The following is a 110,084-nucleotide window of genomic DNA, read 5'->3' as shown; positions in this document are numbered from 1 at the left end:
GGCCGCTACGGCCATGGCCCGCACCGGCGGGGGATCGATCGTCAATGTCAGCTCGCTCGCGTCGGTGAGACCCACGCCCGTCACGACGGTCTACGCCGCGGCCAAGGCGGGGTTGAACGCGTTGACCACCGCGACCGCCATCGAATACGCGCAAGTGGGTGTTCGAGTCAACGGAGTCATCTGCGGAACCTTTGACACCGACGCGGCTTCGGGCTTCGTGCGGGACCCTGCTCTCCTGCCTGACATCCTGCGACCCATCGCACTGGATCGGATAGGACGTCCTGACGAAATCGTCGGCGCCGTGATCTATCTGCTGTCCGATGCCTCGAGCTACACCACCGGATCGCTGATGACCGTCGACGGCGGCGTCGCTGTATGACGCGTTGTCTCCGGTTGCGGCCTGCTGTTGATGCGATCAACACATGTTTTCGCAGCTACCGCCATTTCCGGGGCGGGGTTTGACTCCCGGCAGCTCCACCAAGAATTGGATTGCACCTGGGGTGAGCGGCTTTAATCGTCATACGACGGCGATGTCGCGTTGTGCACGCCCGACATCGCATCACGAGAACATGTGTGAACTTTCGCAGCTAGAACGAGGAGCTCTCATGACCTATCGCCCTGTTGCTTGGGTGCTCGGCGCAGTGGTTGTGGCGGCCATCATTCCCGTCACGGCCCATGGCGAACCGCCGACGAAGTGTCTGACCAACATTCCCAGTGGCAAGCAGGTCTACGTGCCCTGCGACCTGCTCAACGCCGGCGCCAATTTCCCGCCCGGTCAGCGTTGCCCTCCACCACTTGAGCAGTACCCGAAGGATGTGGCGGCCTGGTGTGGCGAAGGCCCTGGCCTTGCGAGTCCTACGCCCGCGAGTCCTACGAACCCCGCGACATCAACGAGTCCTACGAGCTCTGTGCGGCCTACGAGCCCCGCGACCTCAACGAGTCCTACGAGCTCTGTGCGGCCTACGAGTCCCGCGACCTCAACGAGTCCCGCGACCACAACGAGTCCTGTGACCACAACAAGTCCTGTGACCTCAACGAGTCCCACGAGCCCGGCGGCTCCGGGCGACGCAGGCTGACGACGTCCGCGTTTTGGCCCTCCTGCCACGTGGTTGGTCGCGACAAGGATCACATCCGCGGATCGCAGACTGCACAGTCGCGGCGAAACCTATGCTGCCCACATGAGCGAGTTTCATGCGTCGCCGCCGCCGGATCTGCCCGGCATCCCCTCGGCCGAAGGGCCCCTGCCCGGCCCGGAGCAATTGGTCGGCCGCCCCCGCGCGTTGGCCGTGGACCTACTCGGCGAATTGCACGGTCCGCTGTTCTACGCCGACTTCAACGGCGGCTTCAGGAAGCTCTACGCGTGCTCGCTGGAGCTCGTCACCGAGCTGTGCGACGAAAGCCGCTTCGCCAAGAATCTGACCGCGACCCTCGCCCGAGTCAGGCCGTTAGCCGGCGACGGCTTGTTCACGGCCTACCACGGCGAACCGAACTGGCAGAAAGCCCACGACGTCCTGTTACCGGGTTTCAGTTACGCGGGCTTGCGCGCCTATCACGGCGCGATGCTGGACATCAACTGCAAACTGATCGACCGGTGGGACGCCAGCGCCGGAGTCGGGCCGGTCGATGTGTCAACCGACTTGCAAAAGCTGGCGATGGACACCGTCGCGCTCGCCGGATTCGGTTCGCGCTTCGACTCTTTCGACTGCCCGGGCCTGGCTCCGATCCCGCAGAGCTTCACGACCGCCCTGGGGGAGTTGGAATCTGACGCCCCAACACCGGTGTTCGAGGACGAGTTGGCCACGTTGTACTCGTTCATCGACGGGCTCATAGGGGAGCACCGATCCGGTGACAGTGAGTTCGACGACCTGTTGGCGCTGATGCTGCAACAGGATCCGGACGGGAAACCTGTGCTGGAAACGGAGAACATCCGCAATCAAATCATGACCTTCCTGATCGCCGGCCAGCTCACCACGTCGGAGTTGATGCCCAATACGCTGTACAACATCGTCAGCGATCCGACGGTGCTACACCGGGTACAGGCCGAGGTGGACACCGTTTTCGGAACCGAAGATGACTACCTGCCCGGCTACGACGACATCGGCAAGCTGACCTATCTGCGGCAGGCTATCGAGGAAACCCTGCGGCTAACCCCGCCGGTGCTCAATTTCGATCGAATGGCCTTGGAAGACACCGTGATCGGTGGCAAGTATCCGATCAAGCGCGGCGAGGCGGTGACGGTACTGACCGGCGCGCTGCACCGCCAGCCGGGCTGGGGCGACAATGTCGAACTCTTCGACCCCGACCGCTTCGCTCCCGAGCGCTCGGCTTCCCGGCCGTCCGCGCTGTTCAAACCCTTCGGAACCGGCGCACGATCCTGCATCGGCCGTCAGTTCGCGCTGCATGAGGCGGCGATGGCGCTATCCCGGCTCATCCATCGCTATCGCCTCATCGACGCGTACCACTATGTGCCGCAATGGGAAACCCCCCTCAGTCGCCGGCCGGTCGGATTCCGGCTCGATGTCCTCCGGCGCACACCGCAGGACCGCCAGAGCGACACACCCGGCGTTGCGGCCGCGGCCGTGCAGAACGTGGAGCAGCACCCCACGGCAATCACGGCCGGCACCAGGATGGCCATCTTCCACGGCTCGAACCTCGGCACCTGCCGCGCGCTGGCCCGCCAATTCGCCGACGACGCCACGGCATTGGGCTGCACGGCGACGGTGGCACCCCTCGACGACGCCGTGGGCGGGTTCCCCGAAGCCGAGGCCATCGTGATCATCGCGTCCTCCTACAATGGGCAGCCGACCGACGATGCGCGCGCCTTCCTCACCTGGCTGCTCGATGCGAACACCACGCTGAATCCGACACCCAACGTCGCGGTTCTCGGCGTGGGTGACCACAACTGGGCGGACACCTACCAGGCGATCCCGCAGCGCATCGATGAGCGCCTCGGCGAGCTGGGAGCCAACCGATTGGTCCCGCGGGCAGCGGCCGACACGTCGGGGGACATGGTCGGCACGATCGAGGAGTTCGCCGCCGCGCTGTGGTCATCATTGGCCGAACACTTCGGAGACCCCGACGCCGCGCCGGTCACGGACGCGGCCGAACCGCTTTACGAGTTGCGCCAGATCGTCGGGCCGGTGACTGCGGCGATGGACGCACGGTCGGCGGTGATCCCGATGACCATCGTCGAGAACACCCAACTGGTCAGGCCCGGGTTGGGTCAAGCCAAAACCAATGTCCGCGTGGACCTTCCGGACGGCGTCGACTACCAGACGGGCGACCACCTCACCGTGATGGCCGACAACCCACCCGAGGTCGTCGACGCGGTTTTGGCGCAACTTGGCATCGACCCTGGACTGAGGCTGGCGATCAATCCTCGGCGCAGCTCTCGGCGGCTCATCGCGCTGGACCGAGAGGTCAGCGCCCGAGAGCTGCTCACGCACTTCGTCGAATTGCGCAAACCGGTGACCAGCAGTCAATTACGCACTCTTGCGGCGGCCAACAGTAATCCTTCGGAGCGCCAGCGGCTCAGCGAACTGGCCGAGGTCCCAGACGGCTGCCCGCTCAGCGTGGTGGAGTGCCTCGACGAGTACCCGGCTTGCGATCTCACTGGAGCCCAACTCCTCGAACTGCTCGACCCGATGGTGCCGAGACACTATTCGATCGCATCGTCGTCAATGCTGTCACCACGCACGGTGGGACTGGTCGTCAGTGTGCTCGATGCGCCGGCCCGTTCCGGTCGCGGCATGTTCAAAGGTGTCGCGTCCAACTACCTCGCGACCGTCCAACCCGGACAAGTGATCCGGGCGCGCGTGGACCCGGCCCGGCAGGCATTTAGGGCCGGTGCCGATCCGGCCAAGAACGTGATCCTGGTCAGCGCCGGTACCGGCGTCGCGCCGTTCCTCGGTTTCCTCGGTGACCGACTGGCCGCACAACAGGCCGGAGCGCCGGTGGAGCCCGCGTTGTGCTTCTTCGGGGTGCGTGACCCGGAGGTCGATTACATCTTCCGAGAGCGATTCGAGCAGGCCGAGGCCATCGGCATCGTGCAGATGCGCCCGGCGTTCTCCCGAGCGCCGCAGGACGGGGTTCGCTACGTGCAGGACCGGATCGCCGCGGACGCCGACGACGTGTGGGATCTGTTGGGCGACCCGGCCAAGGACGCTCATGTCTACGTTTGCGGCGACGGCGCGCGGATGGCGCCCGCGGTGCGCGGGTCCTTTCTCGACATTTACCGGGCGCGGACAGGCGCCGACGACCGTCAGGCCCGCGATTGGCTGAACGCTCTCATCGAATCCGACCACTACGTCGAGGACGTATGGGCAGGCTGAATCTGCACGTGCATCCCAGGTTGCTTCGACTGATCGCCATCGCCGGTGTGGCGGGCTTGGCGGCATGTAGCCACCCGACGACTCAACCCGCAGAGGCGCCCATGATTACCAGCGAGCCGTTCGGTCAGGTGGGTGGGACCCCGGTGAGCCGCTACACGCTCGACAGTGGGCACGGCATGCGCGTGCGAATCCTGACCTACGGCGGCATCATTCAGTCGATCGAGGTACCCGATCGCAACGGACGTGTCGACAATGTGGTGCTGGGCTTTCCGACGCTGGCCGGCTACCTGGACAACACCGGACCCGCCAAGACCTACGTCGGAGCGATCATCGGCCGCTATGGCAACCGGATCGCCAAGGGGGCTTTTTCGTTGAACGGCAACGAGTATCACCTGCCGATCAACAACAACGGCAACAGCCTGCATGGCGGAACCGCGGGCTTCGATACGAAGGTGTGGCAGGCCAGTCAGCAGAACGGCAGCGACAGCGTGGGCCTGAACCTCCAATTCGTCAGTCCCGAAGGCGAAATGGGTTATCCCGGGACGCTGACGACGAGCGTCACCTACACCGTCAACCGGAGAAACGAACTGCGCATCGACTACCACGCGACCACCGATGCGCCGACCGTGATCAACCTGACCAATCACAGCTACTTCAACTTGGCGGGTGAGGAAACGCGCGACGTCTACGACCAGAAGGTCACGATCGACGCCGACCACTACACGCCGACCGACCAGACACAGATCCCGACCGGCCAGATCGCCCCGGTGCACGGCACACCGTTCGACTTCACCTCACCGACCGCCATCGGCGCGCACATCACCGCGAACGACCCGCAGCTGCTGCTGGCCCATGGGTTCGACCACAACTGGGTGATCAACCGCGCCAACAACACCGGCCTGGCCCAGGCCGCCAAGGCGGAAGATCCGCGGACCGGGCGCACGCTGACCGTCTCCACGACCGAGCCCGGCCTGCAGTTCTACACGGCCAACTTCATCGACGGCGCGTTCACGGGCACCAGCGGGCATGCCTACCGGCAGGCGGCGGGATTCACGATGGAGACCCAGCACTACCCGGATTCGCCGAACCACCCGAACTTCCCGACCACGACGCTCAATCCCGGCCAGACCTACGATTCGACAACGGTTTTTGCCTTCGGCACGCAATGAGCGCCGGTCGGCTCCACTTGGTCAGTCCTTTCAAACACCTACCTGACTCCGCGCGGCGGGCATAAGCTCTGGCTGTTCGGCGATCGCAGAGGTAATGGGAGCGGCGCGGTGTCCTTTGTTCTTGCGTTGCCAGAGGTGATGTCCGCCGCGGCCACGAACGTGGCCTCGATCGGCTCGACGGTGGCAACGGCGGACCAGGGCGTGGCGACCGCCACGACTCGGGTCCTGGCCGCGGCCCAGGACGAGGTCTCCGAGGCGATCGCCGCCGTGTTCTCGGCCCACGGCCAGGGCTATCAGGCGCTCAGCTCGCAGGCGGCGGCGTATCACAACTGGTTCGTGCAGGCGCTGACCGGCGCCTCCGGCGCGTACACCGCCGCCGAGGCGGCCAACGTATCGCCTTTGGCCGCCCTCGAGCAGGCGCTGCTCGGTGTGCCCCAGCAAATCCAGCAGATCCCCACGACGCTGGCGGCCGGATTCAACCAGGAATTCAATGTTCTATTCGCGGACCCACAGTCACCGCTCCTGGCGCTGCTTACCGGCGACAATCCGTTGACCGGAATCGTCGGGACCAACAACCCGCCGCCGTTGTTGCCGCTGCTCCTCGGCGAAACGGTGCAGCACACCACCTATAACGGGATGCCCGTCGTGCAGATCACGCCGGCTCATCCCAACGGCGACTACGTGGTGGCCATCCACGGGGGCGCGTTCATCTTGCCGCCGTCGATCTTCCACTGGATCGATTACACGGTGATGGCTTACCAGACCGGCGCGACCATCGAGGTGCCGATCTACCCGTTGCTGCAGCAGGGCGGCACCGCGGGCACGGTGGTGCCCAACATTGCCGGCCTGATCTCCTCGGAGATCGGGTTGCACGGGGCCTCGCACGTCAGCGTGATCGGTGACTCCGCGGGCGGCAATCTCGCCCTGGCGTCCGCCCAATACCTGGTGGCCCATGGCCAAACCGTGCCCTCCTCGATTGTGTTGCTGTCCCCCTGGCTAGACCTCGCGCACGACGGGGGGCAGATCGGCAGGGTTTGGGCGAACAACCTCTCGGTGACCAACTATGAGGTGAGTCCGCTGTATGGGTCGCTCACCGGGCTTCCGCCGACGTATGTCTACTCGGGCTCGTTCGATTCGCTCTTCAACGAGACGCTCGCCCTGCAGCAAGCGGCCCTGGCCGACGGGGCCCCGATGGGCTTCGTGCTGGCTCAGGGCCAAGTGCACGACTGGATCCTGCTCACTCCGACCGGCCCCCGATTCTGGGCGCAGATCGACCAGGAACTTGGTCTCGTGCACTGAGGCGGGTGATCCGGTGATCCTCGCCATCGATTTGGGCAAGACGTCGTGCCGGGCGTCCGCGGGCGGCCGCAGGGCCGAGGGGCCGGGCGCGCCGGGCCTCGCGGCGCCCGGCGGAATGCGGGCCGCGCAGGCGGCGATCCTGGCCGTCGCGCGAGATCTCGGGCCGGTCGACGAGGTGGTCGTGGGCGCGGCCGGGGCGCTGGCCGCTCCGGAGGCGGCGCGCGCGCTCGGCGAGGCGCTGCTGGCGTCGCTGCGGGCCGAACGGGTCGCGGTGACCAGTGACGGCGTGATCGCGCACGCGGGCGCGCTGGGCGGGGAGCCGGGCGTCGTGCTGATCGCGGGCACCGGGGCCGTGGCGCTCGCCATCGACGCGGATGGCGCGTTGCGAACGGCCGACGGCTGGGGCCCGTGGCTGGGCGACGAGGGTGGCGGCGCGTGGATCGGCGCGGCGGGCCTGCGCGCCGCGCTGCGCGCGCACGACCGCCGCGGCCCGTCCACCACCCTGCTCGATGCCGCCCGCACCCGATTCGGCGCGCCGAGAACCTGGCCGGGGCAGCTGGCCGATGCCGCGGCGCTCGCGTCGTTCGCGCCCGCCGTCCTCGCCGCGGACGACGATCCGGTGGCGTCGGCGATCGTCGGCGCCGCCGCCGAGGCACTCGCCGCGACCGCCCGCGCGGCCGGGGACGGCCCGGTCGCGATGGTCGGCGGCCTGGCGGGCGCGGCGGCCCTGCGCAGACGGCTCGACCTGATCCCCGCCGCCGGCGACGCGCTCGAGGGCGCCTTGCGGCTCGGCGCGATTCACGAGCCGCACGTGATCCGGGTGCGGGCGGCGGCTTGCCGCCTTGGGCTCGACGCGCTCGCCACCGAGGCGTCCCTTCCCGGCCTCGACGACCTCGACCTGAGGCCCGTCGGCGAGGTCGTGGCGCTGCTCGTCGCCGCCGAGGGCGACGCGCACGGCGCGGTCGCGGCGGCGGTTCCGCGGATCGCGGCGGCGGCCGAGGCCATCGTCGCGCGGCTGGAGCGGGGAGGCCGGCTGATCTATGCCGGCGCCGGTACGCCCGGGCGGCTGGGAGTGCTCGACGCGGCCGAGTGCGCACCGACGTTCGGCACCGACCTGGTGCGGGCCGTAATCGCCGGGGGCAGTGCGGCATTGACCGAGGCGATCGACGGGGCGGAGGACGCGTTCGACGCCGCGGATCTCGCCGATCTGACCGCCGCCGACGCGCTCGTCGGGATCACGGCCTCCGGCCGAACGCCGTACGTGCTCGGGGCGCTCGAGCATGCGCGCGCCGCGGGCGCGCTGACGGTCGCGATCGTCAACAACCCGGGCAGCGAGGCGTCCGCCGACGTGGTGATCGAGCTGCCGACCGGGCCGGAGGTGCTCGCCGGCTCCACCCGGCTGACCGCGGGGACGGCGCAGAAGGTGGTCCTCAACGCGCTCTCGACGAGCGTCATGATCGGGCTCGGCAAGGCCTACGGACCGCGGATGGTCGACGTCCGCGCCACCAACGCCAAGCTGCGCCGCCGCGCCGTGCGGATCGTGCGCGACGCGGCCGGCGTCGACGAAGAGTCCGCGGCCGCCGCGCTCGCCGCCGCGGGCGGTCACGCCAAGACCGCGATTGTCGCGCTGCTCGCCGGCGTCGACGCGGCCGAGGCCGTGGCGCGGCTCGACCGGGCGCGGGGACGCGTGCGTGACGCAGTCATCGGGAGGGCACGATAATGGGCACCGGCCGACACAGGGGAATCACGTGAACGTCGACAGCTCGCTCAGCAGCCGCGCCTTCGCCAAGCGGAAGGCCATCGCTGGAGTCGTCGTGCTCGCGCTCGTGGCGGGTTGCTCGCGCGGCGAGGCGTCACACACAGCGGTAACCGAGAGTTTGCAGCCGACGCCGGTGCCGGTCGCCGCTCCCGCTCCTGCGCCCGCACCCGCACCCGCGCCCGCCCCCAGCGTCCCACCGGTCTCCAAGCCCCCCGATGCGACTCCTGCGGCTGACTTCGGAACGGTTTCCAAGCTGATCAACGACGCGATCGCCGCGAACAGGCTGCCGGGTGCCGTGGTCCTGATCGGCCACGCCGGCCAGCTCGTCTTCCACCAGGCATATGGCTCGCGCAAACTCGCGGGCGAGCCCGGGCTGGACGGATCGCCCGCGCCGGCCGAGCCGATGACCGAGGACACGATCTTCGACATGGCGTCCCTGACGAAGATCCTCGCAACCGCGCCGGCCGTCATGCAGCTCTACGAACAGGGCAAGGTGCAGTTCGACGATCCCGTGCAGCAGTACTTGCCTGACTTCAACGAGGCGAACGACCCGCGGCGCGCGAAGGTGACCGTTCGCATGTTGCTGACCCACACGTCGGGCGAGACGGGGGACGTCGAACTCAAAGATCCGTGGGGACTGGACGCAGTGGACAAAGCGGAAGGCGTTCATCGCGCGCTCACGACGCCGCTGGAGTCCGATCCCGGCGGGGGTTTCCGCTACTCCGATATCAACTTCATCCTGCTCGGCGCGTTGATCGAGAAGCTCACCGGCGAGCCGGAAGACGAATACGTCGCCGCACACATGTTTGGGCCGCTCGGATTGGAGGACACCCGCTATCTCCCGGCGGCCAAGGCCTGCGGTGCGCACACCGTGCGGGGAGCCGCGATCGGGTGGGCCCCCGCGTCGACGGGGGAGGCGTGTCCCGCGGGCGCGTGGAGCACCGATCTCCTGCCGCGCATCGCGCCGACGGCACACGATGAAGAGGGCAGGGCCGATCCGCCCCGGAATCCCGATCTCGATTACCTGCTGCGCGGCACGGTGCAGGACACGACGGCGCGGCGCATGGGTGGGGTGGCTGGGCACGCCGGTGTGTTCTCGACGGCGCACGACGTCGGCGTCTTCGCGCAGGCGTTGCTCGATCGGCTTGCGGGTCGTCCGAGCGAATTCCCATTGGCCCAAACGACTTTGGAGGCAATGACGGCTCCCCAGCAGCCGGGCCACACGCCTCGGCAACTGCAGGCGGCCAACGACGCCATCCGGGAGGCGGTCGCGACGAGACCGAATGCGACACGTTCGCTGCTCGCCCCGCACTATCCGGCGATACCGGGGCAAAACCTGCGCGGCTTCGGCTGGGACATCGACACCCCGTTGTCGATGGCGCGCGGCGCGAGCTTTCCCATCGGCAGTTTCGGCCACACCGGCTTCACCGGGACCTCGGTTTGGATAGACCCGCGCTCGGACACCTATGTGGTCCTGCTGACGAACTCGATCCATACGCGGGGCAGCGAGCCGATCTCCGATTTGCGCGGGGAAGTGGCGACGGCGGCGGCACGAGCCCTAGGTCTTTAGACCCGCTCGAAGTGTTGGTAGTCCAGGGGAGCCGTCCATTCGCCGCCCCAACGCCAGCCGCGATCCGTAAAGGCGTGCACCGCCGGGTCGCCGATATGCAGGAGCCCCGGGTCGGTGCGGGTGCGGTCCAGGTAAGCCGCGGCGTTGCGCGGTTCGAAATATCCACTGGCGTAGAGGCAGGGGTTGATACGCGTATTGATGTCGATCGCCCGCCCGTACGCGTGCGGCGACCACTCGTCGGTGCCGGGGATGAGTCGGCAATTGAACGCCGACGTGTTGTCGTCCTCCATCGACAACTCGTCGTCCGCGTCCGCGTAATGGTCGACCGTTTGCATCTTTTCGACGGGATAGCCCAGCCGGTAAAGCTGCTCGAAGATCGCGACGACGTCGGGCACCAGGTCCTCGTGCACGATCAGCTGGCCGCGGTGGGTCTGGCCGTCGAAGCCGACGAAGTTGACGTCGACCCGTCGCAGCTGTTCCGGCTCGACGGGACAGCCCGGCCGCCAGGTCGTGCCGAGTTCGGCGGCGCTGACCGGCTCCACGGTCGCACCGGCGGGTGCGGGCGGCGGACTCGCCGTCGGCGGCGCGGCGGGTGACGACGACACGGCCGCTGACCACGACGGTTCAGGTTTGGCCGCGTGCGGGGGCGCGGCGGTGCATTGCACCAGCACGACGCCGGCTGCGAGCACTTCCGCCAGCACAGCACACGGCCGTTGGAAGGGCATCGTCCCAACGCTACCGCGCGACTTCCTCAAACCTCGGTGTCTTGCGCCCATCTGGGCCGGCGCGCTTGTCGGGCATGCGGCGAACGCGCCGCCGCCAGCGACGCCGCGCTGCCACCGTTGATCGCGGTCAGCGGGGGCGGCTGACCCTTGCGCAGCGTCGCGATCAGCTCGCGGTACGGGCCGATGAGGTAGACGGTGTCGCCCGCTTGCAGTCGGGCGTCGCGGCGGGGGCGCAGCCTGACCGGCCCCTCCGGCCGGATGATTGCGATCACGCGCGTCTGGGTGGACATGTCCACCATTCGCAGCCCGTCCAGCTCGCTGCCCTCCGCCACGAGCATCCCGCCCACCATGAACGAGCGCTGCCCGACCCAAAACGTCCCCAGCACCTGCAGGCCCATCGCGGCGCCGATGAACCAGGGGGCGGCCAGGTCGACGATCGAGCGCACGTTTTCGAATCCGAACCGCTGATTCACCGCGGTGCCCAGCGCGCGGCCCTGCACGCGCATGACGATCGGCGTCTTGGTATCGGATCCCAAGATCTCGAGCAGCACGATCCCGGTCTCGATGTTCTCCATGTCGTCGCTGGTCACCACCGCCACCCCGCGGGCCCGATCGACGCGGGCCGACTCCAGCGTCTGGCGCATTGCCGGATCCCCGAAGATCACGGGGACGTCGAGTTCCGCCGCGGTCGACAGGAAGCGGTTGTTCTCGTCGCTCTCGATGACCAGGACGTCATATCCGGCAGCCGCCAGCTCGCTGACGACGCGGATGCCGACGGAACCCAGTCCGATAACCACGACGTGGCCGCGCATTTGGCGTGCCCGCCGGAGTCCGGCCAACTGGACGAAGCGGCGCGACAGCAGCAGGTCCGCAAGGAAGGCGACCAGGATGGCGGTCACGATCGCACCGCTGAACATCAACCCGACGGCGAATAGTCGCAGGAAAACGGGTTGTTGGGTGAAGTTGAATTCACCGTAGCCCACGGTGGTGATCGTCTCGGAGGTGAAATACAGGGCGTCGACCCACGACATCCGCGGGTTGCGGTACGTGAAGTGCACCACGGCCGTCGAACCGAGAATGAGGAATAGCGCGAACGCCAACGAGGGATAAAGCATCGGGTTGATGTCGTCCCGCATGGCGCGCGTGGCGTCGATTATGCGCCGCACCCGGGAGTGGCGGGCGCGCGTCGAGGTCGGCGGGGGCACGGTGATCCCGCGGGCTTCCAACTCGTCCTTGACGCCGATCATCGAGGTCCAGTCGCCGGTGTAGACCCGCTGATCCCGTCCCGGGCATGGCACCACCTCGCCGGGGGAGGGCGACTGCTTGCCGTGGACCACCGCCACCGGGGCGAGGTCGCCGTAGATATCGCGCAGCGTCCCGTCGTGCGGCGCCTCTGCTCCCCAGACGACGAATTCGATGCCGGCCGTGTCGAACTGGTGCGCGTTGCGCGACAGGACCGCCTCGACGAGGGACGGCGTCGCGAGCTCGGCGACGTCCAGGATCGCGCCGGGGCCGTTGACGGTGGACACCGCTTCGCGCAGCACGTCATTCGCGAGACGGGCCACCACGCGGACGTCCGGGCTGTATTGCCTTGCCAGCAAGGCGATCTCGAGGTTGATCGCGTCGTTGGGCCCGGCGCAGACGACGGCGCGAGCGCGATGTACCCCGGCGCCAAGCAGATCGGCGGCGGTGTTGATCTTGATTATCCGAGCGCCGGCGCCGCGCAGCTCCTCGGCGATCGTTCTCGACAGCGCGTCGTCACCGGCGACGATGATTTCGCGATGCATGATCTCGCGCGTCGGTTGGGGACCGGGTTGCCCCATGCGCTCGTCGATAAGGTCGATCTGTGCCCTAAGCCGGGGAGCCGATGACATCGTCTTCATGGTTCGGCCTTTCGCTTTTCGTTCATATGACTATCGGCCACCGGTCCGGGGAGTGCCACCGGAGGAGCGCGGATACAGAAAGTCCTGCGGTGCAACAGGTTCGACTCGGGCCCGTCACGTTGACGAAATAGTCGAGGTGTACAAAACGCTGGCGACGTCCGCCGGGCGCCCCGTGAAAGCCAAGGAGGATGCCGTGTCAGAACACACGCCCGACGACATCTTCAAACTGGTCAGGGACGAGAACATCGAGTACGTCGACGTCCGCTTCTGCGACCTGCCGGGCACCATGCAGCACTTCACCATTCCGGTCTACGTGTTCGACGAGAACGTGTTCGAGGAGGGCCTGGCGTTCGACGGCTCCTCGATTCGCGGGTTTCAATCCATCCACGAGTCCGACATGTTGCTGCTTCCCGACGCGGAGACCGCGACCATCGACCCGTTCCGCGAGGCCAAGACGCTGAACGTGAACTTCTTCGTGCACGACCCCTTCACCCTGGAGTTGTATTCGCGCGACCCGCGCAACGTCGCCCGCAAGGCCGAGAACTACCTGATCAGCTCCGGCATTGCGGACACCGCCTACTTCGGCCCCGAGGCGGAGTTCTACATCTTCGACTCCGTCAAGTTCGACTCCAACATCAACAGCTCGTTCTACAAGGTGGACGCGACATCCGGATGGTGGAACACCGGACAAGACTTCGAGTCCGACGGCACCCCCAACCGCGGCTACAAGGTCCGGCCCAAGGGCGGATACTTCCCGGTCGCCCCCACCGATCAGTACGTCGACCTGCGCGACCGGATTCTCACCAACCTCACCAACGCCGGTTTTTTGCTCGAGAAGGGCCACCACGAGGTCGGCAGCGGCGGCCAGACCGAAATCAACTACAAGTTCAACACGCTGCTGCACGCGGCCGACGACCTGCAGATGTACAAGTACATCGTCAAGCAAACCGCATGGCAGGCCGGCAAGACCGTGACATTCATGCCCAAACCCCTGTTCGGCGACAACGGCTCCGGCATGCACTGCCACCAGTCGCTGTGGCAGGACGGCGTCCCGCTGATGTACGACGAGGAGGGGTACGCCGGCCTGTCGGACACCGCGCGGCACTACATCGGCGGTCTGCTGTACCACGCGCCGTCGCTGCTGGCGTTCACCAATCCCACGGTGAACTCCTACAAGCGCCTGGTTCCGGGCTACGAGGCCCCGATCAACCTGGTGTACAGCCAGCGCAACCGCTCGGCGTGCGTGCGCATCCCGATCACCGGCAACAACCCGAAGGCCAAGCGGCTGGAATTCCGTTGCCCCGACTCGTCGGGCAACCCCTACCTGGCGTTCTCGGCGATGCTGATGGCCGGCCTGGACGGCATCAAGAACAAGATCGAGCCGCCACCCCCGATCGACAAGGACCTCTACGAGCTGCCGCCCGAGGAGGCCGCGGAAATTGTGCAGGCTCCCACCCAGCTGTCCGCGGTGATCGACCGTCTCGAGGAGGACAGCGAATACCTAACGGAGGGCGGCGTTTTCACGCCCGACCTGATCGAGACGTGGATCACCTACAAGCGCGACTACGAGATCGCGCCGTTCAACCTCCGGGTGACCCCGTACGAGTTCGCGCTGTACTACGACGTGTGACGCCTGGTCAGCCCGCCTCGATGGCCGCGACTTTCGCGGCCGCGTCGGGTCCGCAAAAACGCTGGAGGTCCACCGGGCCGGCCGCCAGCAGGTCGTCGATGCGCCTCTTGAGGTCGCCCGAGGTGAGGTGGGCGTACAGGTTCGCGCCCGGGCACGAAGTCGCGGCGAGGTCGCGATGGCCCGCCAATGTGCTGCTGGCGACGTGAAAGTTCTGGGCGGCCCAGGCGAACGCGAGGGCCGCTGCCTGAAGCTGGGCTTCCGACACGGCCTCTTGGTCGAAGTCGCCCTCGCAGAGGACCAGGAAGTGGCCCGTCGTGTTGTAGTCGGTCGCGGTGTCGCCCGCGAATTCGGTGCTTCGCAGCTCGTAGACGTTGCCGTTGCGATCCACGCCGACGTGATACGCGATGTCGATCCATCCCTTGTCGTCTTGGTGGTACCGCTGGTCGGAGCGCAAGTGGCTCGGGGCATTTCGGTTGTCGCCGAGGACCACCGCCTCGTGGTGCAGAGTCATCCGGGTGATGGTGTGGGGCTTCCCACCGGCGCGGGCAGGCCGCGCGCCCCATGCGTCCCGGCAGAGCAATTGCGCCGATCCAGCGGCCGGGGCCGCCGCGGCAACGTCCGTCCGTGCCGCACTCGCGCCGACCGCCGACGCCAGGCCGACGCCACCGGCCAGCCGGAACAGCTGACGGCGGTCCATGTCCAATGCTCTTACTTCGCCGCGCCCGGGCAGTACGCGGCGACGGCGGCCTGCGCCAAATGCAGGGCGTCGTCATTACTGAACCGCTTCGGCCACGCGTTGCCCGCGGCCTTGTCCTGGTTCTGTGCGGCCAGGATGTTGTTCACCGTGGACTCGAGTGGCTCCGGCCGCGGCGGCAACATCAGGAAGCAGGTGTGGTGGCCGAGCTCCATGAACCGCTGGCGGATGGCAGCCTTGCCGCTATCGCCGATTCCGTAACTGTCGAGCGTGGACAGGAATTGGGCGTCCGCGCCGTCGGCCGGGGCGTTGGCCGCGCTCGAGGCACTGACCGTCACGGTGGCGGGCCCCGGCGACATCGCCGTTTTGTCTCGCGACAGGTACACGCCCACGGAGATGAGACCCGCCAGGGCGGCCACCGCGAGCGCCGCCCCTCCGATGAGGACCCCAACCGGCGTCTGCCTGGTTTGGCTGCCCGTCATGCCCGGCCTCCTCCGACTCCCGGATGGTTGCCAAGGGCGCGCGCGCTTCGTGGACTACGCCGACCCCTCGCCCGGGCTCCCCAGGCAACCCCAAGTCCAATCAATATCGCACCGTTTGCGCTCCGGAGTTCAACGACACGTCAATGGCCGATGTCGCAGTCTGTCACGGCGGCGGCGGTCCGTACAGTGCGCTAGGACGCCGGCCCGAGCAGGTTGGCATTCTGCGGGCAGTACGCGTGGACGGAGATGTTCACGTAGGTGTCGGCGTCGAGACCCGGATTGCTCGTCCGGAATGCTCCGACGATCTGCGGCACCGTCATCCCTTGGCGGATGTCGTCGCATACCACCTTGCCGTTGTGGATGGCTGCCTCGGGATTGGCGAACGAGATGCCGTGATCGTTCAGATTCTGCACGTATTTGTTGTCCTGATCCGGCGTGGACACGATTGCGGATGGCCCGGTCGCCGAGGCCGACGGCGCCGCGGATGCCGTCGAGCCCGCGTTGGGCGCGGCCGGTTGCGCACTTTTGGGGGGCGGACTGAACAGCCAGAAGCCCAGGACGATCACCCCGGCCAGGCCGAGACCGCCCATCAGCAGCGCGCCGGCCTTACGCCAAGTGGCGCTCCATGATTCGCGCTCGGCCGGCGGTTCGGCGGCGACGTCGTCGTAGTCGCGCGCGGACGTGCGGTCGGCTTCATCCGAAGCCGCGTGATTGGGTACGGCAACCGTCTCGGCGCGGTTGAGCCCGAACGTTTCGTCGGCAGCCGGGGACGGCTCGGCCATGACCGCAATGGTAGCCATCGGCGGGCGATTGTGAGAACCTCGCGTCATGTCGGCCCCCATGGATTTGCTTCGGCGCGGGCTGCAGTACGAGGTTAGTGTCGGGGCGTTGATAGAGATCGCGCTGTGGCTCGCGATCCCATACCTGGCCATCGGCTTCGTCTGGGCGACCATGCACACCGAGCAGACGCAGCGAATTCAGGCGCGGCTGGAAACCATAGTCCCGGCGGCCCCCGAAGCCGCGGCCTTCGGGCTGACGGCGGCGCTGTGGCCGGCTTCGATCCAGATCGCCGATGCCTGCCCGGCCAAATGACTAGCCCGCGGTGACCCGTTCGATCGTGTGTGGCGCCACGCCCAGCCCGCGCAGGCAGAACCGCAGCGCGCGTTCGCGAACGACGGCGCGGTCCCATCGATGCGTTGCCCACTGCCGCTGGGTGCCCGCCCACACCACGCCGTGAATCGACTTCGCGGCGGTCGACGGAACGATGTCCTCGAACACGCCGAGTTCGAGGCCGCGCTCGAGCTGCTCGATGAGCGGCTCGAGTATCGCGCCGTAAGCGGGCGCGACCATTTCGGGGGAGGAGAACGCCTTCGAATGAGCCTCCAGCGACAGGCGGCGCGCACCGGAGTCGCCGTTCTCGCCGAATGCGAGCTCGAGTCGCCCGTCGACCCAGGCGACCACCGCTTCCACCGGGTTGGCGGTGTGGGCCATCTTGCCCCTCAGCCGCTGTGTCTCCATGCGTGCCAACTCCAAGAAGACCGCTGCGACCAACTGATCCTTCGAGTCGAAGTGCCGGTAGAAGGCGCGCGTGCTCAGCTGCGCACGCTCCAACACGGCGGCGACGCTGAGCCCGCGGACCCCGTGGTCGTGCATTGACTGGGAGGCGGCGTCCACGATGGCGCACCGAACGTCGGGATCGGGGGCGAGCTTGTTCCGTCGTTGCGTTAACGAGCTGGTCATGGTGGTTAGACGAGGGTGGCCCGGTTATACAGACGTTTCATAGGTGCCTAGGTACCCCGCCGAACCGGTCCCGGAAACCTTTCGATGCCGCCCAAATGAAAATTAATGGTTTCACTCCGCGTCGCCTAACTCGCGGCGGTGACTTGTTCGATCGTCTGGGGCGCCACGCCCAGCCCCCGCAGGCAGAATCGCACCGCGCGGTCGCGGACGTCGTCGCGGTCCCAATGGTTGGTCGCCCACTGCCGCTGCGTGCCGGCCCACACGACGCCGTGAATCGACTTGGCAGCGACCGTCGGGACGATGTCCCTGAACACGCCGAGTTCCAGGCCCCGCTGGAGCTGCTCGACGAGCGGCTCCAGGATGGCGCTGAACGCGGGGGTGACCATCTCGGGAGTGGAGAACACTTTCGATTGGGCCTCCAGCGACACCTGCCGCAGCTCCGCCCGGATGTCCTCGTCGAACGCGAGGTCGAGCCGCCCGTCGATCCAGGCGGCCACCGCCTTGATCGGGTCGGTGGCGTCCGACATCTTGGCCCGCAGCCGCGACACCTCGCTGCGTGTCATCTCCAGAAAGACCGCCGCAACCAACTGGTCCTTGGATTCGAAATGCCGGTAGAACGCCCGGGTGCTCAGCTGCGCGCGTTCCAGCACCGTGGCGACGCTGAGCCCCCGAACCCCCTGCTCGCGAACCGATTTCGAGGCAGCGTCGACGATCGCGCGGCGCACGTCGGGGTCGGGCGGAAGCTTCTTGCGTCGTGGCGTGACCGTATGGCCGGCATATTGCTGCGGACGCGCTCGCGGATCCCCCTGCCCCGTCATAGGTAGTAAAAATAATCTGCTGATCGCCAGTACACATCACTTTCGGGAACCCCGTGTCGGGTGAGTTTGCGTGTGTATCGGAAAAATGTTGGCCGGGGCCACTATTAGACGAATGCACAATTGTTCAGCGCAAATTTGTTCCTGTGGACTTGTGGCTGGTCTCGGGGCTTTTGCCGGGGCCGTTCGCATGGTGTTAACGGCGGTAACTCAATTGCGTTTCACGGGAACAGGTTTGCTGATGTCGGCCAGCGTGCCGCAAATTTCTCGCGCCCCGTGCCGGACAAATTATTAACTTGAAAACGGCGATTTCAGTGAACTATGGTTTACCGCCGGGCGAACCCTCATACTCGTGAACCGTGGCGATTGGCTCTAGGCTGCGGGCCATGGCTATTGACCGGGCCGCGCTCCTCGCGGGCAGCATCCGACTGGCGTCGGGCATCTCCTTCCTCGTCGACCCGCTCCGGGCGAACCGGTTGTGGGGCGATCCCGAGGAGCCGACGCCGACGGCGCGACTGTTGCTGCGTTCCATGGGCTATCGCGATGCGCTGATCGGCGGGCTGCTGGCCGCGGCGGCGCTGCGCGGCAAGGGAACCCGCGGCTGGTTCCTGGCCTCCGGCGGTGCCGACGCGGCCGACCTGCTCGGCGGGATCAGTGTGCACGACGAGTTGAAGCCGTCTCAGCGGCTCATCGGGCTGGGGGGTGCCGTCGTCGGTATCGGCGTTGGGCTCTGGGGCGCGACTCGACGGATCCCGGGTGGAGCGAAAGGGGACCGCACATGCGAATCGGCGTCTTGACTGGGGGTCGACCTAACCGGCCGTTTGCAGGAGTGACAAATGCGTGCGCTCCCGCTCGGTCAGCTCGTTGGAGGTGATCGCGCCGAAGGTGGCGGCGTCGCGCGCAAACCGGGCCGGCGCGTCGGGCAACGCGTCCGGGCCTTCGAGCCGGAAACAACTCGGCGCCAGCGGACCGAAGAGCAGGGCGCGCCGCAGCTGCGGCCAATCATCGGGGTTCGGCTCGACCCCCGCGGCCCGCGCGAAGGCCACGGCGACAAGGTTCATCTTCGTCTTCTGGGACGTCCCGCGCCGCGAGCGATAGGCCGCGATCGCCGATCGCTGGTCCGCCTCCGGGGGCGACGGGATGCAGCCACCCCACGTGTACGCGATCCATCTGGCTTGAAGTTCAAGCGGCACAAAGTATCCGCCCGACTGGTCCCACATGCCCATGAACGCCAGACCCGGGAGGTCGGGATGGAAGGTGTATCGGTCGGCGTCCATGTGCTCCGAGTCCAGGTCGAGGATCCGCCGAATGTCCTCGTCGAGAAACGGCATCGAAAGTCTGAACCCGGTGCCGAACAGTATCCCGTCGAATTCCTCGGTGCGGCCGTCGGCGAACGCCACGGCGGTGTCCGCGATCGACGCCATCCACGGGCGCACCGCGATCCGGCCCTCCGCCACCAACGGCAGGTAGTGCTGGTTGAGGGTCAGGCCGGCCGCGGACAGGGACGGGTCGGGCGTTGGCGCGCCGTACTGCTCGGGGCTCCCCGCCGACTCGAGCACGAGCTCCTTCAGCTGCCGGTCGGTCTCGGCCGGCGGCAGCGTCTCGCTGGCCAGCGCTTCGTAGCGCGTGTAGACCCGGTGATCCGAAGGGACGCCGGCGGCGAACTTGGGCAAGACGTACCGCTGGCGCCGCTGGGTCACCACGACTCGCGCTGCGCCGAGTTGGGCGAGCTCCGCCGCGATCTCGAGCGCGCTGATGGCGCAGCCCGCCACCAGAACCCGCTTGCCCCGATACGCGTCCGGCCCCCGGTAGTCGTACGTCGGCGTCGCGCCCGCCGCGCCGGCGAACGTCTCGAGCCCGGGCACCGGGGGAATGGCGGCGGAGTGAAACCTGCCCGTCGCCACCACCACCCGCTCGAAGCTCTCCTCCCCGCCGGGGTGACGAACGAGCCACCGGGCACCGTCTCGCCGGACGAGGTCGACTTCGGTCCCGGACCGGATCCGCTCGGCGAGCCCGAACGTTGCGGCGTAGCGACACAAATAGTCGAGGATGTCGCGATTGGACGGATAGACGAGGTCGGTGTCGTGCTCGAGGTCGCCGAAGGCGGTCAGGAGGCGGCTGCTGTTCGTGTGCATGCTCGGCCACACGCCGCTGCGGCCGTCGAGCCCCGCCCATTGCCCGCCGAGCACGGGTGAGCGCTCGAAGATCGTCGGCTCGAAGCCCTGCGACAGCAGCCAGCGCGCCGCGATGAGACCGCCCGGTCCCGCCCCGATCACCGCGACGTTTCCGGCCATCCTGGAACTCTAAATGCTTCAGCCCATGCCGATGCGAATGTTCTTGAGTTGCAGGAATTCGTGGAGGCCGTCCAGGCCGCCGGTGCGGCCGAACCCGCTCTGCTTGAAACCGCCGTACGGTCCCTGCGGCGAGATGTCGCTGAACGTGTTGATCCACACCGAGCCCGCCTCGAGCCGGCGCGCCGTGCGATGGGCGCGGGCGAGGTCGCGCGTCTGGACGAAGGCGTTCAGACCGTACGGTGTTTCGTTGGCGATGCGCACCGCTTCGGCGTCGCTGCCGAACTTCATCAGCGACACCACCGGGCCGAAGGTCTCCGTCTGGGCCAGCGTGGACGCGTTGTCCACGCCGCCGAAGACCGTCGGCTCGATGTAGTACCCGGCCGCCAGCTTGCCGCCCAATCTGCTTCCGCCGGTGAGCAATTCGCCCGCGTTGCTGCCCACCGCGGCGTCGATCTCGGCGATGATGCGGTCGGCGGCGGCCTGGCTGATGACGGGTCCGAACACCACACCTGGGTCGAACGGGTCACCCGCCGTGGCGCTGTTGACCACGCCGACGAACCGCTCCGCGAACGCGTCGTAGACGGATTCGTGCACCAGGATCCGGCTGGCGCAGGCGCAGCTTTGTCCGGACTGGATCAGCGGGCCCTGGTGGGCCGACAGCATGGCCGCCGCGTCCAGGTCGGCGTCGTCGAAGACGATCATCGCCGACTTACCGCCGAGCTCGGTGACCACGGGTGTCAGGTTCGCCGCCGCCGCTCCGAGGACCTTGCGGGCGGTCGCCGCGCCGCCGGTGAAGTGCACCTTGCGGACGCCCGGGTGACGGACCAGGGCGTCGCCGCCCTCGGGCCCGGCCGGCACCACGTTGACGAGCCCGGCCGGTAGCCCGACCTCGACGCACAGCTCGCCGAAGCGCAGCGCTGCGAACGGCGCCACCTCCGACGGCTTGAGCACGACGGCGTTTCCCGCCGCCAGCGCCGGGGCGACGCACGACGCGATCACCACCAGTGCGCCATTCCACGGCGTGATGACGCCGACGACGCCGTAGGGCTCGCGTTCGACGAGGTTGACGTCGAACGATTCGGCCACCGGCGTGCTGACGCCGTGCGGTTTGTCCACATAGCCCGCGAAGTGGCGCAGAAATCGTTCGAGCAGAATCGCGTTGCCGGCCAACGAGATCGGGACGGCGTAGTCGTGCACGTTGAGCCGCGCCAGCTCGTCGAGGTTGTCATGGACGGCGTCGGCCAGATCGATCAACTTGTCCCGCCGGCGATCGGCGGTGAGCGACATCCATTCCCGGTGGGCCCGCCAGCCGGAGGCGACGGCGTCGTCGATCTCGGCGGCCCCCGCCAGTTGCACGCTCGCGTTGGGTTGGCCGGTGGCGGGGTAGATGTGCTGGTGGGTCCCGCCGGAAGACCGGGTGACGCGGTCGCCGGCGATCAGCAGTCCGCCCGGCAACGACGAGTTCACGTCGCGGTCGCTTCCGCGTGCCATTCGGCCGTGACGCGCTGCTTCTGCTCGCCGATCACCTGGCTCAGGTTGGCCGCCTTCGGCCAGCCGTAGTAGGCGGCGAAATGCAGCGCCAGCTCGTCCATCTCGTCGAAGGAGACGTCGCGGCTCTTGAGCGCGGCGTACACGTGGCTCAGGATCGGGATCGGCGCGTCCTGGATGGCGACACAGGCCACCGTTATCAGGCGCCGCTCCTTCATGCCCAGCCCCGGTCGCAGCCACATCTCGCCGAAGACGAAATTCAAAATCCCCGCGCCGGAGTAGGGGTTGTCCCGAATCGGCACGAACGGAATGCAATTGACCGCCTTGAAGCATTCCTCCCCGGTGGCCAACCGGCTTTCCGGATCGCTCGGCGTGACCAGCGGCAGCAGCGGCTGGGGCGGCGGCACCGCTTCACCGCGCTCGCGATGGATCCGCTCCCACTGCGCGTCGACGGCCATGTTTAACCGCGACGCCTTGGGCCACCCGGCGTATACCGCGAAATGCAGCACGGTTTCGCGCATCTCGACGATGCTCAGGTCGCCGCTGTTCAACGCCGCGTACACGTGATCCTGCAGCGGGCCTTCGGCGTCGGCGGCCGCGACACAGGGCAGCGTGACGAAACGCCGGTCCCTGCGGCTCAAAATCGGCCGCGACCAGACCTCGGCGAAGATGAACTCGATCAGGGCGCTGGTCGTGGGGTTCACATCCGCGGGCGCGGGCACCGTCATTACCTCCGCGAACTGGCGCAGCCCGCGTTGCGAACGTTCTGGCATGAAATCTGCTCTCTTCGTTGAACGTTGGGCCGCCTAGCGCAGCGTGACGCCGGCGTCCACCTTGAATTCCAGCCCGGTGACGAACCGGGACTCGTCCGACACCAGAAACAGCACCGCGTTGCTGATGTCGATCGCCTCGGCCATCAGGGTGGGCAGGGCGTTGAGGAAGATGGGGACCAAGTCCGGTCGCTGTTCGGCGAGGAGCGCGTGCATGGACTCCGGGCGCATCCCCGTCTCCACGCCGGTCGGGTGCACAGTGTTGACGCGAACACTCTGTGCGGCAAGCTCGTTGGCCAGCGCGCGGCTCAGCCCGACGACGCCGTGTTTGGACGCCGTGTACGGCAGGTGCAGCGGGGTGCCCTTCAGCCCGGCCGACGAACTGACGAGGATCAGGCTGCCGCCCCGGTCGACGAGGTGGGGAAGCGCGGCGGCGCAGGTGTTCCAGGTGCCGATGAGGTTGACGTCGACGACGGTGCGCCACTGCTGCGAAGTCGTCGTGTCCCAGGTGCCGACGGTCAGCACCCCGGCGTTGGCCACGGCGGCGTCCAGCCCGGCCAATTCGGCGACGCCGTCGTCGACCGCCGCGGCCAGGGCCGCCGCGTCGCGGATGTCCACCACGCGCAGGACCGCGCGGCGGTCGTGCTTTTCGACCAGTCGCGCGGTTTCCTCCAGGTCCGCGCGCGAGGCGAGGGGATACTCGATCTCCGGCAGCGAGGCGCAGATGTCGACCAGGATCAGGTCGGCCCCCTCCTCGGCCAGCCGCACGGCGTGGCTGCGGCCCATTCCGCGCGCGGCGCCGGTTACCAGCACCCGCTTGCCGGCGACTCGCCCGGTGGCACTCATAACTTGTTGCAGAATCCGGCGTCGACGGGGAAGGTCACCCCGGTGACGTACTTGGCGTCGTCGGAGACCAGGTAGGCGACGGCGGCGCTGATGTCCTCGGGCTCCAGCAGGCCGACCGGCATCGGGTTCTGCAGGTGCGGGCCGCCGTCGGGATAGTTCTCGAGGAATTCGGTCATGGCGGGGTTGACCGCCATCATGGTGTTGACCGCGGTCGGGTGCACGGTATTGACCCGGATGTTCACCGGCGCAAGCGCATTGGCGAGTGTTCGCATCAGCCCGACGATGCCGTGCTTGGACGCCGCGTAGCCCAGGCCGCCGCCCTGCAGCCCGCCGAAGCCTTTGAGCCCGGCCGTCGAGCTGGTGAACACGATCGCCCCGCCGCGATTACCGGCGAGCAGGTGCGGAATCGCCGCCCACGCCGTGTGATACGCGCCGTCGAGGTTGACCGCCGTCGCGGCCTTCCACTGCTCGAGTTCCTCTTCGATGGTCAGCTCGCGGAACGCCACCGGGGCGATTCCCGCGTTGGCCAGGACGATGTCGAGGCGACCGAACTGCTCGACGCCGGCGTCCACGGCCGACTTGACCTGATGGAAGTCGCGGACGTCGGCCACCAGCCCGAGCATCTTGGCGCCCTCGCCCTCGACGAGGGCCACCGCCTCATCGAGTTCACCGCGGCTGGCCATCGGGTAGCCGTTGGCCGGGATGTCATCGCAAATGTCGATGCCGACGATGTTGGCCCCGTCGCGCGCCAGGCGAATCGCGTGGCTGCGGCCCTGACCGCGGGCGACCCCGGTGATGAAGGCGACCTTGCCTTCGAGTTGGCCCATTTGATTCTGCCCCTCGGTAACGTGGTTACTCGCTCGGGTACAGTAACATGGTTACCGTGCTTGCAGAAGGGGGTCGGCCCGATCGGATCATCGAGATCGTGGTCGAGTTGCTGGACACGGAGGGCTACGAGGCCGTGCAGCTCCGCGAGGTGGCCAGGCGCGCGAAGGTGTCCCTCGCGACGATCTACAAGCGCTACGCCACCCGCGACGAGCTCATCGTCGCCGCCCTCGACTGGTGGATGGACACCAATCGCTACGCGAACCTTCCGTCACCGGCGGGCGCGAGCGGCGACTCGCTGTACTCGGATCTGATGGCTGTGATGCGGACGATTTTCGAGCCGTGGGAGCGGCACCCCACGATGCTGCGGTCGTACTTCCGCGCGCGATCGGGCCCGGGTGGCGAGAGGTTGATCCAACGCGGCGTGGACGCGGTGGTGCCGGTCGCCAAATCGATTACGGCCCGGGTTGATTCGGATTACGCGGAAGACCTCGAGCTGATCCTGACGGGCGTCGTCTTCGGGTTCCTGGCACGTTTTGCGCAGGGCGAGATCGAGGTCACCGAGATCGTGCCCGGGATCGAGCGCGCCGTGTTCTGGCTGACGGCGGCCTACGAGAACCGCGCTGTGGCGCGATAGTTCAAGTGCCGCAAAATGTTTGGTACGCGCCGAAATCCTCCGGCGCGGGGCTGGCGTAGCGCTCGAGACCCGGTCGTTCGTCGTATGGGGCGGTGACGGCGGCGAGCAGGCGTCCGAGTGGATCGAGATCGCCGGCCGTCGCCGCGGTGAGCGCCTCCTCGACGAGGTGATTGCGCGGAATGTAGACGGGGTTGGTGCGGTCCATCGATTCGGCGTCCGGGCGCAGGGCTCGCCAGCGCGACAGCCAGTCGTCGAACCCGGCGAGGTTGATGAACAGCCCTCGCGCGCTTTCCGATTCGCCTCGCGCCGCGCGGCCGAGGTGGCGGAAGAAGGACGTGTAGTCGACGTGGCTTTCGTTCAGCAGCGCGAGCAACTCGTCGACCAGCGGCGCGAGGACCTCGGCGTCAACGCCGTCGGAAAGGCCCAGCTTGGCGCGCATGCCGGCCGACCACACCGCGTCGTAGCTGGGCCGGAAGATTCCGAACGCCTCCTCGGCGAGCGCCACCGCCTCCTCAAGGTCGTTGGACAGCAACGGAATTAGTGACTCCGCGAACCGGGCCAGGTTCCATCCGGCGACGACCGGCTGGTTGCCGTAGGCGTAGCGTCCCCAGAAATCGATCGAGCTGAAGACCGTGTCCGGGTCGTAGGCCTCCATGAAGGCGCACGGTCCGTAGTCGATGGTTTCGCCGGAGATCGTCATGTTGTCGGTGTTCATCACCCCGTGCACGAAACCGATCAGCATCCACCGGGCGACCAGCGACGCCTGGACGGCGACCACCGCTTCGAACAGCGCCAGGTAGGGCCGCTTCGCCTCCGCCGCGCCGGGATGGTGGCGTGCGATCGCGTGGTCGGCGAGGCGCCGCAGCAGATCGATCTCGCCGGTGGCCGACGCGTATTGGAAGCTGCCCACCCGCAGGTGACTGCTGGCGACGCGGGCGAGCACGGCGCCCGGGAGCACCGTCTCGCGCTGCACCGGCCGTCCGGTAGCGACCACGGCCAGCGATCGCGTCGTCGGGACACCCAGTGCGTGCATCGCCTCGCTGACGATGTACTCGCGCAGCATCGGGCCCACCGCGGCCAGGCCGTCGCCGCCGCGCGCGAACGGCGTCGCGCCGGAGCCCTTCAGATGGATGTCGCGCAGGCGCCCGCCGTCGTCGGCGAGCTCGCCCAGCAGCAGGGCGCGCCCGTCGCCCAGCCGCGGGACGTACCCGCCGAACTGATGGCCCGAGTAGGCCTGGGCCACCGGGGTGGCGCCGCCGGGGACGAGGTTGCCCGCCAGGAACCGCAGCCCCTCGGGGCTGCGCAGCCAGCCGGCGTTGATGCCGAGCTCCGCGGCCAGCGGCTCGTTGAGCGCGAGCAGCCGCAAGTCCGGGGCCGCTTCGGCCTGCCAGCGGACGGCCATTTCCGGCAGCTGGCGAAAAAACCGGTCCTGCAAAGCAACGGTGGTGTCCGGCGCGACGCTCACTTCACCGAGACTACGGAAAAGTGCCGCGCTATCCGATGGCCTTTCCGATCAGGTCCCGGGCGCGGTCGAGCATCGAGGCGAACGGCCCGACGGCGAAATTCAGCTTCGCCGACTCCACGCCCGGATGCGGGCGCGTGGGGGCGATGGCCTCGGCCGCACGCACCGCAGACCCCATCCGCTTAAGGTCGTTGTGGTCGACTTCGCGCTGCAGCACGGGGAACTCCTCGTCCTCCTCGTGCCGGGCGTGGTCGAGCACCGCGTCACGCAGCTTGGTGAGCTCGTCGACGAACTCCTGCGAGGTGGTGTCGAGCTTTTCGATCCGCGACAGCAGTTCCTTGGCTTCGTGCTCTTCCTTCAGCCGGGCGTCGACGATCGCGTCGCCGTCGTTGCCCTCGCGGCGCATCCGCGGATGCACCACCATCTCCTCGGCCGTCTCGTGCACGGCCAGCAATTGGCGCAGTTCCACGAACGGCTTCTCGCGCGCCTTGGGATCCGACGCGTGCAGCACTTCGTCGAACATGTCCTCGATGAGGTTGTGCTGCGCTTTGAGGAACGCGACAACTTCCTCGGGTGATTGGACAATCATCTCGGCCATCGCCGATACCTCCAGTAATCAGGGGAGTTGAAGAAATACCCGGTGGGGAAATGCGTAAACGCCGGCCCCCGCCAGACGTGGTGCCCGACGGGGGCTTCGGCGGAGACGCTAGACGCCGCGCCCGGGGGTCGTAGGTGTCGCGACACCGATGACGGTGTCGGTGTCCTTGCGGCGCTTCAGCCCCACGAGTCCACCGAGGCCGAGCAGGCCGAGCAGCCCCCACAAGCCATTGTTGTCGCTGCGTTGGTCGGTGTTTTGGCCATTGTTGTTGTCCGCCAACGTCGTTGTGGTCGACGACGGCGCCGGGGCACCCTGATTGGTGGCGTTGGCGACGCCCGCACCGCCGAATAGCAGTGCGCCGGTGGCGGAAATGACCGCAATTGTCTTACGCATGTTTGCTCCTGATTTGGTTCTGCTCGATCGAGCGAATGAGTGAGAAAGTGTTTGGGGCCAGTCGCTTCCAGCCGTGATGAAAAGCGACGCGAGAACAAGGCCCGAAGCGTCGCAAGGCTTGGGGTACCCGGTGGGCGGGGGATGAAACCGCACGCGAGGATTTTTGCGAAGTGAGATCATTTGCTGATGGATCAGCCGGACCCGCAACAGCGCATCGCCGAGCTGGAGCTCCAGCTCGCCCAGCAGAAGCGCATCGCGGATCTGGAGCGTCAGCTGGCCGACGCCAGGGCGGCCGTGGGTGCAGTCAAACCCGTCGACGAGCCGGCCGAGATCTCCGCCGCGCAGCTGGCCGCCATCGACGAGCACGCGCGCCGGCTGGCGCAGGCGCTGCAGGCCGACCGCGGTCAGCCATTCGGCGGGCCGGCGCCGCTTCGGGAGGCGCTTTCACGTGCCGTCGTCGACGCGGGATTGTCGCAGCAGCAGTACCGAGACGTCCTGGATCGCGCCGGCCTGCGCGCGGGCGGCACGATCAAAGTCGGCGGCCAGGTCGTCTACCAGCGTTGTGACCCATCCGATCCCGTTTTCCTGGCACCGCGCCCGCGGGCAGCGTATGGCGGTCAGGGCCTCGCGGCGCCGCGGCGCACGCTCTCCGGGGCCGGCTGGATCGGGCCGATCGTCGCGCTGCTCGGCGGGGGGATCGGCCTCTGCGTCGGCATCGCGGCGGCGGCGACCGCCCTCGTTCCGTCGACGGGGCTGTGGATGAGCCCCATCGTGTGTCGCGGCGGCTACGCGATGGCCTACAACACCTCGCATTACAGCTACAAGCCGGGCCAGTCGGGCACCAGCGTGAGCTTCCAGTGCGTCGGCGACGGCGACTCCTACGACGTCAACGACTTCGCGGTCTTTGCGCTGCAGTCGTTGCTGGCCGCGCTCCTGGTGTTCGCCGTGCTGGCGGTAGGTGGCTTGCTGTGGCGGCGCTCGCGCAAGCCCGCGTGATCGTCGGTTCGCCCGGCGACTACGGTAAGAAACACGAATTTCACCCAACGGAATGAACATGGCGACAGATCAGATGTACGAACAGGTCGACGACCAGGCACCGGATCCCTCCGACATCGGCTGGCGCATCGATCCCGTTCTCGCCCGCAGTTGGCTGCTGGTCAACGGCGCGCACGCCGACCGGTTCCAGTCCGCGGCGCATTCCCGCGCCGACATCGTCGTCCTCGACATCGAGGACGCGGTCGCACCCAAGGACAAGCAGGCCGCCCGCGACAACGTGGTGCGCTGGCTCGGCGCCGACAACACCGACTGGGTGCGCATCAACGGGTTCGGCACCCCATGGTGGGCCGACGATCTCGCGGCACTTGCCGGTACCCCCGTCGGCGGGGTGATGTTGGCGATGGTCGAGTCGGTGGACCACGTCACCGAGACCGCCCAACGCTTGCCGAACGTGCCCATCGTCGCGCTGGTCGAGACGGCCCGGGGCCTGGAGCGCATCACCGAGATCGCTGCGGCCAAGGGCACCTTCCGGCTCGCGTTCGGGATCGGCGATTTCCGCCGCGACACCGGTTTCGGGGAGGATCCGAGCACCCTGGCGTACGCGCGCTCGCGGTTCACCATCGCCGCGAAGGCGGCCAACTTGCCCAGCGCGATCGATGGGCCGACGATCGGCTCCAACGCCTTGAAGCTCATCGAGGCCACGGCCGTTTCCGTCGAGTTCGGGATGACCGGAAAGATCTGCCTCACGCCGGATCAGTGCGCGGTGGTGAACGAGGGGCTGTCGCCCTCGCAGGACGAAATCTCCTGGGCCAAGGAGTTTTTCGCCGAGTTCGAACGTGACGGGGGAGAGATCCGCAACGGCTCCGACCTGCCGCGGATCGCGAGGGCCACCAAGATCCTCGAGCTGGCCCGCGCGTACGGCATCGAGGTGTCGGAGTTCGACGACGAGGAAAGGGTTCACTCGCCCGCGCCGTCGGATACGTATCACTACTAGGAGTCAGTCCGATGAGCGCGATCGTGGACTTTCATTTCGACCCCATGTGCCCCTTTGCCTACCAGACATCGTTGTGGATCCGCGACGTTCGCGAGCAGCTCGGCGTAACCGTCAATTGGCGGTTCTTCAGCCTGGAGGAGATCAACCGGTCGGAGGGCCAAAAGCACCCGTGGGAGCGGGAGTGGTCCTACGGCTGGTCGCTGATGCGGATCGGGGCGCTGTTGCGCCGGACGGACATGTCGTTGCTGGACCGGTGGTACGGCGCCATCGGACGCGAACTGCATACCCTGGGCGGCAAGCCGCACGATCCGGCGGTGGCGCGAAAACTGCTGGGCGACATCGGGTTTGACGCCGCGGTCTTGGACGAGGCGCTGGCCGACCCCACCACCCACGACGAGATCCGCGAGGAGCATCAGCGCGTCGTCGACGCGGGCGGGTTCGGCGTGCCGACCCTATTCCTGTTGGGCCAGTGCCTGTTTGGGCCCGTGTTGGTGGACCCGCCGACCGGTCCGGCCGCCGTGACGCTGTGGAACGTCGTCAGCGGGATGGCCGAGCTGCCGCACGTCTACGAATTGCAGCGGCCCAAGGCGCCGGCCGATCTCGAACTCATCGGCCGGAGCCTGCGGCCCTATATCGATGGGCGTGACTGGGTCAGCATCAATCGCGGCGAGGTCATCGACGTCGAACGCCTAAGCGGCGTGTCGAGCCAGAGCGACGCCGATTCGTAATTCGACCTCGGTGTATTCGATCGTGGGTGCGCGCGGCGGTGCCGTCGACCGGTAGGTCTTGCCCGTCGGCGTGGTGAATTCCGCAGTGTGCGTCTGGTTTTCGTCCGTGCTGGTGCGAACCCGCCAGCCCGCGGACTCCTTCGCGTAGTTGCACCGCTCGCAGCAGCCCAGGCCGTTGTCCGCGCTGGTCGGCCCGCCCGACGCCCACGGCTGGGCGTGGTCGCGCTGCCGGATCGGCGCGTCGCAGTAGGGCGTGCGGCAACGTTGATCGCGCAGCTCGATGAAGGCCGCAAGGCCGCGCGGGAACAGGCGTGCCCGTGACTCCATCGCCACCAGCGCCCCGGACCGCGGATGCGCGTAGAGCCTGCGCAGCGTCGCCCGGGACCGCCGGTCGGCGAGCGTGCTTGCGACCATCGCCCGGGCGACCGCCGCCGGAATGGGGCCGTAGCCGTAGATCTCGGCCGGTGCGCTGTCGCCGCCCAGCAGCGTCGCGTCCGACAGCACCAGGTTGACCGCGATCGGGGTGGGGACCGCCGCGTCGCGTCCGGTCACCCGCTCCACCAGGGTGTCCGCCATGACCTGGCCGCGCGAGCGCCCATCACAGCGGACGTCCGCCTCGCGGCGCAGCGCCGCGTACACCGAAACTCCCTGGGTCACCGGCAGCAGTGCGGTCACGTACGTCATCGTGTCGGGCGCCGGCCGGATGGTGACGGTGCGCTCGTTCTCGGCCTTCGCCGCCCGTTCGACCACCGCGCGCGGGTCCAGCCGGTAGGCGATCGCCTTGGCTGCGGCGGCCACCCGCGCGTCGCCCATGCCATCGAGGCCGGCCGGATCGGCGCACAACTCGGCGTCCAGCGTGCGGCGACTCTCGACGTCCAAACACGCGCTCTCGCGCACGATCAGGGTGGCCCGCCATTCCGACAGCGCGCCGCATTCCAGCGCTGCCAGCGTGTGCGGCATCTCGTGGACCAGGGCCTTGGCGAAGCCCAGGTGCCGGCCGCCTCTGGCCGGGGAATCGCGTCGCGCCAGGGCGATCTCGCTGGCCAGTCCGCGGCCGCGCTGGGCGGCCGGGACCCCGGCGTCGGCCTCGTTCGAGCGGCGCAGCGCATCCAGCGCCGCGGCCAACCGCGCTTGGCCGGCGGCCGCCGCGGACTTCTCCCGCTCCAACTCGGCAATCCCCTCGATGAGGGCGGCCTCGTCGGCATTGCATTCGAACATACTTTCGATACTAACCGAGGCCCCCGACACGGCTACCGTGGTCGGTGTGAGCGCCAAAGGCCGAATCCGGGTGGCGCGCGTGTACGACGACGCCGATCCCGACGACGGCCAGCGCGTGCTGGTCGACCGCATCTGGCCGCGTGGGGTCCGCAAGGACGACCCGCGGGTGGGCATCTGGTGCAAGGACGTCGCGCCGTCGAAGGAGCTGCGCGAGTGGTACCACCACGACCTGGAGCGGTTCGACGAATTCAAGGCGCGCTACACCGAGGAGTTGCATGGCAATGCGGCCCTGGCGGAGCTGCGCAGGCTGGCGAAGCGCGGCGTCGTGACCCTGGTGACCGCCGTCCGCGAGGTGGACAGCAGTCACGCGGCGGTGCTGGCGACGCTCCTGTGACCCGGCAAGTAGGCTGCGCGGTTGATATGAGCGAACCCGAAGTGATCCTGCCGCGGGAACTCACCGACATCGACGACGAGGTGCGTCGCGTGCCGCCGCCGCCCGGTGCCGCCGAGGTTCCCGACCCGTACGCTTTCCGGCTTGCCGACCCGGACAACGATGCCGAGATGATCTCGGAGTGGATGAACCGGCCCGCCCTCGCCGAGTCCTGGGAATACGCGTGGCCGCCCCAGCGCTGGCATCGATACCTCAGCGCGCAACTCGACGGCAGCTATTCCCGACCGTTTTTCGCCAGCCAGGATGGGCAGGACCACGCTTACATCGAATTGTACCGGGCCGCAAAGGATTCCATCGCCACGCGCTACGAGGCCGACCCCTACGACTTGGGGATACATGCCGCCATCGCCGACGAAGAATTCGTGAACCGGGGGATCGCGGGATACATACTGCCCTACTTCGTCGCCAGCGTTCTCGGCCAGGACCCGCGGTGTCGCCGGATCATGTTCGATCCCGACTACCGGAACAAGACGGCACGACGATTCTGCGAGCGGGCCGGTTGCGTGTTCCTGGGCGAGCACGACATGTCGAATCGGCGAATGGCGCTGTATGCGCTGCCCCGCACCCCCGACGACGTGCCCAGGCTCCGCGAGGCCTGAGCGCCGGACTCAAACCTGCGACGCCACCCACTGCCCGAGTACCACCGCGGCGATGCCAAGGGCGACGCTCACGACGACGTTGGCCAGCGCCGTCCAGGTCTGCCGTTCCTCGCCGAGGCGATGCGTTTCCAGCATCCAGGTGGAAAAGGTGGTGTAGGCGCCCACGAAGCCGGTCCCCACCACCAGCGCCGCGTCCTTGCTCAGCGCCAGCCCACCGAGGAATCCCAACAGAAGGGCGCCGCTGATGTTGACCGCCAGCGTCCCGAAGGGAAACGACCGGGCCGCCCGGCGGGCCACCGCGCGGTCGATCACGAACCGCAGCACCGACCCGATGCCGCCGACGAGCGCTACGCCGGACCAGACCAAGACCGTCGTCATCCGCGCACCCGGACCCGGCGCACGAAGGCGGTGGCGATGTAGACGGCCAGGAACCCCAGCACGATGCTGCTGACGCTGTAGGCCGCGGCTATCGCCCAGTGGCCGTGCTCGATCATCCGCACGGTTTCGACCTGCATCGTCGAGAAAGTCGTTAAGCCGCCACAGAATCCGGTGCCGAGAAGCGGGCGGCGGTAACTCGACACCGGCAGCCGCTCGAGCAGCCGGGTGGTGAAATAACCGACCAGCGCGGCGCCGACGATGTTGACGATGAACGTCGGCCACGGCCACTGGTACGTGTCGCGGACGAGGACGGTACTCAGCCCCGCACGGGCCAGGGCGCCGATCGCCCCGCCGACGAAAACCGCGGCCAGCTCGCGATAGTCGGGTCGTGCCACGAATCGCTTCCTTTCCAGCGGATGAACGCTTCGCAGCATAGAGGGACACGCGGCTACGGCAACGCGCAGAATTGGTAACCATGGCCCACCCGCGCGCCGGTCAGCCGGCCCAGCCCGAAGACCTCGTCGACCTGCCCCACCTGGTCACCTCGTACTACTCGATCGAGCCCGACCCGGACGACGTCGCTCAGCAGGTGGTGTTCGGCACGTCGGGTCACCGCGGTTCGGCGCTCAACGGTGCATTCAACGAGGCGCACATCCTGGCCATCACCCAGGCCATCGTCGAATACCGCGCCGCTCACGGCACGACGGGTCCGTTGTTCATCGGCCGCGACACCCACGGCCTCTCGGAGCCGGCGTGGGTCTCGGCGCTCGAGGTGCTGGCCGCCAACGACGTGGTGGCGATGATCGACAGTCGCGACCGCTATACGCCGACGCCGGCGGTCAGCCACGCCATCCTCACGTACAACCGCGGCCGCACTGAGGGGCTGGCCGATGGGATCGTCGTCACGCCATCGCACAACCCGCCGCCCGACGGCGGCTTCAAATACAACCCGCCCAACGGCGGCCCCGCGGACACCGACGCGACCAACGCAATCGCCAAGCGCGCCAACGAGATTCTGCGGGCCAGGGGCGCGGAGGTGAAGCGGGTCCCGCTGGCCCGCGCGCTGGACAGCGTCGAGCGTTACGACTATCTGGGTACCTACGTCGACGACCTGCCCAACGTGGTCGACGTCGCCGCCATCCGGGAGGCCGGGGTACAGATCGGCGCCGACCCGCTCGGCGGCGCCAGCGTGGACTACTGGGGCGAGATCGCCCAGCGCCACGGCCTGGACCTGACCGTCGTCAATCCATTGGTCGACGCGACGTGGCGGTTCATGACGCTGGACCACGACGGCAAGATCCGGATGGACTGCAGCTCGCCGGACGCCATGGCCTCGCTGATCGCAAACAGGGACCACTACCAGATCGCCACGGGCAACGACGCCGACTCCGACCGGCACGGCATCGTCACGCCCGACGAGGGGCTGCTGAACCCGAATCACTATCTGGCAGTGGCCATCGACTACCTCTACACGCACCGGCCCTCGTGGCCCGACGGCATCGCCGTCGGCAAGACGGCGGTCAGTTCGTCGATCATCGACCGGGTGGTCGCCGGCATCGGCCGCAAGCTCGTCGAGGTGCCGGTCGGGTTCAAGTGGTTCGTCGACGGCCTCATCGGCGGCACCATCGGCTTCGGCGGCGAGGAGTCCGCCGGGGCGTCGTTCCTGCGGCGCGACGGGTCGGTGTGGACCACCGATAAGGACGGCATCATCCTCGCGCTGCTCGCCTCGGAGATCCTGGCCGTCACCGGCCTGAGCCCGTCGCAGCGGTATCGGGAGCTGACCGCCGAATACGGCACCCCGTTCTACGCGCGCGTCGACGCTCCGGCCGACCGGGACCAGAAGGCGCGGCTTTCCAGGCTCTCGCCCGAGCAGGTGACCGCCACCGAGCTCGCTGGGGAGCCGATCACTGCGAAGCTCACCACCGCTCCCGGCAACGGCGCACCGCTGGGCGGATTAAAGGTGACGACCGCCAATGCGTGGTTTGCTGCGCGGCCGTCGGGCACCGAGGACGTCTACAAGATTTATGCCGAGTCGTTCAACGGACCCGAGCATTTGGTGGAGGTGCAGGAAACCGCGCGCGAGGTAGTTAATAAAGTCATTGGGTGACTTGCTCCCTCCGACTTGCCCGCCCGGGGGGACGCGGCTCTTCTTCTGCGCGGCTTCCGCGCGAAGTCTGGATCCTCAGCTGGGCCAACATCATGGTGGCACTGGGCTACGGCGTCATTTCGCCGGCAATGCCCGCCTTCGCCCGCACTTTCGGGGTCAGCATCGAGGCGGTGACCTTTCTGGTCACCGTCTTCTCGTTGACCCGACTGTGTTTCGCACCGATAAGCGGACTGTTGGCGCAACGGTTGGGTGAACGGCGGATCTACATCGGTGGTTTGCTGATCGTGGGGTTGGCCACGGCCGCGTGCGCGTTCTCCCAGGCGTACTGGCAACTGCTGTTTTTTCGCGCCCTCAGCGGATTGGGTTCGACGCTGTTTTACGTCGCGGCCTTGGGGCTGATGATCCACATCAGTCCGCCCGACGCCCGCGGGCGAATCGCCGGCATTTTCACCAGTTCGTTCATGATCGGCGCGGTCGGCGGGCCGGCGGTCGGCGCCTTGGCGGCGGGCTGGGGGCTGACGGCTCCCTTCATCGTCTACGGCGCCGCAATGCTGGTGGTGGCCGTGGTGCTGTTCTACGGCCTGCGGAATTCGACGTTGGCCGCGCCGTTGCCGCCGACACGATCGACGGTGACGATCCGAGAGGCGTTGGGGTTCCGCGCGTATCGGTCGGCGCTGCTATCCAATTTTGCGATGGGCTGGTCGGCGTTTGGGCTGCGAGTCGCGTTGGTCCCGCTGTTCATTTCCGACGTCATGGGCCGCAGCGTGGGCGTCATCGGCGTGGTGCTCGCGGCGTTCGCGGCCGGCAATGCCGTGGCCGTCATTCCGAGTGGCTACTTGTCCGACCGGATGGGGCGGCGCAGCTTGTTGATCGTCGGCCTGGCGGCGTCCGGTGCGGCCACCGCCGGGCTGGGCGTCGCGACTTCGCTGCCCGCGTTCATGGTCGTCGGGTTTGTGTCCGGCGTGACGACGGGCATCTTCATGTCACCCATGCAGGCCGCCGTCGCCGACATCCTCGGTAGGGAGGCGCGCGCCGGCACGCCGGTGGCCGCCGTGCAGATGGCGTCGGACCTGGGCGCGATCGTCGGCTCGGTAGCGGTCGGCTGGGTCGCCGAGCGGCTGAGCTACGGCTGGGCGTTCGCGATCAGCGGGGTTGTCCTGCTGATCGCCGCCGTCGCCTGGGTGCCGGCGCCGGAGACGCGGACAGCGCTCGAGCCGGCCTGACCAGCAACTTTGAAGGACGGTAGCGGGTGGTGTAGCTTCGATGGGCACGACTTGGGGCTATGGCGCAGCTGGTAGCGCACCACACTGGCAGTGTGGGGGTCAGGGGTTCGAGTCCCCTTAGCTCCACCGAGCAAGGCAGCATTCGTTCGGGCGCTCGTTGACTGAGGGAACGCGTTCGCACCCCGAACCGTCCAGCCAGCTTGTCAGGCCGGGGTGAGGCGAATCGGTAGGTGAGTTGGTCCGCGCAGCGAGCTGTGGCTCGACCATCGTGTCGGGCCATCCGGGGTGATTCGGGCGACGCGGGTGACGAGTTGGCGCAGAACTGCTTGGGCTTCCATGCGGGCCAGTGGCGCTCCCAGGCACATGTGGGCGCCGTAGCCGAACGCGATGTGCTTTCTCGGGTCGCGGTCGGCGCGGTACTCGTCGGGCTCGTCGAACGCGGTGGGATCGCGGTTCGCGGCGCCGAAGGACAGCAGCACGCGTGATCCGGTGGGAATGGTGACGTCGCCGATGCGGTAGTCGGCTCGGGTGTAGCGGTAGAGGTTCTGGATGGGTGTCGTGATCCGTAGTTGTTCCTCCACGGCGAGCGGAATCAGCTCGGGGTTGGCGCGAATGAGATCGTACTGATCGGGGTGACGTGCGAGGGTGTCGAACATTCCGCCGAGCAGGTTCGTGGTGGTTTCGTTGCCGGCGATCAGCAGGTGGATGGCGATGAGCAGGAGCTGTTGATCGGTGAGGCTGCCGTCGGTGTTGTGCTCGATGAGCCGCCCGAGAACGGTATTCGACCCCTTGAGTCCGCCCGCCGCGAATTGCGTTCTGAAGTAACGCTGTAGCGCCACCAGGGCCGTCATCGATTTGCCGGCGTTGGCGACACCCGAAGGCGTCGGCGTGAACTCCATGATTCCAACGCCGCGTTCCGACCATCGGCGAAAGTCGTCGACATCGGAGTCGGGCACGCCCAGGATCTGGGCGATCAGACGTATCGGCATCGGTATCGTCAAGCGTTGCACGACATCGCATCCGGGGTCGTTGATGACGTCGCTGACGAGTTCGACGGCCAGCTTCTCGGTCATCTGCTGCCAGGAGTTCATGGCGCCCTTGCTGAATCCCGGCTGGACTTGCTTGCGCAGCCGGGTATGTTCGTCGCCGTCGGTGAGGACCGCCAATGGAGCGGACATGCGCAGGCGCGTAACGCCTTGCGTGCTGGTGACCTGGTCGGTGTCGCGCAGCGCCGCCCGCACGTCGTCGAGACGGCTGACGATGAAGGTTGCGCGCCGCGGGTTGTAGTGCACGCGCCCGCCGCGGTGCAGAGCGCGGTACGCCTCGAAGGGCTGAGCGGCGGTGACGGGATCCTGCGGGTCGTAGTCGGTGTTGATTGCGCCGGTCCAACCGTCGTAGCCCCGTCGGCGCGTCCGGACGGCGGCTGCGACGTTCATTCGGACCGCACTGCCCACGGGTTCGATGGCGTTGTGAATCCTCCGGGCCTTCTTGGTGATCGACATCGTGGTTCCTAACCCGATTGCGCGACGCCGTGGCCCCGGGCGCGAAGGGTTCTCAGTTGGGTGAACAGGATCGCAATCGCGAGATAGACGACGTAGCAGGTGGATACGACCGTGGACTGCCGACGCGTCCCGGGACTCGCCATGAGGAGTCCGATCAGCGTTTCGAGCGCACCGTTGACGTAGGTGAACGCGCGGGCGTGGTTGGGGAAGCCGAGCCGGTTGATGGGGTCGAAGTACCGTGGCGCGACAAAGTGCGCCAAACCGATCACGCTGACCGACAGGCCCAGGCGTCGTCGTGAGCCCACATTGTCGCTGTTGATCATGGCGATGGGCTCCATCTGCACGGTCTCGTCTATTACGAGAGAAAATTTCTCGTAAATGGTGACACACATTTGCGTCGCTGCCTAGGGGGCCGGGCGAAACCGTTGCTCTACCTTGTTCGTGTGAGCCAATCCCGGCGAGGGCGACCGCGGAGCGCCGCCGTGCACGAGGCGATCCTGGACGCCACGCGCACGCTGCTCGTCGAATCGGGCTACCGCGGGGTATCGATGGACAAGGTCGCAGCGGTCGCGGGGGTGGCCGTTCAAACGGTGTACCGCCGTTGGCCCTCGAAGGCTCCTTTGGTAGCCGAGGCGGTTATGCAGGCTTACGACCAAGCCGACTTCACGCTTCCCGATACGGGAGACACGATCGCGGACCTGACGACGTGGATGCTTGCCTACGCCAAGATCGGTTCGTCCGCAGAGAATGTCGCACTCATTCGCTCGCTTGCCGCCGCGGCGGCGGAAGACCTACGCGATCGTGACACCCTGTACCGACAACTGACTGGCCGCGTCCACGAAGCCGTATCGCACCGCTTGCGCGTCGGAGTCTCGGCGGGCCAGATCCGCGACGACGCCGACATCGAAGCTGCCACCGACGCGTTGATCGGAGCGACGCTCTACCGAACGCTCAGCGTGACGGCATCCGCGCGAGAAACGACGGCGCGTTACCGAGGGGTGATAGACGCTGTGCTGCAAGGCATCTCGAGCTGAATCAGATCGTCACCTGCATCAACCCGGCTTGTGAACGGGCCCGCGTCCCGGTCGGCGATCGATCAGGTTGATGATCGCCTGTTGGGCTTCGCTGACTTCGAGCGGCAGTGTGGCGAACATTTCAGCGATCATCATCGCAACGGGCGTCGTCCACAGGAGCATGCCCAGTGCAACGGCGTCTTGGCCATCGTGGCTGGCTTCCAACCGTTGGCTCAGGCCGGCGAGTGCCGAGCCGAGTCGCTCCAGGTGCCGGCTGTCGAGTCCGGAACGCAGCTCTTTGGTCGATATGAGGATCTCTAGACCCGCCATCGCCTTGGGGTTGGCGAATGCTTCCCATGCGCCCCGCACCAAGTGCGTGGTGTCGACCGGTTGGTCGGGGTCGGACAACCCTTCGAGCGAGGCAACGAGGCGATCGATGGCGTCGTCGATGACCGCGATCAAAAGGCCATCACGGTCGCCGAAGTGGTGCTGGATGACACCCCACGTCACGCCGGCACGTTCGATGATGTGCCGTGCGCTTGCGGCGGAGAAGCCTTCTTCCCGGATGCAGCGGACCGTCTCGTCGATGAGGCGTTCACGGGTGCGGTCGCCTCGCTCCCGACGGCCGATGGCGGGTCGGTCGGGCGATCTGCGCCCAGTCATTGCGATCCGCCCTGCCTCGGATGTCGCCTCATCCGTAGCACCCTATGACATCGGGCGACCGTCAGCTCTTGCAATTCAAACATGGCATGTGCCATGCTAGCGAAGATGTGAGCGCCTGCTGCGGCGAACGCCGGAAGTCGGGCGGAATGCGTGGTCCGTTGGCGCTTATTACTGAATACGACTGCCGGGAACAGAGCTTCGCGGATCGCCTTTCGGGCTAGCGAGTCCCGCACAGTCCATGGAGGTTGAAAGTGACGGACACGATTCCCCAAGACAGCAAACCCGATTCGTCGACGAAGCACGGGTTGTCGTCGCTGCAGAAGTGCCTCTTCGGCATCTTGGCGTTCTTCTTCGTCATTCACATCGTCTTCTGGTACCTCGAATTTCACGCCGGGGTGTCCCACGTCGTCGCATCCACGACATTGGTCCTCTTTGTCGTCGGCTGCTTCGTGACCGCGCTTGTTCTTCCGTGGCTACCCTTGCCGGGCCAACGCGACTGGACGAAATCCCAACGGCTGGGTGCGATGGTGATCGTCTGGGTTTTCATCGCCCTGACGCCACGGTTCATCTGGGAACTCCCGTGGCTGCTGTTCTTCAAGGAGATACGCGCGGGCGTCGAGAACGGCGTGCTGTGGACGTACATGTGGTCGCCCATCCTGTTGGGCGGTGACGCGCGCTATCTGAACGGCGACCCGCTCATCGTGGTTCTTGAGTGGATTGCGTTCTTCATCGGCCTGTTCGAAGCGTATGCGATGGTGCAGTTCTTCCGAAATGGCAAGCGATTCACGAGCACTCAACTGTCCTTCATCATGGGCGGAATGATCGTGGAGGTCACATTGCCGGCGGTCTACTTCGGCGTGGAGATCGCGAACAAAATGCAAAGCATGACGAGCCCGGTCGAGATGTGGATCAAGTTCGTTGTCCTGAACCTGTTGTGGTGCACCATGCCCCTCGTAACCTACTTCTGGGGCGTTCGCAGATTGACTCGCCAAGATCTTGCGGTGGCTTTCTAGCCGGACTCTGCCGCCCAACCGTCGTGCCTGCGAGGTCAGGTCGGAATCAGAGTGACCGGCAGCCGTTCGAGCCGACGAATCACGTTGTTGACTCCCCACTTTGGAGTCCCGTCGACCTCGATGCGCTTGACGCGTTCGAGCATCGCGGAGAGGATGGCGGCGGTCTCCAGCCTGGCCAGGCCCTGGCCGGCGCAGGCATGCGCGCCGTTGCCGAACCCGATGTGGCGTCCAGCGTCACGGCGGATGTCGAACACCTCAGGGTTCTCCCATTCGCGTTCGTCCCGGTTGGCCGAGGCATACAGCACCAGTAATCGGGTTCCGGCGGGGATGTTCGTTCCGGCTATTGAGGTATTGCGGGCGGTCTTCCGCGTGAACGCCCGCACCGGCGATTCGTACCGCACCACCTCGTTGATCGCGTTCGGCAGCAATTCTGGTTCTGCTCTGAGTATTTCCCATTGCTCGGGGTGGGTCGCGAATAGGTGGATCGCGCTGGAGATGGCGCTGATGGTGGTGTCCAACGACGGTGCGATGTAGTCGATTACCAGCGGGGGCACGTCCTCGAACGACAGATTGCCTTCATCGACGGCGGCCAAGAGTTCGTGAGCCATGCTGCCGGGCAGGACGTTTCGGTCACGCACCACAGCACGCGCGAAGCGCAGCATCTGCATGCTGCGCGGGATGGCTCGGATCGCCTGACGGTTGAGCGGTCCAAGGAGGTCGAAGGTCGCTGCGGCCCACGGGATCAGGTGCTCGCGTTGGTCCTGCGGCCAGCCGACCAGATCGGGGACCACAGCCAGCGGTAGCGCGGTCGCCAGATCGGCGACACCGTCGACCCGGCCCCTGGTGAGCGCGATGTCGACGATGGCGCCCGCCGCGTCTTCCACGGAGGCAGTGACTCCACGCAGCGCCCTGGGCATTAGACGGTGGGCAACGAGCTTGCGACGCCGGTCGTGGTCGGCCCCGTCGCTGTTGAGCGTGGTGCCGCGGGACATCCGGTTGGCAGCGGCGTTGGCGGCGACACCATGTCCGGAGAGGTACGAGTCGTCGGCTCGCAGGGTGGCCTTGCACTCGGCGTAGCGGGGGAGAGCGATCATCCGGCGGCGAGGTAGCCAGACGAGGGGGCCAAGGCGCCGCAGAGTCCGATAGTGCGGGTAAGGGTCGAGGATGGCCGATGTGCTGTAGACGTCAGGCCGGTACGACGGAATCTCGCGAGGTCGGTGCACCACAGATCGCCTTAATTGTTGAGAGGGTGCTGCGCGCTCACCGCACGGTGCGCTTAGACCCTCGGGTGACGAAATCGTCACACACGACCATATCGTCAGTCAAGGCTCGCTGACGAGCGCCGAGGCCGCCTCAGGCTCAGGGATGTAGGTTCCACTGACCGCAATCGTCGGCAAGGACGTCGTTGACGTCGACTTCGAGTCCGCCGACTACTGGGCCAGGGTTCGACGCCGTGCTCACCACCCGTTGGTAGAGGACCGCGGCGGGGTCGACCTGACCGTGGGACCAGGCCTTCGTCTGCCACGCCCACCGGCGGCCGGGGGTCCGCGAATTACCGATGACGCCGTCCTCGGCGGCCCATTTGCAGACATCGAGACCGCCGTAGACGCCGGTGCGCTGCACTCCCAGCACCGAATTGATTCCGCGAAACCACTTGAGCGCCAAGTTGTTCCAGGTGTCGTGATTTATGTCCTCGTCGACGCTGAAGAAGATCGGGGCACTCTGAGCGCCGCCCGCCGCGGTATGCAGCTTCCAGGCTGTGCGAGCATCGGCGACGCCGCCCTCGAACCCGCGCCTGAAATCCGATGGTGCTGTCCCGCCTGGCTTGCCGTACTGGTAATTGCTGACGATCATCAGCCCGGCAGCGGTCAGCTGCTCGGCGTAAGGCCGGGTGATCGGCTTGGCGCCCATGGCCGAGCCGGGACGCGACAGCGACACGTAATTGATGACCCCTGCGTAGCCAGCAGCTCGAATTTGCTCCGCGGGAACTTGGCGCATGGCGAAGTCGATCAGTTTAGGAGTGGCGGGAACCGCCGTGGGGATGGCAGCCGCCTTCGGGACGGCGACACTTGCCGATGCCGCGTACACCGCCGGCAGTGCAGACATGGCGACGGCGCAGCGCAATACGTCACGCCGGGAAATTGGGCGCGGCCGCCGGAAGTTTAGACACGCCGACAAGTCCATCGCGTGATGTTAACAACGTGACTGCTGTTGAAAGATGGCGTGTTTGAAGTGATATCAAATCGCGTCCGTGTCGTTCCGCTCAAAAGCCCCGCTTGGCGGCCCGCACCGCGGCGACGACGTCGTCGTCCCCGGTGAAGTCGACGTGGACGGCGTTGCGGCCGAACGCGAAGAGCAACAGTTCTTGCGGTTCGCCGGTCACGGTCACCGGCGATCCGTTACCGACCGCAACCACCGTCCGACCGTCGGGGGTGTTCAGCGTCAGTCGAGCGGGCAGCGCCGCCATTGACTTCGACAGCCCGACCCGGCTGACCCAAGGGATGCGCCGTCGAACCGCGGCTGTGGTTTTTGCATCGAGTTCCCTTGGCTCCCAGCCGGTTTGCGCACGGCGGAGGTCTTCGTGATGGACGAACATCTCGTGGATACTTGCCAGCGGGTCGAGCACCTTGAACAGCGAAAGAACCGGCGGGCCGGAGACAAGGAGTTCGACCAGGTCCTCGTACGTCGTGGAGGCCGCCAGCCGGTCTTGCACGCGCGCGGTGTGTGACGCCAGCGGCCCGAACACGAGGCCGGGCAACGCATCAGGGCGGCGCTCGCGCACGACCAGGTGCGCGGCGAGGTCGCGGGTGGTCCACCCCTCGCAGAGGGTGGGAGCATCCGGTCCCACCGCCCGCATGATTCCGACGATGGCGGAACGTTCGCGCTGGGCTATCGACATCGCCCCACGATAGGCCGAGGGCCTCGTCGACCACAGCGAGCCGCTTACAAACCAAATGGCTACTAGCGCTCGAGAGCTACGGGATCTCGTAGACAACCATCTTGTCGGCGATGCCGCGCAGGGCGGCCTCCTTCCGAACCGGTCGGATCGACTCCTTCTCCAGGATGGCCGCGACCCCGGGCGCGTCGATCACGGGACCGGTGATGTGGATCTCCTGCGCGGTCGACAGGCTCTGCACCCGCGCCGCGATGTTGACGGTCTGGCCGAAATAGTCCTGCCGCTCGTTCAGCATCACCGCGAGGCACGGCCCCTCATGGATGCCGATCTTGACGATCAGGTCGGTCCTGCCGCGCTCGGCATTGAGCTTGTCCATCGCCGCCCGCATCCGCAAGGCCGCGGCGAGCGCGTGGTCCGGCTGGACAAAGGTCGCCATGACAGCGTCCCCGATGGTCTTGACCACGGCCCCCTTTTCGGCCGAGATGATTTCCAGGAGCGCATGAAAATGCGCGCGCACCAAGTCGAACGCGGCGAGGTCACCGACCCGCTCGTAAAGCGCGGTCGACCCCTTGAGGTCGGTGAACAAAAAGGTCAACGAGGTGATCTTGAGGCGCTGATCGATGGTGAGGTTGTCAGCCTTGAACACATCGCGGAACGTCTGATTCGACAGCATCCGCTTGGCGGTGAGGAACGGCCTGCGCTTGGCCAGCACATTGTGGAGCGCGTCGGTGACAAAGACGGTGGGCAGTGTCCGCACGCTGCACCGATTGTCGAGTGCGAGCCGTAACGGGCCTGGTCGCAAGGTGATCGACTCGGTCGGCGGATGGGCTTTGTCGAAGGTCAGCCCGAGCTGCTGGCTTTCCTCGGTCGGCTCGCCCTGGACGTCGATGAAGTGTGCGGTATGCGTCACCGGCTCGAAAACGATGATGAATTGCGGCGGAAGCTCCAAGGACAGCACAGCCTTTTCGCCGGCGGCCAGCTCCATCGCATCCAGCGTGGCTTCCCCGGTCAGCGATGCAAGAGAATCCTCGCCGAGATCGATGCCCGAACTCCAGAACACCTGCGTGTAGTAATCCCATAGCGGGAGCGTGTTGGGATCGTGGGCGGCTATCCGCCTGACCTTGGGGCTGACCGTGAACGCCACCTCGACCTGCTCATCGACGGAAGGCTCATAGCCGCAGGCGCACAGTCCACAGCGATAGTCGTCGTCACGCAGCGATTTCAGCGTGTCATGCGCGTCCAGCACGCCGCTGCAACCGGGACAAAGCACGTTCCAGGTGAGATCGAACAGGCCAAGCCGCGAGGCATGCAGGAAGCCGGAGATCACCTTCTCTTCGTCGAAGCCGGTGCGCTTGGAAAAGTCCAGCGCGTTGATTCGATTGAGCTCATGATCTTCGCCGTCCTGGATCAGCCGCGCGATTGCGTCCGCGATGTCCGGATCGGCGGTTCGCTTCAGGGCCGAGAATTGGGACTGAAGGTCGCTCATCATTCCAACCTAAAGATCACCGCAAGCTGGCGGCGAAAGCTTCGTTGACACACTAGATAGGCCTTACAACACGAGTCGCTTCGAATTTGATCCGTGGCGGCCTCGATCAACTCGATTAGGGTTGATTCATGGGTGGCGATTTCGTCGAGATCCGCATAACCCACCCCTGGGAATCTCTCCAGTCGACGCCCGAGGCCCTCCGCCCGCGGCTGCTGGACTGGGAGATTGACGCCAAGGGTAGGCACGTCGCCTGGCGTTACCGGATTACCCGATATGAGCAGGACGGCCAACCGAGGTGGTGGTTGGACGGGACCGGCCAGCACCCGTGGACCAGCGACGACGTCGAGTACCTCAAGGACGTTGCCGAGCACCACGCCGGTCGCCTGTTGCGCAGACGGAGATGGCGGCCGAACAGCATGTACAACGACCAGGAGCCCCCGCTGTGGCTAGGGGGCCGGGGGTTCTCGTCCTGAGGGCTCGTCTTCGGCGGCGGAGCCGTCGTCGTTGGCCAAGTGATGCAGGACGCGTTCGTTGAGGGCGGCGAGCATGTCGAGCTCCGCCGGGGAAAGCAGATCGATGAATTTCCGCCGGACGTCCTCCACGTGCCGGGGCGCCGCCTTCTCGATGGCGGCGCGGCCGGCCGGCAGCAGGCAGACCATGGTGCTGCGGGCGTCGTCCGGGTTGGGCTCCCGGCTGATCAGCCCGTCCTTCTGCATGCGGCGCACCTGGTGGGAGACGCGGCTCTTCTCCCAGCCCAGCGTGTTGCACAGGTCGTGCGCGGGCATGCGGTCCCCGTCGTGCTCCGAGAGCACCGCCAGGATCTCGTAGTCGGCCGCGGACAAGCCCGATCGCTGCAGGCCCCGGCTCAGGTGAACGCCGAGCTGATGATGCGCGTGCTTGAAGGCGCGCCAGGCGCGGTCTTCACGCGGGGTCAGCCAGTTCGGTTCCATCGACGCCCATCCTAGCCGATTGGTTGACGCATCAACAAAGGCTCTTTAAGGTTGAGGAGTCAACCTTTTCCTTAATCGCTTCAAGGGGGAACTTCCATGAGCAGCATCAGCATCATCGGCACCGGAAACATGGCCCGCGCCATCGGCGCGCTGGCGGTAGCGGGCGGCAACAGCGTCGAGGTCATCGGCCGCGATCGGGCTAAGGCCGCTGACCTGGCCAAGGCTCTCGGCGGCGGCGCCACGACGGGGGAGTTCGGCGCCGTCCCGGCCGGGGACGTCGTCGTCGTGGCCCTGTTGTACGCCGACGTCGTTCCGGTCGTCGCCCAATATGGAGACGCCCTCGCGGGCAAGATCATCGTCGACATCAGCAACCCGTTCAATTCCGCGGCCGACGGACTGGCCATCCCTGAGCAGACCTCGGTCGCGCAGGAAGTTGCCAAGGCGGCCCCGGCCAGCGCCAGCGTGGTGAAGGCGTTCAACACCGTCTTCGGTGTCGTCCTGGCTCAGGGCCGGTCGCTCGATGTCTTCGTCGCGGGCGACGACGCGGGCGCCAAGGCGGGTGTGGCGGAGTTCATCGAGAGCCTCGGGCTGCGTCCGCTGGACGTCGGCGGCTTGAGCATGGCGCACTGGCTGGAGGGAACGGGCCTGGTCGTGATGGGTCTCGCCCGCCACGGGGTGGGCGACTTCGACTTCGCTCTTGGCGTGAGCTCCGCCGCCTGAGCGTTTGGTTGATGAATCACCGAAAGGATTCGCGATGAAGCTCGGTTTCGCACTTCCGATAGTCGGGCCCGCTATCAGCAGCGCCGCCGGCCTGAGCGCGTTCTGCCGCGGTCTCGAGGACCTTGGCTACGACACGCTGTGGGTCGGCGATCGATTGGTGACGCCGGTTGACATGCACAGCACCTATCCGGGCAAGGAGCAGCCGTACCCGCCGCAGATGACCCGTTACCTCGATCCGGTGCTGCTGTGGACCGTCGCCGCGACGGCGACCAGCCGGGTGCGGCTCAACGCCAGCACGCTCAGCACGTTCTACTACGAGCCGGTGCACCTGGCCCGGCTGCTGACGACGCTCGACGTGCTCAGCGAAGGCCGCCTCGATGTTGGCGTCGGAATCGGGTGGATGAAGGACGAACACGACATCGCCCGCAGCGCGGACTGGCGCCGGCGCGGGCGGATGCTCGACGACCTGCTGGCATTCCTGCACGAATGGTGGACGACCACCCCGGTGTCCTGGGAGAGCGAGTTCTTCTCGCTGCCGCCGGTCCATGCCGACCTGCGCCCGGTCCAGCCCGGCGGCCCGCCCATCTGGATCGGCGGTGCCAGCGAGGCCGCGATGCGCCGGGTCGGCCGCAGCGGCGTCGGCTGGCTCGGAGTCGAGGGGCTGCAGGACGAGGTCACCGACCACCTGTGGTCGATTGCGCGCCGTGCGGCGAAGGATGCCGGCCGTGATCCCGATGCGCTGAAGACGGCGATGCGGATCAACCTCGAACCGGGCACGTCCGTTGACTCGGTTGCCGTGAGGCTCGAGCGCCTCGCCCGGTCGGGGGCTGACGAGGGAATCGTGGATGCCTTTGCGATGTTCCCAACCCTTGACCAGATGCTCGACTTCGCGAGCCAGGTAATCGATCGATGGGGTGATGATGGGAAAGCTTGACGGCAAGGTAGCGGTGATCACCGGTGGATCAAGCGGAATGGCGCTGGCCGGTGCCAAGTTGTTCGTCGAAGAAGGAGCCCACGTCTTCATCTCGGGTCGGCGGCAGGAAGCGCTGGACGAAGCCGTCGAGCTGATCGGCCGGAATGTGACCGGCGTGCAAGCGGATTCGGCCAACCTGGACGATCTGGATCGGTTGTTCGATGCGGTCAGGCGGGAAAAGGGCGCCGTCGACGTGTTGTGGGCGAGTGCCGGGATGGGCGAGGAGGGCAAGCTCGGCGAGATCACGGAGCAGCAATTCGACGCGACTTTCGGGCTGAACGCGCGTGGCACGCTCTTCACGGTGCAGAAGGCATTGCCGCTTTTCAACGACGGTGGCTCGATCTTCATGACCGGGTCGATCTCTTCGGTCAAAGGTTTCCCCCACTGGAGTGTGTACGCGGCCAGCAAGGCAGTACTGCGTGCCTACGCCCGCGTGTGGTTGAACGAGTTGAAGGACAGGAGGATTCGGGTCAACGTGCTGACCCCGGGCCAGGTCGCCACGCCGATACAGGAGCAGTTGTTCGACGAGGAGACCAAGGCGCAGTTTGAGGCATTGATCCCGCGGGGAAAGATGGGCAGCCCTGAGGAGATTGCCTCGGTCGCACTGTTTCTCGCCTCGGACGACTCGAGCTATGTCAATGGCATGGAGTTGATGGTCGACGGCGGCACCACGGCAGTTTGACGGCGGGGCCCTTCTAGACGCGGGTCGTCTCGATGGCGGCGCCCAACGCAGTCTGCGACTCGACGCGCTGACCAAGGGTGGTGGCCGTGAGCATGAACAGCGTGCGCCCGTCGGCGCCGCCCACTTCGCACGCGATCGCGTGGCGCCCTGGGGTGTCGACGGTTGCCGTCACCGCGCCGCCTTCGATGACGCGCACGAACCGGTCGAAGGCCGGGCTCGCCACCCAGACGCTGTCGTCCTCGTCGATGGCGATGCCGTCGGGAAAATCCTCCAGCTCGGCCCACACTCGGCGATTGTCGAGCGAGCCGTCGTCCGCTAGGTCGAACGCGGTGATGCGACGTCCGAAACTCTCTGCCACCAACAGCGTCGACCTGTCGGCCGTGATCACCATGCCATTGGCAAATTCGAGATCGTCGGCCACTTCGCAGGCCGAGCCGTCCGGGTCGACGCGCAACAGGGCGGCCGCCACCGGCTTGTCGCCCGCGGCGTAGTCGTAGCCGAACTGGCCAACGAAGGCATGGCCGTGGCGATCGACGCACATGTCGTTGATCTCATGCGACGCGAATGAGCTCACGTCGGCGTGCACGGCGAGGTCCGAACCGTCGAAGCGCATTACGCAACGACGTGCCATCGAGGAGATCAACATCGAGCCGTCGGGGAGCCAGCCCAGCCCCGACGGCTGCTCCAGCTCGACCACGGTGCGAACGTCACCGTCCTCGCCGACGCGCAGCACGGCGTCACCGTGCATGTCCGAGACGTACAGCGCGCCATCGTGCCAGCGCGGGCCCTCCAAGAAGGAGCGCCCCGCGGCCAGGGAATGGATGTCGGACATGACAAGGATCCTAAGGCCGCATAGATGGCCGCTCGTCAAACGTCACCGACGGCGTCGACGTCGGCCGGCCGGCACTAGGCGCGGGTGGTGATGCATAGGACCTCGTCGAGTGCGGCGCACGCTAGACATGGTTAGCTGCTGGTTTCTGCGGCGCGTCGACGCATCGTTTCGAGCCCGTCGGATTCTGTCGCGGAAATGGTGGTGCGCACCATGTAGCGCGGCTCCGACGCCGGCCAGGGCCGGCCGCGATGCATGGTCGCGCGGTTGTCCCACATCACCACGTCGCCCGCGCGCCACGAGTGCAGGTAGCTTGCACCGGGCGCGGTCGCCGCGTCGATCAGCTGGGCGAGCAGTTCCTGCGCGGCCTTTCGCTCCATGCCCTCGATCGCGTAGGCGTGCGAGGCGACGTATAACGCCTTCCGGTGATTGACAGGGTTCTTCCAAACGAGACGCCAGCATTGCGGCGGCAACGCCGTCCGCTCCGCCGGGCTGGCGAGGTTGGGCGCAATCTTCCCGCGGGAATAGGCGTATTCGTGCCACGCGAAGGAATTTTCCAGCCGCGATTGCAACGCCGAATCGAGGCGCTCGAAGGCGATCCGCGTGGAGACGTACTCGGTCTCGCCTCCTCGGCCCGGAATGACGCGCGACGACAACACTGAAGCGAGCGCCGGCACCCGCTTGAACGTGCTGTCGGTGTGCCAGAGCTGATTTGCCTTGTTTTCCAAGGAGATCCGGTGATCTTCCGGAACCACGTTGCCCTTCTCGTCGAGGGTCTTGAGGATCACGAGGTTGCTGCCATAGCCTGCCGAGCCCACCTTGGTGAACTCGAGCGGGCCAAAGCGGCGCGAGAAACCGAGTTGCGCTTCATCGGTGACGTCCTGATCACGGAGGACGAGAACCGAGTACTCCTCGAATGCCGCGCGCACCGCCGCGTAGGCCGACTCGCTTGCCGCAACGTCGTGGATGGTCACTCCACGAAGTTCGGCGGCAAAGCCTGGACCCAACGGGACGACTTCCATCGGCGAACTCCATGCATTCCGCGTTCGAGCATGACTTTCCACCAAAAACGGGCCGCTGACAAGGTTCGCGCCACGCTCGGGCGGCAATGCCACTCGCTGGCCATCGTCGTGAAGCTAACCGGACTCTTCGGCCAAGGCGGCGCTGAGTCGCCGTGTCGCAGAGGAGAGTTGGGCTCCCAGGTGGGTGACGGCCGCGCCGCTCATCGGCTCGGCGCTGGGGACCAGACTGAGCATCAGGGCGATGCGCGACCCGGATTCCAAGATGGGCGAGTCGATGTGGCTCACCTCGTAGGTGCGGTCCGGCTCCAGGCTGATCGGGAACCACTCCTCCTGATGGATCAGCTCGTCGGTCAATTCCTGCGCCAGCTGGCTCAGCCGGGTGGAACGCACCTCGGCGCTGCGCACGATCTGCGCCAGTTCCCGCAGGCGCAGATCGGGCAGGATGTGCAGGCCCACCGCGTAACCACGCTCCTTGGCGGCCGCGATGGCCTGGCGATACCGATCGCGCACGTCCTCGGGCAGGGTGGCCAGCCAGCGCTCCCGAGCCTCCGGGGCGGCCCAGGCCACGGTCGACGCCCCGTACGGCGGGCGGTGCGGGAACTGGGTGCCGATGGGCATCGGGTGACCGCCGCCGCGACGGCTTCGGACCTGATCGACCACGGTGGAGTAGTCCTCGCTCACCGAAAAGGCAACGCAGTGCGCGCCCGTCGCGGCCGACAGCTCGGCCATCGCGGAGCGGGCCAACACCAGGGCCGGGTAGCGGCCCGCTGCCTCTCGGCCGAGGCGGACCAGAGCGGGACCGAGGTGGTAGGTCTTGCGAACCGGGTCGCGCAGCAGCCAGCCGGCCCGGAGCAGTTCGGACAGCATCGAGTGGCAGCTGGCCTTGTGCACGCTCAAGTGGCGCGACACCTCGGCCAACGTCATCCCCGGGCTGCCGTCACCCGCCAGCTGCTCGAACAGGTTCACGACGCGTTCGGTCTGCGGGGAGGGGCGCGGAGCCATCGGTCAATGGTCGCATAATGCGACTTCTTGCGGTGATATGCGCGACCGTGTGACCATTGCCACAATGACTGACCTTCGAGGCAAGGCCGCCGTCGTAACCGGGGGAGCCGGGGGCATCGGCCGGGCCATGGGCAGGCGCTTCGGCCGAGAAGGCATGAAGGTGGTGCTGGCCGACGTCCTGCCCGAACCGCTGGACGAGGCGACCCGGGCCCTCGTCGACGAGGGCATCGACGCGGTCGGCGTGGTCACCGACGTCACCGACTATTCCTCCGTCGAGTCGCTGGCCGAGGAGGCGTCGGATCGCTTCGGCGCGGTGCACGTGGTGTGCAACAACGCCGGCACCGGCGGGGTCTCCGAGGGTTACATGTGGGAACACGACCTCGCGGACTGGCGGTGGGGGATCGACGTCAACGTGCTGGGCGTCATCCATGGCATCAAGGCTTTCGTGCCGATCCTGCTCGAGCAGGGCGACGGACACGTCGTAAACACCTGCTCGGGCAACGGCGGGTTTGCGCCAATTGCCCGCGGGGCCATGGGCGGACCGGCCACGGCCGTCTATCCGATGACCAAGGCCGCGGTGCTCTGTCTGACCGAAAGCCTTTACACCCACCTGCAGATGACCGGGACGCGGGTGCGGGCGCACGTCCTCTTCCCCGGCGGCTTCTTGAACACCGGCATCTGGGAGTCGTGGCGCCACCGACCGGAGCAGTATGCGACGACGCAGGAACGACGCACGCCCGACCAGACACTGGAAAAGGTGGTGGCCCGCTTCGAGGCCGCCGGCGCACATGTCGAGTTCACCCCGCTCGAGACGGTCGCCGACCTCGTCGTGGAAGGGCTTCGGGCGGATCGCTTCTGGATGATGGGGCCGCCCACACCGGGCGATCAAGTCGTGAGCAGGAAGGCGGCATCGATCCTCGCCCGCGGCGAGCCCGACTACCTGGTTGACGTCCTGGGCCAGCATGCCGAAAAAACCGAAGGAGGAACACGGTGAGCGCCAACGAAATTCGCTACGGTCCTCGCGCACCCGGGGCGCAAGTGGACCACGAGATCGACGCCACCAAGGCGCCCATTGCCACCGAGGCGATCACCGTCACGTACCTCACCGATCCGGAGATCGTGGCGGCCGTGCTGCCCAAGCCGCTGGAGCCGGCGGCCGAACCGCTGGTGCGTCTTCAGCTTCAGCGGGTGCAGATTGAGGGTAGGCCGCCGTTCGGGTCGGCGGTGTTCTCGGTGACCGCCCGGCACGGCGAACTCGCGGGCGATTATCCCCTATTCATGCCCCAGTCCACCGAGCAGTCGGTCACCGGTGGCCGCGAAACATTCGGCGAGCCAAAGAAACTGGCGAACATCGAGGTGCAGCGCGACGGCGATCGCGTCAGCGCCACCGTTGACCGGCTGGGTTATCAGCTCATCCGAGTGAACGGCCGGATCACCGGCGCGGCGGAGTTGCCGCCCGACCAGGTCAACACCGAGTTCTATTTCAAGTTCCTGCGGGCCCCCGACGGCGGCGGCATCACCGACCCCCACCTGGTCTACGGCGAATACCACCGCCACTACGAACTGCTGGAAAACATCGAGGGCACAGTCGAATTGGGTGATTCGCCGCTGGACCCGGTGGCCGACATCGCGATCCGCCAGATCACCTCGATCACCTGGTGTCGCCGGCGCACCATCCAAGTGGGGCGGATCGCGGAGCGAGTGCCGCAGGAATGGCTGCTGCCGTACGTGCACCAGCGCTACGACGACGTGGCCCTGCTCGCGGCCCCCAGGCCCGAGCCGGCACGGGCCTAGCGCCATGGACCGTTACACGGTCATCTCGGCCGACTGCCACGCCGGCGCCGACCTGCTCGATTACCGCGACTACCTCGATCCGCAGTACCGGGACGAATTCGACGGCTGGGCAAAGGCATACGTCAACCCGTTCGGCGACCTCACCGAGGCCGACGCCGAGCGCAACTGGAACAGCGCTCGACGAAACTCGGATCTGGATGCCGAAGGCGTCGCGGGCGAGGTCATCTTCCCCAATACCGTGCCACCGTTCTTTCCCCAGGCGAGTCTGGCCGCCCCCCAGCCGGTCGACGCTCGCGAGCTCGAGCTGCGCTGGGCCGGGCTGCGTGCGCACAATCGTTGGCTTTCGGACTTCTGCTCGTCGTCGACTGAGCGGCGCGCGGGGGTGGGCCAGATCTTGCTCGGGGACCTCGACGAGGCCGTCGCCGAGGTGGCGCACATCGCCAAGTTGGGTCTGCGCGGCGGGGTGCTGCTGCCCGGGATCCCGCCGGGCGCAGGCATTCCCCAGCTCTACGCCGAGCACTGGGAGCCGCTGTGGGCGGCGTGCGCGGACGCGGGCCTGGTGGTCAACCACCACGGCGGTAACGCCGGACCGAACCCGACGGACGGATGGGGCAGCTCGTTCGCGATCTGGGTCTACGAGACGCATTGGTTTGCCCACCGAGCGCTGTGGCACCTGATCTTCAGCGGCGCACTGGATCGCCACCCGGACCTCACCGTCGTCTTCACCGAGCAGGGCGCCGGATGGATACCGGCGACCCTCGACTCGCTCGACGTGGCGGCGGCCCGTTACGGACGGGCGAACTCGGCGATCGCCCGATTCGCCGGGCCCACCGCAGGCTCGTTGACGCTGCGGCCCAGCGAATTTTGGGCCCGCCAGTGTTACGTCGGCGCCAGCTTCATGCGGCCCGTCGAGTGTGCCGAGCGCCACCGGATCGGCGTCGAGAAGATCATGTGGGGCAGCGACTATCCGCACATGGAGGGCACCGCCCCCTACACCCGAGAAGCGTTGCGCCACACCTTCAGCGGTGTCCCGCCCGACGAGGTGGCGGCCATGGTCGGCGGGAACGCGGCCGCCGTCTACGGCTTCGACCTCGACGCGCTCGCGCCCCTTGTCGACCGAATCGGCCCGACCGTGGCCGAGGTCGCCGAGCCGCTGGCGGCCGTGCCCGCCGACGCGAGCAGCACCGTCTTCGAGCCCGACCCCATTCGTGCCTGGTAAGCGAGAGGATCATCGTGGAGCCCTATCTCATCATCTCCGCAGACACCCACGCCGAGCTGCCCACTGAGCAGTATCGCGAGTACATCGACCCGGAGTACCGGGAGGACTTCGAAACCTTCCTCGCCGAAAAGATTGCCGCCGCGGCGCAGGCCAGCGGCTTCATCGACGAGGAGTTCGCGCAAGCGTGGTTCGACGAACACGGAGACGGCATCGCGGGTGGCTGGGACGTCGCCCAGCGCGACCGCGAACTCGACGGCGACGGCGTCGCCGGTGAGGTCATCTTTCCCGACGCCGACGCCGTGACCGGCGTCGCTGGGGCTCCCTTCGGCGCGGGCCTAGGGCAGTCCGGCGACCTGGACCCGGGACGTGCGATGGCCGGCGCGCGGGCCCACAACCGCTGGCTGGCTGAGCTGTGCAGCCACAGCCCCGAGCGGCGGGCCGGCGTCGCCGTCGTGCCGATCCTGGCGGACGTCGACGCGGCGGTGGCCGAGATCGCTCGCGCGGCCGAGGCCGGGTTGCGCGGCGGCATCATGATTCCGGTGCTCTGGGGTGACTATCCGCCCTACCATGACCGGCGTTACGACAAGGTGTGGGCCGCCTGCCAGGACCTGCAGATGCCGGTTCACACCCACGTCGGTCCCGCACCGAGTGAGCAGTACGGCCCACACCTGGGTATCTATACGACCGAGGTGCGCTGGTGGGGAGTCCGGCCGCTGTGGTTCGCGTTGTGGGCCGGCGTGTTCGAGCGCTTCCCGAACCTGCGCTGGGGGGCCACCGAGTGCGGTGCCTACTGGGCCAACGATCTGCTGTGGCTGATGGACACCCGCTTCATGCGTGAGCACTCGGCCAAGAAGATGAGCCGCCTGCTGGAGGGCGATCTGACGATGCCACCCTCGGCGTACTTCGACCGGAACTGCTTCATCGGCGCCACCACGACCGAGCGCCGGGAACTGGCCCGTCGCTACGAGATCGGTGTTCCAAACATGCTGTGGGGCAACGATTATCCCCACCCTGAAGGAACATGGCCGCATACCCGCGACTGGTTGCGGCGCTCGTTCTGGGACATTCCAATAGACGAGACGCGACAAATCCTCGGGCTTACCGCAGCCGAGGTGTACAACTTCGACGTGGGTGCGCTCGCGGGCCTGGTCGAGCGCATCGGCCCGACCCCAAAGGACCTGGGACAGGACGATGCGGTGAGCATTCCCAAGTGGGAGGCGGCCCGCCAGGTCGGACGCCACTGGCTGACCGACGCGGAGCCTATCCCCGACCTCGTGGAGAGCTGAGGGGTGTCAGCCCGCGGCCGGCGGGCGTGGCATCACTGTTAGCCGGGTGCCGTATCGGGGTATGACGCCCGAGGCTCGCGTCGCCGCCGGCATTCCGGGCACGCCGGGTATACCCGCCCCGACTGCCTCCTCGGTTCCCGGGAGCGTGGTTAAACCGGTGCCCGACAGTGCCGATATGTGGCTGACCGCCGGGGTAGACCAGCTCGCCGGAACCGACATTGGACCGATCGGCTTGGCGCCGGTAAGGACCGCGGACACTGTGCGTCCGGCACCTGTGAACGCGGTGATTGCGTCTGCATCACCAAGCAGGCCGGGTATGTTCTCAGCCCCCAGTCCTGCCTCAGGTGCTACTTTCGGAATGTTGAGACTGTTAATAGCCCCGGCTATGGTGTCCGCATCACTAGTGCTTTTGCCGGCAAAACCAGCAATGTTAAGCGTAGCTGGCAGCTGGAAAACCCCAGCCGAAGATAGGTCGCTCCATATTGGGGCGTCGGGCCCAAACCCCGTGTTCCCAAAAAAGGGGTTACTAAGGAAGTTCTGGAGCCATTGAGGGGTGGACCCGGACGCGAGTCTCTGCAATATGTGAGATGCCGACGAAATCGCCTGGTTGACCGCGTCCACCAGGCTGGCCGCACCGGCCGGGTTGGTGGTCTGGTTCGGCGGGGTGAACGGCGTCAACGCCGCCGCCGCCGCCGAGCTAGTGGAGTAGCCGTACATCGCGGCGGCGTCCTGAGCCCACATCTCGGCGTATTGCGCCTCGGTAGCGGCGATCGCCGCGGTGTTCTGGCCGAAGAAGTTCGTCGCGATCAGCGACGCCAGTTGAGTGCGGTTGGCCGCGATCACCGGTGGGGGCACGGTCATCGCGAATGCCTGATCGAAGGCCGCCGCGGCGGCCCTGGCCTGCATGGCGGTCTGCTTGGTCTGCTCGGCGGTCATATTCAGCCAACCGATGTAGGGGGTGGCCGTGGCCGTCATCGACTCGGACGCGGGGCCGTGCCAGTTCAGGGTGGTCAGGCCCGAGACCACAGATTGGTAGGTCTCGGCCGTGGTGGTCAATTCGGCGGCCAGGGAGTCCCAGCTGCCGGCGGCGGCTAGAAGCGAACCCGACCCCGGGCCGGTGTACATCCGGGCGGAGTTGATCTCCGGGGGTAGTAACGCGAAATCCATTGTGTCACGTCTCCTTAGCTTGACTTCGGTGGCAAACCCCCCCTTGTTGTGACGGCGCAACACGAAGCGCGCCGGGTGATATCGGACAAATTGGTACCGCGGCCCGGGTTACCGGGCGATGACCGCTTATTTGAGTTCTGGGCGGACCACGCGAACTGTGCATATCCAGCCACCTTTGCGGTTTCGGTGACTATCTCTGGTGAACCCTATGAATTTCGACTGAGTAAAGATAGGGCTGAACTGCGAAAAAATAAGATCGCCGATCTTGATTGCCGCGGGCTGAAAGCGGCAATGGCTCGAGATCGACTATTACCGCCAGCTCGCCGGCAGATCGATTATGTGGTTCGGGCAAAAGTCCTGGGCGCCCTGCGACATGGCATTGCGCGCGTCCTCGGCCGACATCTTGGCGCGCAGCATCATGAACGCGTATTCGGCTGGCGCATAACCCGATTCGGGGCCGGCCGGATCGTCCATCAGCTGGCAGGCCTGCTTTTCCTTTTCCTGGAAATTATCGGCGCGGGCGACGCCCGGGCCGAACAGCAACGCCGGGGCAACCAGCCCGCCGGCGGCTAGCTTCGTCAGGGTCCTCACCGGTTCATCACCTTCGGTCGCGCTTCCGACGGCCCAGTGTAAGGCGCGGCGTCGGCAGGAATTCATCGAAGACGTCTCACCCGCCGCCGTCGTTGACCAGAATGGGCGGGTGCAGGTCGTTCCTGAGGGGCTGGTGTCGGCGGCGGAGGACGTCGGCAAGATCGGCGCCGCGCTCGAAGAGGCCGACGCCCTCGCGGCCCTGCGCACGAGCAGCATCCCGCCCGCCGGGGCCGACGAGGTCAGCGCCGCGATCACGCCGCTGTTCATCGAACAATCGAGGATCTACCGGGAACTGCTCGCACAGGGCCAGGCGTTCGAGCAGCGGTTCACGCAACTGCTGAGCGAGGCGGGCGTCGCCTACACGGCAACCGAGCAGGCCGCGCTGCAGGCGCTGCGCGACGTGATCGGCGAGCTGGAAGCGCCCCTCGCCCCGTTTGCCGCGCTGGCCGAGAACCCGGCGCCGACGAGCATCCCGCCGCTGAACGTGCCGTCGAACAGCTCGGTGGCGCTGATCGTCGGCGGCACCACGTTCCCGCTGCCGGACGGCAAGTACGTCAGCTCGATCATGGCCAACTTCCTCGACAACCCCACGCTGTCGCCACTCCTCGGGGCGACGGGGCAGGCCATTTACACGCCGGAGCAGTTTTGGCCGGTCACCCCGCAACTCGGGAACCTGACGCTGGGCCAGTCGGTGGCACAGGGCGTGCAGTTGCTCAACACCGCCATCAACACCGAACTCGCGGCGGGCAACAATGTGGTCGTCTACGGCACCTCACAAAGTTCGCTGATCGCCACCAACGAGATCCGCAACCTGATGGCGATGGCCAACCCGCCGGATCCAAGCAAACTGTCGTTCTTTTTGACCGGCGACCCGGGCAATCCCAACGGCGGGTTCTTCGAACGCTTCCCGGGCCTGTACATCCCGTTGTTCGACGTGCTGATGAACGGCGCGACGCCCCCCAACTCGCCGTATCCCACCGTGATCTTCAGCAATCAGTACGACATGGTGACCAACTTGCCGCAGTACGTGCTCAATCCGGTCAGCGATCTCAACGCGTTCATGGGGTTCGCGCTTTTCCACGGCACGCACGACTACGTCGACCCGACGCCCGGGCAGATCGCCAACGCGATCCAACTGCCGACGTCGCCCGGCTACACCGGTGAAACCAGGTACTACGAGCTGTTGACGCAGAACCTGCCGCTCGTCGCGCCGCTGCGCTTGGCCCTGCCGCAACCGTTCGGCAACGCGCTGGCCGACCTGCTGCAGCCGGACCTGCGGGTGATCGTCGACATGGGTTACGGGTCCGGGGAGTACGCCGACATCCCCACTCCCGCGAGTCTGTTCGAACTGCCGAACCCGTTCACGATCGTCCCGGATCTGGTGCACGGCGCGGTCCAGGGCCCGCAGGCGGCGCTGGTGGATCTCGGGTTCCTGCCGCCGTCGATGATGCCCACCGGCTACCCGTTCAACCCGGTGCTCGATCCCGGCCTCAACTTCCCGCTGCCCCAGTCGTCGGTCACCGGCGTCTCGCTGCTCACCGGCTTCGAGGGCCAGTTGATGCGGACGTTGGGTCTGATCCCCAACTGGGATAGCTGAGGTGGCCTGGCCCGATTAGGTTTTTGGGCCCGGGAAGCATTACTCTTGCGCGCGGTTCCTCTTCGACTCGGGAAAGCAGCCATGCCCATACAGCCCACTTTGCGGCGGCCAAACCTGATGCGCACCAGCGCTACGCGCCGGGTCGCTCGCCGCCTACAGTGCCCGACGGTCGGCCAGTGCTTCGACATCGAGGTCAGCCGCGTCACAGACGGATGGATTATCCGGATTCCCGAGATCGGCGGGGTCACTCGCGTGAGCCGTCGGGCCGCGGTGGAGCTCGGGGCGCGCAAGTGCATCGCGAACCGCACCGGCATCCCGATCGGGTATGTCGCGGTCTACGTATCACGCGAGAGCGGTTAACTCCCAATAGCGGTTGTCGCGACCGTGACCACCCGCCACAGTCCGTTCCGGGCCGACCTCCTGCACGGGAAGGTCGCGTTGGTCACCGGCGGCGCCACCGGGCTCGGCCTGGAGGTCGCCCGCGTCCTCGGCAACCACGGCGCCCGCGTCGCGATCTGCAGCCGCAAGGAACCCAATCTCGAAGCGGCCGTTGCGGCGTTGCGGGAAGAGGGGATTGAGGCCTGCTACGGCGTCTGCGACGTTCGTCGGGACGACGAGGTGACGGACGTCGTCGAGGAGGTGCTGCGAACGTTCGGCCAACTCGACATCGTCGTCAACAACGCCGCCGGAAACTTCCCCGTGCCGATAAGCGACCTCAGCCCAAAGGGATTCAAGGCCGTCGTCGACATCGACCTGCTGGGAACCTTCAACGTGTCGAAGGTTGCGTACGACCTCTGGCTGCGCGAACACGGCGGCGCGGTGGTGAACGTCAGCGCCGCGATCCAGTACCGCGGCATGGCCCTGCAGGCGCACGTCGTTTCGGCCAAGGCCGGCGTCGACGCGTTCAGCCGCGCCTGCGCGATCGAATGGGGCCCCGACGGCGTCCGGGTGAATGTCGTTGCCCCCGGCGCGATGTCGGGCACCGAGGGAGTCAAGAGAATCACCGGCGACGCCCAGCATCGCACCACCCAGAACCCGCTGCGGCGCCCCGGTTCCACCACCGAGGTCGCGGAAGCGGTGCTGTTCCTGGCCAGCGACGCGGCGTCCTACGTGACGGGCGCCGTCCTGGTCGTCGACGGCGGCGGTTGGTTGACCGCCAACGGAGTGCCGGATCTGCCCGGCTATCACTGAGACCAAATCACATCTTCACGGTCAGCGGCCAGACGTTCCAGATCTCGTCGCAGTACTCCGTGATGGCGCGGTCCGACGAGAACTTGCCGCTGCGCGCGGTGTTCAAGATGGACATCTTCGTCCACGACTCGGTGTCCCGCCAGGCCGCGCTCACCTGATCCTGGCACTTCAGGTACGACGCGAAGTCGGCGCACACCAGGAACGGGTCGTCGTGGCGCAGGTTGTCCACCAGCGGCCGGAACACCTCGGTGTCGCCGTGCGAAAACGTCCCGCCCGCAATCAGATCCAGCACCGCGCGCAGCTCGTCATTTCCAGCTTGGGGGCCGTCGATGTAGTCGGCGGGCCGGTACTCGCCCGCCTTGACCGCCTGGACCTCCTGCTCGGTCAGGCCGAACAGGAAGAAGTTCTCCGCCCCGACCTCGTCGCGCATCTCGACGTTGGCTCCGTCGAGCGTGCCGATGGTCAGGGCGCCGTTGATCATGAACTTCATGTTCCCGGTGCCCGAGGCTTCCTTGCCCGCGGTGGAGATCTGCTCCGACAGGTCGGCGGCGGGGTAGATCATGTGCGCGTTCTGCACGTTGAAGTTCGGCACGAACGCCACCCTGATGAAGCGGTTCACGTCCGGGTCCGCGTTGACCGTCTCGCCGACGGCGTTGATCAGCTTGATGATTCGCTTGGCCATGAAGTAGCCCGGAGCGGCCTTGCCGCCGAAGATGAAGGCGCGCTGCGGGATCGACAGCCCGGGGTCCTGCTTGAGCCGGTGATACAGCGCGACGATGTGAAGGACGTTGAGGTGCTGGCGCTTGTACTCGTGGATGCGCTTGACCTGGACGTCGAACATCCAGTCCGGGCTCAGCTCGACGCCCGCCACCGAGCGGATGTACTTGGCCAGGCGCGCCTTGTTGGTGCGTTTGATGTCGTGCCATTCCCGGCGGAAGGCCGCGTCGTCGACGAACGGCTCCACCCCGCGCAGGCGGCTCAGGTCGGTCAGCCAGCCGTCACCGACGGTGCGGTCCAGCAGCTCGCGCAGCCCGGGGTTGGCCAGGGCCAGGAAGCGGCGCGGCGTCACGCCGTTCGTCTTGTTGCTGAACCGCTCCGGCCACAACTCGTAAAAGTCCTTGAGCACACTGCTTTTCAGCAGCTCGGAGTGCAGCGCGGCCACCCCGTTGATGGCGTGGCTGCCCACCGTGGCGAGGTGGGCCATCCGGACGTTCTTGCCGCCGTCCTCGCCGATCAGCGACATTCGGCGCAGCCGGTCCTCGTCGTCGGGGAAGCGGGCGCGGACCTCGTCGAGAAATCGGCGGTTGATCTCGTAGATGATCTCGATGTGGCGCGGCAGCGCCTCGGAGAACATCTCCAGCGGCCAGGTCTCCAGCGCCTCGGGCAGCAGGGTGTGGTTGGTGTATCCGAACGTCGCGACCGTGATGTCCCACGCCTCGTCCCAGTCCAGCTGGCGCTCGTCGACCAGCAGCCGCATCAGCTCGGCGACCCCGATCGAGGGGTGAGTGTCGTTGAGCTGCAGGGCGAATCGCTGGGGGAGTTCCCGCACGCCCGCGTCGGCGAGGTCGTCCATGATGTGCAGCACGTGCTGCAGCGAGCAGGACACGAAGAAGTACTGCTGCAGCAGGCGCAGCTGCTTGCCCGCCTCCGGCTCGTCGTTGGGGTACAGCACCTTGGTGACGGTTTCGGACATGACCTCGTCCTCGACCGCCCCGTAGTAGTCGCCGGTGTTGAAGGCGTCCAGCGCGAACGACTTGACGGCCCGCGCGCTCCACAGCGTCAGCACGTTGCAGGTGTTGACGCCGTAACCCTGAATGGGCGTGTCGTAGGCGACGCCCTTGAGAACGCGCCCGGGCACCCACCGGACGCGATCGTGGCCGGTATCGTCGGTGTAGTGCGCGGCGTAGCCGCCCCACTTGACCAAGTAGTTGACGTCGGGTTTCGGGATTTCCCAAGGGTTTCCGTGGTCCAGCCAGTTGTCGGTCTGCTCGACCTGCCAGCCGTCGCGGATCTCCTGGTCGAAGATGCCGAATTCGTAGCGGATGCCGTAGCCGATCGCCGGCCGCTCGAGCGTGGCCAGCGAGTCGAGGTAGCACGCGGCGAGCCGGCCCAGGCCGCCGTTGCCCAGGCCCGGTTCTTCCTCGCACGCGAGGACCGTCTCGAGATTTTGTCCCATCGCCGCCAGCGCCGTCTTCGCCGCCAGCTCCATGTTGAGGTTCAGCAGGTTGTTGCCCAGCTGCGGACCCATCAGGAATTCGGCCGACAAGTAGCAGGTCACCTTGCGGCCGAGGTCAAGCGAGGTCTGCGTCGAGGCCACCCGGCGGTCCTGCATGCGGTCGCGCACGGCGAGGGCCAGCGCCCGGTAGTAATGCTCGGGCCGCAGCGCGGCGGCCGGACGACCGATCGAGTAGCGCAGGTGATCGGTGATCGCCCGTTGCAGCGCCGCGGCGCCCATCCCGGTGCGGGAGTGCTCGGCCAGGTCGGCCCGCGTCGGGCTGGGGGAGATTCCGTCGGAGGGTGTCTGCTCGACATCGGTCATCGTGGGTCCTACTCCCTAGGGGTGGGGTGGCAGGTGAGTCAGTTTGGCAGCGGTGTTTGCACATCAGGCGCGCAATTGAAGGCCGTGGCGTAAACACAACCTCACGGGCCGGTGACGAAATGGCGTTCGGATGGGCGCCGGGTTATGCGATGTATCCGCGTGGCAGCACGGCGAAGTCGACGCACGCCGCGGCCAGCATGTCGCCCAGCACGGGGTGGACTGGTGCGCGCAGTTCGAGCATCGCGCCGGCCGACGGCGCTTTCAGGGTGGCGATGTTGGTGTTGGCCAGCAGTTGGATGGCCTCGAATTCGATGTCGCGCCAACCGGTGTGGACCGTCATCAGGGTGAGGACGCCAAGTTGGTCGCCGGTGGGGGACAGAATCGGGTGATGCCAGGCGCCGTCGGCCTTGGCGCCGGTGTGCGGCCGGATCGCCGCCAGGACGGTGCCCCCGCCGTCTTCCAATCGCGCCGCGCCGTCGGACGGGACGATCTTTCCTATGGGGGTGTTCTGGTTCGTGACGGTGGTCGTCGCGGCCACCGATAGCCGAAGTTCCTCGCCGGCCGGGCTGGTCAGGGTGTAGTCGCTCTTGCCGCCGTTCTTGAATCCGAGCAGGACGCCGACGCCGCCCTTCTGCTGAGCGCGCGCCACTTCGGCGCCGTCGGGGGTGGTGAGCTCGACGCGCAACGCGTTGGACGTCGCCCGAGACACTTTCGCGGCGACGGCCGTCGCGTTTCCGAGGATCGGCATGCGGGAGATCGTAGGCCAGAATCCTCAAGCATGGACCAATTGCCGTTGGCCTCGGCCGGTGCGCGCTGGCTGATCGCCGCGGCCGTCCTCGGTTCGGGTATCGCGCTGCTGGACGGCACCGTCGTCAACGTCGCGCTGCCGGCCATCGGGCGCGACCTGGGCGGCGGTTTGACCGGTCAGCAGTGGGTCCTCGACGGCTACCTGCTGACGCTGAGCGCGCTGCTGCTCACCGGAGGCGCCGCGGGCGACCGCTACGGCCGCCGACGGGTTTTCGTCGCCGGGCTGGTCGTCTTCACCGCGGCCTCCGTCGTCTGCGGCCTTTCGCCGACGGTCGGATGGCTGGTCGGCGCGCGGCTGGCGCAGGGGGTGGGCGCGGCGGCGCTGGTTCCGGGCAGCCTGGCGTTGATCGACGCCGGCATCGTCGACGACGACCGGGGCCGGGCCGTCGGGATCTGGGCGGGGATGTCGGGCGTGACGACGGCGCTCGGTCCGTTCATCGGCGGCTGGCTCGTCGACGCGGCGTCGTGGCGCTGGGTGTTCCTGTTGAACCTTCCGCTGGCGCTGGCGGTGCTGTGGATCGCCGCCCGGCACATTCCCGAATCGCGCGATCCGACCGCGCGCGGCCGTCCGGACGTCCTGGGCACCGCCGCCGTCAGCGTCGGGCTGTCCGGGGTGATCTACGCGCTCATCGAGGCGCCCTCGCGCGGTTGGACTTTCGTCACGGCTACGGCCGCCGTCGTGGGCACGGCGGCGCTGCTGGTTTTTCCGGTGATCGAACGGCGCGCGCAATCGCCGCTGTTGCCGTTGCAGCTGTTGCGATCCCGGCAATTCACCGGCGCCAACCTCACGACACTGGCCGTCTACACCGCGATCGGCGGCGCGTTGTTCCTGTTGGCCCTGCAGCTGCAACAAAGCCTGCACTACTCCGCGCTCGCGACGGGATTGGCGATGCTGCCGATGACGATCATCATGCTGATCGGCTCGCCGTGGGCCGGCGCGCTCGGGCAGCGGGCCGGGCCGCGGCTGCCCATGACGGTGGGCCCGGTGATCGCCGCGGCGGGTTTGGCGTTGATGGCGCGGATCGTGCCCGGGGCAACCTATCTCGGCGCGGTGCTGCCCGCCGTGGTCGTGTTCGGCGTCGGGTTGGCGATCACCGTGGCGCCGTTGACCGCGGCCGTCCTGTCCGTCGTCCCCGACGGCTACGCGGGCACCGCATCCGGCGTCAACAACGCCGTTGCGCGCCTCGCCGGGTTGCTTGCCGTCGCAGTGCTGCCGGTCGCGGCCGGCATCAGCGCGGGCCCGGGGCAGCCGCTCGGTCCCGGGTTCTCGGTGGCGATGGTCATTGCCGCCGCCGCTTGCCTGCTGGGCGCCGGCATCGCGGCGCTGACCGTCCGCTCCGGCGCGGATTTCGCGCGGCAGGTGCTGCCCGGCATCAACCACGCCTGCCAGGACCCGTGCACCAGACACCGGCCGTAATCGTGCGCCGTTCGTCCCGAAACGTGGGGCGGCGCCCGGCGAATTTTCAATAGATTCCGGGCATGACGGCGATGACGTGGGATGTCGACGGGCGCAAGGTGTTTGGCGTGGCCGCCGGCACCGGCGAGCCGGTGCTGCTGCTGCACGGGTATCCGCAGAGCGCGTCCTGCTGGCGCCACCAGATCGCGGCGCTGGCCGACACCCATCACGTCGTGGCGCCCGACTGGCCGGGGTTCGGCCGGTCCGACCCGCCGTCGACACCGCCGACGTACGACAACGAGGTCGACCGCCTCGAACGGCTCGTGCAGCGGTTGGGGTGGCAGCGATTCAACCTGTGCGCCCACGACTACGGCGGCTTCATCGGGCTCGGCTACGCCATTCGCCACCCCGAACGGGTGCAACGGCTCGCGTTGCTGAACACCCGGGCGCACGGGATCTTTCGGCCCTGGTTCTACCGGTTCTCGTTGGCGGAACACCGGATCGCGACCAACCCCGTGTTGTCCGCCGCCGCGCGAAGGCTGCCGCTGGCCGAGATACACCACGTGGCCCTGGACCGTTACCGAAAACTCGGCTGCTTCGACACCGCGCTGCAAGCCGAATACCTGGGTTGGATGAGGACACCGCAAGGCCGGCGCACGTTTTGGGAATTCTTCGCCCACTACCCGGTTCCAGCCGTCGATTGGCTGGCGGACGGGCTCGCGACCATCCGGTGCCCGGTCGCGGTGATCTGGGGTGAGCGCGACCCCTACATCCCGTTCGGCACGGCGCGCGAACTCGCCGAGCGCATTCCCGACGCCAGGCTGGTTCACTTGCCCGGCGCCGACCACTACGTCATGGAGGAGCGTCCCCGCGAGGTGACCGAGGCGCTGGTCGGCCTGCTCAACGCGGCTCCCGTCGCTAACCGGTGACGGTCATCTGATCGTCGCTGCTGGCCCACGACCGGGCGAAGACGTCGATCGGCACCTGCTCGTCGCGGCCCTGCTCGCTGCCGCTGTCGTTGAGGTGCACGACGCCGGCCGCGGTGTCGACGCCGGTGACCACGACGGCGTGGTTGGCTTCCGGCTGGCCGTCCGGGGTCTTGTCTTCGACGGGCTCGCGCCAGATGACCTCGGAGTTGACCCCGACGATCACCTTGCGGCCCTTGGCCAGATCCTGCTGCAGCGCCGACATCCCCGTCGGGACACCGGTCTTCGCGGCGCTCTGCTCGTCGGTTGAGGTGGCGTGGATGCCGTAGTGCGCGAGCAGCGCAGGCTCGTCGTCGAAGGACGTGCCGCTGCCGGCCTTGCGCTTCTTCGGCTTGGTGTAGATCGGCCCGGGGTGGACGGCGCTCGGGGTGGATTGGGCCAGCTTGACGATGGCCTGCTCGGAGGGCGGCTTGCCGGTCAGTTCACCGACGACATCGGCGACGGCCATTTCCACGCAGTCGTCGTCGTATCCCTGGTAGCGCCAGAACGCCGCGGCCGCCGCCGGGTTGCCGTAAAGGGTGCCCTCGCCGCGGGGCGGGTCGGGCGTGGCGTGCGCGGCGCCGGTCGCCAGGCCCAGCGCGGTGGCGCTGACCAGCATGGCGACGCCGGCGGCCCGGGCCGCGGTCGCAGTGCGGTTGCCGATCATGCCGTGAATGTCTGAAAGGAGCGCCGCGGCGTTACTTCTTGGCGTTCTCCGCGCGCGCCTCGTCTTCGACGGCCTCCAGGTGGCTGTCGTGGGCGGCCTGCCAGTGCTGATCAGCCGCGTTCTGCAGCCACGCGGAGGAATCCGGTCCCTGCATGGCGGCGCGCTGGTAGGTGTTGGCCGCTCGTTCGTGCACGCGCGCCAACTCCTCGTGGCGCCTGGCGGCGGCGTGGTGAGCGTCCTGGGCGAACTGCAGGGATTCCTCGGCGCGGTGACGCGCCGCGCTGACCGACTCCGAGGACGGCCGCTCGCCGGCGGCCAACTCGGCCCGACGCCATCGCCGACTCCCAACCGCGTATTGCCACCAACCATCACGGTACGACGGTAGAAACTATGACGGCTACGACGAAAGGCGCGCCATGACCGGCTCCGCACGACCGATGCGTTTCGACGTCAGCGACGTCATCGGCGAACAGGCGTCGTTGGCGGCGACCTATTACGCCGCGCCCCGTGGCGCCGACGCCCTGCTCGTCTGCCTTCCGGGCGGCACCTACAGCCGCGAGTACTGGGACCTGAAGTTCCCGGGCCGCAGCGGCTACAGCTTCGCCGACTTCGCCACCGAGAACGGCTACGGCGTCGTGACGATCGATCCGCTGGGCACCGGCGAAAGTTCCAAGCCGGCACGCGATTTCGACTTCACCGACATCGCCGCCGCGCTCGCGCGGGCGGTGTCCGCGCTGCCGGAGGAAATCGGCGAGCGCGTCCCCGCCCTCGCCGTGGCGCACTCGCTGGGCGGGTATCTCGCCATCGTTCAGCAGTCGCTGTATTCCAGCTACGCGGGGCTGGCGGTTCTCGGCTGCACCAATCAACACGTCGCGCCGCTGAACCTCGATCCCGCTTTCATCGCCCGGGCGGCCACCGCCGAGGGCCGCGCCGAGCTGGCCCGGCAGATCCTCGCCGCCCTTCCCGAGCCCTACGCCGAGGGCCCGCGCGAGTATCTGCAGAGCTGGTTCCACCTGGCCGACGTGCCCGCCGACGTCGTGGCGGCGGACTGTGTCACGGCAAAGTCGGTGGTACCGCGGGTGTTCGGCACCGCGATGGTCCCCGGCGTGGTCGCCGAGCACGCCGCACAGATCGACGTTCCCGTGCTTGTCGGCTTCGGCGTCGTCGACGTCTCACCGGACCCCCACGCGGAGGCCGGCGCCTACCGCCGCAGCCCCGACCTCACGACCGTCGTGCTGCCCGACAGCGCGCACTGCCACAACATGGCGTCCAGCCGGCGGCGGCTGTGGAGGCGCCTGCTCGATTGGGCGGCGACCGTAACCTCGAGGGCATGACGAAAACCCTCGACCAGTATTCGCCCGCCGTGCTGAGCCTCTTCCGTCTCGTCTACGGATTGCTCTTCGCCGCCTGTGGCTCGAATATCGTGTTCGCCTGGCCGGTCCATCCGACGTATGCGGTCGCGGCCGGAAGCTGGCCCGGGTGGTACGCCGGCGTGATCGAGGTTGTCACCGGGCTTCTGATCGCGCCCGGATTGTTCACCCGCGCCGCCGCTTTCATCGCGTCGGGGCAAATGGCGGTCGCCTATTTCTGGATGCATCAACCCAAAGCGCTCTGGCCCGTGGGGGATCCACCGGCGGGCAACGGCGGACTGCTGGCGATCCTGTTCTGCTTCGCGTTCTTCCTGCTCGTCTTCGTGGGCGGCGGGAGCTATTCCGTCGACGCCCTACGCGCCGGACGCGCTACGTCTCGCAGTGGGGGTGCGGTTCGGGGTCAAAGCACGTGACGGTCCCGTACGGGCAGCGCGGCAGGTAGATGCCGCCGCCTTTGCGCCAGCCTTTCCTGACCAGCTTTCTGGCCAGGTAGCGCGACGCCGTCAGCGCCTTGGCTTTCTCCGGCGCGGGGTAGAGGCGGGGGTTGTCGTAGGCGTCGTAGATGTCTTCGGCGAGCGCGTCGATGAGTTCGATGACCTCGCGGGGTGTGGCCATGCCCCATCAGGTTCCCGTTCGGATGACCAGGGAATCTTGTCACCGACAGGTTCCCTCCCCTTACTTCCGCTCGACCGGCGATAATGGCATTCTCTGTATTGGAGAAGCCATTTCCATAGCCAGCTCGGAGTGGAGGACGTTCGAATGGGCGCAGACCGCCGATGCGACGGGATGGTCGCGCTCGTCACGGGCAGCAGCCGGGGCCTGGGCAAGGCGATCGCCGCGCGGCTCGCCGCGCACGGCGCCACCGTGGCGCTCACCGCCCGCACGATGGAACCCGACGCCAAATACCAGGGATCGTTGAGCCAGACCCGCGACGAGATCGCGGCCGCCGGTGGCCGCGCCGTCGCGGTCCCGGCGGACCTTTCCCAATCGGAGGAGCGCGAGCGGCTTTTCGCGGAGGTGGTGAGCGCGGTCGGCGCTCCGGACATCCTGGTCAACAACGCCGCCGTCACGTTCCTGCGGCCGCTCGACGGGTTCCCCGAACGGCGCGCCCGGCTGATGATCGAGATGCACTTGCTCGGCCCGTTGCATCTGAGCCAGTTGGCGATCCCCGCGATGCGGGAGCGCGGGCGCGGGTGGATCCTGAACCTCACGTCGGTGGGCGGCGACCTGCCCCCGGGACCGCCGTTCTCCGAATTCGACCGGACCGCGGGGTTCGGTATCTACGGAACGGCCAAGGCCGCACTCAACCGGCTCACCAAAAGCCTGGCCGCCGAACTGTACGACGACGGCATCGCCGTCAACGCCGCCGCGCCGTCCAACCCGGTGGCAACCCCCGGGGCCGGCACCCTGGACCTGGCCAAGACCGACACCGAGGACATCGAACTGATCACCGAGACCGCCCTGCGGCTGTGCACGTGCGATCCCAGGGCCGTGACCGGGCGCATCGCGCACACCCAGCCCTTCCTGGCCGAAGTCGGCTGGTCGAAGCCGGCCGGCTGAGTGACCGAGCCCGACCTGGACGCGCTGCGGGCGCGACTCGCGGCGGCGGGCGTGGCCGACGTCGCGCCCCTCATCGGTGGCGCGTCCAGCCTCACGTTCTCCGGTGCGCGCGGCGGGCGGGCGGTGGTCATCAAGGTTGCCCCGCCCGGTGTGGAGCCGGTCGCGCACCGCGACGTGCTGCGTCAGGCGCGCGTCATGAAAGCGCTTGCGGGGAGCCGCGTTCCGGTTCCCGAGGTGCTCTGGGAGGACGCGGGCAGCCCGCCGCTGTTCGTGATTTCGCGGGTCGAAGGCGACTGCGTGGAGCCGCTTTTCGACGGTTGCCCGCCCGAGGCCGAGCTGGCCGGGCGCTACCGCAACGCGTCCCGCGTCATGGCCGCCCTGCACCGGTTGTCACCGGCCGACCTCGGCTTGGCCGATGAACCGCTGCTGGAACCCGCCGCGGAAGTGCGGCGCTGGTCGGACACGCTGGGCACCGTCGACGCGGCGCTGGTGCCCGGCTGGCCGGGCGTTCGCGACGCGTTGCTGGCCTGCGCGCCGGCGGCCATGGGCGCCAGCGTGATCCACGGTGACTTCCGGCTGGGCAACCTGCTGGCCGACGGCGCCCGCATCAACGCGGTGATCGACTGGGAGATCTGGGCGATCGGTGACCCGCGGATCGACGTGGGCTGGTTCCTGATCAACTGTGACCCCGAGACCTACCGGCGCGTGCGATCGTCCGGCATCGCGCCCCCGACCGGCGAGCTCGCCGGCATCTATCAACGCGAGTTGGGTTGCCTGGTCAGCGACCTGGGCTGGTTCACCGCGTTGGCGTGCTTCAAGTCGGCGGCGACCTGGTCGCTGATCGTCAAGCACAACCGCCGACGGCGTTCTCCGCGAGCCGAATTGGAAGCCATGGCACCGAGTCTGCCGAGGCTGCTGGAACGCGCCCGGTCACTGCTGGACTAGCCGCGGCCGCTGGTTACTGGCACCGAGCCCATCGATTTTCGCAATACATTCCCGTACCACCCCAGTAGGTTCCCGGATTGTCCCGATCGTGTGGGTCCTGGGCCAGCGCTGGGGTCTCGGTCAGTATTTGATTGATGATCGCGGGTCCCGGCGCCGGGATGGTGTCGTCCGGCTCCGCGTGCGCCACGCCACTGCCGGCGGCGACGGCGATGCCGGTCACCGCAGCGGCGAGCAGGCCGCCGGCGCATGCGTGAAGCCTCATCGCCGCCCTCTCTGTCGTCGCCGTGAATTGCCGACCTTTCCTGAGGCTACCCCGCCAGCGCCAGCATCCCGGGCGGATATCGCGTAACAGTTACGAACGCGCAACGACTCTGATCGACGTCCCAGCAAACTCACCGACGGCAATCGCACTGTGCGTACGGTGTCGCGGGTGAGGCCGTTAACCGTGGTCGTTCGCCGCGCGGCGGTATTCGTCGTGTGCCTCGTCATGGTGATGGCCACGGCCCCGGCCACCAGCGCCGATCCGGAGGCCGAGCCTGCCGCCGCGGCGGGGGTGCCGCCCGATGCGCTGGTGCCCTCCCCCCCGCCCGCCACCGTCACCACCCCTGACGGTTGGACGTTGGGCCTTGGCGCCAGGGACGAGATGCAAGTTCCCGTCGCGCCCCTGACCACGGCGCTCTCGTCCCGCGAATATCTCTCGAGCGGGATATTCGTCGCCTCGCTGATCGGACCCGAACAGCCTCGCGGCGAGCTCGAGGTGGGTTACGAGATCGGCTGCGGAATCGACATGAGCACGTCCAACGGCGTCACGATGGCGGGAAGCACCGGCATCACCCCGTCGCTCGGGACGACGGCGCTGTTGCCCGGCACGACAACGGGTTTTCTGCCGTTGATCTCCACGCCGGTCAACGGCGTGCTCAGCGTGGGTCTCAAGCCGGGCCTCATTATCGTGGTGCCGGTGGTCAAGAAGCAGTTCAAGGCGCCGAACCCCTGGGTCATGATCAGCAACTTCCACGTCAAGATCGATGGGTGCGTGGGGCAATCGTTCATTCGCTCCTACGCGGTGCTGACCCGGGTGACCGACCAATCCGACGTGGTGCTGTCCTACGTCGGCAACACCAAAGCCGTCTAGCGGGGTATGCCCGCCAGCTTGTCGGCGAACTTCTCCTCGGCGGCCGCGCGCAACCGCAACAGGTGTTCTGAGGGAAACAGATCCGGCGCGGGCGGGCGATCCTTCAGCAACAGGCGGGCCAGCGTCACCTTGTGAACTTCGGTGGGACCGTCGGCCAGTCCGAGCACGAACGACTCGACCAGGTACTGCACGAAGGGCATCTCGTGCGTGGTGCCAAGCGATCCGTGTAGCTGCAGCGCCCGCGCCGACACGTCGTGCAACACCTTCTGCATCATTGCCTTGACCGCCGAGATGTCCGCCCGCACCGCCTTGTAATCGTTGAGTTGGTCGATCTTCCAAGCGGTTTGGAGGGTCAGCAACCGGAACGCCTCGATCTCCATCCACGAGTCGGCGACCATCTCCTGCACCAGCTGCTTGTTGGCCAGCACCTCGCCCTGGGTGTAGCGCGACACCGCCCGCTCGCAGAGCATGTCGAAGATCCGGCGGACCAGGCCCACTGTGCGCATGGCGTGATGAATTCGCCCGCCGCCCAGGCGGGTTTGGGCGACGACGAACGCGCCGCCGCGCGGGCCCAGCATGTGATCCGCGGGGACGCGCACGTTTTCGTAACGGACGTACCCTTCGCGTCCGCCGCCCACCGGCTGATACCCCAACCCGACGTCGCGCATCACGTTGATGCCCGGGGTATCGCCGGGCACGACGAACATCGAGTAGCGCTGGTAGGGCGGCGCGTCGGGGTCGGTCATCGCCATCACGATGAGGAACGACGCCATCGACGCGAACGACGAAAACCACTTCTCCCCGTTGATGATCCAGTGGTCACCGTCGGGCACCGCGGTGGTGCGGAACACCTTGGGGTCCGCGCCGCCCTGCGGCTCGGTCATCGAGAAGCACGACACGATGCGGTTGTCCAGCAGCGGCTCGAGGTAGCGCGCCTTGAGCTCCGGGGTGCCGTAGTGCGCGAGGATCTCGCTGTTGCCGGAGTCGGGGGCCTGCGAGCCGAAGACGATCGGCGCGCATTCCGAACGACCCAGAATCTCGTTGAGCAGAGCCAGTTTCACCTGACCGTAGCCCGGCCCGCCCAGGTGCGGACCGAGGTGGGTGGCCCACAGCCCGCGCTCCTTCACGATCTCCTGCAGCGGCGGGATCAGCGCCTGGCGCACGGGGTCGTTCAGGTCATGAGACTCCTTGACGATCAGGTCGATCGGTTCGCATTCGTTGCGCACGAACTCCTCGACCCACTTCAGTTGCTCGGCCCACTGCGGGTCGGTGGAGAAGTCCCACGACATCCGTCGTCCCCTCTCTTGTCACTGCCATTTCTTTCGGCGCTCGGCCGCTTCCTCGGTGGCGTGCGAAAGCACCTGGTTGCGGTTCTCCAGCTCCAGGGCCGACGACAGGCTCGCCGCGTCGGTATTGACCTGCAGCGCACGCTTTGTCAGTTGCACGCCGAGCGGGGCCAGGCCGGCGATCAGCGACGCCAATTCCACGGCGCGCTCGAGCAACCGATCGGGTTCGACGATCTCGCTGACCAGCCCGTGCCTATCCGCCTCGGCGGCCGGGACCGTGCGTCCGGTCAGCATCCAGTCGGCCGCGACGCTGGTGCCGACGACGCGGGGGAGGTGATAACTCATGCCCATCTCGGCGCCGGACAGCCCGAGCAGGATGGCGGCGTTGCCGAACGAGGCTTGCGCCGAACAGATCCGGATGTCGGCGGCCAGGCACAGCGCGAACCCCGCGCCGACGCAGGGGCCGTTGACGGCGGCGATGACCGGCTGCGGCAGCGCGCGCACGCCCTCGGCGAGCGCGGCCATGCGCTCCTGGAAGCGCATCCGGTCCAGGGCGGGGGCGCTCGACTCGGGCACATCGGGCCCGAAGTCGCGCATGTCGATCCCGACGCAGAAGCCGCGCCCGGCGCCCGTCAGGACGACCGCACGCACCCACCGGTCGGCCGCCAAATCGCCCAGAGCCGTGCCCAATTCGGACTGCATGACCGCGTTGATGGCGTTCAGCCGCTCCGGGCGGTTCAACCGCACGACGACGACGCCGTCGCGGGGCCGGTCGAGTTCGAGCGTGTGTGGCACTGCCGAGGGTCTCCTTCGATCACCACCGATCGTAATGTCTCTCTCGGCATAGGAGAATAACCTTCTCCGAAATCGCGAAGCTATTCTCTGGCCCGAACGGGCCATATCTGGCGCTTACGGACCGACGGCGGTGGCCGGCCGGGGCTGATACTGGCTCTCATGCATATCACCGTCGACTACGACCTCTGTGAGGGACACGGGCAGTGCCTACTGGGGGCTCCCGATGTTTTCGACATTCCCGACGGTGCCGAACAAGTGGTGGTACTCCAGCCGGACCCGCCCGAAGCGGACCGCGAACGGGTGATTCGGGCAGCCGCGATGTGCCCGGCCCAAGCGATCCGGATCCTTAACTGATCCGGCCCGTTTCCGCAACGTCGTCGAGCAACCGGTAGCGCCCGGCCAATGCGGCGGCGGCAACGCGGTTGCTGACGCCGAGTTTGTGCAGCAGCGTCGCCACCATGCGTTTGGCGGTGCGCTCGGACACCAGCATCCGGTCGGCGATGTCGCCGGTTTCCATGCCGGTAGCGAGCAGGGTCCACAGTTGGAGGTCCTGGGCGCTGAGGTTGTCGAGCAGCTCGGGCGGCGGCTTGCGGATGTTGCTCAGCAGCGCATCGAGCAGCGCGCCGTCGATGACCCGCAGGCCCTCCGCGATCGTCCATAGTGGCCCCGCCAGCGCCTCGGGCCGCGCGGTTTTGGGTAGAAAGCCGTCGGCGCCGGCCCGCAACGCCTCCTCGGCCAACGCCAGGTCGTCGGTCCCCGACAGCGCCAGGATCCGGGTCCTCGGCCGGCGCGCCTTGATGTGGCGGATGGCGGCCACCCCGCCCAGGGGCGGCATCGACAGGTCGATGATCGCGACATCGGCGTCACAGCGGGCCGCCAGGTCGGCGGCCTCTTCCACGTATGTCGTCTGGCCGCCGACGGTGAACAGTTCGCCCCATTCGCGGGTGAGCAGCAGGGCCAGGCCCTGCGCGAACAGCTCATGGTCGTCCACGATCACCACGACGTACGGCGTGCGAGTCATTGCCGCGATGCTAGCCCCGACTCTATGGTCAGCCGGGTGAGAACGCTCGATCAGCTCCGAACCACGGTGGACTTCGACGGCGAGGACTACGGGCTGGCCCGCACCGTCGTCGCGGTACGGGTCGCCGTGGTGGCATCAATCGGTGTGCTGGTGGCGATCGGACCCCAGTGGATTCGTCAGCACACGGCGGCCACCGTGGCGGTGTTGGGCGCCGCGATGATCTACTCGGCCGTCCTGATGGCTTACCCGCAGCTGGAGGTCCGGCGCACTCGGTATTCGTGGCTGGTCACCGGCTTCGACTCCGCGTTCACGCTGGCGCTCATCGCCTTGAGCGGCGGCGTCTACAGCCCGGTGGTCGCGGTGTTGGCGCTGGCGGTGATCGCCTCGGCGGCGCGGCTGTCCTTCGGCGAAACCCTGCTCCTCGCGGTCCTTTTGGGCACCGCCTACATCCCCGTGGCGCTGACGTCGTCGCCGAGACTTCCGGTCACCGCGGCCCCGGCGCTACAGGCGGGCTGGTCCGCGGTGTATCTCATCTTCGTCGCGATCATCACCGCGGGGCTATCCGCGCTCGCCGAACGCGAACACCGCTCCCGGCTGCATGCGCTGGTAGAGGCCGAGGCGGAACACGCCGCCGCCGAGGAGGAACGTGACCTGCGGGCGCGCCTGCTGCGCTCCTACCAGTCGCAGCAGGATGGACTTCAGGTGTTGGTGCACGAATTTCGCACTCCCGTCACGTCTTTGGAGGCGCTGACCGAGGCGCTGACTTCCAAGCAGCCAATGTCGGAGGTCGACCGGGACACAAGTCTGCAGCTGGTGGCCAGGCACGTGCGCCACCTGGCCGACATGCTCGACGCCCTGTCCGACGTCGCGCTGAGCCGCCGCCCGACGTTCTCGGCGGGCCGGGTTCGCCGCGTCGACGTGGCGGATCTCATCGTTGCCGCCGCCGACGCTGTGGGCCTGGCGGCACCGCGGTTGCGGCTGAGCGTCAGCGGCGAAGTCGACGCCGTGGCCGTGAACGCTCAGGGGCTGCGCCGGCTGTTGACCAACCTGCTGGAGAACGCCTCCCGACACGGCCGACGTGAGCCGGTCGACGTCACGTGCTCGCGGGAAGGCGACGAGTTGGTCTTCACGGTGGCCGACCGCGGGCCCGGTGTCCCGGCCGAAAGCTTCGGCGAGCTGACCACCAAGTACGTCAGCGTCGGCGGCCAACGTGGCACCGCCGGGCTCGGCCTGTGGATTGTGCAGCAGATCGCCGAAGCGATGGGCGGCCGGGTGGACTTCGCCGCGCGCGACGGCGGCGGCCTCGTCGCCACCTTCCGCGCACCCATCGCCTGATCGCCGGTTCCACCCGATGGCCCGTACAGGCCAGTGATTGGCACTCGGGGCTGTGCCGCGCCGCCGCCGCGCTGGCCAGCATGGCCACATGACCGCACCCACAACGGCCCCCACCCATAAGGACATCGATCTGAGCGCGCGCGCGTTCTGGGCGAAGCCCCCGGAGGAGCGGGACGCCTCGTTCGCCGTCCTGCGCGCAGAGAACCCGGTGCCGTGGAGCCGCCCGGCGGAGTCGGATCTGCTGCCCCCCGAGCTCAATACCAAGGGCTTCTGGTCGCTGACCAAACAAGACGACATCCGGATGGCCAGTCGCCACCCGGAGATCTTCTCCTCGGCTCAGGGCATCACGATGGAGGACTTCGCCCCCGAGGCGGTGGAGATCGCGCAGTCGTTCATCGCCATGGACGCCCCGCGGCACACCCAGCTGCGCGGGATCACGACGGAGGCATTCAAGCCCAAGAACGTGCGCCGCTTGGAAGGCTGGATCCGCGGACACGCCCACGACCTGGTCAGCGAGATGGCGCACCTAGGTGAAGGGGACTTCGTCCAGCTCGTGTCAGTCAAGCTGCCCGGCCGCATCTTCGGCAGCTTCTTCGGGTTGCCCGAAGGCGAACTGCGGGACAAGGCGGTGACCGCCGCCCAGCGGCTCGTGGGCTGGACAGACCCGAACATCCGCGGCGAGCAGAGCGAACTCGAACTGTTCATGGGCGCCGTGATGGACCTGCACGAGGTGGCGACGGTGTTGATCCCGCAGCGGCGGGCCAACCCCGGTGATGACCTGATGACCTGGATGGTGCAGGCCGAGTTCGACGGCAAGAAGATGACCGACGACGAGCTGAAGGCGTTCTTCGTGCTGATGGGCGTCGCGTCCAACGACACCACGCGGCACGCCTCGGCCCACGCCATCGCCGCCCTTTCGAAGTTCGAAGACCAGCGCGCGCTGCTCGTCGAGGACGTCGAGGGCCGCGTCGGCACCGCCGTCGAGGAGGTGCTGCGCTGGGGATCGCCCTTGCTGCACATGCGCCGCACCGCCACTCAGGACATCACCGTGCGCGGTTCGGAGATCAAGGCCGGCGACAAGGTCGTGCTGTGGTACTACTCGGGCAACCGCGACGAGGACGTCTTCGAAGATCCGCATTCGTTCAACATCCTGCGAAACCCGAACCCGCACATCGCCTTCGGTGGCGGTGGCCCGCACTTCTGCCTGGGCGCGGCGCTGGCCCGCACCATGCTCAAGGCGTTGCTGACCGAGGTCTATACGCGCATCCCGGACATCTCGGCGCCGGAGCCCAACTACGCCCTGGCCAATTTCATCAATGGTGTCAACAGCCTGCCGGCGACCTGGACACCCGAGAAGCCTTGATCGCGAGGAGTTTCGATGAAAACGAAAGCGGCGGTGCTCTGGAGGCTGCACCACAAGTGGGAAGTCGAAGAGGTCGACCTTGACGGGCCGAAGGAGAACGAGGTCCTGGTCAAGATGGCGGCCGCTGGGCTGTGCCACTCCGATGACCACCTGATCACCGGCGACCTGCCGATGCAGCTACCGGTGGTCGGTGGGCATGAGGGCGCGGGCGTCGTCGTGGATGTCGGCCCGGGCGTCACCGAAGTGGCCCAAGGCGATTCGGTGGTGCTGAGTTTCATTCCGGCCTGCGGTCGCTGCGAACCGTGTTCGCGCGGCATGAGCAACCTGTGCGTGCTCGGGGCCGCAATCATCGCCGGACCGCAACTCGACGGCACCTTCCGGTTCCATGCGAAAGGCCAAGACCTGGGCCAGATGTGCGTGCTGGGAACGTTCTCCGAATACACGGTGGTGCCACTGGCCTCGGTGATCAAGGTGGGTCCGTCCACCGCGCTGGACACCGCCGCCCTGGTGGGGTGCGGAGTCACCACCGGCTACGGCAGCATGGTGCGCACCGGCGAAGCGCGCGACGGCGACACCGTGGTGGTCATGGGTGTGGGCGGTATCGGCATGAACGCGGTGCAGGGCGCACGGATCGCGGGGGCACGCGTCATCGTCGCCCTTGATCCCGTGGAGTACAAAAGGAGCCGCTCCCTCGAGTTCGGCGCCACCCACACCGCGGCGACCATCGACGAGGCCCAAGCCCTGATCACCGACCTCACGCGCGGACAGTTGGCCGACGTCTGCGTGGTCAGCACCGATTCGGCCGAGGGGAGCTATGTGGCGCAGGCCCTGAGCCTGGTCGGCAAGCGCGGCAGGGTGGTGATGACCGCGATCCCGCACCCGACCGACACTAGCGTCGACCTGTCGCTGTTCGATTTAACCCTGTACGAAAAGCAGGTTCGTGGATCGCTTTTCGGCTCGTCCAATCCCCGTCGGGACATTCCCCGCATGCTCGATTTGTATGGCGCCGGGCAGCTGAAGCTCAACGAACTCGTCACGCGCGAGTACACGCTCGAGGAGATCAACGCGGGCTACGCCGACATGCACGCCGGGGTGAACCTCCGCGGGTTGATCCGGTTCTGAATCGGCTGCCGATGATTAGCCTGATCACTATCGCCGTCATTTATGTTGCCCCATTGGGAATCCCGGCCGGAGTCAGCGCCGCGCACCACGCCGCCGACCGATTCAGGAGCTTCGCACGATCGCGCCCACGGATCCGATGACAGCGAGGACGAGATGACCGCCATTCCGCACTATTCGATGTACATTGACGGCCGTTGGCGGGACACGTCACGCAGGTTAGAGGTGCGTGATCCCGCGACCGATGAGTTGGTCGCGACCGTCGCCCACGGCGATGTCACCGTGGCCGACGAGGCGGTCGCAGCGGCCAAAGCAGCAGATGCCTCCGGTACCTGGCGGCTGACACCCGCGGCGGAGCGCGCTCGAACCCTGGACGCGATCGCTGACAACCTCGCCGCACGGTTCGACGAGTTGACCGCCCTGCAGGTACGCGAAAACGGTGCTACCGCACGTTCCGCGGGAGCTTTTCTCCTGGGCTACTCGATCGCCCACCTGAAATACTTCGCCTCGTTGGCGCGGTCGTACGCGTTCGAGGAAACCGGGCCCTTGATGGAAGCGCCCACGCTGGCCGCCGGCGTGCTTCGCCGGGAGCCGGTGGGGGTGTGCGCCGGTATTGTGCCGTGGAACTTTCCCTTGCTGCTGGCGGTGTGGAAGCTGGGCCCCGCTTTGGCGGCCGGCAACACGATAGTGCTCAAACCCGACGATCAGACCCCGCTGACGCTGCTCGAATTAGCCAGGGCGGCAGACGAAGTCGGACTGCCGGCCGGGGTGCTGAACGTTGTGACAGGACCCGGCCCGGTCGTCGGCGCCCGGCTCGCCGAACACCCCGATGTGCGCAAGGTGGCCTTCACCGGCTCAACCGAGGTCGGTAAAGCGGTGATGCGCGCCGCCGCCGACAACGTCAAGAAGGTCACCCTCGAGTTGGGCGGCAAGGGCGCCAACATCGTCTGCGACGACGCCGATCTGGACCTCGCGGTCGACGGCACGCTGTTCGGATTCCTGCTGATGAGTGGGCAGGCCTGCGAGTCCGGAACGCGGCTGCTGCTGCATGAATCGGTTCACGACGAGTTCGTGCGACGGCTGGTCACGCGCGCGTCCACGCTTGTCGTCGGTAATCCGATGGACCCGACCACGGACATCGGCCCGCTGATATCCGCCAAACAGAAAGCGCGAGTGGAAAAGTACATCGCGCTCGGCCAAGAGGAGGGATGCAAGGTCGCGTTCCAGGGCACGGTGCCTGCCGAAGCCGCACTCGCGGATGGCCATTGGGTCGCGCCGACCATCCTGAGCGACGCGACAAACGACATGCGGGTGGCGCGCGAGGAGATCTTCGGACCGGTGCTGGTGGTGATCAAATACGCCGACGACGCAGAGGCGGTCGCCATCGCCAACGACAGCGAGTACGGATTGTCCGCGGGCGTGTGGAGCACGGACAATGAACGCGCGCTGGGTATCGCCCGCCAGTTGGAATCGGGAACGGTGTGGATCAACGACTGGCACATGGTCAATGCGATGTTCCCCTTCGGGGGTATGAAGCAAAGCGGTCTGGGGCGCGAGCTCGGGCCCCACGCGCTCGACGAGTACACCGAACAGAAGTTCGTGCATATGGATATGACGAACGACCGTGCCAAGCGGGTCTATGCCGTTGTGGTGGCGGCCGCGGAAACGGCCTGATCGGTGTATCCGGGTACCCATGCGGAGAAAGGGCCTGATCGCCCAGCCGTCGTCCTCGCCGAGACCGGGAATGTGTTGACCTACCGGCAACTCGACGACAACTCCGCTGCACTGGCGCGGGTGCTGCACGACGCCGGGCTCCGCCGTGGCGATGTCGTCGCCCTGCTGTCCGACAACGCCGCCCAGGTCTTCGAGGTGTATTGGGCGACACAACGATCGGGCCTGTACATCACGGCCGTCAATCACCATCTGACGGCGCAGGAGGCCGCGTACATCGTGCGCGACTCTGGGGCGCGCGCCTTGATTGTCTCGGCCGCGCTGGCCGACCTGGCGGCCCAAGTCGCCGCGCAGGCCGACAACCCCGGACTGCGGTTGGCTTTCGCCGGCGATGTGCCCGGTTACACCTCTTACGAAACCGCCCTCGCCGAGGCCGGTCCCCGCTTGGACGGCGAACCAGCCGGCGCCGTCATGCTGTACTCCTCTGGCATAACGGGATTCCCCAAGGGCGTCAAGCCTCCGCTACCGGACCGGCGAGTCGACGAACCGGGGGATCCGATCGTGGCGATGGCCAGCCATTTTTACGGTATCCAAGCCACCGACGTTTACCTCTCTCCGGCGCCGGTCTACCACGCCGCGCCCCTGCGCTGGTGCGGCATGGTGCAGGCGCTCGGTGGGACGGTGGTACTGGCGAAGAAGTTCGACGCCGAGGCAACCCTGCGCTACATCGAGCGGTACGCGGTCACCGTCGCGCAGCTGGTTCCCACTATGTTCGTGCGCCTGCTCAAACTCGGCGAGACCACCCGTGGCCGCTACGACCTGTCGAGCCTGCGGATGCTCATGCATTCGGCCGCGCCCTGCCCCATCGACGTCAAACGGGCGATGATCGAGTGGCTCGGCCCAGTCCTTTACGAGTTCTACGGCTCCACCGAGGCGCACGGCCTTACGTTCATCGATTCTCGGCAATGGCTCACCCACCCCGGGTCGGTCGGCCGGAGTGTGCTCGGCGTGTTGCACATCTGCGGCGACAACGGTGGCGAGCTGCCCGCAGGTGCCGTCGGCACGGTGTACTTCGAACGCGATCATTTGCCCTTCGAATACCACAACGACCCCGAAAAGACGGCCGCAGCCTGCCATCCGAAACATCCGTTCTGGACGACCGTCGGCGACCTCGGCTATCTCGACGATGAGGGCTTCCTGTACCTGACCGACCGAAAGTCCTTCATGATCATCTCCGGCGGGGTCAACATCTACCCGCAGGAGGTAGAGAATGCCCTCGCTTTGCACCCCGCGGTGTTCGATGTCGCCGTCATCGGCGTACCGCATCCCGAGATGGGCGAGGAAGTGAAAGCGCTCGTCCAGCTCGTGCCCGGTGTGCGCGGATCCGATTCCCTCGCAAAAGAACTCATCGACTACGTCCGTGATCGGATCGCGCACTACAAGGCGCCCCGCACGGTCGACTTCGTCGATGACCTACCCCGAACCCCGACCGGCAAGCTTGTCAAAAGCAATCTGCGGCAACAGGTTACGGTCCCAGGTTAGTTCCCGTAGTCAGCTCTTCCCATTTCGCGATCTCGGCCGCGCGGGCGTCCGCGACATAGCGGTAGAGGCCCAGGGCGTCGGGTCCGAGGAGCAGGAATCCGGGCGGCTCGCTCGACTCGACCGCCGCGATGATCGCGGTGGCCGCCTTGGCGGGGTCGCCGGCCTGGTTGCCGTGCATAGTGTCGTTCTCCTTGCGGCGCTGCCCGGCGGTGCCCGCGTAGTCGTCGATGACCGTGGCCGCCTGCGTGAGCGAGCGGCCGGCGAAGTCGGTGCGGAACGCGCCGGGTTCGACGACGGTCACCGAGATGCCCAGCGGGGCGAGCTCACCGCGCAGGGCGCCGCTCATCCCCTCGATGGCGGCCTTGGCGGCCGCGTAGTACCCCGATCCCACCGGGGTGACGGTTGCGCCGATCGAGGAGATGTTCACGACCGCGCCGCTGCGGCGCGCCCGCATCCCCGGCAGGACGGCTTTGATCATCGCGACGCTGCCGAAGAAGTGCGTCTCGAACAGCTCGCGCACCGCGGCGTCTTCGCCTTCCTCCACCGCGGCGCGGTAGCCGTAGCCGGCGTTGTTGACCAGAACGTCCACACCGCCGAACCGCTCGTCGGCCTGCCGCACCGCGGCGGCGACCTGCGCGGGATCGGTGACGTCGAGCGCGACGGCGAGCACCCGCGCCGTCGGGCCCAGGTCGGATACCTTCGCGACGTCACGCGGTGACGACGGCGTTGTGCCCGGCCGCGATGACGGCCTCGGCGAGCGCGCGGCCGAGCCCGGTCGAGCAGCCGGTGATGAGCCAGGTGGACATGACGTGTCTCCTTCCGGTCGGGCGCGGCTCAGTCCATCAAAGCGCGTCCCACGATCTGCGGGTCCGGCTCGCCCACGACCTCATGGTCCTTGTCGTCGTAGTCGGACTTGGCGAGAACGTAGCGCATGGCGTTGATCCGGGCCCGCTTCTTGTCGTTGCTGCGGACCACTTGGAGCAGGCCGCAGGCCTTGTGGGCTGAACCTCGACAGTGCCCTAATAGTCACCAGGGGTCAGTGTCCAGCGCTGACTGCCACCAGCGAAGGGACGAAGTGATGAAGACGCTGGAAGGGGTTCTGGCCGGGCATCCGTTCTTCTTCGGGATCGACCCGCGCTATTTGAAGCTGGCGGTCGGGTGTGCCGCCAACGTGCGCTTCGACGCGGGTGAGTTGATCTTCAGCCAGGGCAGCCCGGCCGATCACTTCTATCTCATTCGTGCCGGCCGGATCGCGCTCGAAACTCATCTTCCGGGTCGTGGACCCGTGACGGTGCAGACCCTCGGAGACGGCGAGATCCTCGGATGGTCGTGGTTGGTGCCGCCGTATAACTCGCGGTTCGATGCGCGCGCGGCCGAGGCGACGCGAGCCATCGTGTTCGACGGCAAGTGCCTGCGCGCAAAGTGCGAAGAGGATCACCAACTCGGCTACGAGTTGCAGAAGCGGGTTATCGCGGTTCTCGGCGAGCATCTCGACGCGACCCGGTTCCGGCTGTTGGACATTTACGCCGACGCCATCGAATGATCACGCGCCCGCGGCGGCGCACCGCTCCAGCCGGAAGGTGCGCTCGAAGCCGGCCGGCCGCGTCGTCAGCGTCACCTCTACCGCGCCGCTGGGAGCGACGACGTAGCGCTCCTCGACATCCGGACCCTCGCTCCACCGCCCGACCGGCTGGCGCCCGAGGTCGTCCCGGTCGCGCAGGGCCGGGTCGAACGGGAAGAGCACCGGGTCATACGGCGTGACGTCGCCGTCGGGCCGCCCGTTGACCAGGCGGCTGCACTCGACGAACCGGAAGTGACCGATGTTGTGCGCCGCCCGATAGGTCCGCCTGACGACCAGCGGGGTGCGCCCGTCCGCCGGCAGCGACGCGTCCTTGGGCACGATCGGGTCGAAGACCACGTCGGTCCCGGCCCGCGCCTCGCGGAATACCCCGAAGTGCCGCGAAAAGCGTTCGGACAACGCGAAACCCGCCTCCTTGTCGAGGAAGACCGCCAGGCCGATGGCCGTCGCCGCAAACGGGTGCGGGGAGCGCTTCACCCGCTTCTCCCCGAATGCCGTGCGCAGCATCCGGGCAACCAGCGGGAAGCCCCCGGCCCCGCCGACCACGTAGATGCCCGCCACCTCCGACCAGGCCACGTCCCTGCCGTCCCGGGCCGGGCCGTGCAGGACGCGATGCAGCAGTTCGGTCGTCTGGTCGACGAGCGGCGCGCACACGGAGTAGACGTCGTCGATTCCGCAGGAGAACGGGGGCCGGTCGACCGCGCCGATTCCCGTGAGGTCCACCAAGAAACGTCGCGACTGCGGGCCGACGGCCTCCTTGCGCGCGGCGCACTCGTCCTTGAGCAGCTCGCGCGTGACGGGATCCACCCCGTGCATGTTCAGCCGGCCGAGGACCAGGTCCACGATCGCCTCGTCGAAGTCGTCACCGCCGAGGCGCTGGACGCCCTCGCTGACCACGACCTCGTTCTCATGCCCGGTCATCCGCAGCAGCGACGCGTCGAAGGTGCCGCCGCCGAGGTCGTAGATGAGGACATGCTCGCGCTTGGCGGTGATGGTGGAGCGGTACCGGTGCGCATACTCGAGGCTGGCTGCCGACGGCTCGTTCAGCAGCGCGACGACGTGGAATCCCGCCGCGACGAAGGCGTCCAGGGTAAGCAGGCGCTGGGCGCTGGAGGCGTTGGCCGGCACGCTGATCGCCGCCTCGACGGCCTCGCCGGGTGCGAGGGTGGCGTTCGAGCGGCTTTGCAGGTCGGCCTTCAGCGCGGCCAGGAAGCCGGTGAGCAGGTCGGCCAGCCGGTGGTTGCGGCCGGCCAGGTTCACCTCGGTCTGCGGGCCGGCGTCGTTGAGCAGGCGCTTGAACGATCGCAGCACCGACCAGCCCGGCTGGTGGCGCACAGCGGCGGCGTCGACCCCGAACCGCAACCGCCCGTCGGTGTTGGCGGCGATGAGCGAAGGCCACGCGTCCAGGCCGTCGAACGAGATGACCGGATAGTTTCCCCGGTCTACGGCCGCAACGACGGTGTGGGTGGTGCCGAAGTCGATGCCGACTCTCATCGCGCAATCTTAGGACTGCGCCACGCTTTCCGGCACCATCCTGTCCCGGCGTGGGCGGTCAATCCTCGAAATGGCGGTTGTAGTCGGCGCGCTCGAGCCGCCATTGCAGGCTGTAGGTGCCCGTCGCGATCATCACCATCACGATCGCGGACGCGAGAGTGACGACGACGTTCATAGTCTTTCCATTTCGCGAGACATGAGGGCGCTCTCGAGGAACCCGTAATGCTTCGGGTAGTGCCTTCGCGGCGGGCCGGCGCCCTCGCGGCGCGCGCCCAGGACGGCCGCGGTGCCGAAGACCACCTGCTGCGTGCTGATCAGGACTTCGGTGGGCGACGCCTCCACCGAGGGGGGTCGACTTGTGCTCTCGGTTACGGGATCGGTCGTGCCGGCGAGTCCCGCTGGTGATACCAACATTTCGTCTGTCTCTTTTCCGATGTGGTCACGTACCGGGGCGAACCGGTCGTTGTGCAACCACGGTAAGAGCGACGAGCGGCGTTCGTCGTGAGTAGTCGACTACCCCTTCGTCTGGGCCGCGGCCGGTACGGGGTGCGCATCCCACTGCCGCTGCAACTCCCGCTCGGCGGGGGTGGGAATCAGCCCGGCGGGCGCGAACCGCTGCGACGGCACCGGGTCGTCCTCGGTCAACGGCCGGCCGCCGCCGCGAATCGCCCTGAGCGCGACGGCGATTCCGGCGGCGAACACGATGACGACGACCAGCGCGAAGGCGATGGACAGGGTGCCCTGAATCCAGGTGTTCCTGATGACCTCGTCGAGCTGGCGGGCGTTCTTCGCCGCGCCGAACGCGGTCTTGCCGGCGTGTTTCGCCGCCAGGTACTGGGAGTGCTGCGTCCAGTAGCCGACCGCGGGATCGCCGGAGAAGATCTTCTGCCACGACGCCGTCAGCGTGACGGTCAGGTCCCACAGCAGCGGAACCCCGGGAATCCAGGCCCACCTCAGCAGGCCCTTCTTGATCACGACCACGGTGACCACGGTCAGCGCGATCCCAGCCAGCAGCTGGTTGGCGATGCCGAACAGCGGGAAAAGGGTGTTGATGCCGCCCAGCGGGTCGGTCACGCCCATAAGCAGGGTGCCGCCCCACGCGGCGACGACGACCAGGCTGCAGAGCCAGACGCCGGGGCGCCAGCTCGGGTTGCGCAGTTTGGCCAGCGGTCCGCCGAAGTTGCTCAGTGCGTCGGACAGCATGAAGCGGTTGACCCGGGTCCCCGCGTCCACGGTGGTCAGGATGAACAGCGCCTCGAACATGATCGCGAAGTGATACCAGAACGCCTTGAGGCCGGTGCCGCCGAAGACCCGCTGCAGCACCTCGGACATCCCGAACGCGAGCGTGGGCGCCCCGCCGGTGCGCGACACGATGGTCTTCTCGCCGACGCTGGTGGCGGCCTGGGCGATCTGGTCGGCGGTGGCCGGCGCGCCCGGCAGGCCGAGCTTGTTGACGTACTGCGCGGCGGTGGCCGCGGTGCCGCCGGTCTGCGCGGCAGGCGCGTTGAGGGCGAAATACAGGTGCTGGTTGAGGATCGACGCGGTGATCAGCGCCATGACGGCGACGAACGACTCGGTGATCATGCCGCCGTAGCCGATCACCCGCATCTGGCCTTCCTTCTCCAGCAGCTTCGGTGTCGTCCCGGACGAGATCAGCGAGTGAAACCCGGACAGCGCGCCGCACGCGATGGTGATGAACAGGAAGGGGAACAGCGAGCCGGCGAACACCGGGCCGTTACCCCGGGTGGCGAACTGCGAGATCGCGGGGGCCTGCATCTCCGGCCGGGCGATGAGGATGCCGACGGCGATCAGCCCGACGGCGCCGACCTTCATGAACGTCGACAGGTAGTCGCGGGGCGCGAGCAGCAACCAGACCGGCAGCACCGACGCGGCGAGGCCGTAGCCGATCAGGCACCAGCACAGGGTCACCGGGGACAGGGTGAACCAGGCTGCGCCCCAGGGAGTCTCGGCGACCCAGTTGCCGGAGACCACGGCCAGCATCAGGAGCGCGAACCCGATCAGCGACACTTCCGAAACCCGCCCGGGACGCAGGAACCGCAGGTAGGCGCCCATGAACAGGGCGATGGGGATGGTCATGGCGATGGAGAAGACGCCCCATGGGCTTTCGGCCAGCGCCTTCACCACGATCATCGCCAGCACCGCGATCAGGATCACCATGATGACGAGGACACCGGCGAGCGCGGCGACCCCGCCCACCGCGCCCAGCTCGTCGCGGGCCATCTGGCCCAGGGAGCGGCCGCGGCGCCGGGTGGAGATCCACAGCACCAGGTAGTCCTGCACGCAGCCGCCGAACACCGCGCCGAGGACGATCCAGATCGCCCCGGGCAGGTAGCCCATCTGGGTGGCCAGCACCGGACCCACCAGGGGTCCCGCCCCGGCGATGGCGGCGAAGTGATGGCCGAACAGCACGCGCCGGTCGGTCGGCACGTAGTCGGTGCCGTCGTCGAGAACCTCGGCGGGACTGGCGTGGTCGTCGCGCGGGCGGACGATCTTCATCTCGACCAGCCGCGCGTAGAACCGGTAGCCGATGATGTATGTGCAGCTCGCGGCGATCACGAACCAGACGGCGTTGACCGTCTCGCCGCGGGCGGACGCGATGATCGCCCACGCGACGGCGCCGAGCACGGCGATGACGGCGAAGACGATCTTGTGCCGGGTGGTGATGGGGGAGCGGTCGATGATCGCGACCGGCGGGAGGTGCTCGTGGGTGCGGATGAAGCTGACGCCTTTGTCGTGCTCTTTGACTGCCACGGCGAAAAACCCTACGCGCGCGAAATGGACAACGCGCGTTTTAATACAGCGCCCGCACCGCGTCGATGGTGTCGGCCTCGGCGGGGCCCTTGTCGTCGCGGTAGCGCACCACCCGGGCGAAGCGCAGCGCCAGGCCACCCGGGTAGCGCGACGATTTCTGGACGCCGTCCAGGGCGATCTCGACCACTTGCTCGGGGCGCAATTCCACGACGTAGCCGTCGGTGCCGCTTATGGCGAGCTCGCTGAACCGGGCGGTCTGCCAGTCCAGCATGGCGTCGGTCATCCCTTTGAAAGTCTTTCCCACCATGACGAATTCGCCGGTGGCCGGGTCCCGGGCGCCGAGGTGGATGTTGGAGAGCTTGCCGCGCCGGCGCCCGGAACCCCACTCCACGGCGAGCACCACCAGGTCCAGCGTGTGCACCGGCTTCACCTTGAGCCAGCCCGCCCCGCGCCGGCCCGCGAGGTAGGCCGCGCCGGGCGCCTTGGCCATCACCCCCTCGTGGCCGGCGGCCAGCGTGGCGGCCAGGAAGCCGGCGGCCGCCGCGGGATCCGACGTCGTCAACCGGTCGACCCGCTGCGTGGGCGGCACCAGCGCGTCCAGGGCGGTCAGCCGGTCGGTGGTCGGCGCGTCCAGCAGGTCGGAGCCGTCTCGGTGCAGGACGTCGAAGAAGAACACCGAGAGTGGCTGCGCCGCACGGGCTTTAGCCACGTCGACGGAGCGGCCGAACCGCGATGCCGTGACCTGGAAGCGGTGCGGTGTGTTGTCGGGGCGCAGCGCGATCGCCTCGGCGTCGGCGATCAGGTCGGTGACCGGCAGCGCCAGCGTCGCCTCGACGACCTCCGGGAGCCGGGCGGTGACGTCGTCGAGGCTGCGGGTGTACACCGTGACGTCGTCGCCGGCCCGGTGGATCTGCACGCGCGCGCCGTCCAGCTTCGCCTCGAAAATCGTTGTGCCGTCGTGGCGCTCGATCGCGTCGGCCACGCCCGTCGCGGTCTGGGCCAGCATCGGGCTGACCGGCCGGCCCACCCGCAGGGTGAACGCGTCCAGGGCCGCGGCCGAGCCGGACAAGGGGCCGGACAGGGCGGCGGCCGCGACGGCCGGCAGGTCCCCGCCCAGCATCGCGGCGCGCTGCACCGCCGCGAGGGGGATTCCGGCGGCCTTGGCGACGGCGTCGGCCATGATCCCGGCCAGCGCCCCCTGGCGCAGTTCGCCGCCGAGCAGCCGCGCCAGGAAGGCCTGCTCGGTTTCGGTCGCCGCGGCGAACAACGCGTGTAGGAGTTCGGCCCGACGCGCCTGAGAGCCCTTGCCCGACACCGCCCCGATCTCGGTGAAGGCGGCGTCGACGCCGAGGACCGTCAGCACCGGTTCGGCCGCCGGCGGCGGCCGGGAGCGCAGCGACGCCCAGCCGACGCCGATCTGGCGCTGGCGCAGCTCACCGGAGAGCCACGAGACGACGATCGCCACCGCCTGCGGGTCGCCGGCGGCGCGGCGCAGCAGCTCGGCGATGTGGGCGACCTTGGTCAGCCGCGACGACGTGCCGCCGACATTAAGCGAGGTGCTTGCGACGTCGAGGAGGAGCACGCATCCGAGCTTGGCACGGCTCTTGAACAAGGCGGGGTCAACCCCGCCGGGCCGACACGCTAGCGTGCCTAGGAAACGTTACAAATTTGATGGATTCTGACAAGCCTAGAAAAGGAGGCCCGGATGGAGATCAACGGGAAGAAGGTCGTCGTCATCGGCGGCGCGTCGGGGATGGGTCGCGCCAGCGCCGAGCTGCTGCACGAACGCGGCGCGGACGTCGCCATCCTCGACCGCGAGGGCTCCGACGGCAAGACCGTCGCCGAGGCCGTCGGCGGTTCGTTCTACCCGGTCGACGTCACCGACTTTGCCGGCACCGAGGAGACGCTGCAGACCGCGGTCGACGAGCTCGGCGGCCTGCACGTCATCATCACCACCGCCGGCGGCGGCATCGCCAAGCGGACGATGACCAAGTCCGGCCCGCACGACCTGGAGTCCTTCCAGTCGGTCATCGACCTCAACCTGATCGCTTCCTTCAACATCAGCCGGCTGGCTGCCGCGCACATGGCCAAGAACGAACCCGAGGACGAAGAGCGCGGCGTCATCATCAACACGGCGTCGATCGCGGCGTTCGAGGGCCAGATCGGGCAGGTCGCCTACACCGCCGCCAAGGCGGGGATCGCGGGCATGTGCCTGACCATGGCGCGTGACCTGGGCTCGCTGGGGATCCGGGTGCTGGCGATCGCGCCGAGCCTGTTCGCCACGGGGCTGACCCAGGGCATCCCGGACGAATTCGCGGCCGCGCTCACCAAGGACGCGGCCTTCCCCAAGCGCCTGGGCCGGCCCATCGAGTACGCCAAGCTGGCGGCGGCCATCGTGGACAACCCGATGCTCAACGGCCAGTGCCTGCGACTGGACGCCGGGCAGCGCTTCGCGCCGAAGTAGCCACCCCCGGCGCGGGGCCGCCCCGGGAATAAGTACACTCTTTAGGCAGCCGCCCCGCTCCCCCTCGGAGCGGGGCAGGCAGTCAGCCCGGTAGCGAGGAGGCCCCTCATGGGTATCGCCCTGACCGACGACCATCGCGAACTCGCCGAGGTGGCCCGCGCGTTTTTGACCGCACAGAAGGCGCGCTGGGCGGCCCGCTCGCTACTCGACGCGGCCGACGAATCCCGGCCCCCGTTCTGGCACGACCTGGTGGAGCTCGGCTGGCTCGGGTTGCACGTCGACGAGGAACACGGCGGCTCGGGATACGGGCTGCCCGAACTCGTCGTGGTCGTCGAGGAACTCGGCCGCGCGGTGGCGCCGGGACCGTTCGTGCCGACCGTGATCGCGTCGGCCGTGCTCGCGAAAGACGGCACCCCCGAGCAGAAGTCGCGGCTGCTGCCCGGGCTGATCGACGGCACCGTCACCGCGGGGATCGGCCTCGACGGCGAGGTGCGGGTCAGCGACGGCGTGGCGGACGGCGACGCCGGCATCGTGCTCGGTGCCGGGCTCGCCGAGCTGCTGGTGGTCGCCGCCGGTGACGACGTGCTGCTGCTGGACCGGGCCCGCGACGGCGTGTCGGTGGAGGTGCCGGAGAACCTCGACCCCACCCGGCGCTCCGGGCGCGTGCGCCTGAGCGGCGTGCGCGTCACCGCGGACGACATCGTGGCGGGCGCGCGGCTGTCGGCGCTGGCCCGGGCCCGGACGCTGCTCGCGGCGGAGGCCGTCGGCGGGTCGTCGGACTGCGTCGAGGCCGCCGTCGCCTATGCGAAGGTGCGCCAGCAATTCGGCCGAACCATCGCGACCTTCCAGGCCGTCAAGCATCACTGCGCGAACATGCTGGTGGCCGCCGAGTCGGCGACGGCCGCGGTGTGGGACGCCTCGCGCGCGGCGGAAGAGGACTCCTCAGAGGACGAAGCCCAGTTCCGCCTCGCCGCCGCGGTGGCCGGCGCGCTGGCCTTCCCGGCGTATGCGCGCAACGCCGAACTCAACATCCAGGTGCACGGGGGCATCGGCTTCACCTGGGAGCACGACGCGCACCTGCACCTGCGCCGGGCGCTGGTCACCACGGCGCTGTTCGGCGGGGACGCCCCGGCCGCCGATGCGTTCGAGCGCAGCGCGGCCGGCGCCGTGCGCGAGAACAGCCTGGACCTGCCGCCCGAGGCCGAGCAGCTGCGCACCCGGATCCACGCCGACGCCGCCGAGATCGCGGCCCTGGACAAGCAGGCGCAGCGCGACAGGCTGATCGAGACGGGCTACGTGATGCCGCACTGGCCCAAGCCGTGGGGGCGCGGCGCCGACGCGGTGGAGCAGCTGGTGATCGAGGAGGAGTTCCGCGCCGCGGGCATCAAGCGGCCGGACTACGGGATCACCGGCTGGGTGATCCTGACCCTGATTCAGCACGGGACGCCTTGGCAGATCGAACGATTCGTCGAGAAGGCGCTGCGCAAGGACGAGGTCTGGTGCCAGCTGTTCTCCGAGCCGGACGCCGGATCGGACGCGGCGTCCATCAAGACCCGTGCCACCCGGGTCGACGGCGGCTGGAAGATCAACGGGCAGAAGGTGTGGACCAGCGGCGCACACTACTGCGCGCGGGGCCTGGCCACCGTGCGCACCGACCCCGACGCGCCCAAGCATGCCGGCATCACCACGGTGATCGTCGACATGAAGGCGCCCGAAGTCGAGGTGCGGCCGCTGCGGCAGATCACCGGCGGCTCGGATTTCAACGAGGTGTTCTTCAACGACCTGTTCGTTCCCGACGAGGACGTCGTGGGCGCGCCCAACACCGGGTGGACCGTCGCCCGGGCCACGCTCGGCAACGAACGCGTCAGCATCGGCGGCAGTGGGTCGTTCTACGAGGGCCTGGCGGAAATGCTGATCGAAATGGCCAAGCAGCGACCGGATCAGTTGGCGGGGGCCAAGATTCGCGTGGGCAACTACCTGGCCGACGATCACGCGCTGCGGCTGCTGAACCTGCGCCGCGTCGCCCGCAGCGTCGAAGGGTCGGGCCCGGGCCCCGAGGGCAACGTCACCAAGCTGAAACTGGCCGAGCACATGGTCGAGGGCGCCGCGATCTCGGCCGCTTTGCTGGGTCCCGAGGTCGCGCTGGCCGACGGGCCGGGCGCGCTGGCGGCCCGCATGATCATGGGCGCGCGCGGCATGTCGATCGCCGGCGGCACCTCCGAGGTGACTCGCAATCAGATCGCCGAGCGGATCCTGGGCATGCCGCGCGACCCGTTGATCAACTAGGCCGGCGCGAATTGCGGCGCGCCGCCGCTGCCCTTCGCGGGCTGAACGGCGACGGGCATCCCGCACGTCACCGAATCCGGTTCGCAGCCAACGATGTTGGCGGCCAGCCGCAGCCCGCTCTGTTCGGCAAGTTCGACGATCGCGATCACGTAAGGCGTCGGGATCTCCGGGTTATAGGGGTGGTGGTTCACCGTGTAGGTGAACACCGTGCCGCGCCCCGAAACCGGCCGCGCGACCAGCGGGCCCCCGCAGTCCCGGCATTCGCCGGCCGCCGGGTGCACCCAGCGCGCGCAAGCGTCGCAGTGTTCGATGAGCAACTCGCCTGACACGGCCAATACAGTACACTCTATTGGTTCGGCGTGGGTGGCAGGCTGGTTGGACGGATGGTGCACATGACCTACTTCGAAAAAGACGCGATCATTTCCGGGCTCGGCATCTCGCGGATCGGCCGCCGCACCGGGATCCCGGGCCTGGAGCTGACCATGGAGGCGGTGCGCGCCGCCGTCGCGGATGCCGGCCTCGCGCCCGCCGACATCGACGGGATCGCCACCCTCGGCGACACGCCGGCCGCCGACGTAAACGCCGAACTGCGGATCGAGGCGGCCGACTGCGGGGCCGGCTTCGGCACCGGCGGCCTGCTGAGCCCGGTGATGTCGGCGTGCCGCGCGGTCGCCGAGCGGCGCGCACACCACGTCGTCGTCTACCGGACGATCCAAATGCTCGGCGGAACGGTCCCGGTCAAGCGAGAGGAAAACGCGCCCGCGCCCGCTCCCGCGCTCGCGCGGATGTTCGAGACTCCCGAAGGCGCGCCGAAGCCGGCCGTCGGCGCGATGGACGACGTCAACGACCTGGTGGCGGCCCACGCCTATTCCGCCGCGAACTGGCTGGCGCTGAACTGCCGCCGCCACATGGAGCTGTACGGGACCACCAAGGAACAGCTGGGCTGGCTGGCGCTCAACGGCAGACGCAACGCCGCGCTGAATCCGCTTGCGGTGTACCGCGAACCGATGACCATGGCCGACTATCTGGGGGCGCGACTGGTGTCGACGCCGTTCGGCCTGCTGGACTGCGACGTCCCCATCGACGGCTCGATCGCGGTGGTGGTGTCGAACGCGGAGTACGCCCGCGACTGCCCGCACCGCGCGGTGGCGGTGGAGGCGATCGGCGGATCCGACGGCGCCGGCGGCTGGTTCCACCGCGACGACTACCCGAAGATGGCGATGTCCGACGCGACGGCGCAGATGTGGTCGCGCACCCAGTTGACGCCCGCCGACCTGGAGCTGGCCGAGTTGTACGACGGTTTCACGTTTCTCACCCTCGCGTGGCTGGAGGCGCTGGGGGTGTGCGGCGACGGCGAGGCCGGGCCGTTCGTCGAGGGCGGGGCGCGGATCGCCCGCGACGGCCAACTGCCCCTGAACACCTACGGCGGCCAGTTGTCGGCGGGGCGCATGCACGGCTACTGGGCTTTGCACGAAGGGTGCCTGCAGCTGCGCGGCGAAGCGGGGGAGCGTCAGGTGTCGAAACGCCCCGAGGTCGGGGTGGTTTCCGTGGGTGGTGGCCCCGTCGCCGGATGCATGTTGCTCACCTGTTGAGATAGCTTGTGGCACAGCGCGATTGGAGCCCCGCGGACAAACTCGCCGCGCAGATTGCCCGCCAGATCGAGGCGGACATAGTCCGACGCGGCTGGACCGTCGGCGAATCGCTGGGCTCCGAACACTCCCTGCAACAGCGGTACGGCGTGAGCCGATCCGTGCTGCGCGAGGCCGTTCGCCTGGTCGAACACCACCAGGTCGCCCGGATGCGCCGCGGGCCGGGCGGCGGGCTGCTGATCTGCCGGCCGGACGCCGGCCCCGCGACGCGTGCCGTGGTTATCTACCTCGAATACCTCGGCATCACGCTGGTCGACCTGCTCAACGCGCGCCTGGTGCTCGAGCCGCTCGCGGCCTCCCTCGCGGCCGAACGCATCGACGAGGCCGGCATCGACCGGCTGCGCGCGGTGTTGCGGGCGGAGCAGCAGTGGCGGCCGGGCCTGCCGGCGCCGCGCGACGAATTCCACATCGCGCTGGCGGAGCAATCGAAAAGCCCGGTGCTGCAGTTGTTCATCGACATCCTGATGCGGCTCACCACGCGATACGCCCTGCAGTCGCGGGCCGACTCGGCGACCGAGGCCATCGAGGCCGTCGAGCACATGCACCGGGACCACTCTCGACTCGTCGACGCCGTCACCGCGGGCGACGCGGCGCGTGCCAAAACGCTCTCCGAACGACACGTCGAAGCGGTGACCGCCTGGCTGCAGCGGCATTACCCGGGCGAGGGGGCCCGGGCGCGGGGGGCGCGCCGGCTGCGGGCCGTCGACGGTGACGCGCCGCACGGGAAGCTCGCCGAGATGCTGGCCGCCACCATCGGCGACGAGATCGCCGCGGACGGCTGGCAGGTCGGCTCGGTATTCGGGACGGAAACCGCGCTCCTGGAGCGTTACCGCGTCAGCCGCGCGGTGTTCCGGGAAGCCGTGCGGCTGCTCGAATATCACTCGGTGGCGCGGATGCGCCGCGGGCCCGGCGGCGGGCTGATCGTCACCGAACCGCACGCCGAGGCCAGCATCGACACCATCGCGCTGTACCTGCAATACCGCGGGCCGACGCGGGAAGACCTGCGCTGCGTTCGCGATGCCATCGAGATCGACAACGTCGCCAGAATCGTCAAGCGGCGCAGCGAGTCCGAGGTGGCGGCGTTTCTGGCAACCCGGCCGGGCCCGCACACCGGCGACGTGCGAAAGGCGGTCGCCGAGGAGGTCCGCTTCCACCTGGGGTTGGCGCAATTGGCCGGCAACGCGCTGTTGGACCTGTTCCTTCGCATCATCATCGAGCTGTTCCGCCGGCACTGGACCAGCACCGCGCCGACGGAGCCGTCCTGGACCGACGTCGACGCCGTCGAGCACGCTCATCTGCGGATTCTTCAGGCGATCGAAGACGGCGACGACAGCCTCGCCCGCTACCGCATCCGTCGCCACCTGGACGCCGCCGCCTCCTGGTGGCTATAGCGGCCGGGTGTGACGCGGTCGTCGGCATACCGAACGGCCTTCTGGGGTACTGGAATGGGGAAGTGACGTATGGCCGGTCCAGCAGGGGGTTGGCACTTGTGATCGAAAGCGAGCGCGCAAGGGTGACCGGGGGCGTGGGGGGAACGCAAGCCGCTCAATCGGGTTTCGTTCATTCCGGGCTCCTTTATCGTTCGCAGGGGGAGTACCGGGACTTTGTGGTTCGCTTCATCGTCGACGGGCTGGCGCTAGACGAGGCCGTTTTGGTGGCGGTGCCCGGCGACAAGCTGGACGCCCTGCGCGAGGCGTTGCCCGGACCCGACGGCGGCTTCACCGCGGAACTGCGGCTGGTCGACATCGCCGAGATCGGCCGCAACCCGACCCGATTCATGGCGATGGAGGGGTCCTTCATCGACGAGCACCAGGGCCGGCGGGTGCGAATCGTGAGCGAGCTGGCCTGGCCGGAACGCACCCACGAGGAAATCGTCGCCTGCTCCGAACACGAGGCGCTGGTCAACTCGGCCCTCGAGGGCTACCCGGCGACCGTCCTGTGCCTCTACGACGCGAGCGTGCTGGGTGACGAGGTGCTGGCGGATGCCCGTGCGACGCACCCCTTGCTGTGGAACCGCGGCGCGCTGCAGCGCAGCGCCGAATACGCGCCCGACGCCGTCCTGGATCGCTGCAACCAACCGCTCGCGGCCAACCCGGGCGCCGTCACGTACATGGTCAGGGAGTCGGCGGACCTGCGGCCCGCACGCTCGTTCGCCGTCAACTACGCCGGCTGGGTGGGGATGTCGCAGGACGGCATCGAGGACTTGCAGCTGATCGCGACGGAGCTGGCCAGCAACAGCCTGATGTACACCGACGGGGCCTGCCGCCTGGCCTTCTGGCGCGAGGACGAGCACCTGGTGTGCGAGGCGCGCGACACCGGACGGCTGGGCGACCCGCTGGTGGGGCGCCTGGATCCCGGCCCGAGCGGCCCGGCCAGCCGCGGGTTGTATCTGGTCAACGCCATATCGGACCTGGTTCGCACGCACACCACGCCGGCGGGGACGACGATCCAGGCCTATCTGCGGGTCGACGCGTCGTCGGGGCCGAACGGCTAGGAAACACCTGTGTGGCAAGGCCTTAGCCCGCCGCGCGAAATGGATTTGCAATTGCCTGCCGGTGGCGTCTAATGTCGGCGCTCGTGCGTCTTTCTCAGGGTGCCTTTGACAAGGCAGTAGTAGCCAGCACCCGCAGCGGGGTCTGATCCCAGACCGACCCCCCGCTGTGGGTCGGAAGCTACTACCGTCGGTCGCTCCTGCTGATCAGAGAAGACCGACACGATGGCTCTCACCAAATCCCTCGCCCCCTCAGGCGCCCACTTCGGCGCCGCCTTGCCGCGCGGGCTGCGCGAGGAGGCCGACGCGATGTCGTGGGAGGCCTTCGTCGCCACCTACGGTCGCACCGCCGGCCCGCTGCGACTGGGGCACTGGGCCTGCACCGACGCCGAGCGACCCGCGGGGCGGCTCGGCCCGCAGGCCCGCAATTTCCGGGCGATGATCGCCGTCGGCGACCACATCAGCACGTCCACCGCCGCCGCCAGCGGCCCGATCGCCGCCCTCACCGAGATGCTGCACGAGCGCGGGATCACGGTGGAGGTGTTGCGCTTTCACCAGATTCGCTGCGGCGCGGACACGGCCACGTTCGTCCGCGGCAGCGACGGGGTTCGCGCCGAGTGGGCGATGGGCCTCTCGGAGGATCCGACCCAATCGGCGCTGCGCGCGGTGATCGCGTGCGCCAACCGGCTGGCGGCGTGACTGTGCCGAGCAGACGCAGAATCGCACGTTTGCGGCGTGCGCAGTGCGATTCTGCGTCTGGTCGCGACGGGACTACAGCGGGCGCAGCACGATCGGCATGCCGTCCTTGGGCACCGGCATGCCGCCGTAGTCCCACTCGGCCTGGTAACCCGGGCGGGGCAGCTCGAGCCGGTAGCGGCGCAGCAGTCGGTGCAGGATCGACTTGATCTCCAACTGCCCGAACACCATCCCGATGCACTTGTGCGCGCCGCCGCCGAACGGCGTCCACCCATAGCGGTGCCGCTTGTGCTCGCTGCGCGGCTCGGTGAACCGGTCCGGGTCGAACTTCAGCGGGTCTGTCCACAGTTCCGGCAGCCGGTGGTTCATCCCGGGATAGGCGATGACGTTGGTGCCCTTGGGGATGTAGTAGCCCAGCAGGTCGGTGTCGCGCACGGTCTGACGCATGGCCCACTGCACGGGCGTCACCAGCCGAATCGACTCGTTCATCACCAGGTCCAGCGACTCGAGCTTCTCCAGGGAGTCGATGTCGAGCGGCCCGTCGCCGATCAGGCGGTCCGACTCGTCGCGGCAGCGCTCCTGCCACTCCGGGTGTGCGGCCAGCTGGTAGACCATCGTCGTGGCGGTCGACGTCGACGTGTCGTGCGCGGCCATCATCAGGAAGATCATGTGGTTGACGATGTCCTCGTCGGAGAACTTGTTGCCGTCCTCGTCCTCGGTCTGGCACAACACGGACAGCAGGTCGTTGCCGTCCTTCCCGCGCTGTTCCTTGACGCGCTCGCGGAAGTAGTTCTCCAGCAGTTCGCGCGCCTTCAGGCCGCGCCACCAGGTGAACGGCGGGACGCCGGTGCGGATGATCGCGTTCCCGGCGCGGGTGGTGACCGTGAACGCCCTGTTCACCTTGGTCACCAGATCGCGGTCGGTGCCCGGCTCGTGGCCCATGAACACCATCGAGGCGATGTCGAGGGTCAGCTCCTTCATCGCGGGGTAGAGCAGGAAGCGCGCGTCGTTGACCACCCAGTCGTCGGCGACCGTCTGGGTGATGACCTTGTCCATCTGCTCGACGTAGGAGACGAGCCGGGACCGGACGAACGCCTCCTGCATGATCCGCCGGTGGAACATGTGCTCTTCGAAGTCGAGCAGCATCAGCCCGCGGTGGAAGAACGGCCCGATCACCGGCACCCAGCCCTGCTGCGAGTAGTCCTTGTTGCGGTTGGAGTAGATGACCTGCGCCGCGTCCGGGCCCAGCGCCGCGACGCCCGGCAGCACCGGCGAGTCGCCGAAGACGACCGGGCCCTTGGTCTTGTACAGGAACATCAGATAGTCCGGTCCGCCGCGCAACATCTCGATGATGTGCCCGAGGACCGGCAGGCCCGCGTCGCCCAGCACCGGCTTGAGCCCGCTGTCCGGCGGTGGGTCGGCGAGCTTGTGCACCGGGAACTGGGTGTTCAGCAGCCGGCGTTCGACCAGGCCCATGCCCGGGAAGTTGTTGAACGACGGGGTCAACCGGCGCCGCGCCTGATCGAGCAGGTAGTGCGGGGTGCTGACAGTGGCGGCCATAGACGCTCCTTTGCGGGCCCGGGGCGGGTGACAGCGGTCACTGATTCATAACCTTCGGGAAAAACTTGACGGCTGTCAAGTTTGCTTTTGCCGCGGCGTGGTGCAAGGTCGATGACGTGAGCAGCCACGCCGACGCGGACCCGGGTGAACCGGCCATTCGCCGGCGCGGCGACAAGCACCGGCAGGCGATCATGCAGGCGGTGCGCGACCTGCTCGAGGAGAAGCCGTTCGCGGAACTTTCGGTCAGCACGATCAGCCTGCGCGCCGGGGTGGCCCGATCCGGCTTCTACTTCTACTTCGACTCCAAGTACGCGGTGCTCGCCCAGATCATGGCCGAGGCCGCCGAGGAACTCGAAGAGCTCACGCAGTACTTCGCCCCCCGCCAACCCGGGGAGTCGCCGGAGCAGTTCGCCAAGCGGATGGTCCGCAGCGCCGCCGCGGTCTACGCGCACAACGACCCGGTGATGGCAGCCTGTAACTTGGCCCGCCACACCGACATTCAGATTCGCGAGCTCCTCGAGCGGCAGTTCGAGGGGGTGCTGGGCCAGATCACCGCGATCGTCGAGGCGGAGATCAAGGCGGGGACCGCGAATCCGATCAGCGACGACGTCCCGGCGCTGGTGCGCACCCTGGCCGGCACCACTTCCCTGACGCTGAGCGGCGACCCGCTGCTGGCCGGACGCCAGGGTCACCAGGAAGACATGGAGCGACGGGTGCGGGTGCTCGAGCAGCTGTGGCTCAATTCGCTCTGGGGTGGCGGCCCGAAGTAACGCGGTAGGGTCACGGCCATGGGGCTAGGGCTTCCGAGGACGACGGGGCGGTACTTCGCCGGGAAGCGGTGCCTGGTCACCGGCGCGGCCAGCGGGATCGGGCGCGCGACCGCGCTGCGGTTGGCCGCACAGGGCGCCGAACTCTATCTGACCGACCGCAATTCGGACGGCCTGGAATCGACCGTGGCCGACGCCCGCGCGCTGGGCGCCGAAGTGCCCGTGCACCGCACGCTCGACATCGCCGACTACGACCAGGTGGCGGCGTTCGCCGCCGACATCCACGCCGGGCATTCGCCCATGGACGTCGTGCTGAACATCGCCGGGGTGTCGGCGTGGGGCACGGTCGACCGGCTGACCCACGAACAGTGGCGCAAGATGATCGCGATCAACCTGATGGGTCCGATCCACGTCATCGAGGCGTTCGTCCCGCCGATGCTGGCGGCCGGGCGGGGCGGGCATGTGGTCAACGTGTCGTCGGCCGCGGGGCTGGTGGCCCTGCCGTGGCACGCGGCCTACAGCGCGAGCAAGTTCGGCTTGCGGGGCCTGTCCGAGGTGTTGCGTTTCGACCTGGCGCGCCACCGCATCGGGGTGTCGGTCGTGGTGCCGGGCGCGGTGAAGACCCCGTTGGTCGACACGGTCGAGATCGCCGGGGTCGACCGTGAGGATCCCCGGGTCGCCCGCTGGGTGGATCGCTTCAGCGGTCACGCGGTGTCGCCGGAAAGGGCCGCCGAGAAGATCCTGGCCGGGGTCGCGAAGAACCGCTACCTGATCTACACGTCGGGCGACATCCGTGCGCTGTACGCGTTCAAGCGGCTGGCCTGGTGGCCCTACAGCGTGGCGATGCGTCAGGTCAACGTGATCTTCACGCGCGCACTGCGTCCCGCCCCGGCGCCGCTAGTCGCCCATGGCCAGCTCGAGTCGCACGCCGAGTAACCGAATCGGGCGGTCCAGCTCGAAAAGGTCCAGGACGCGCAGGGCCGCTTCGGTGATGGTGTCGGCGTCGGTGGTGGGGGCGGGCAGCTTGCGGATCTTGGTGCGGGTGTAAAACGTCGCGGTCCGCACGGTGACGGCCACGCGGGTGACGATCCGTCCCCCCGCCAGCACGTCGTCCAAAGCGTGGCGCGCCAATCCCGTTATGGCCGCATCCATTTCGGCCCGATCGGTGAGGTCGCGCGGAAAGGTGACGACATGGCTGCGCGACCGGGGTATCCACGGCTCGGCGCTGACCTGCGCGTCGCCGCCGCCCTTGGCCAGCAGCAGCAGCCACAGCCCGGTGCGCGGGCCGAACGTCGACGTCAGCAGCTCGGCATCGGCGTGCGCAAGCTGACGCACCGTGGTGATATCAAGGGCCGCAAGCTTTTTCGCCGTCTTGGGGCCCACGCCCCACAGCGCGTCGACCGGGCGGTCCGCCATCACCGTCATCCAGTTCGCGTCGGTGAGTGCGAAGATGCCGGCCGGTTTCGCGAAGCCGGTGGCGACCTTGGCCCGCTGCTTGTTGTCGCTGATGCCGACCGAGCAGGACAGCCCGGTTTCCGACGCGACGACCGTGCGGATCTGTTCGGCCACCTCGGTCGGATCCCCGCCGTCGACGCCGACGTACGCCTCGTCCCAGCCCCACACCTCGACCGGGTGCCCCAGGTCGCGCAGCAGGCCCATCACCTGCTCGGAGGCCGCGTCGTAGGCGGCCGGGTCGGACGGCAGGAACGTCGCGTCGGGGCAGCGGCGGGCGGCGGTGCGCAACGGCATGCCGGCGTGCACACCGAATTCGCGGGCCTCGTACGAGGCGCAGGTGACCACCTTGCGGGGTTCGGTCGGATCGCCGCTGCCGCCGACGATGACCGGCAGCCCGGCCAGTTCGGGGTGGCGGCGCAGCTCGACCGACGCCAGAAACTGGTCGAGGTCGACGTGCAGGACCCAGTGGGTCAACGCCCGCACAGCTTGCGCGCCAGGCTCTCCCATGCGTCCCCCAACGTCTGAAGGGTGTGGCCGCCGTTGTTCAGCTTGTGCTCCACATAGTCCGCGTCGAGCAGGGCCAGCAGGGCGTCGGTCTGAGAGTCGAGGCTGCCGGTGGTGCGCGCCGAGGACAGCAGCACCCGCACGTGCGTGCGCAGTACCGTCGCCGGCGGGCCGTAGCGCAGCTGCGGGTCGCGGCCGGCCTCCGACAGCAGCGCGTGGTGGGTGTGCACGAAGCGGATCCGCTCCCGGCCGAAGGCCACCAGCCGCTCCACGGGCGGCGCGTCGGGGCCCAGCGGCGGCGGGCCGAACAAGAACGCCTGCTGGCTGGCCCGCTCGTCCTCGTCGAGCAGCACCATCATCAGGCCGGCACGGCTGCCGAACCGGCGGAACAGCGTGCCCTTGCCCACCCCGGCGGCCGCCGCGACGTCGTCCATGGTGACGGCCTCCGCGCCGCGCTCGGCCACCAGGTCCCGGGCGGCCTGCAGCAGCAGGGCGCGATTGCGCGCCGCGTCACCCCGCTCCGGGGCAACGGACACCGCCAACTCGCTTGCCCGCTCGACGCCGCTCACTCCTGCACTTTAACGCCGCCGGAATAAATCGGACTATAGTCCGGTTGGGGCATGCAAGGATGTAGGGCGACGGCCGAAGGGAACCAGCAGTGGCAGAGATCAAGATCGTGGCGTTGGTGGGCAGTTTGCGCGCGGCGTCGATCAACCGCCAGATCGCCGAACTGGCGGGGGCGGTCGCTCCCGACGGCGTGACCGTCACGATCTTCGAGGGACTCGGCGAGGTGCCGTTCTACAACGAGGAGATCGACGACGCGATGACCACCGACGCGCCGCCGCTGGCCCCGGTGACCGCGCTGCGCGCCGCGGCGGCCGAGGCGGACGCCGCTCTGGTTGTCACCCCCGAGTACAACGGCAGCATCCCGGCGGTCATCAAGAACGCGATCGACTGGCTGTCCCGTCCCTTCGGCGACGGCGCGCTGAAGGGCAAGCCCCTGGTGGTGATCGGGGGTGGCTTCGGTCAGTACGGCGGGGTGTGGGCGCACGACGAGACCCGCAAGTCGTTCGGGATCGCGGGCGCCCGCGTGGTCGACGGGATCAAGCTGTCGGTGCCGTTCAAAACCCTCGACGGCAAGGCGCCCGGCGAGCACGCCGAGCTCTCGGCCAACGTGCGCGACGTCGTCGGCAAGCTGGCCGCCGAAGTCGGCTGAATTTGGCGGGAACGAACAAGCCGCCCGCCGGCCACCAGCAACGTTTCGTCAGTCGAATAGCCGAAGCCGCCAGCCCGCGCTGGCGGCTTTGCTGGTGATCGGGGCCGGGGCGGGCACGGCCCGGCGATCGGGCCGTTTCTGTCGGTGGTCGCTGATATACCGGTTCGCATGCCGACCCGAGACCAACCTGTGATCTGCGACACGCCGGGCGAGTCCCGCGGGGAGGCCTTACGACCAGGGAATTTCAGAATTGTTATTCAGAACATCTTGTATCTAGACAACTTGTCGGCCACTAGGTGTAGTGTTTCGAGGCACCGGCAGATCCCAGGATCCCCACGCTGGCCGGGCTTGGGGACCTCCCCGAATCGGCTCGAAGATCCCGAAGGCCGCGCCTTCGGTTTCCAGCGCCGCAAGACGGGAATCTGGGGTCCTGACGGGCCGCTGAAACACAGCGAAGACCGAGTTCGTTGCAGTACCCAAGTAGTTGCCAGTCCGTCACAGGTTCTCCCCTTCCGCAAAGGAGCGGCATCCATGAGCATCACCGTGTACACGAAGCCCGCGTGCGTGCAGTGCAGCGCCACCTTCAAGGCCCTGGACAAGCAGGGCATCGCCTACCAGAAGGTCGACATCACGCTGGACTCCGAGTCGCGGGACTACGTGATGGCTCTGGGTTACCTGCAGGCTCCCGTGGTGGTTGCCGGCAACGACCACTGGTCGGGTTTCCGGCCCGATCGCATCAAGGCGCTCGCGGAGTCGGCACTCAGCGCGTAGGCAAAGCGTTAGGTAAGGAGGTTGCGGTGCACTCGCGCAACCTGGTCTATTTCTCTTCCGTGTCGGAGAGCACCCACCGCTTCGTGCAGAAGCTGGGTGTTCCCGCTACACGGATACCGCTGCACGGGCGCATTGAGGTCGGCGAGCCGTATGTGCTGATAGTGCCGACGTACGGCGGTGGACGGCACGACTTGGACAGCAACGCTGCGGGGTATGTCCCCAAACAGGTCATCGCTTTCTTGAACAATGAGCTCAACCGGTCGTTGATCCGCGGCGTCATCGCCGCGGGCAACCACGACTACGGGATCGCATTCGCATACGCGGGCAACATCATCTCGCGCAAGTGCGGCGTTCCCTACCTTTACCGCTTCGAACTGATGGGGACCTCCGACGACGTGGATGCCGTCCGCGCCGGTCTCGCCGACTTCTGGAAGGAACAGACGTGCCACCAACCGTCACTGCAGAGCCTGTAGCCGCCGGCACGCATGCGTCGTCCGACGAAACGGACTACCACGCTCTGAACGCGATGCTGAACCTGTACGACAAGGACGGCAGGATTCAGTTCGACAAGGACGTGCTCGCGGCGCGCCAGTACTTCCTGGAGCACGTCAACCAGAACACCGTCTTCTTCCACAATCAGGACGAGAAGCTCGACTACCTGATCCGCGAGAACTATTACGAGCGCGAGGTTCTCGACCAGTATTCGCGCAACTTCGTCAAGGAGCTGCTGGACCGCGCCTACGCCAAGAAGTTCCGCTTCCCGACGTTTCTCGGCGCGTTCAAGTACTACACCTCCTACACGCTGAAGACGTTCGACGGGAAGCGCTACCTGGAGCGCTTCGAGGACCGCGTCGTCATGGTCGCGCTGACACTGGCGTCCGGCGACACCGGGCTGGCCGAGAAGCTGGTCGACGAGATCATCGACGGGCGGTTCCAGCCGGCCACCCCGACGTTCCTGAACTCCGGCAAGAAGCAGCGCGGCGAGCCGGTCTCGTGCTTCCTCCTTCGCATCGAGGACAACATGGAGTCGATCGGGCGATCGATCAACTCCGCCCTGCAGCTGTCCAAGCGCGGCGGGGGAGTTGCGTTGCTGCTCTCCAACATTCGCGAGCACGGCGCGCCGATCAAGAACATCGAGAACCAGTCCTCGGGTGTCATTCCGATCATGAAGCTGCTGGAGGACTCGTTCTCCTACGCCAATCAGCTGGGGGCTCGCCAGGGCGCCGGCGCGGTGTACCTGCAGGCGCATCACCCCGACATCTACCGCTTCCTGGACACCAAGCGGGAGAACGCCGACGAGAAGATCCGGATCAAGACGCTCTCCCTGGGCGTGGTGATCCCCGACATCACCTTCGAGCTCGCCAAGAAGAACGAGGACATGTATCTGTTCTCGCCGTACGACGTCGAGCGCGTCTACGGCGTGCCGTTCGCCGACATCTCGGTGACCGAGAAGTACTACGAGATGGTCGACGACGCGCGCATCCGCAAGACCAAGATCAAGGCGCGCGAGTTCTTCCAGACGCTGGCCGAGCTGCAGTTCGAGTCGGGCTACCCGTACATCATGTTCGAGGACACGGTGAACCGGGCCAACCCCATCGAGGGCAAGATCACGCATTCGAACCTGTGCTCGGAGATCCTGCAGGTGTCCACGCCGTCGTTGTTCAACGACGACCTGTCGTACGCCCATGTGGGCAAGGACATTTCGTGCAACCTGGGGTCGCTGAACATCGCCAAGACGATGGACTCACCGGACTTCGCCCAGACGATCGAGGTGTCCATCCGCGCGCTCACCGCGGTCAGCGACCAGACGCACATCACGTCGGTGCCCTCAATCGAGCAGGGCAACAACGATTCCCACGCGATCGGGCTCGGCCAGATGAACCTGCACGGCTACCTGGCCCGCGAGGGCATCTTCTACGGATCCGAGGAAGGCATCGACTTCACCAACATCTACTTCTACACGGTGCTGTACCACGCGCTGCGGGCCTCGAACCGCATCGCGATCGAACGCGGCACGCACTTCAAGGGGTTCGAGCGCTCCAAGTACGCCTCGGGGGAGTTCTTCGACAAGTACACCGAGCAGGTGTGGGAGCCGGCGACCGACAAGGTGCGCCAGCTGTTCGCCGACGCCGAGATCCGCATCCCTACGCAGGACGATTGGAAGCGGCTGAAGGAGTCGGTCCAGGCCAACGGCATCTACAACCAGAACCTGCAGGCGGTGCCGCCGACCGGGTCGATCTCCTACATCAACCACTCCACGTCATCGATCCACCCCATCGTCTCCAAGGTCGAGATCCGCAAGGAGGGCAAGATCGGGCGGGTCTACTACCCGGCGCCCTACATGACCAACGAGAACCTGGAGTACTACCAGGACGCCTACGAGATCGGTTACGAGAAGATCATCGACACCTACGCCGCGGCCACCCAGCACGTGGACCAGGGGCTCTCGCTGACGCTGTTCTTCAAGGACACCGCCACCACCCGCGACGTCAACAAGGCGCAGATCTACGCCTGGCGCAAGGGGATCAAGACGCTGTACTACATCCGGCTGCGCCAGATGGCCCTGGAGGGCACCGAGGTGGAGGGTTGCGTCAGCTGCATGCTGTGACGCCGCGGGCGTCCAGGCAGCGCCGGTCTGCCCAGGTCAGCGGCTCCTGCGCGGTATGGTGCTTGATGTGGTGAGAATTCCTCGACCTCCCCATCCGAGCGTGAAGCCCGGGGTCAAGGTCGACGCGCGCAGTGAACGGTGGCGCGAACATCGCAAGAAGGTGCGCGGCGAAATCGTCGACGCGGCGTTCCGCGCGATCGACCGCCTGGGGCCCGAGCTGAGCGTGCGGGAGATCGCCGAGGAGGCCGGCACCGCCAAGCCCAAGATCTACCGGCACTTCCACGACAAATCCGATCTGTTCCAGGCGATCGGCGAGCGGCTGCGCGACATGCTCTGGGGGGCGATCTTCCCGTCGATCGACCTGAAGACCGATTCGGCCCGCGAGGTGATCCACCGCGCCGTCGAGGAGTACGTCAACCTCGTCGACCAGCACCCCAACGTGCTGCGGGTGTTCATCCAGGGCCGTTCCGCCGCGAGCCCCAAGATCCTGGAGGAGGGCCGCGGCATCACCCTGGCCGTGGCCGACATGTTCGACAACGAGCTGCGGGAGATGGAACTCGACCACGCGGCGATCGAACTGGCCGGCCACGCCGCCTTCGGCTCGGCCGCGTCGGCCACCGAGTGGTGGTTGGGCCCCGAGGCCGACAGCCCGCGGCGCATGCCGCGCGAGCAGTTCGTCGCCCACCTGACCACCATCATGATGGGCGTCATCGTCGGCACCGCCGACGCGCTGGGCATCGCGATGAATCCCGACGAGCCGATTCACAGCGTGGTGCCCAGCAGCACCGCGGCCAGCTGAGGACTTTTAGCACGTTGACATCGCCCCGGCGATCGTCAACACTCGCCCTATCCGATACCCTGGGTACTGGGTATTTGCGTGAGCCAACAGGAAGACCGATCCGCCGTGACCGATGCCATGACACAAGCCGAGCCGACACAACAGGCGCAGGAGCCGGTGCACACCCGCGCCCTCATCATCGGGACCGGCTTCTCCGGCCTGGGCATGGGCATCAGGCTGCAGCAACAGGGGGTGGACTTCGTCATCCTGGAGAAGGCCGACGACGTCGGCGGCACCTGGCGTGACAACAGCTATCCCGGGTGCGCCTGCGACATCCCGTCGCACCTCTACTCCTTCTCCTTCGAGCCCAAGCCCGACTGGAAGAACCCGTTCTCGTACCAGCCCGAGATCTGGGACTACCTCAAGGGCGTCACCGAGAAATACGGGCTGCGCCGCTACATCGTGTTCAACTCGCTGGTCGACCGGGGCCACTGGGACGACGACGAGAACCGCTGGCACGTGTTCACCACCGACGGACGCGAGTACGTCGCGCAGTTCCTGATCTCCGGGGCCGGCGCGTTGCACGTCCCGTCGTTCCCCGACATCGAGGGCCGCGACGAATTCGCCGGTCCCGCTTTCCATTCCGCGGAGTGGGACCACAGCGTCGACCTGACTGGCAAGCGGGTGGCCGTGATCGGCACCGGCGCCAGCGCGATCCAGATCGTGCCCGAGATCGTCGGGCAGGTCGCCGAACTTCAGCTCTACCAGCGCACCCCGCCCTGGGTGGTGCCGCGGTCCAATCCCGAGCTGCCCGTGGCGCTGCGCCGGGCCATGGAGAACGTTCCCGGCCTGCGCGCGGCGGTGCGTATGGCGATCTACTGGGGCCAGGAGGCGCTGGCCTTCGGCATGACGAAGCGGCCGAACGCGCTGAAGCTCATCGAGGCGTACGCGAAATACAATATCCGGCGCTCGGTCAAGGACCGCGAGCTGCGCCGCAAGCTGACCCCGCACTACCGGATCGGCTGCAAGCGAATCCTGAACTCCTCCACGTACTACGGCGCCGTCGCCGACCCGAAGACCGAACTGGTGACCGACGGCATCACCCGGATCACGCGCGACGGGATCGTCACGGCCGACGGCCGGGAGCGCAAGGTGGACGTGATCGTCTACGGCACCGGCTTCCACGTCACCGACTCCTACACCTACGTCCAGATCAAGGGACGGCACGGCGAGGACCTGGTCGACCGCTGGAACCGCGAGGGCATCGGCGCGCATCGGGGCATCACCGTCGCCGACGTGCCCAACCTGTTCTTCCTGCTGGGGCCCAACACCGGGCTCGGCCACAACTCCGTGGTGTTCATGATCGAATCCCAGATCCACTACGTGGCCGACGCGATCGCGAAATGCGACAAGATGGGCGCGCAGGCGCTGGCGCCCACCCGCGAGGCGCAGGACCGATTCAACGACGAACTGCAACAACGGCTTTCGCAGTCCGTGTGGAACAGCGGCGGCTGCAGCAGCTGGTACCTCGACGAGCACGGCAAGAACACCGTGCTGTGGGGCGGCTACACCTGGGAGTACTGGCGGGCCACCCGCGCGGTCAAGCCGGAGGAATACCAGTTCATCGGGGTGAACACGGGCTCACGCGCCAACAACCGCGGCGCGGCGGCCGTTCGGGGCTGAGCTTTTCGCGAACGACCGAAGGCTCAGCCGCAGAATGCGGTCCAGAACCCGGTCGGACGCGACACGGCTGACCCGCGCGAGGATCGCGGCGTCGCGCCCGATGGTGTAGCGGGTCCGCGGGCGAGCCGTGGTCGCGGCCTTGCTGATCACCTTGGCGGCGTGTTCGGCCGAAACGCCGTCCTCGCCGAAGGATCGGGCTTGGGCCGTGACGGCCGCGGCGAGGCGGTCGTAGCGCGCGAGCTGGGCGGCGGTCATGGTGCCCATCAGTCGCTCCGCGGTGGCGATTCCACGCTCGGCCATCTCGGTCTTGACCGCGCCGGGTTCGACGACGACGACCTTGATCCCGAGCTCGCCGACCTCGCGGCGCAGCGCGTCGCTGACCGCCTCGAGCGCGAACTTCGAACCGGCGTATGCCCCGTACGTCGGCAAGACGACCTTGCCTCCAACGGAACTGATGTTGACGACGGTGCCGGAGCTCAGCAGCAGGGCCGGCAGCAGCGCCTGGGTCATCGCGATGTGTCCGAAGAGATTGACCTCGAACTGCTTGCGCCACTGGTTAATCGGCAGCGTTTCCACGGGCGCGTTGATCGCGATCCCGGCGTTGTTGACCAGCGCGCGCAGCGGGCGCCGCAGCGGATCGTTCGCGACGCGCTCGGCGATCGCGGCGACGTCCGATTCGACGGTGATGTCCAGGATGCGGGGCTCCAGCCCGTCGGCGCGCAGCGCGTCGGCGTCGGCCTCCCGGCGCACACCGGCGAGCACGTGAAAACCCCTGCGGGCCAGTTCCCTTGCGGTGGCCGCGCCCATGCCGGTGGACGCGCCGGTCACCACGATCAGCTCATCACGGGCGGTGCGATTCGACGAGTTCATGGCGGTCTCCATCCGGTCGGGAGCGATTTGAGTTGACGTTGTCAACTGAAGCTAGGCGTTTGAGTTGACATTGTCAACTGGCGCCGGGCTTATGCTCTGCGGGTGACCACTCGAGCGGAAAGCGCCGCGGCGACCCGCAGTTCGCTGCTCGAGGCCGCGGGCACGTTGCTCGACCTCGGCGGGGTCGAGGCCGTCACGCTGCGTGAAGTGGGCGCTCGGGCCGGGGTTTCGCACTCGGCGGCGTATCGCCACTTCGCCGACAAGGAGTCGCTGCTCACCGTCCTGGCCACCAACGCGCTGAGCGAATTGGGCGACGTGCTGGACGATTTGGCGGCCGGCGACGACTCGCCGGAGGAGGCGCTGCGTTCGGCCCTGCTATCGCTGGTCACCATGGGCCGCGACCGGCCCCACCTGTACCGCCTGATGTTCACGCCGCCCGGCGGCGACCTGACCGAGGCGGTCCGCGCGGCCGAGCGCACTCAGGGCCTGTTTCTCGACATGGTGGGGCGCGTCACGGGCCCGCAGCAGGCCAGGCGCTACGGGGCGCTCCTGTTGACCAGCGCGCACGGCATGACGGGCCTGGATCTGACCGGCCACATGGATTTGGACAAGTGGCACACCAACGCCGAGGAGCTCATCGACACACTCATCTCGGTGTTGCCAAAAGCGTGATGAACGCCTGCGCGGCGGCATCCACGCCGGCCTCGTCGTCGGTGGCCACCAGGTCCAGCAGCAGGCCGCGGGTGACGGCGAGCCCGAGCCGGGCCATCGCGCCGTCGTATTCAACGCCGGCCGCCGCCGATTCGACCTCGCGCAGCCAGCCGTCGACGGCGCCGGGAACCATTCGCGTGAACGGCTTTTCGCCCTGGGCCGCCCGCGAATAGCACTCGAAGAAGAGCCGCTCCAGCTGGCGCAATTCGGGGCGGCGAAGGTCGGCCCACATCGCGGCGAAGCCGTCGGCCGGGCTCTGCGGCAGGTCAGGCACGAGCGCCATCTGGCGGCGCTCGGCCTCCTCGACGATCGCGATCAGCAAGTCTTCGCGAGAACCGAAGTGGTGCAACAGCATCCGGTGGCTGGTGCCGACCGCGGCGGCGACGTCGCGCAGCGACCGATCGCCGATGCCGTTCGCGGCGAACTCGTCGAACAGCGCGTGCAGGAGTTCGCGGCGGCGCTGTAGGTCAGGCGTGCGGGCCACTGGCGCGGCTGACCTGCTCAGACCGGGCCTTGA

At 67.6% G+C, this 110,084-nt stretch carries 110 protein-coding genes, 1 tRNA gene and 4 pseudogenes (2 of these 115 cut by a window edge); 61 read left to right on the top strand and 54 right to left on the bottom strand.

Features of this window, described 5'->3' with window-relative positions; genetic code table 11:
- The 7 genes and pseudogenes from AC5Y7V_RS11350 to AC5Y7V_RS11320 form a co-directional block, all read left to right on the top strand.
- Nucleotides 1–379, top strand: partial view of a glucose 1-dehydrogenase gene (locus AC5Y7V_RS11350; protein WP_499880107.1) — the 3' end only. 386 nt of this gene lie to the left of the window's left edge; the window shows 379 of its 765 coding nt (coding positions 387–765); its start codon lies off the left edge, out of view; its stop codon occupies nt 377–379.
- Nucleotides 380–1,178: 799 nt separating this feature from the next.
- Nucleotides 1,179–4,331 carry a bifunctional cytochrome P450/NADPH--P450 reductase gene (locus AC5Y7V_RS11345; RefSeq protein WP_499880106.1) on the top strand — a complete coding sequence of 1,051 codons (3,153 nt, stop codon included), beginning with the start codon at nt 1,179–1,181 and terminating at the stop codon, nt 4,329–4,331.
- Nucleotides 4,332–4,432: 101 nt separating this feature from the next.
- Entirely contained in the window at nt 4,433–5,500 is a 1,068-nt protein-coding gene (locus tag AC5Y7V_RS11340; RefSeq protein WP_499880105.1) for an aldose epimerase family protein, read from the top strand.
- A 138-nt stretch (nt 5,501–5,638) separates the two neighbouring features.
- Nucleotides 5,639–6,799, top strand: coding sequence for a triacylglycerol lipase LipY (gene lipY, locus AC5Y7V_RS11335; RefSeq protein WP_499880194.1), 1,161 nt, complete (start codon nt 5,639–5,641; stop codon nt 6,797–6,799).
- A gap of 115 nt (nt 6,800–6,914) precedes the next feature.
- Nucleotides 6,915–7,532 (top strand): annotated as a pseudogene (locus AC5Y7V_RS11330) (BadF/BadG/BcrA/BcrD ATPase family protein); the annotation flags it as partial.
- A gap of 87 nt (nt 7,533–7,619) precedes the next feature.
- On the top strand, nt 7,620–8,519 hold the full coding sequence (locus AC5Y7V_RS11325; RefSeq protein WP_499880193.1) for an N-acetylmuramic acid 6-phosphate etherase: 900 nt from the start codon (nt 7,620–7,622) through the stop codon (nt 8,517–8,519).
- A gap of 94 nt (nt 8,520–8,613) precedes the next feature.
- Nucleotides 8,614–10,128: a serine hydrolase domain-containing protein gene (locus tag AC5Y7V_RS11320; RefSeq protein ID WP_499880192.1), complete on the top strand. Its 1,515-nt coding sequence runs from the start codon at nt 8,614–8,616 to the stop codon at nt 10,126–10,128.
- Here AC5Y7V_RS11320 and AC5Y7V_RS11315 read toward each other — a convergent pair.
- Nucleotides 10,125–10,853: a M15 family metallopeptidase gene (locus tag AC5Y7V_RS11315; protein WP_499880104.1), complete on the bottom strand. Its 729-nt coding sequence runs from the start codon at nt 10,851–10,853 to the stop codon at nt 10,125–10,127. The two genes, AC5Y7V_RS11320 and AC5Y7V_RS11315, sit on opposite strands and share 4 nt — an antisense overlap.
- A 26-nt stretch (nt 10,854–10,879) precedes the next feature.
- Nucleotides 10,880–12,640 (bottom strand): NAD-binding protein, encoded by a 1,761-nt coding sequence (locus tag AC5Y7V_RS11310; protein ID WP_499880191.1) that lies wholly within the window; start codon nt 12,638–12,640, stop codon nt 10,880–10,882.
- Nucleotides 12,641–12,929: 289 nt separating this feature from the next.
- On the opposite strand from AC5Y7V_RS11310, the gene glnA reads away from it, so the two are divergent.
- Nucleotides 12,930–14,366, top strand: a complete 1,437-nt coding sequence (gene glnA, locus AC5Y7V_RS11305) for a type I glutamate--ammonia ligase (protein ID WP_499880103.1) — start codon at nt 12,930–12,932, stop codon at nt 14,364–14,366.
- A 7-nt stretch (nt 14,367–14,373) separates the two neighbouring features.
- On the opposite strand, the gene AC5Y7V_RS11300 is transcribed toward glnA, so the two are convergent.
- The 3 genes from AC5Y7V_RS11300 to AC5Y7V_RS11290 form a co-directional block, all read right to left on the bottom strand.
- Nucleotides 14,374–15,063 (bottom strand): N-acetylmuramoyl-L-alanine amidase, encoded by a 690-nt coding sequence (locus tag AC5Y7V_RS11300; RefSeq protein ID WP_499880102.1) that lies wholly within the window; start codon nt 15,061–15,063, stop codon nt 14,374–14,376.
- An 11-nt stretch (nt 15,064–15,074) separates the two neighbouring features.
- A complete protein-coding gene (locus AC5Y7V_RS11295) occupies nt 15,075–15,542 on the bottom strand; it encodes a DUF732 domain-containing protein (RefSeq protein ID WP_499880101.1) in 468 nt (155 codons plus the stop codon).
- 191 nt (nt 15,543–15,733) lie between these two features.
- Nucleotides 15,734–16,324 carry a DUF732 domain-containing protein gene (locus AC5Y7V_RS11290; RefSeq protein ID WP_499880100.1) on the bottom strand — a complete coding sequence of 197 codons (591 nt, stop codon included), beginning with the start codon at nt 16,322–16,324 and terminating at the stop codon, nt 15,734–15,736.
- A 46-nt stretch (nt 16,325–16,370) separates the two neighbouring features.
- Here AC5Y7V_RS11290 and AC5Y7V_RS11285 point away from each other — a divergent pair, with 46 nt between their 5' ends.
- Nucleotides 16,371–16,634, top strand: coding sequence for a hypothetical protein (locus tag AC5Y7V_RS11285; RefSeq protein ID WP_499880099.1), 264 nt, complete (start codon nt 16,371–16,373; stop codon nt 16,632–16,634).
- Here the strand turns inward: AC5Y7V_RS11285 and AC5Y7V_RS11280 are convergent, their stop codons facing one another.
- Nucleotides 16,635–17,282 carry a TetR/AcrR family transcriptional regulator gene (locus AC5Y7V_RS11280; RefSeq protein WP_499880098.1) on the bottom strand — a complete coding sequence of 216 codons (648 nt, stop codon included), beginning with the start codon at nt 17,280–17,282 and terminating at the stop codon, nt 16,635–16,637. It abuts the gene before it with no gap.
- 125 nt (nt 17,283–17,407) lie between these two features.
- Nucleotides 17,408–18,100, bottom strand: a complete 693-nt coding sequence (locus AC5Y7V_RS11275; protein WP_499880097.1) for a TetR/AcrR family transcriptional regulator — start codon at nt 18,098–18,100, stop codon at nt 17,408–17,410.
- A 383-nt stretch (nt 18,101–18,483) separates the two neighbouring features.
- On the opposite strand from AC5Y7V_RS11275, the gene AC5Y7V_RS11270 reads away from it, so the two are divergent.
- A complete protein-coding gene (locus AC5Y7V_RS11270; protein ID WP_499880096.1) occupies nt 18,484–18,894 on the top strand; it encodes a DUF4267 domain-containing protein in 411 nt (136 codons plus the stop codon).
- Nucleotides 18,895–18,906: 12 nt separating this feature from the next.
- On the opposite strand, the gene AC5Y7V_RS11265 is transcribed toward AC5Y7V_RS11270, so the two are convergent.
- Genes AC5Y7V_RS11265 through AC5Y7V_RS11245 form a run of 5 tightly spaced genes read right to left on the bottom strand, consistent with a single transcriptional unit; the run spans nt 18,907 to nt 24,322 of the window.
- Nucleotides 18,907–20,391 carry a flavin-containing monooxygenase gene (locus AC5Y7V_RS11265; RefSeq protein WP_499880095.1) on the bottom strand — a complete coding sequence of 495 codons (1,485 nt, stop codon included), beginning with the start codon at nt 20,389–20,391 and terminating at the stop codon, nt 18,907–18,909.
- 18 nt (nt 20,392–20,409) lie between these two features.
- A complete protein-coding gene (locus AC5Y7V_RS11260) occupies nt 20,410–21,858 on the bottom strand; it encodes an aldehyde dehydrogenase family protein (protein ID WP_499880094.1) in 1,449 nt (482 codons plus the stop codon).
- Nucleotides 21,855–22,652: a carboxymuconolactone decarboxylase family protein gene (locus AC5Y7V_RS11255; protein ID WP_499880093.1), complete on the bottom strand. Its 798-nt coding sequence runs from the start codon at nt 22,650–22,652 to the stop codon at nt 21,855–21,857. Before AC5Y7V_RS11255 ends, AC5Y7V_RS11260 begins: the two co-directional genes overlap by 4 nt.
- A gap of 33 nt (nt 22,653–22,685) precedes the next feature.
- On the bottom strand, nt 22,686–23,495 hold the full coding sequence (locus tag AC5Y7V_RS11250; protein WP_499880092.1) for a mycofactocin-coupled SDR family oxidoreductase: 810 nt from the start codon (nt 23,493–23,495) through the stop codon (nt 22,686–22,688).
- Complete coding sequence (locus tag AC5Y7V_RS11245) at nt 23,492–24,322, bottom strand: mycofactocin-coupled SDR family oxidoreductase (protein WP_499880091.1); 831 nt, start codon at nt 24,320–24,322, stop codon at nt 23,492–23,494. Before AC5Y7V_RS11245 ends, AC5Y7V_RS11250 begins: the two co-directional genes overlap by 4 nt.
- A gap of 47 nt (nt 24,323–24,369) precedes the next feature.
- Here AC5Y7V_RS11245 and AC5Y7V_RS11240 point away from each other — a divergent pair, with 47 nt between their 5' ends.
- Complete coding sequence (locus AC5Y7V_RS11240; protein WP_499880090.1) at nt 24,370–24,957, top strand: TetR/AcrR family transcriptional regulator; 588 nt, start codon at nt 24,370–24,372, stop codon at nt 24,955–24,957.
- 1 nt (nt 24,958) lies between these two features.
- On the opposite strand, the gene AC5Y7V_RS11235 is transcribed toward AC5Y7V_RS11240, so the two are convergent.
- The 3 genes from AC5Y7V_RS11235 to AC5Y7V_RS11225 form a co-directional block, all read right to left on the bottom strand.
- A complete protein-coding gene (locus tag AC5Y7V_RS11235; protein ID WP_499880089.1) occupies nt 24,959–26,422 on the bottom strand; it encodes a protein adenylyltransferase SelO in 1,464 nt (487 codons plus the stop codon).
- A gap of 28 nt (nt 26,423–26,450) precedes the next feature.
- Nucleotides 26,451–27,017 carry a hemerythrin domain-containing protein gene (locus AC5Y7V_RS11230; RefSeq protein ID WP_499880088.1) on the bottom strand — a complete coding sequence of 189 codons (567 nt, stop codon included), beginning with the start codon at nt 27,015–27,017 and terminating at the stop codon, nt 26,451–26,453.
- 108 nt (nt 27,018–27,125) lie between these two features.
- The gene (locus tag AC5Y7V_RS11225; RefSeq protein WP_499880087.1) at nt 27,126–27,410 is read right to left on the bottom strand and encodes a WGxxGxxG family protein; all 285 of its coding nucleotides are present in this window, start codon (nt 27,408–27,410) and stop codon (nt 27,126–27,128) included.
- A gap of 186 nt (nt 27,411–27,596) precedes the next feature.
- Here AC5Y7V_RS11225 and AC5Y7V_RS11220 point away from each other — a divergent pair, with 186 nt between their 5' ends.
- The 3 genes from AC5Y7V_RS11220 to AC5Y7V_RS11210 all read left to right on the top strand — a co-directional run bounded on the left by AC5Y7V_RS11220 (nt 27,597) and on the right by AC5Y7V_RS11210 (nt 30,128).
- Complete coding sequence (locus AC5Y7V_RS11220; RefSeq protein ID WP_499880086.1) at nt 27,597–28,406, top strand: coiled-coil domain-containing protein; 810 nt, start codon at nt 27,597–27,599, stop codon at nt 28,404–28,406.
- 73 nt (nt 28,407–28,479) lie between these two features.
- Entirely contained in the window at nt 28,480–29,400 is a 921-nt protein-coding gene (locus AC5Y7V_RS11215) for an HpcH/HpaI aldolase/citrate lyase family protein (protein WP_499880190.1), read from the top strand.
- Nucleotides 29,401–29,411: 11 nt separating this feature from the next.
- Nucleotides 29,412–30,128: a mycothiol-dependent nitroreductase Rv2466c family protein gene (locus AC5Y7V_RS11210; protein WP_499880085.1), complete on the top strand. Its 717-nt coding sequence runs from the start codon at nt 29,412–29,414 to the stop codon at nt 30,126–30,128.
- Here the strand turns inward: AC5Y7V_RS11210 and AC5Y7V_RS11205 are convergent.
- Entirely contained in the window at nt 30,090–31,346 is a 1,257-nt protein-coding gene (locus AC5Y7V_RS11205; RefSeq protein WP_499880084.1) for an HNH endonuclease, read from the bottom strand. The genes AC5Y7V_RS11210 and AC5Y7V_RS11205 overlap by 39 nt on opposite strands.
- 46 nt (nt 31,347–31,392) lie before the next feature.
- On the opposite strand from AC5Y7V_RS11205, the gene AC5Y7V_RS11200 reads away from it, so the two are divergent.
- Both AC5Y7V_RS11200 and AC5Y7V_RS11195 read left to right on the top strand, forming a co-directional pair.
- A complete protein-coding gene (locus AC5Y7V_RS11200; protein ID WP_499880083.1) occupies nt 31,393–31,740 on the top strand; it encodes a DUF488 domain-containing protein in 348 nt (115 codons plus the stop codon).
- Nucleotides 31,741–31,766: 26 nt separating this feature from the next.
- Nucleotides 31,767–32,396, top strand: a complete 630-nt coding sequence (locus AC5Y7V_RS11195) for a GNAT family N-acetyltransferase (protein ID WP_499880082.1) — start codon at nt 31,767–31,769, stop codon at nt 32,394–32,396.
- Between the two features lie 9 nt (nt 32,397–32,405).
- Here AC5Y7V_RS11195 and crcB (AC5Y7V_RS11190) read toward each other — a convergent pair whose 3' ends face one another.
- Nucleotides 32,406–32,774, bottom strand: coding sequence for a fluoride efflux transporter CrcB (gene crcB / locus AC5Y7V_RS11190; RefSeq protein WP_499880081.1), 369 nt, complete (start codon nt 32,772–32,774; stop codon nt 32,406–32,408).
- Nucleotides 32,771–33,208, bottom strand: coding sequence for a fluoride efflux transporter CrcB (gene crcB, locus AC5Y7V_RS11185; RefSeq protein ID WP_499880080.1), 438 nt, complete (start codon nt 33,206–33,208; stop codon nt 32,771–32,773). The genes crcB (AC5Y7V_RS11190) and crcB (AC5Y7V_RS11185) overlap by 4 nt, the downstream gene beginning before the upstream one ends.
- Nucleotides 33,209–33,249: 41 nt before the next feature.
- Between crcB (AC5Y7V_RS11185) and pgm the strand changes: the two genes are divergently transcribed.
- The 3 genes from pgm to AC5Y7V_RS11170 all read left to right on the top strand — a co-directional run bounded on the left by pgm (nt 33,250) and on the right by AC5Y7V_RS11170 (nt 36,230).
- Nucleotides 33,250–34,881 carry a phosphoglucomutase (alpha-D-glucose-1,6-bisphosphate-dependent) gene (gene pgm / locus AC5Y7V_RS11180; protein WP_499880079.1) on the top strand — a complete coding sequence of 544 codons (1,632 nt, stop codon included), beginning with the start codon at nt 33,250–33,252 and terminating at the stop codon, nt 34,879–34,881.
- 71 nt (nt 34,882–34,952) lie between these two features.
- Nucleotides 34,953–36,104: an MFS transporter gene (locus AC5Y7V_RS11175; RefSeq protein ID WP_499880189.1), complete on the top strand. Its 1,152-nt coding sequence runs from the start codon at nt 34,953–34,955 to the stop codon at nt 36,102–36,104.
- Nucleotides 36,105–36,157: 53 nt separating this feature from the next.
- Nucleotides 36,158–36,230: transfer RNA gene (locus AC5Y7V_RS11170), tRNA-Ala, on the top strand.
- A 77-nt stretch (nt 36,231–36,307) separates the two neighbouring features.
- On the opposite strand, the gene AC5Y7V_RS11165 is transcribed toward AC5Y7V_RS11170, so the two are convergent.
- Nucleotides 36,308–37,606 (bottom strand): cytochrome P450, encoded by a 1,299-nt coding sequence (locus AC5Y7V_RS11165; RefSeq protein WP_499880078.1) that lies wholly within the window; start codon nt 37,604–37,606, stop codon nt 36,308–36,310.
- Nucleotides 37,607–37,614: 8 nt separating this feature from the next.
- Entirely contained in the window at nt 37,615–37,944 is a 330-nt protein-coding gene (locus tag AC5Y7V_RS11160) for a DoxX-related protein (RefSeq protein WP_499880077.1), read from the bottom strand.
- Between the two features lie 144 nt (nt 37,945–38,088).
- On the opposite strand from AC5Y7V_RS11160, the gene AC5Y7V_RS11155 reads away from it, so the two are divergent.
- Nucleotides 38,089–38,640, top strand: coding sequence for a TetR/AcrR family transcriptional regulator (locus tag AC5Y7V_RS11155; protein WP_499880076.1), 552 nt, complete (start codon nt 38,089–38,091; stop codon nt 38,638–38,640).
- Between the two features lie 18 nt (nt 38,641–38,658).
- Here AC5Y7V_RS11155 and AC5Y7V_RS11150 read toward each other — a convergent pair whose 3' ends face one another.
- Entirely contained in the window at nt 38,659–39,129 is a 471-nt protein-coding gene (locus AC5Y7V_RS11150; protein ID WP_499880199.1) for a hypothetical protein, read from the bottom strand.
- Nucleotides 39,130–39,282, bottom strand: a pseudogene (locus AC5Y7V_RS11145) (TetR/AcrR family transcriptional regulator); the annotation flags it as partial.
- 251 nt (nt 39,283–39,533) lie between these two features.
- Between AC5Y7V_RS11145 and AC5Y7V_RS11140 the strand changes: the two are divergent.
- Entirely contained in the window at nt 39,534–40,295 is a 762-nt protein-coding gene (locus AC5Y7V_RS11140; RefSeq protein ID WP_499880188.1) for a hypothetical protein, read from the top strand.
- Nucleotides 40,296–40,330: 35 nt separating this feature from the next.
- Here the strand turns inward: AC5Y7V_RS11140 and AC5Y7V_RS11135 are convergent, their stop codons facing one another.
- The 4 genes from AC5Y7V_RS11135 to AC5Y7V_RS11120 form a co-directional block, all read right to left on the bottom strand.
- Nucleotides 40,331–41,389 (bottom strand): cytochrome P450, encoded by a 1,059-nt coding sequence (locus tag AC5Y7V_RS11135; protein ID WP_499880075.1) that lies wholly within the window; start codon nt 41,387–41,389, stop codon nt 40,331–40,333.
- A gap of 265 nt (nt 41,390–41,654) precedes the next feature.
- On the bottom strand, nt 41,655–42,479 hold the full coding sequence (locus AC5Y7V_RS11130; protein WP_499880074.1) for a DUF1906 domain-containing protein: 825 nt from the start codon (nt 42,477–42,479) through the stop codon (nt 41,655–41,657).
- Between the two features lie 79 nt (nt 42,480–42,558).
- On the bottom strand, nt 42,559–43,194 hold the full coding sequence (locus AC5Y7V_RS11125) for a TIGR03085 family metal-binding protein (RefSeq protein ID WP_499880073.1): 636 nt from the start codon (nt 43,192–43,194) through the stop codon (nt 42,559–42,561).
- A gap of 76 nt (nt 43,195–43,270) precedes the next feature.
- On the bottom strand, nt 43,271–44,677 hold the full coding sequence (locus AC5Y7V_RS11120) for an adenylate/guanylate cyclase domain-containing protein (RefSeq protein ID WP_499880072.1): 1,407 nt from the start codon (nt 44,675–44,677) through the stop codon (nt 43,271–43,273).
- 128 nt (nt 44,678–44,805) lie between these two features.
- Between AC5Y7V_RS11120 and AC5Y7V_RS11115 the strand changes: the two genes are divergently transcribed.
- Nucleotides 44,806–45,150 carry a hypothetical protein gene (locus AC5Y7V_RS11115; protein ID WP_499880071.1) on the top strand — a complete coding sequence of 115 codons (345 nt, stop codon included), beginning with the start codon at nt 44,806–44,808 and terminating at the stop codon, nt 45,148–45,150.
- Here the strand turns inward: AC5Y7V_RS11115 and AC5Y7V_RS11110 are convergent.
- Nucleotides 45,124–45,627, bottom strand: a complete 504-nt coding sequence (locus AC5Y7V_RS11110) for a MarR family winged helix-turn-helix transcriptional regulator (protein WP_499880070.1) — start codon at nt 45,625–45,627, stop codon at nt 45,124–45,126. The genes AC5Y7V_RS11115 and AC5Y7V_RS11110 overlap by 27 nt on opposite strands.
- Nucleotides 45,628–45,723: 96 nt before the next feature.
- Here AC5Y7V_RS11110 and AC5Y7V_RS11105 point away from each other — a divergent pair, with 96 nt between their 5' ends.
- Genes AC5Y7V_RS11105 through AC5Y7V_RS11095 form a run of 3 tightly spaced genes read left to right on the top strand, consistent with a single transcriptional unit; the run spans nt 45,724 to nt 48,002 of the window.
- The gene (locus tag AC5Y7V_RS11105) at nt 45,724–46,347 is read left to right on the top strand and encodes an NADPH-dependent F420 reductase (RefSeq protein WP_499880069.1); all 624 of its coding nucleotides are present in this window, start codon (nt 45,724–45,726) and stop codon (nt 46,345–46,347) included.
- 34 nt (nt 46,348–46,381) lie between these two features.
- Nucleotides 46,382–47,281, top strand: coding sequence for a TIGR03619 family F420-dependent LLM class oxidoreductase (locus tag AC5Y7V_RS11100; RefSeq protein WP_499880068.1), 900 nt, complete (start codon nt 46,382–46,384; stop codon nt 47,279–47,281).
- Nucleotides 47,268–48,002: an SDR family NAD(P)-dependent oxidoreductase gene (locus AC5Y7V_RS11095; RefSeq protein ID WP_499880067.1), complete on the top strand. Its 735-nt coding sequence runs from the start codon at nt 47,268–47,270 to the stop codon at nt 48,000–48,002. The genes AC5Y7V_RS11100 and AC5Y7V_RS11095 overlap by 14 nt, the downstream gene beginning before the upstream one ends.
- Nucleotides 48,003–48,015: 13 nt before the next feature.
- Here the strand turns inward: AC5Y7V_RS11095 and AC5Y7V_RS11090 are convergent, their stop codons facing one another.
- The 3 genes from AC5Y7V_RS11090 to AC5Y7V_RS11080 all read right to left on the bottom strand — a co-directional run bounded on the left by AC5Y7V_RS11090 (nt 48,016) and on the right by AC5Y7V_RS11080 (nt 50,855).
- Complete coding sequence (locus AC5Y7V_RS11090) at nt 48,016–48,834, bottom strand: SMP-30/gluconolactonase/LRE family protein (protein ID WP_499880066.1); 819 nt, start codon at nt 48,832–48,834, stop codon at nt 48,016–48,018.
- 131 nt (nt 48,835–48,965) lie between these two features.
- Nucleotides 48,966–49,853: a TauD/TfdA dioxygenase family protein gene (locus tag AC5Y7V_RS11085; protein WP_499880065.1), complete on the bottom strand. Its 888-nt coding sequence runs from the start codon at nt 49,851–49,853 to the stop codon at nt 48,966–48,968.
- A gap of 114 nt (nt 49,854–49,967) precedes the next feature.
- The gene (locus AC5Y7V_RS11080) at nt 49,968–50,855 is read right to left on the bottom strand and encodes an IclR family transcriptional regulator (protein ID WP_499880064.1); all 888 of its coding nucleotides are present in this window, start codon (nt 50,853–50,855) and stop codon (nt 49,968–49,970) included.
- A 64-nt stretch (nt 50,856–50,919) separates the two neighbouring features.
- Between AC5Y7V_RS11080 and AC5Y7V_RS11075 the strand changes: the two genes are divergently transcribed.
- From AC5Y7V_RS11075 to AC5Y7V_RS11060, 4 genes are read left to right on the top strand one after another with little or no spacing between them, the layout of a single operon-like run.
- Nucleotides 50,920–51,849, top strand: coding sequence for an SDR family NAD(P)-dependent oxidoreductase (locus tag AC5Y7V_RS11075; RefSeq protein WP_499880063.1), 930 nt, complete (start codon nt 50,920–50,922; stop codon nt 51,847–51,849).
- Complete coding sequence (locus AC5Y7V_RS11070; RefSeq protein ID WP_499880062.1) at nt 51,846–52,649, top strand: acetoacetate decarboxylase family protein; 804 nt, start codon at nt 51,846–51,848, stop codon at nt 52,647–52,649. The genes AC5Y7V_RS11075 and AC5Y7V_RS11070 overlap by 4 nt, the downstream gene beginning before the upstream one ends.
- Before the next feature lie 4 nt (nt 52,650–52,653).
- On the top strand, nt 52,654–53,868 hold the full coding sequence (locus AC5Y7V_RS11065; RefSeq protein ID WP_499880061.1) for an amidohydrolase family protein: 1,215 nt from the start codon (nt 52,654–52,656) through the stop codon (nt 53,866–53,868).
- A gap of 14 nt (nt 53,869–53,882) precedes the next feature.
- Complete coding sequence (locus AC5Y7V_RS11060; protein ID WP_499880060.1) at nt 53,883–55,154, top strand: amidohydrolase family protein; 1,272 nt, start codon at nt 53,883–53,885, stop codon at nt 55,152–55,154.
- Nucleotides 55,155–55,160: 6 nt separating this feature from the next.
- Here the strand turns inward: AC5Y7V_RS11060 and AC5Y7V_RS11055 are convergent, their stop codons facing one another.
- Together AC5Y7V_RS11055 and AC5Y7V_RS11050 are read right to left on the bottom strand one after the other, a co-directional pair.
- The gene (locus AC5Y7V_RS11055) at nt 55,161–56,321 is read right to left on the bottom strand and encodes a PPE family protein (RefSeq protein WP_499880187.1); all 1,161 of its coding nucleotides are present in this window, start codon (nt 56,319–56,321) and stop codon (nt 55,161–55,163) included.
- A gap of 309 nt (nt 56,322–56,630) precedes the next feature.
- On the bottom strand, nt 56,631–56,912 hold the full coding sequence (locus AC5Y7V_RS11050; protein ID WP_499880059.1) for a hypothetical protein: 282 nt from the start codon (nt 56,910–56,912) through the stop codon (nt 56,631–56,633).
- 109 nt (nt 56,913–57,021) lie between these two features.
- Here AC5Y7V_RS11050 and AC5Y7V_RS11045 point away from each other — a divergent pair, with 109 nt between their 5' ends.
- The 3 genes from AC5Y7V_RS11045 (at nt 57,022) to AC5Y7V_RS11035 (ending at nt 59,700) form a co-directional block, all read left to right on the top strand.
- Nucleotides 57,022–58,509, top strand: coding sequence for a PE family protein (locus AC5Y7V_RS11045; RefSeq protein WP_499880058.1), 1,488 nt, complete (start codon nt 57,022–57,024; stop codon nt 58,507–58,509).
- Nucleotides 58,510–58,626: 117 nt separating this feature from the next.
- Nucleotides 58,627–58,869: a long chain fatty acid-CoA synthetase Faa4p gene (locus tag AC5Y7V_RS11040; protein WP_499880186.1), complete on the top strand. Its 243-nt coding sequence runs from the start codon at nt 58,627–58,629 to the stop codon at nt 58,867–58,869.
- A 24-nt stretch (nt 58,870–58,893) separates the two neighbouring features.
- Nucleotides 58,894–59,700: an SDR family oxidoreductase gene (locus AC5Y7V_RS11035; protein ID WP_499880057.1), complete on the top strand. Its 807-nt coding sequence runs from the start codon at nt 58,894–58,896 to the stop codon at nt 59,698–59,700.
- 7 nt (nt 59,701–59,707) lie between these two features.
- Here AC5Y7V_RS11035 and AC5Y7V_RS11030 read toward each other — a convergent pair whose 3' ends face one another.
- Nucleotides 59,708–62,155 (bottom strand): glycogen/starch/alpha-glucan phosphorylase, encoded by a 2,448-nt coding sequence (locus AC5Y7V_RS11030; protein WP_499880185.1) that lies wholly within the window; start codon nt 62,153–62,155, stop codon nt 59,708–59,710.
- Nucleotides 62,156–62,381: 226 nt separating this feature from the next.
- Complete coding sequence (locus AC5Y7V_RS11025; RefSeq protein ID WP_499880056.1) at nt 62,382–62,987, bottom strand: hypothetical protein; 606 nt, start codon at nt 62,985–62,987, stop codon at nt 62,382–62,384.
- Between the two features lie 30 nt (nt 62,988–63,017).
- Between AC5Y7V_RS11025 and AC5Y7V_RS11020 the strand changes: the two genes are divergently transcribed.
- Together AC5Y7V_RS11020 and AC5Y7V_RS11015 are read left to right on the top strand one after the other, a co-directional pair.
- Nucleotides 63,018–64,463, top strand: a complete 1,446-nt coding sequence (locus AC5Y7V_RS11020; RefSeq protein WP_499880055.1) for an MFS transporter — start codon at nt 63,018–63,020, stop codon at nt 64,461–64,463.
- Nucleotides 64,464–64,525: 62 nt separating this feature from the next.
- Nucleotides 64,526–65,371 carry an alpha/beta fold hydrolase gene (locus AC5Y7V_RS11015; RefSeq protein WP_499880054.1) on the top strand — a complete coding sequence of 282 codons (846 nt, stop codon included), beginning with the start codon at nt 64,526–64,528 and terminating at the stop codon, nt 65,369–65,371.
- On the opposite strand, the gene AC5Y7V_RS11010 is transcribed toward AC5Y7V_RS11015, so the two are convergent.
- Together AC5Y7V_RS11010 and AC5Y7V_RS11005 are read right to left on the bottom strand one after the other, a co-directional pair.
- A complete protein-coding gene (locus AC5Y7V_RS11010) occupies nt 65,361–66,074 on the bottom strand; it encodes a C39 family peptidase (RefSeq protein ID WP_499880053.1) in 714 nt (237 codons plus the stop codon). The genes AC5Y7V_RS11015 and AC5Y7V_RS11010 overlap by 11 nt on opposite strands.
- Nucleotides 66,075–66,105: 31 nt before the next feature.
- Complete coding sequence (locus AC5Y7V_RS11005) at nt 66,106–66,393, bottom strand: hypothetical protein (RefSeq protein ID WP_499880052.1); 288 nt, start codon at nt 66,391–66,393, stop codon at nt 66,106–66,108.
- Nucleotides 66,394–66,490: 97 nt separating this feature from the next.
- On the opposite strand from AC5Y7V_RS11005, the gene AC5Y7V_RS11000 reads away from it, so the two are divergent.
- Both AC5Y7V_RS11000 and AC5Y7V_RS10995 read left to right on the top strand, forming a co-directional pair.
- Nucleotides 66,491–67,408 (top strand): alpha/beta hydrolase, encoded by a 918-nt coding sequence (locus AC5Y7V_RS11000; RefSeq protein WP_499880051.1) that lies wholly within the window; start codon nt 66,491–66,493, stop codon nt 67,406–67,408.
- A complete protein-coding gene (locus tag AC5Y7V_RS10995; protein ID WP_499880050.1) occupies nt 67,405–67,857 on the top strand; it encodes a DoxX family protein in 453 nt (150 codons plus the stop codon). Before AC5Y7V_RS11000 ends, AC5Y7V_RS10995 begins: the two co-directional genes overlap by 4 nt.
- On the opposite strand, the gene AC5Y7V_RS10990 is transcribed toward AC5Y7V_RS10995, so the two are convergent.
- Nucleotides 67,814–68,059 carry a hypothetical protein gene (locus AC5Y7V_RS10990; RefSeq protein WP_499880049.1) on the bottom strand — a complete coding sequence of 82 codons (246 nt, stop codon included), beginning with the start codon at nt 68,057–68,059 and terminating at the stop codon, nt 67,814–67,816. The two genes, AC5Y7V_RS10995 and AC5Y7V_RS10990, sit on opposite strands and share 44 nt — an antisense overlap.
- Before the next feature lie 144 nt (nt 68,060–68,203).
- Here AC5Y7V_RS10990 and AC5Y7V_RS10985 point away from each other — a divergent pair, with 144 nt between their 5' ends.
- Entirely contained in the window at nt 68,204–69,004 is an 801-nt protein-coding gene (locus tag AC5Y7V_RS10985; RefSeq protein ID WP_499880048.1) for an SDR family NAD(P)-dependent oxidoreductase, read from the top strand.
- Nucleotides 69,005–69,949 (top strand): phosphotransferase family protein, encoded by a 945-nt coding sequence (locus AC5Y7V_RS10980; protein WP_499880047.1) that lies wholly within the window; start codon nt 69,005–69,007, stop codon nt 69,947–69,949.
- A 13-nt stretch (nt 69,950–69,962) separates the two neighbouring features.
- On the opposite strand, the gene AC5Y7V_RS10975 is transcribed toward AC5Y7V_RS10980, so the two are convergent.
- Nucleotides 69,963–70,211 carry a hypothetical protein gene (locus AC5Y7V_RS10975; RefSeq protein ID WP_499880046.1) on the bottom strand — a complete coding sequence of 83 codons (249 nt, stop codon included), beginning with the start codon at nt 70,209–70,211 and terminating at the stop codon, nt 69,963–69,965.
- A 183-nt stretch (nt 70,212–70,394) separates the two neighbouring features.
- Here AC5Y7V_RS10975 and AC5Y7V_RS10970 point away from each other — a divergent pair, with 183 nt between their 5' ends.
- Nucleotides 70,395–71,081, top strand: a complete 687-nt coding sequence (locus AC5Y7V_RS10970; RefSeq protein WP_499880184.1) for an MspA family porin — start codon at nt 70,395–70,397, stop codon at nt 71,079–71,081.
- On the opposite strand, the gene AC5Y7V_RS10965 is transcribed toward AC5Y7V_RS10970, so the two are convergent.
- A complete protein-coding gene (locus AC5Y7V_RS10965; RefSeq protein ID WP_499880045.1) occupies nt 71,078–72,370 on the bottom strand; it encodes an acyl-CoA dehydrogenase family protein in 1,293 nt (430 codons plus the stop codon). The two genes, AC5Y7V_RS10970 and AC5Y7V_RS10965, sit on opposite strands and share 4 nt — an antisense overlap.
- Nucleotides 72,371–72,388: 18 nt before the next feature.
- Complete coding sequence (locus tag AC5Y7V_RS10960; RefSeq protein WP_499880044.1) at nt 72,389–73,162, bottom strand: enoyl-CoA hydratase/isomerase family protein; 774 nt, start codon at nt 73,160–73,162, stop codon at nt 72,389–72,391.
- A gap of 159 nt (nt 73,163–73,321) precedes the next feature.
- Here AC5Y7V_RS10960 and AC5Y7V_RS10955 point away from each other — a divergent pair, with 159 nt between their 5' ends.
- Nucleotides 73,322–73,516, top strand: coding sequence for a ferredoxin (locus AC5Y7V_RS10955; RefSeq protein WP_499880043.1), 195 nt, complete (start codon nt 73,322–73,324; stop codon nt 73,514–73,516).
- Here the strand turns inward: AC5Y7V_RS10955 and AC5Y7V_RS10950 are convergent.
- On the bottom strand, nt 73,509–74,183 hold the full coding sequence (locus AC5Y7V_RS10950; RefSeq protein WP_499880042.1) for a response regulator: 675 nt from the start codon (nt 74,181–74,183) through the stop codon (nt 73,509–73,511). The genes AC5Y7V_RS10955 and AC5Y7V_RS10950 overlap by 8 nt on opposite strands.
- A gap of 36 nt (nt 74,184–74,219) precedes the next feature.
- Here AC5Y7V_RS10950 and AC5Y7V_RS10945 point away from each other — a divergent pair, with 36 nt between their 5' ends.
- The 5 genes from AC5Y7V_RS10945 to AC5Y7V_RS10925 all read left to right on the top strand — a co-directional run bounded on the left by AC5Y7V_RS10945 (nt 74,220) and on the right by AC5Y7V_RS10925 (nt 81,213).
- On the top strand, nt 74,220–75,518 hold the full coding sequence (locus AC5Y7V_RS10945) for a sensor histidine kinase (protein ID WP_499880041.1): 1,299 nt from the start codon (nt 74,220–74,222) through the stop codon (nt 75,516–75,518).
- A gap of 88 nt (nt 75,519–75,606) precedes the next feature.
- A complete protein-coding gene (locus tag AC5Y7V_RS10940; protein WP_499880040.1) occupies nt 75,607–76,881 on the top strand; it encodes a cytochrome P450 in 1,275 nt (424 codons plus the stop codon).
- Between the two features lie 15 nt (nt 76,882–76,896).
- Nucleotides 76,897–78,003 (top strand): NDMA-dependent alcohol dehydrogenase, encoded by a 1,107-nt coding sequence (locus AC5Y7V_RS10935; RefSeq protein ID WP_499880039.1) that lies wholly within the window; start codon nt 76,897–76,899, stop codon nt 78,001–78,003.
- A gap of 153 nt (nt 78,004–78,156) precedes the next feature.
- A complete protein-coding gene (locus AC5Y7V_RS10930; protein WP_499880038.1) occupies nt 78,157–79,674 on the top strand; it encodes an aldehyde dehydrogenase family protein in 1,518 nt (505 codons plus the stop codon).
- Nucleotides 79,675–79,677: 3 nt separating this feature from the next.
- A complete protein-coding gene (locus tag AC5Y7V_RS10925; RefSeq protein ID WP_499880037.1) occupies nt 79,678–81,213 on the top strand; it encodes an AMP-binding protein in 1,536 nt (511 codons plus the stop codon).
- Here AC5Y7V_RS10925 and AC5Y7V_RS10920 read toward each other — a convergent pair.
- Together AC5Y7V_RS10920 and AC5Y7V_RS10915 are read right to left on the bottom strand one after the other, a co-directional pair.
- Nucleotides 81,197–82,019 (bottom strand): annotated as a pseudogene (locus AC5Y7V_RS10920) (oxidoreductase). The gene AC5Y7V_RS10925 and the pseudogene AC5Y7V_RS10920 overlap by 17 nt on opposite strands.
- A gap of 28 nt (nt 82,020–82,047) precedes the next feature.
- Nucleotides 82,048–82,188, bottom strand: a pseudogene (locus tag AC5Y7V_RS10915) (polyphosphate kinase 2); the annotation flags it as partial.
- Nucleotides 82,189–82,291: 103 nt separating this feature from the next.
- Between AC5Y7V_RS10915 and AC5Y7V_RS10910 the strand changes: the two are divergent.
- The gene (locus tag AC5Y7V_RS10910; protein WP_499880036.1) at nt 82,292–82,756 is read left to right on the top strand and encodes a cyclic nucleotide-binding domain-containing protein; all 465 of its coding nucleotides are present in this window, start codon (nt 82,292–82,294) and stop codon (nt 82,754–82,756) included.
- Here the strand turns inward: AC5Y7V_RS10910 and AC5Y7V_RS10905 are convergent, their stop codons facing one another.
- The 4 genes from AC5Y7V_RS10905 to AC5Y7V_RS10890 all read right to left on the bottom strand — a co-directional run bounded on the left by AC5Y7V_RS10905 (nt 82,757) and on the right by AC5Y7V_RS10890 (nt 88,640).
- Complete coding sequence (locus AC5Y7V_RS10905) at nt 82,757–84,286, bottom strand: Hsp70 family protein (RefSeq protein WP_499880035.1); 1,530 nt, start codon at nt 84,284–84,286, stop codon at nt 82,757–82,759. It abuts the gene before it with no gap.
- Nucleotides 84,287–84,457: 171 nt separating this feature from the next.
- Nucleotides 84,458–84,700 carry a hypothetical protein gene (locus tag AC5Y7V_RS10900; RefSeq protein ID WP_499880034.1) on the bottom strand — a complete coding sequence of 81 codons (243 nt, stop codon included), beginning with the start codon at nt 84,698–84,700 and terminating at the stop codon, nt 84,458–84,460.
- 99 nt (nt 84,701–84,799) lie between these two features.
- The gene (locus tag AC5Y7V_RS10895; protein WP_499880033.1) at nt 84,800–87,058 is read right to left on the bottom strand and encodes a carbon starvation CstA family protein; all 2,259 of its coding nucleotides are present in this window, start codon (nt 87,056–87,058) and stop codon (nt 84,800–84,802) included.
- A 40-nt stretch (nt 87,059–87,098) separates the two neighbouring features.
- Nucleotides 87,099–88,640, bottom strand: coding sequence for an ATP-dependent DNA ligase (locus AC5Y7V_RS10890; protein ID WP_499880032.1), 1,542 nt, complete (start codon nt 88,638–88,640; stop codon nt 87,099–87,101).
- Nucleotides 88,641–88,763: 123 nt separating this feature from the next.
- On the opposite strand from AC5Y7V_RS10890, the gene AC5Y7V_RS10885 reads away from it, so the two are divergent.
- Together AC5Y7V_RS10885 and AC5Y7V_RS10880 are read left to right on the top strand one after the other, a co-directional pair.
- On the top strand, nt 88,764–89,522 hold the full coding sequence (locus AC5Y7V_RS10885) for an SDR family NAD(P)-dependent oxidoreductase (RefSeq protein WP_499880031.1): 759 nt from the start codon (nt 88,764–88,766) through the stop codon (nt 89,520–89,522).
- Nucleotides 89,523–89,630: 108 nt separating this feature from the next.
- Nucleotides 89,631–91,808 (top strand): acyl-CoA dehydrogenase family protein, encoded by a 2,178-nt coding sequence (locus AC5Y7V_RS10880; RefSeq protein WP_499880030.1) that lies wholly within the window; start codon nt 89,631–89,633, stop codon nt 91,806–91,808.
- Here AC5Y7V_RS10880 and AC5Y7V_RS10875 read toward each other — a convergent pair.
- Nucleotides 91,805–92,137, bottom strand: a complete 333-nt coding sequence (locus AC5Y7V_RS10875) for a Zn-ribbon domain-containing OB-fold protein (RefSeq protein ID WP_499880029.1) — start codon at nt 92,135–92,137, stop codon at nt 91,805–91,807. The genes AC5Y7V_RS10880 and AC5Y7V_RS10875 overlap by 4 nt on opposite strands.
- Before the next feature lie 63 nt (nt 92,138–92,200).
- Between AC5Y7V_RS10875 and AC5Y7V_RS10870 the strand changes: the two genes are divergently transcribed.
- From AC5Y7V_RS10870 to AC5Y7V_RS10855, 4 genes are all read left to right on the top strand, one after another.
- Nucleotides 92,201–93,400, top strand: coding sequence for a thiolase family protein (locus tag AC5Y7V_RS10870; protein ID WP_499880028.1), 1,200 nt, complete (start codon nt 92,201–92,203; stop codon nt 93,398–93,400).
- 8 nt (nt 93,401–93,408) lie between these two features.
- Nucleotides 93,409–94,848: a FadR/GntR family transcriptional regulator gene (locus AC5Y7V_RS10865; RefSeq protein ID WP_499880027.1), complete on the top strand. Its 1,440-nt coding sequence runs from the start codon at nt 93,409–93,411 to the stop codon at nt 94,846–94,848.
- Between the two features lie 98 nt (nt 94,849–94,946).
- Nucleotides 94,947–95,951: an anti-sigma factor RsbA family regulatory protein gene (locus AC5Y7V_RS10860; RefSeq protein WP_499880026.1), complete on the top strand. Its 1,005-nt coding sequence runs from the start codon at nt 94,947–94,949 to the stop codon at nt 95,949–95,951.
- A gap of 222 nt (nt 95,952–96,173) precedes the next feature.
- Complete coding sequence (locus AC5Y7V_RS10855; RefSeq protein ID WP_499880025.1) at nt 96,174–96,647, top strand: homocitrate synthase; 474 nt, start codon at nt 96,174–96,176, stop codon at nt 96,645–96,647.
- A 72-nt stretch (nt 96,648–96,719) separates the two neighbouring features.
- On the opposite strand, the gene AC5Y7V_RS10850 is transcribed toward AC5Y7V_RS10855, so the two are convergent.
- Nucleotides 96,720–98,204: a cytochrome P450 gene (locus AC5Y7V_RS10850; RefSeq protein ID WP_499880024.1), complete on the bottom strand. Its 1,485-nt coding sequence runs from the start codon at nt 98,202–98,204 to the stop codon at nt 96,720–96,722.
- 116 nt (nt 98,205–98,320) lie between these two features.
- On the opposite strand from AC5Y7V_RS10850, the gene AC5Y7V_RS10845 reads away from it, so the two are divergent.
- Together AC5Y7V_RS10845 and AC5Y7V_RS10840 are read left to right on the top strand one after the other, a co-directional pair.
- Nucleotides 98,321–98,974, top strand: coding sequence for a TetR/AcrR family transcriptional regulator (locus AC5Y7V_RS10845; RefSeq protein WP_499880023.1), 654 nt, complete (start codon nt 98,321–98,323; stop codon nt 98,972–98,974).
- A gap of 18 nt (nt 98,975–98,992) precedes the next feature.
- On the top strand, nt 98,993–99,907 hold the full coding sequence (locus AC5Y7V_RS10840) for an SDR family oxidoreductase (protein ID WP_499880022.1): 915 nt from the start codon (nt 98,993–98,995) through the stop codon (nt 99,905–99,907).
- On the opposite strand, the gene AC5Y7V_RS10835 is transcribed toward AC5Y7V_RS10840, so the two are convergent.
- Nucleotides 99,869–100,933, bottom strand: a complete 1,065-nt coding sequence (locus AC5Y7V_RS10835; protein WP_499880021.1) for a DNA polymerase IV — start codon at nt 100,931–100,933, stop codon at nt 99,869–99,871. The genes AC5Y7V_RS10840 and AC5Y7V_RS10835 overlap by 39 nt on opposite strands.
- A complete protein-coding gene (locus AC5Y7V_RS10830) occupies nt 100,897–101,499 on the bottom strand; it encodes a TetR/AcrR family transcriptional regulator (protein ID WP_499880020.1) in 603 nt (200 codons plus the stop codon). Before AC5Y7V_RS10830 ends, AC5Y7V_RS10835 begins: the two co-directional genes overlap by 37 nt.
- An 89-nt stretch (nt 101,500–101,588) precedes the next feature.
- Between AC5Y7V_RS10830 and AC5Y7V_RS10825 the strand changes: the two genes are divergently transcribed.
- From AC5Y7V_RS10825 to AC5Y7V_RS10800, 6 genes are all read left to right on the top strand, one after another.
- Nucleotides 101,589–102,146 (top strand): NAD(P)H-dependent oxidoreductase, encoded by a 558-nt coding sequence (locus tag AC5Y7V_RS10825; protein ID WP_499880019.1) that lies wholly within the window; start codon nt 101,589–101,591, stop codon nt 102,144–102,146.
- A 531-nt stretch (nt 102,147–102,677) separates the two neighbouring features.
- Nucleotides 102,678–102,917 (top strand): redoxin NrdH, encoded by a 240-nt coding sequence (locus AC5Y7V_RS10820; RefSeq protein WP_066940506.1) that lies wholly within the window; start codon nt 102,678–102,680, stop codon nt 102,915–102,917.
- Nucleotides 102,918–102,943: 26 nt separating this feature from the next.
- Complete coding sequence (nrdI, locus tag AC5Y7V_RS10815) at nt 102,944–103,390, top strand: class Ib ribonucleoside-diphosphate reductase assembly flavoprotein NrdI (protein WP_499880018.1); 447 nt, start codon at nt 102,944–102,946, stop codon at nt 103,388–103,390.
- Nucleotides 103,360–105,525, top strand: coding sequence for a class 1b ribonucleoside-diphosphate reductase subunit alpha (nrdE, locus tag AC5Y7V_RS10810; RefSeq protein ID WP_499880017.1), 2,166 nt, complete (start codon nt 103,360–103,362; stop codon nt 105,523–105,525). Before nrdI ends, nrdE begins: the two co-directional genes overlap by 31 nt.
- A 67-nt stretch (nt 105,526–105,592) precedes the next feature.
- Nucleotides 105,593–106,324, top strand: a complete 732-nt coding sequence (locus tag AC5Y7V_RS10805) for a TetR/AcrR family transcriptional regulator (RefSeq protein ID WP_499880016.1) — start codon at nt 105,593–105,595, stop codon at nt 106,322–106,324.
- A gap of 117 nt (nt 106,325–106,441) precedes the next feature.
- Nucleotides 106,442–107,986 (top strand): flavin-containing monooxygenase, encoded by a 1,545-nt coding sequence (locus AC5Y7V_RS10800; RefSeq protein WP_499880183.1) that lies wholly within the window; start codon nt 106,442–106,444, stop codon nt 107,984–107,986.
- Here AC5Y7V_RS10800 and AC5Y7V_RS10795 read toward each other — a convergent pair.
- On the bottom strand, nt 107,945–108,856 hold the full coding sequence (locus tag AC5Y7V_RS10795; protein ID WP_499880015.1) for an SDR family NAD(P)-dependent oxidoreductase: 912 nt from the start codon (nt 108,854–108,856) through the stop codon (nt 107,945–107,947). The two genes, AC5Y7V_RS10800 and AC5Y7V_RS10795, sit on opposite strands and share 42 nt — an antisense overlap.
- 102 nt (nt 108,857–108,958) lie before the next feature.
- Between AC5Y7V_RS10795 and AC5Y7V_RS10790 the strand changes: the two genes are divergently transcribed.
- Nucleotides 108,959–109,528: a TetR/AcrR family transcriptional regulator gene (locus tag AC5Y7V_RS10790; protein WP_499880014.1), complete on the top strand. Its 570-nt coding sequence runs from the start codon at nt 108,959–108,961 to the stop codon at nt 109,526–109,528.
- On the opposite strand, the gene AC5Y7V_RS10785 is transcribed toward AC5Y7V_RS10790, so the two are convergent.
- Together AC5Y7V_RS10785 and AC5Y7V_RS10780 are read right to left on the bottom strand one after the other, a co-directional pair.
- Entirely contained in the window at nt 109,503–110,051 is a 549-nt protein-coding gene (locus tag AC5Y7V_RS10785; protein ID WP_499880013.1) for a TetR/AcrR family transcriptional regulator, read from the bottom strand. The genes AC5Y7V_RS10790 and AC5Y7V_RS10785 overlap by 26 nt on opposite strands.
- Nucleotides 110,035–110,084: the final stretch of an SRPBCC family protein gene (locus AC5Y7V_RS10780; RefSeq protein WP_499880012.1), read on the bottom strand. It continues 397 nt past the right edge of the window; 50 of the gene's 447 nt are visible here — the last part of the coding sequence; its start codon lies beyond the right edge, outside the window — the gene reads right to left on this strand; its stop codon occupies nt 110,035–110,037. Before AC5Y7V_RS10780 ends, AC5Y7V_RS10785 begins: the two co-directional genes overlap by 17 nt.

Source organism: Mycobacterium sp. NGS34, from assembly GCF_059812845.1.
This window is presented reverse-complemented; position numbering and strand designations above follow the sequence as displayed.

Excerpts from the sequence above, each read along its gene's own strand:
- AC5Y7V_RS11345 (WP_499880106.1), top strand. The coding sequence starts at position 1,179 with ATGAGCGAGTTTCATGCGTCGCCGCCGCCGGATCTGCCCGGCATCCCC.
- AC5Y7V_RS11340 (WP_499880105.1), top strand. The coding sequence starts at position 4,433 with ATGATTACCAGCGAGCCGTTCGGTCAGGTGGGTGGGACCCCGGTGAGC.
- lipY (WP_499880194.1), top strand. The coding sequence starts at position 5,639 with ATGTCCGCCGCGGCCACGAACGTGGCCTCGATCGGCTCGACGGTGGCA.
- AC5Y7V_RS11315 (WP_499880104.1), bottom strand. The coding sequence starts at position 10,853 with ATGCCCTTCCAACGGCCGTGTGCTGTGCTGGCGGAAGTGCTCGCAGCC.
- AC5Y7V_RS11310 (WP_499880191.1), bottom strand. The coding sequence starts at position 12,640 with ATGCATCGCGAAATCATCGTCGCCGGTGACGACGCGCTGTCGAGAACG.
- AC5Y7V_RS11300 (WP_499880102.1), bottom strand. The coding sequence starts at position 15,063 with ATGGACCGCCGTCAGCTGTTCCGGCTGGCCGGTGGCGTCGGCCTGGCG.
- AC5Y7V_RS11295 (WP_499880101.1), bottom strand. The coding sequence starts at position 15,542 with ATGACGGGCAGCCAAACCAGGCAGACGCCGGTTGGGGTCCTCATCGGA.
- AC5Y7V_RS11290 (WP_499880100.1), bottom strand. The coding sequence starts at position 16,324 with ATGGCCGAGCCGTCCCCGGCTGCCGACGAAACGTTCGGGCTCAACCGC.
- AC5Y7V_RS11285 (WP_499880099.1), top strand. The coding sequence starts at position 16,371 with ATGTCGGCCCCCATGGATTTGCTTCGGCGCGGGCTGCAGTACGAGGTT.
- AC5Y7V_RS11280 (WP_499880098.1), bottom strand. The coding sequence starts at position 17,282 with ATGACCAGCTCGTTAACGCAACGACGGAACAAGCTCGCCCCCGATCCC.
- AC5Y7V_RS11275 (WP_499880097.1), bottom strand. The coding sequence starts at position 18,100 with ATGACGGGGCAGGGGGATCCGCGAGCGCGTCCGCAGCAATATGCCGGC.
- AC5Y7V_RS11270 (WP_499880096.1), top strand. The coding sequence starts at position 18,484 with ATGGCTATTGACCGGGCCGCGCTCCTCGCGGGCAGCATCCGACTGGCG.
- AC5Y7V_RS11265 (WP_499880095.1), bottom strand. The coding sequence starts at position 20,391 with ATGGCCGGAAACGTCGCGGTGATCGGGGCGGGACCGGGCGGTCTCATC.
- AC5Y7V_RS11255 (WP_499880093.1), bottom strand. The coding sequence starts at position 22,652 with ATGCCAGAACGTTCGCAACGCGGGCTGCGCCAGTTCGCGGAGGTAATG.
- AC5Y7V_RS11250 (WP_499880092.1), bottom strand. The coding sequence starts at position 23,495 with ATGAGTGCCACCGGGCGAGTCGCCGGCAAGCGGGTGCTGGTAACCGGC.
- AC5Y7V_RS11245 (WP_499880091.1), bottom strand. The coding sequence starts at position 24,322 with ATGGGCCAACTCGAAGGCAAGGTCGCCTTCATCACCGGGGTCGCCCGC.
- AC5Y7V_RS11240 (WP_499880090.1), top strand. The coding sequence starts at position 24,370 with ATGGTTACCGTGCTTGCAGAAGGGGGTCGGCCCGATCGGATCATCGAG.
- AC5Y7V_RS11230 (WP_499880088.1), bottom strand. The coding sequence starts at position 27,017 with ATGGCCGAGATGATTGTCCAATCACCCGAGGAAGTTGTCGCGTTCCTC.
- AC5Y7V_RS11225 (WP_499880087.1), bottom strand. The coding sequence starts at position 27,410 with ATGCGTAAGACAATTGCGGTCATTTCCGCCACCGGCGCACTGCTATTC.
- AC5Y7V_RS11220 (WP_499880086.1), top strand. The coding sequence starts at position 27,597 with ATGGATCAGCCGGACCCGCAACAGCGCATCGCCGAGCTGGAGCTCCAG.
- AC5Y7V_RS11215 (WP_499880190.1), top strand. The coding sequence starts at position 28,480 with ATGTACGAACAGGTCGACGACCAGGCACCGGATCCCTCCGACATCGGC.
- AC5Y7V_RS11210 (WP_499880085.1), top strand. The coding sequence starts at position 29,412 with ATGAGCGCGATCGTGGACTTTCATTTCGACCCCATGTGCCCCTTTGCC.
- AC5Y7V_RS11205 (WP_499880084.1), bottom strand. The coding sequence starts at position 31,346 with ATGTTCGAATGCAATGCCGACGAGGCCGCCCTCATCGAGGGGATTGCC.
- AC5Y7V_RS11195 (WP_499880082.1), top strand. The coding sequence starts at position 31,767 with ATGAGCGAACCCGAAGTGATCCTGCCGCGGGAACTCACCGACATCGAC.
- crcB (WP_499880081.1), bottom strand. The coding sequence starts at position 32,774 with ATGACGACGGTCTTGGTCTGGTCCGGCGTAGCGCTCGTCGGCGGCATC.
- crcB (WP_499880080.1), bottom strand. The coding sequence starts at position 33,208 with ATGCTGCGAAGCGTTCATCCGCTGGAAAGGAAGCGATTCGTGGCACGA.
- pgm (WP_499880079.1), top strand. The coding sequence starts at position 33,250 with ATGGCCCACCCGCGCGCCGGTCAGCCGGCCCAGCCCGAAGACCTCGTC.
- AC5Y7V_RS11165 (WP_499880078.1), bottom strand. The coding sequence starts at position 37,606 with ATGTCGATCACCAAGAAGGCCCGGAGGATTCACAACGCCATCGAACCC.
- AC5Y7V_RS11160 (WP_499880077.1), bottom strand. The coding sequence starts at position 37,944 with ATGGAGCCCATCGCCATGATCAACAGCGACAATGTGGGCTCACGACGA.
- AC5Y7V_RS11135 (WP_499880075.1), bottom strand. The coding sequence starts at position 41,389 with ATGATCGCTCTCCCCCGCTACGCCGAGTGCAAGGCCACCCTGCGAGCC.
- AC5Y7V_RS11130 (WP_499880074.1), bottom strand. The coding sequence starts at position 42,479 with ATGGACTTGTCGGCGTGTCTAAACTTCCGGCGGCCGCGCCCAATTTCC.
- AC5Y7V_RS11125 (WP_499880073.1), bottom strand. The coding sequence starts at position 43,194 with ATGTCGATAGCCCAGCGCGAACGTTCCGCCATCGTCGGAATCATGCGG.
- AC5Y7V_RS11120 (WP_499880072.1), bottom strand. The coding sequence starts at position 44,677 with ATGAGCGACCTTCAGTCCCAATTCTCGGCCCTGAAGCGAACCGCCGAT.
- AC5Y7V_RS11115 (WP_499880071.1), top strand. The coding sequence starts at position 44,806 with ATGGGTGGCGATTTCGTCGAGATCCGCATAACCCACCCCTGGGAATCT.
- AC5Y7V_RS11110 (WP_499880070.1), bottom strand. The coding sequence starts at position 45,627 with ATGGAACCGAACTGGCTGACCCCGCGTGAAGACCGCGCCTGGCGCGCC.
- AC5Y7V_RS11105 (WP_499880069.1), top strand. The coding sequence starts at position 45,724 with ATGAGCAGCATCAGCATCATCGGCACCGGAAACATGGCCCGCGCCATC.
- AC5Y7V_RS11100 (WP_499880068.1), top strand. The coding sequence starts at position 46,382 with ATGAAGCTCGGTTTCGCACTTCCGATAGTCGGGCCCGCTATCAGCAGC.
- AC5Y7V_RS11095 (WP_499880067.1), top strand. The coding sequence starts at position 47,268 with ATGGGAAAGCTTGACGGCAAGGTAGCGGTGATCACCGGTGGATCAAGC.
- AC5Y7V_RS11090 (WP_499880066.1), bottom strand. The coding sequence starts at position 48,834 with ATGTCCGACATCCATTCCCTGGCCGCGGGGCGCTCCTTCTTGGAGGGC.
- AC5Y7V_RS11085 (WP_499880065.1), bottom strand. The coding sequence starts at position 49,853 with ATGGAAGTCGTCCCGTTGGGTCCAGGCTTTGCCGCCGAACTTCGTGGA.
- AC5Y7V_RS11080 (WP_499880064.1), bottom strand. The coding sequence starts at position 50,855 with ATGGCTCCGCGCCCCTCCCCGCAGACCGAACGCGTCGTGAACCTGTTC.
- AC5Y7V_RS11075 (WP_499880063.1), top strand. The coding sequence starts at position 50,920 with ATGACTGACCTTCGAGGCAAGGCCGCCGTCGTAACCGGGGGAGCCGGG.
- AC5Y7V_RS11065 (WP_499880061.1), top strand. The coding sequence starts at position 52,654 with ATGGACCGTTACACGGTCATCTCGGCCGACTGCCACGCCGGCGCCGAC.
- AC5Y7V_RS11055 (WP_499880187.1), bottom strand. The coding sequence starts at position 56,321 with ATGGATTTCGCGTTACTACCCCCGGAGATCAACTCCGCCCGGATGTAC.
- AC5Y7V_RS11040 (WP_499880186.1), top strand. The coding sequence starts at position 58,627 with ATGCGCACCAGCGCTACGCGCCGGGTCGCTCGCCGCCTACAGTGCCCG.
- AC5Y7V_RS11030 (WP_499880185.1), bottom strand. The coding sequence starts at position 62,155 with ATGGGCGCCGCGGCGCTGCAACGGGCGATCACCGATCACCTGCGCTAC.
- AC5Y7V_RS11025 (WP_499880056.1), bottom strand. The coding sequence starts at position 62,987 with ATGCCGATCCTCGGAAACGCGACGGCCGTCGCCGCGAAAGTGTCTCGG.
- AC5Y7V_RS11020 (WP_499880055.1), top strand. The coding sequence starts at position 63,018 with ATGGACCAATTGCCGTTGGCCTCGGCCGGTGCGCGCTGGCTGATCGCC.
- AC5Y7V_RS11015 (WP_499880054.1), top strand. The coding sequence starts at position 64,526 with ATGACGGCGATGACGTGGGATGTCGACGGGCGCAAGGTGTTTGGCGTG.
- AC5Y7V_RS11010 (WP_499880053.1), bottom strand. The coding sequence starts at position 66,074 with ATGATCGGCAACCGCACTGCGACCGCGGCCCGGGCCGCCGGCGTCGCC.
- AC5Y7V_RS11000 (WP_499880051.1), top strand. The coding sequence starts at position 66,491 with ATGACCGGCTCCGCACGACCGATGCGTTTCGACGTCAGCGACGTCATC.
- AC5Y7V_RS10995 (WP_499880050.1), top strand. The coding sequence starts at position 67,405 with ATGACGAAAACCCTCGACCAGTATTCGCCCGCCGTGCTGAGCCTCTTC.
- AC5Y7V_RS10990 (WP_499880049.1), bottom strand. The coding sequence starts at position 68,059 with ATGGCCACACCCCGCGAGGTCATCGAACTCATCGACGCGCTCGCCGAA.
- AC5Y7V_RS10985 (WP_499880048.1), top strand. The coding sequence starts at position 68,204 with ATGGGCGCAGACCGCCGATGCGACGGGATGGTCGCGCTCGTCACGGGC.
- AC5Y7V_RS10975 (WP_499880046.1), bottom strand. The coding sequence starts at position 70,211 with ATGAGGCTTCACGCATGCGCCGGCGGCCTGCTCGCCGCTGCGGTGACC.
- AC5Y7V_RS10965 (WP_499880045.1), bottom strand. The coding sequence starts at position 72,370 with ATGTCGTGGGACTTCTCCACCGACCCGCAGTGGGCCGAGCAACTGAAG.
- AC5Y7V_RS10955 (WP_499880043.1), top strand. The coding sequence starts at position 73,322 with ATGCATATCACCGTCGACTACGACCTCTGTGAGGGACACGGGCAGTGC.
- AC5Y7V_RS10950 (WP_499880042.1), bottom strand. The coding sequence starts at position 74,183 with ATGACTCGCACGCCGTACGTCGTGGTGATCGTGGACGACCATGAGCTG.
- AC5Y7V_RS10940 (WP_499880040.1), top strand. The coding sequence starts at position 75,607 with ATGACCGCACCCACAACGGCCCCCACCCATAAGGACATCGATCTGAGC.
- AC5Y7V_RS10935 (WP_499880039.1), top strand. The coding sequence starts at position 76,897 with ATGAAAACGAAAGCGGCGGTGCTCTGGAGGCTGCACCACAAGTGGGAA.
- AC5Y7V_RS10930 (WP_499880038.1), top strand. The coding sequence starts at position 78,157 with ATGACCGCCATTCCGCACTATTCGATGTACATTGACGGCCGTTGGCGG.
- AC5Y7V_RS10910 (WP_499880036.1), top strand. The coding sequence starts at position 82,292 with ATGAAGACGCTGGAAGGGGTTCTGGCCGGGCATCCGTTCTTCTTCGGG.
- AC5Y7V_RS10905 (WP_499880035.1), bottom strand. The coding sequence starts at position 84,286 with ATGAGAGTCGGCATCGACTTCGGCACCACCCACACCGTCGTTGCGGCC.
- AC5Y7V_RS10900 (WP_499880034.1), bottom strand. The coding sequence starts at position 84,700 with ATGTTGGTATCACCAGCGGGACTCGCCGGCACGACCGATCCCGTAACC.
- AC5Y7V_RS10885 (WP_499880031.1), top strand. The coding sequence starts at position 88,764 with ATGGAGATCAACGGGAAGAAGGTCGTCGTCATCGGCGGCGCGTCGGGG.
- AC5Y7V_RS10880 (WP_499880030.1), top strand. The coding sequence starts at position 89,631 with ATGGGTATCGCCCTGACCGACGACCATCGCGAACTCGCCGAGGTGGCC.
- AC5Y7V_RS10870 (WP_499880028.1), top strand. The coding sequence starts at position 92,201 with ATGACCTACTTCGAAAAAGACGCGATCATTTCCGGGCTCGGCATCTCG.
- AC5Y7V_RS10855 (WP_499880025.1), top strand. The coding sequence starts at position 96,174 with ATGGCTCTCACCAAATCCCTCGCCCCCTCAGGCGCCCACTTCGGCGCC.
- AC5Y7V_RS10850 (WP_499880024.1), bottom strand. The coding sequence starts at position 98,204 with ATGGCCGCCACTGTCAGCACCCCGCACTACCTGCTCGATCAGGCGCGG.
- AC5Y7V_RS10840 (WP_499880022.1), top strand. The coding sequence starts at position 98,993 with ATGGGGCTAGGGCTTCCGAGGACGACGGGGCGGTACTTCGCCGGGAAG.
- AC5Y7V_RS10835 (WP_499880021.1), bottom strand. The coding sequence starts at position 100,933 with ATGGGAGAGCCTGGCGCGCAAGCTGTGCGGGCGTTGACCCACTGGGTC.
- AC5Y7V_RS10820 (WP_066940506.1), top strand. The coding sequence starts at position 102,678 with ATGAGCATCACCGTGTACACGAAGCCCGCGTGCGTGCAGTGCAGCGCC.
- AC5Y7V_RS10800 (WP_499880183.1), top strand. The coding sequence starts at position 106,442 with ATGACACAAGCCGAGCCGACACAACAGGCGCAGGAGCCGGTGCACACC.
- AC5Y7V_RS10795 (WP_499880015.1), bottom strand. The coding sequence starts at position 108,856 with ATGAACTCGTCGAATCGCACCGCCCGTGATGAGCTGATCGTGGTGACC.